The sequence below is a fragment of the Microcoleus sp. FACHB-SPT15 genome (assembly GCF_014849525.1).
GTDB classification, from domain to species: Bacteria; Cyanobacteriota; Cyanobacteriia; order Cyanobacteriales; family Coleofasciculaceae; genus Symplocastrum; species Symplocastrum torsivum.
This window is the reverse complement of record NZ_JACJNU010000053.1, coordinates 288,358-403,700: the sequence shown is the minus strand read 5'-3', so window position 1 is coordinate 403,700 and position 115,343 is coordinate 288,358. Positions and strand designations below refer to the sequence as shown.

General features: G+C 45.5%; 106 protein-coding genes, 1 tRNA gene and 1 CRISPR repeat array (2 of these 108 only partly in view). Of the genes, 48 read left to right on the top strand and 59 right to left on the bottom strand.

Going from position 1 to position 115,343, the window contains the following annotated elements; translation table 11 throughout:
• Window positions 1-64, bottom strand: the start of a protein-coding gene (locus H6F98_RS20870) for a hypothetical protein (protein ID WP_192220609.1). It extends 416 nt beyond the left edge of the window; 64 of the gene's 480 nt are visible here — the first part of the coding sequence; it begins with the start codon at window positions 62-64; its stop codon lies off the left edge, out of view.
• Between the two features lie 415 nt (window positions 65-479).
• Here H6F98_RS20870 and H6F98_RS20865 point away from each other — a divergent pair, with 415 nt between their 5' ends.
• The 4 genes from H6F98_RS20865 to nthA all read left to right on the top strand — a co-directional run bounded on the left by H6F98_RS20865 (window position 480) and on the right by nthA (window position 2,226).
• Window positions 480-827 carry a hypothetical protein gene (locus H6F98_RS20865; protein ID WP_192220608.1) on the top strand — a complete coding sequence of 116 codons (348 nt, stop codon included), beginning with the start codon at window positions 480-482 and terminating at the stop codon, window positions 825-827.
• A 140-nt stretch (window positions 828-967) separates the two neighbouring features.
• On the top strand, window positions 968-1,273 hold the full coding sequence (locus tag H6F98_RS34185; protein ID WP_192220607.1) for an SH3-like domain-containing protein: 306 nt from the start codon (window positions 968-970) through the stop codon (window positions 1,271-1,273).
• A 7-nt stretch (window positions 1,274-1,280) separates the two neighbouring features.
• Window positions 1,281-1,565, top strand: coding sequence for an SH3-like domain-containing protein (locus H6F98_RS34180; RefSeq protein WP_192220606.1), 285 nt, complete (start codon window positions 1,281-1,283; stop codon window positions 1,563-1,565).
• Window positions 1,566-1,575: 10 nt separating this feature from the next.
• A complete protein-coding gene (gene nthA / locus H6F98_RS20850; RefSeq protein ID WP_192220605.1) occupies window positions 1,576-2,226 on the top strand; it encodes a nitrile hydratase subunit alpha in 651 nt (216 codons plus the stop codon).
• Window positions 2,227-2,255: 29 nt separating this feature from the next.
• On the opposite strand, the gene H6F98_RS20845 is transcribed toward nthA, so the two are convergent.
• The 3 genes from H6F98_RS20845 to H6F98_RS20835 all read right to left on the bottom strand — a co-directional run bounded on the left by H6F98_RS20845 (window position 2,256) and on the right by H6F98_RS20835 (window position 4,826).
• Window positions 2,256-2,729 carry a DUF29 domain-containing protein gene (locus H6F98_RS20845; protein WP_192220604.1) on the bottom strand — a complete coding sequence of 158 codons (474 nt, stop codon included), beginning with the start codon at window positions 2,727-2,729 and terminating at the stop codon, window positions 2,256-2,258.
• A gap of 81 nt (window positions 2,730-2,810) precedes the next feature.
• Window positions 2,811-3,599, bottom strand: coding sequence for a 3-methyl-2-oxobutanoate hydroxymethyltransferase (gene panB, locus H6F98_RS20840; protein ID WP_192220603.1), 789 nt, complete (start codon window positions 3,597-3,599; stop codon window positions 2,811-2,813).
• A gap of 111 nt (window positions 3,600-3,710) precedes the next feature.
• The gene (locus H6F98_RS20835) at window positions 3,711-4,826 is read right to left on the bottom strand and encodes a two-component regulator propeller domain-containing protein (RefSeq protein WP_192220602.1); all 1,116 of its coding nucleotides are present in this window, start codon (window positions 4,824-4,826) and stop codon (window positions 3,711-3,713) included.
• Window positions 4,827-5,418: 592 nt separating this feature from the next.
• On the opposite strand from H6F98_RS20835, the gene H6F98_RS20830 reads away from it, so the two are divergent.
• The 3 genes from H6F98_RS20830 to H6F98_RS20820 all read left to right on the top strand — a co-directional run bounded on the left by H6F98_RS20830 (window position 5,419) and on the right by H6F98_RS20820 (window position 7,744).
• Window positions 5,419-6,849 (top strand): form I ribulose bisphosphate carboxylase large subunit, encoded by a 1,431-nt coding sequence (locus H6F98_RS20830; protein ID WP_192220601.1) that lies wholly within the window; start codon window positions 5,419-5,421, stop codon window positions 6,847-6,849.
• A 91-nt stretch (window positions 6,850-6,940) separates the two neighbouring features.
• Window positions 6,941-7,330 carry a RuBisCO chaperone RbcX gene (rcbX, locus tag H6F98_RS20825; RefSeq protein ID WP_192220600.1) on the top strand — a complete coding sequence of 130 codons (390 nt, stop codon included), beginning with the start codon at window positions 6,941-6,943 and terminating at the stop codon, window positions 7,328-7,330.
• A gap of 69 nt (window positions 7,331-7,399) precedes the next feature.
• On the top strand, window positions 7,400-7,744 hold the full coding sequence (locus tag H6F98_RS20820; RefSeq protein WP_192220599.1) for a ribulose bisphosphate carboxylase small subunit: 345 nt from the start codon (window positions 7,400-7,402) through the stop codon (window positions 7,742-7,744).
• 146 nt (window positions 7,745-7,890) lie between these two features.
• On the opposite strand, the gene H6F98_RS20815 is transcribed toward H6F98_RS20820, so the two are convergent.
• Window positions 7,891-10,569: a WG repeat-containing protein gene (locus H6F98_RS20815; RefSeq protein ID WP_192220598.1), complete on the bottom strand. Its 2,679-nt coding sequence runs from the start codon at window positions 10,567-10,569 to the stop codon at window positions 7,891-7,893.
• Window positions 10,570-10,745: 176 nt separating this feature from the next.
• Window positions 10,746-11,972, bottom strand: coding sequence for an RNA-guided endonuclease TnpB family protein (locus tag H6F98_RS20810; protein WP_192220597.1), 1,227 nt, complete (start codon window positions 11,970-11,972; stop codon window positions 10,746-10,748).
• 192 nt (window positions 11,973-12,164) lie between these two features.
• On the opposite strand from H6F98_RS20810, the gene H6F98_RS20805 reads away from it, so the two are divergent.
• Together H6F98_RS20805 and H6F98_RS20800 are read left to right on the top strand one after the other, a co-directional pair.
• On the top strand, window positions 12,165-12,410 hold the full coding sequence (locus H6F98_RS20805; RefSeq protein WP_192220596.1) for a hypothetical protein: 246 nt from the start codon (window positions 12,165-12,167) through the stop codon (window positions 12,408-12,410).
• A 263-nt stretch (window positions 12,411-12,673) separates the two neighbouring features.
• Window positions 12,674-12,999: a CRISPR direct-repeat array (repeat unit 36 nt; unit sequence CTTTCAATTACCTCTAATCCCTTTCAGGGATTGAAA).
• An 87-nt stretch (window positions 13,000-13,086) separates the two neighbouring features.
• A complete protein-coding gene (locus H6F98_RS20800) occupies window positions 13,087-13,749 on the top strand; it encodes a class I SAM-dependent methyltransferase (protein ID WP_192220595.1) in 663 nt (220 codons plus the stop codon).
• On the opposite strand, the gene H6F98_RS20795 is transcribed toward H6F98_RS20800, so the two are convergent.
• Window positions 13,700-14,635, bottom strand: a complete 936-nt coding sequence (locus tag H6F98_RS20795) for a rhodanese-related sulfurtransferase (RefSeq protein WP_192220594.1) — start codon at window positions 14,633-14,635, stop codon at window positions 13,700-13,702. The two genes, H6F98_RS20800 and H6F98_RS20795, sit on opposite strands and share 50 nt — an antisense overlap.
• A gap of 187 nt (window positions 14,636-14,822) precedes the next feature.
• On the opposite strand from H6F98_RS20795, the gene H6F98_RS20790 reads away from it, so the two are divergent.
• Window positions 14,823-14,895 (top strand) — tRNA-Ala (locus tag H6F98_RS20790).
• 184 nt (window positions 14,896-15,079) lie between these two features.
• Here the strand turns inward: H6F98_RS20790 and H6F98_RS20785 are convergent.
• The 4 genes from H6F98_RS20785 to H6F98_RS20770 form a co-directional block, all read right to left on the bottom strand.
• The gene (locus H6F98_RS20785) at window positions 15,080-15,643 is read right to left on the bottom strand and encodes a Uma2 family endonuclease (RefSeq protein WP_192220593.1); all 564 of its coding nucleotides are present in this window, start codon (window positions 15,641-15,643) and stop codon (window positions 15,080-15,082) included.
• Between the two features lie 11 nt (window positions 15,644-15,654).
• Window positions 15,655-16,611, bottom strand: coding sequence for a DUF4922 domain-containing protein (locus H6F98_RS20780; RefSeq protein ID WP_192220592.1), 957 nt, complete (start codon window positions 16,609-16,611; stop codon window positions 15,655-15,657).
• A gap of 118 nt (window positions 16,612-16,729) precedes the next feature.
• Window positions 16,730-17,617, bottom strand: coding sequence for a phosphodiester glycosidase family protein (locus H6F98_RS20775; RefSeq protein WP_192220591.1), 888 nt, complete (start codon window positions 17,615-17,617; stop codon window positions 16,730-16,732).
• Between the two features lie 43 nt (window positions 17,618-17,660).
• Entirely contained in the window at window positions 17,661-18,296 is a 636-nt protein-coding gene (locus H6F98_RS20770; RefSeq protein WP_192220590.1) for a DNA-3-methyladenine glycosylase, read from the bottom strand.
• A gap of 184 nt (window positions 18,297-18,480) precedes the next feature.
• Here H6F98_RS20770 and H6F98_RS20765 point away from each other — a divergent pair, with 184 nt between their 5' ends.
• Both H6F98_RS20765 and H6F98_RS20760 read left to right on the top strand, forming a co-directional pair.
• Window positions 18,481-19,410 carry a hypothetical protein gene (locus tag H6F98_RS20765; RefSeq protein ID WP_192220589.1) on the top strand — a complete coding sequence of 310 codons (930 nt, stop codon included), beginning with the start codon at window positions 18,481-18,483 and terminating at the stop codon, window positions 19,408-19,410.
• A 108-nt stretch (window positions 19,411-19,518) separates the two neighbouring features.
• Complete coding sequence (locus tag H6F98_RS20760; RefSeq protein ID WP_192220588.1) at window positions 19,519-19,719, top strand: CsbD family protein; 201 nt, start codon at window positions 19,519-19,521, stop codon at window positions 19,717-19,719.
• A 239-nt stretch (window positions 19,720-19,958) separates the two neighbouring features.
• On the opposite strand, the gene H6F98_RS20755 is transcribed toward H6F98_RS20760, so the two are convergent.
• Both H6F98_RS20755 and H6F98_RS20750 read right to left on the bottom strand, forming a co-directional pair.
• Entirely contained in the window at window positions 19,959-20,249 is a 291-nt protein-coding gene (locus tag H6F98_RS20755; RefSeq protein ID WP_192220587.1) for a DUF1830 domain-containing protein, read from the bottom strand.
• Between the two features lie 228 nt (window positions 20,250-20,477).
• Window positions 20,478-21,449, bottom strand: a complete 972-nt coding sequence (locus H6F98_RS20750) for an NAD-dependent epimerase/dehydratase family protein (RefSeq protein ID WP_192220586.1) — start codon at window positions 21,447-21,449, stop codon at window positions 20,478-20,480.
• Window positions 21,450-21,661: 212 nt separating this feature from the next.
• Between H6F98_RS20750 and H6F98_RS20745 the strand changes: the two genes are divergently transcribed.
• From H6F98_RS20745 to H6F98_RS20735, 3 genes are all read left to right on the top strand, one after another.
• Window positions 21,662-22,024 (top strand): hypothetical protein, encoded by a 363-nt coding sequence (locus H6F98_RS20745; RefSeq protein ID WP_192220585.1) that lies wholly within the window; start codon window positions 21,662-21,664, stop codon window positions 22,022-22,024.
• Window positions 22,025-22,149: 125 nt separating this feature from the next.
• On the top strand, window positions 22,150-22,926 hold the full coding sequence (locus H6F98_RS20740; RefSeq protein ID WP_192220584.1) for an EcsC family protein: 777 nt from the start codon (window positions 22,150-22,152) through the stop codon (window positions 22,924-22,926).
• Window positions 22,927-22,932: 6 nt separating this feature from the next.
• Window positions 22,933-23,859, top strand: a complete 927-nt coding sequence (locus H6F98_RS20735) for a hypothetical protein (protein WP_192220583.1) — start codon at window positions 22,933-22,935, stop codon at window positions 23,857-23,859.
• Window positions 23,860-23,926: 67 nt separating this feature from the next.
• Here H6F98_RS20735 and H6F98_RS20730 read toward each other — a convergent pair whose 3' ends face one another.
• Window positions 23,927-24,610 (bottom strand): Uma2 family endonuclease, encoded by a 684-nt coding sequence (locus tag H6F98_RS20730; RefSeq protein ID WP_192220582.1) that lies wholly within the window; start codon window positions 24,608-24,610, stop codon window positions 23,927-23,929.
• 483 nt (window positions 24,611-25,093) lie between these two features.
• On the opposite strand from H6F98_RS20730, the gene H6F98_RS20725 reads away from it, so the two are divergent.
• Window positions 25,094-27,889: an MASE1 domain-containing protein gene (locus tag H6F98_RS20725; RefSeq protein ID WP_242058616.1), complete on the top strand. Its 2,796-nt coding sequence runs from the start codon at window positions 25,094-25,096 to the stop codon at window positions 27,887-27,889.
• A gap of 35 nt (window positions 27,890-27,924) precedes the next feature.
• Here H6F98_RS20725 and H6F98_RS20720 read toward each other — a convergent pair whose 3' ends face one another.
• On the bottom strand, window positions 27,925-28,254 hold the full coding sequence (locus H6F98_RS20720; RefSeq protein WP_242058615.1) for a hypothetical protein: 330 nt from the start codon (window positions 28,252-28,254) through the stop codon (window positions 27,925-27,927).
• Window positions 28,255-28,279: 25 nt separating this feature from the next.
• On the bottom strand, window positions 28,280-28,756 hold the full coding sequence (locus H6F98_RS20715) for a low molecular weight protein-tyrosine-phosphatase (protein ID WP_192220581.1): 477 nt from the start codon (window positions 28,754-28,756) through the stop codon (window positions 28,280-28,282).
• A 320-nt stretch (window positions 28,757-29,076) separates the two neighbouring features.
• Here H6F98_RS20715 and H6F98_RS20710 point away from each other — a divergent pair, with 320 nt between their 5' ends.
• Complete coding sequence (locus tag H6F98_RS20710; protein WP_199348713.1) at window positions 29,077-30,447, top strand: SGNH/GDSL hydrolase family protein; 1,371 nt, start codon at window positions 29,077-29,079, stop codon at window positions 30,445-30,447.
• Between the two features lie 164 nt (window positions 30,448-30,611).
• Here the strand turns inward: H6F98_RS20710 and H6F98_RS20705 are convergent, their stop codons facing one another.
• From H6F98_RS20705 to murC, 3 genes are all read right to left on the bottom strand, one after another.
• Window positions 30,612-30,956, bottom strand: coding sequence for a YbaB/EbfC family nucleoid-associated protein (locus tag H6F98_RS20705; RefSeq protein ID WP_192220580.1), 345 nt, complete (start codon window positions 30,954-30,956; stop codon window positions 30,612-30,614).
• Between the two features lie 178 nt (window positions 30,957-31,134).
• Window positions 31,135-32,109, bottom strand: coding sequence for a UDP-N-acetylmuramate dehydrogenase (gene murB / locus H6F98_RS20700; protein ID WP_192220579.1), 975 nt, complete (start codon window positions 32,107-32,109; stop codon window positions 31,135-31,137).
• Window positions 32,110-32,195: 86 nt separating this feature from the next.
• Complete coding sequence (gene murC / locus H6F98_RS20695) at window positions 32,196-33,779, bottom strand: UDP-N-acetylmuramate--L-alanine ligase (protein WP_192220578.1); 1,584 nt, start codon at window positions 33,777-33,779, stop codon at window positions 32,196-32,198.
• A gap of 440 nt (window positions 33,780-34,219) precedes the next feature.
• Between murC and nadD the strand changes: the two genes are divergently transcribed.
• Both nadD and H6F98_RS20685 read left to right on the top strand, forming a co-directional pair.
• Complete coding sequence (nadD, locus tag H6F98_RS20690) at window positions 34,220-34,900, top strand: nicotinate (nicotinamide) nucleotide adenylyltransferase (protein WP_192220577.1); 681 nt, start codon at window positions 34,220-34,222, stop codon at window positions 34,898-34,900.
• A gap of 284 nt (window positions 34,901-35,184) precedes the next feature.
• Window positions 35,185-36,201, top strand: a complete 1,017-nt coding sequence (locus H6F98_RS20685) for a type I glyceraldehyde-3-phosphate dehydrogenase (RefSeq protein WP_192220576.1) — start codon at window positions 35,185-35,187, stop codon at window positions 36,199-36,201.
• Between the two features lie 152 nt (window positions 36,202-36,353).
• On the opposite strand, the gene thiL is transcribed toward H6F98_RS20685, so the two are convergent.
• Entirely contained in the window at window positions 36,354-37,355 is a 1,002-nt protein-coding gene (thiL, locus tag H6F98_RS20680) for a thiamine-phosphate kinase (RefSeq protein WP_192220575.1), read from the bottom strand.
• A 165-nt stretch (window positions 37,356-37,520) separates the two neighbouring features.
• On the opposite strand from thiL, the gene H6F98_RS20675 reads away from it, so the two are divergent.
• Window positions 37,521-37,907, top strand: a complete 387-nt coding sequence (locus H6F98_RS20675) for a VOC family protein (protein ID WP_192220574.1) — start codon at window positions 37,521-37,523, stop codon at window positions 37,905-37,907.
• Window positions 37,908-37,925: 18 nt separating this feature from the next.
• Here H6F98_RS20675 and H6F98_RS20670 read toward each other — a convergent pair whose 3' ends face one another.
• Both H6F98_RS20670 and H6F98_RS20665 read right to left on the bottom strand, forming a co-directional pair.
• Window positions 37,926-38,228, bottom strand: coding sequence for a hypothetical protein (locus tag H6F98_RS20670; RefSeq protein ID WP_192220573.1), 303 nt, complete (start codon window positions 38,226-38,228; stop codon window positions 37,926-37,928).
• Between the two features lie 135 nt (window positions 38,229-38,363).
• Complete coding sequence (locus tag H6F98_RS20665; protein ID WP_192220572.1) at window positions 38,364-39,050, bottom strand: phosphoribosyltransferase; 687 nt, start codon at window positions 39,048-39,050, stop codon at window positions 38,364-38,366.
• Window positions 39,051-39,254: 204 nt separating this feature from the next.
• On the opposite strand from H6F98_RS20665, the gene H6F98_RS20660 reads away from it, so the two are divergent.
• Window positions 39,255-39,950 carry a uracil-DNA glycosylase family protein gene (locus tag H6F98_RS20660; RefSeq protein WP_192220571.1) on the top strand — a complete coding sequence of 232 codons (696 nt, stop codon included), beginning with the start codon at window positions 39,255-39,257 and terminating at the stop codon, window positions 39,948-39,950.
• Between the two features lie 152 nt (window positions 39,951-40,102).
• Here H6F98_RS20660 and H6F98_RS20655 read toward each other — a convergent pair whose 3' ends face one another.
• Window positions 40,103-40,627: an FUSC family protein gene (locus H6F98_RS20655; RefSeq protein ID WP_192220570.1), complete on the bottom strand. Its 525-nt coding sequence runs from the start codon at window positions 40,625-40,627 to the stop codon at window positions 40,103-40,105.
• Window positions 40,628-40,887: 260 nt separating this feature from the next.
• Between H6F98_RS20655 and H6F98_RS20650 the strand changes: the two genes are divergently transcribed.
• Entirely contained in the window at window positions 40,888-41,862 is a 975-nt protein-coding gene (locus tag H6F98_RS20650; protein WP_192220569.1) for a hypothetical protein, read from the top strand.
• Between the two features lie 77 nt (window positions 41,863-41,939).
• Here the strand turns inward: H6F98_RS20650 and H6F98_RS20645 are convergent, their stop codons facing one another.
• The gene (locus tag H6F98_RS20645; RefSeq protein ID WP_192220568.1) at window positions 41,940-42,080 is read right to left on the bottom strand and encodes a hypothetical protein; all 141 of its coding nucleotides are present in this window, start codon (window positions 42,078-42,080) and stop codon (window positions 41,940-41,942) included.
• A 9-nt stretch (window positions 42,081-42,089) separates the two neighbouring features.
• On the opposite strand from H6F98_RS20645, the gene H6F98_RS20640 reads away from it, so the two are divergent.
• A complete protein-coding gene (locus tag H6F98_RS20640; RefSeq protein WP_192220567.1) occupies window positions 42,090-42,626 on the top strand; it encodes an HAD hydrolase-like protein in 537 nt (178 codons plus the stop codon).
• 95 nt (window positions 42,627-42,721) lie between these two features.
• Entirely contained in the window at window positions 42,722-43,978 is a 1,257-nt protein-coding gene (locus H6F98_RS20635) for an ABC transporter permease (RefSeq protein ID WP_192220566.1), read from the top strand.
• A 151-nt stretch (window positions 43,979-44,129) separates the two neighbouring features.
• Here H6F98_RS20635 and H6F98_RS20630 read toward each other — a convergent pair whose 3' ends face one another.
• The 3 genes from H6F98_RS20630 to H6F98_RS20620 all read right to left on the bottom strand — a co-directional run bounded on the left by H6F98_RS20630 (window position 44,130) and on the right by H6F98_RS20620 (window position 47,145).
• The gene (locus H6F98_RS20630; RefSeq protein WP_192220565.1) at window positions 44,130-44,843 is read right to left on the bottom strand and encodes an aspartyl/asparaginyl beta-hydroxylase domain-containing protein; all 714 of its coding nucleotides are present in this window, start codon (window positions 44,841-44,843) and stop codon (window positions 44,130-44,132) included.
• A gap of 33 nt (window positions 44,844-44,876) precedes the next feature.
• On the bottom strand, window positions 44,877-46,451 hold the full coding sequence (locus H6F98_RS20625; protein ID WP_192220564.1) for a B12-binding domain-containing radical SAM protein: 1,575 nt from the start codon (window positions 46,449-46,451) through the stop codon (window positions 44,877-44,879).
• Between the two features lie 166 nt (window positions 46,452-46,617).
• The gene (locus H6F98_RS20620; RefSeq protein WP_192220563.1) at window positions 46,618-47,145 is read right to left on the bottom strand and encodes a sterol desaturase family protein; all 528 of its coding nucleotides are present in this window, start codon (window positions 47,143-47,145) and stop codon (window positions 46,618-46,620) included.
• 236 nt (window positions 47,146-47,381) lie between these two features.
• Between H6F98_RS20620 and H6F98_RS20615 the strand changes: the two genes are divergently transcribed.
• Entirely contained in the window at window positions 47,382-49,064 is a 1,683-nt protein-coding gene (locus H6F98_RS20615; protein WP_192220562.1) for a GH3 auxin-responsive promoter family protein, read from the top strand.
• Between the two features lie 253 nt (window positions 49,065-49,317).
• On the opposite strand, the gene H6F98_RS20610 is transcribed toward H6F98_RS20615, so the two are convergent.
• Window positions 49,318-50,502, bottom strand: coding sequence for an MFS transporter (locus tag H6F98_RS20610; protein WP_192220561.1), 1,185 nt, complete (start codon window positions 50,500-50,502; stop codon window positions 49,318-49,320).
• A gap of 119 nt (window positions 50,503-50,621) precedes the next feature.
• On the opposite strand from H6F98_RS20610, the gene H6F98_RS20605 reads away from it, so the two are divergent.
• The 7 genes from H6F98_RS20605 (at window position 50,622) to H6F98_RS20575 (ending at window position 59,161) form a co-directional block, all read left to right on the top strand.
• Window positions 50,622-51,812, top strand: a complete 1,191-nt coding sequence (locus H6F98_RS20605) for an aromatic ring-hydroxylating dioxygenase subunit alpha (RefSeq protein WP_242058614.1) — start codon at window positions 50,622-50,624, stop codon at window positions 51,810-51,812.
• Window positions 51,813-52,050: 238 nt separating this feature from the next.
• Window positions 52,051-53,331: an aminotransferase class I/II-fold pyridoxal phosphate-dependent enzyme gene (locus H6F98_RS20600; protein ID WP_192220560.1), complete on the top strand. Its 1,281-nt coding sequence runs from the start codon at window positions 52,051-52,053 to the stop codon at window positions 53,329-53,331.
• A 76-nt stretch (window positions 53,332-53,407) separates the two neighbouring features.
• Window positions 53,408-54,556, top strand: a complete 1,149-nt coding sequence (locus tag H6F98_RS20595) for a hypothetical protein (protein WP_192220559.1) — start codon at window positions 53,408-53,410, stop codon at window positions 54,554-54,556.
• A 258-nt stretch (window positions 54,557-54,814) separates the two neighbouring features.
• Entirely contained in the window at window positions 54,815-55,459 is a 645-nt protein-coding gene (locus H6F98_RS20590; RefSeq protein ID WP_192220558.1) for a hypothetical protein, read from the top strand.
• A gap of 130 nt (window positions 55,460-55,589) precedes the next feature.
• Window positions 55,590-56,255, top strand: coding sequence for a hypothetical protein (locus H6F98_RS20585; RefSeq protein ID WP_192220557.1), 666 nt, complete (start codon window positions 55,590-55,592; stop codon window positions 56,253-56,255).
• A 209-nt stretch (window positions 56,256-56,464) separates the two neighbouring features.
• Complete coding sequence (locus tag H6F98_RS20580; protein WP_192220556.1) at window positions 56,465-57,733, top strand: alkyl/aryl-sulfatase; 1,269 nt, start codon at window positions 56,465-56,467, stop codon at window positions 57,731-57,733.
• A 102-nt stretch (window positions 57,734-57,835) separates the two neighbouring features.
• Window positions 57,836-59,161, top strand: a complete 1,326-nt coding sequence (locus H6F98_RS20575; RefSeq protein ID WP_192220555.1) for a four-carbon acid sugar kinase family protein — start codon at window positions 57,836-57,838, stop codon at window positions 59,159-59,161.
• Window positions 59,162-59,362: 201 nt separating this feature from the next.
• On the opposite strand, the gene H6F98_RS20570 is transcribed toward H6F98_RS20575, so the two are convergent.
• Window positions 59,363-59,545, bottom strand: a complete 183-nt coding sequence (locus H6F98_RS20570) for a hypothetical protein (RefSeq protein WP_192220554.1) — start codon at window positions 59,543-59,545, stop codon at window positions 59,363-59,365.
• Window positions 59,546-60,031: 486 nt separating this feature from the next.
• On the opposite strand from H6F98_RS20570, the gene minC reads away from it, so the two are divergent.
• The 4 genes from minC (at window position 60,032) to H6F98_RS20550 (ending at window position 63,995) form a co-directional block, all read left to right on the top strand.
• A complete protein-coding gene (gene minC, locus H6F98_RS20565) occupies window positions 60,032-60,823 on the top strand; it encodes a septum site-determining protein MinC (protein WP_192220553.1) in 792 nt (263 codons plus the stop codon).
• Window positions 60,820-61,617: a septum site-determining protein MinD gene (minD, locus tag H6F98_RS20560; RefSeq protein WP_192220552.1), complete on the top strand. Its 798-nt coding sequence runs from the start codon at window positions 60,820-60,822 to the stop codon at window positions 61,615-61,617. Before minC ends, minD begins: the two co-directional genes overlap by 4 nt.
• A 76-nt stretch (window positions 61,618-61,693) precedes the next feature.
• The gene (gene minE, locus H6F98_RS20555) at window positions 61,694-61,984 is read left to right on the top strand and encodes a cell division topological specificity factor MinE (protein WP_192220551.1); all 291 of its coding nucleotides are present in this window, start codon (window positions 61,694-61,696) and stop codon (window positions 61,982-61,984) included.
• A gap of 418 nt (window positions 61,985-62,402) precedes the next feature.
• A complete protein-coding gene (locus H6F98_RS20550; protein WP_192220550.1) occupies window positions 62,403-63,995 on the top strand; it encodes a PKD domain-containing protein in 1,593 nt (530 codons plus the stop codon).
• Between the two features lie 79 nt (window positions 63,996-64,074).
• On the opposite strand, the gene H6F98_RS20545 is transcribed toward H6F98_RS20550, so the two are convergent.
• Both H6F98_RS20545 and H6F98_RS20540 read right to left on the bottom strand, forming a co-directional pair.
• On the bottom strand, window positions 64,075-64,902 hold the full coding sequence (locus H6F98_RS20545) for a hypothetical protein (RefSeq protein WP_192220549.1): 828 nt from the start codon (window positions 64,900-64,902) through the stop codon (window positions 64,075-64,077).
• Window positions 64,903-65,155: 253 nt separating this feature from the next.
• Window positions 65,156-66,211: a hypothetical protein gene (locus tag H6F98_RS20540; RefSeq protein WP_192220548.1), complete on the bottom strand. Its 1,056-nt coding sequence runs from the start codon at window positions 66,209-66,211 to the stop codon at window positions 65,156-65,158.
• Between the two features lie 152 nt (window positions 66,212-66,363).
• On the opposite strand from H6F98_RS20540, the gene H6F98_RS20535 reads away from it, so the two are divergent.
• Complete coding sequence (locus H6F98_RS20535) at window positions 66,364-67,722, top strand: hypothetical protein (protein WP_192220547.1); 1,359 nt, start codon at window positions 66,364-66,366, stop codon at window positions 67,720-67,722.
• A gap of 55 nt (window positions 67,723-67,777) precedes the next feature.
• Here the strand turns inward: H6F98_RS20535 and H6F98_RS20530 are convergent, their stop codons facing one another.
• From H6F98_RS20530 to H6F98_RS20500, 7 genes are all read right to left on the bottom strand, one after another.
• On the bottom strand, window positions 67,778-68,164 hold the full coding sequence (locus tag H6F98_RS20530; protein ID WP_192220546.1) for a DUF5615 family PIN-like protein: 387 nt from the start codon (window positions 68,162-68,164) through the stop codon (window positions 67,778-67,780).
• Entirely contained in the window at window positions 68,139-68,492 is a 354-nt protein-coding gene (locus tag H6F98_RS20525; protein WP_192220545.1) for a DUF433 domain-containing protein, read from the bottom strand. The genes H6F98_RS20530 and H6F98_RS20525 overlap by 26 nt, the downstream gene beginning before the upstream one ends.
• A gap of 243 nt (window positions 68,493-68,735) precedes the next feature.
• A complete protein-coding gene (bchB, locus tag H6F98_RS20520) occupies window positions 68,736-70,262 on the bottom strand; it encodes a ferredoxin:protochlorophyllide reductase (ATP-dependent) subunit B (RefSeq protein WP_192220544.1) in 1,527 nt (508 codons plus the stop codon).
• 229 nt (window positions 70,263-70,491) lie between these two features.
• Window positions 70,492-72,150 carry a hypothetical protein gene (locus tag H6F98_RS20515; RefSeq protein WP_192220543.1) on the bottom strand — a complete coding sequence of 553 codons (1,659 nt, stop codon included), beginning with the start codon at window positions 72,148-72,150 and terminating at the stop codon, window positions 70,492-70,494.
• A gap of 159 nt (window positions 72,151-72,309) precedes the next feature.
• A complete protein-coding gene (locus H6F98_RS20510) occupies window positions 72,310-73,971 on the bottom strand; it encodes a hypothetical protein (protein WP_192220542.1) in 1,662 nt (553 codons plus the stop codon).
• A gap of 49 nt (window positions 73,972-74,020) precedes the next feature.
• Entirely contained in the window at window positions 74,021-74,737 is a 717-nt protein-coding gene (gene rph / locus H6F98_RS20505; protein ID WP_192220541.1) for a ribonuclease PH, read from the bottom strand.
• A 55-nt stretch (window positions 74,738-74,792) separates the two neighbouring features.
• Window positions 74,793-75,374 (bottom strand): nucleoside monophosphate kinase, encoded by a 582-nt coding sequence (locus H6F98_RS20500; protein ID WP_192220540.1) that lies wholly within the window; start codon window positions 75,372-75,374, stop codon window positions 74,793-74,795.
• Between the two features lie 319 nt (window positions 75,375-75,693).
• On the opposite strand from H6F98_RS20500, the gene H6F98_RS20495 reads away from it, so the two are divergent.
• The 3 genes from H6F98_RS20495 to H6F98_RS20485 all read left to right on the top strand — a co-directional run bounded on the left by H6F98_RS20495 (window position 75,694) and on the right by H6F98_RS20485 (window position 78,767).
• The gene (locus H6F98_RS20495) at window positions 75,694-76,230 is read left to right on the top strand and encodes a P-loop NTPase family protein (protein WP_192220539.1); all 537 of its coding nucleotides are present in this window, start codon (window positions 75,694-75,696) and stop codon (window positions 76,228-76,230) included.
• An 11-nt stretch (window positions 76,231-76,241) separates the two neighbouring features.
• On the top strand, window positions 76,242-76,823 hold the full coding sequence (dcd, locus tag H6F98_RS20490) for a dCTP deaminase (RefSeq protein WP_192220538.1): 582 nt from the start codon (window positions 76,242-76,244) through the stop codon (window positions 76,821-76,823).
• A 69-nt stretch (window positions 76,824-76,892) separates the two neighbouring features.
• Window positions 76,893-78,767, top strand: a complete 1,875-nt coding sequence (locus tag H6F98_RS20485; RefSeq protein WP_192220537.1) for an FAD-dependent thymidylate synthase — start codon at window positions 76,893-76,895, stop codon at window positions 78,765-78,767.
• 4 nt (window positions 78,768-78,771) lie between these two features.
• Here the strand turns inward: H6F98_RS20485 and H6F98_RS20480 are convergent, their stop codons facing one another.
• From H6F98_RS20480 to pilM, 7 genes are all read right to left on the bottom strand, one after another.
• The gene (locus tag H6F98_RS20480) at window positions 78,772-80,244 is read right to left on the bottom strand and encodes an NAD(P)/FAD-dependent oxidoreductase (RefSeq protein ID WP_192220536.1); all 1,473 of its coding nucleotides are present in this window, start codon (window positions 80,242-80,244) and stop codon (window positions 78,772-78,774) included.
• 88 nt (window positions 80,245-80,332) lie between these two features.
• Window positions 80,333-81,445, bottom strand: coding sequence for a threonine-phosphate decarboxylase CobD (gene cobD / locus H6F98_RS20475; protein WP_192220535.1), 1,113 nt, complete (start codon window positions 81,443-81,445; stop codon window positions 80,333-80,335).
• Window positions 81,446-81,473: 28 nt separating this feature from the next.
• The gene (locus H6F98_RS20470; protein ID WP_192220534.1) at window positions 81,474-81,755 is read right to left on the bottom strand and encodes an HU family DNA-binding protein; all 282 of its coding nucleotides are present in this window, start codon (window positions 81,753-81,755) and stop codon (window positions 81,474-81,476) included.
• Window positions 81,756-82,197: 442 nt separating this feature from the next.
• Entirely contained in the window at window positions 82,198-84,549 is a 2,352-nt protein-coding gene (locus H6F98_RS34480) for an AMIN domain-containing protein (RefSeq protein WP_192220533.1), read from the bottom strand.
• Between the two features lie 129 nt (window positions 84,550-84,678).
• Window positions 84,679-85,422, bottom strand: a complete 744-nt coding sequence (locus H6F98_RS20460; protein WP_192220532.1) for a hypothetical protein — start codon at window positions 85,420-85,422, stop codon at window positions 84,679-84,681.
• On the bottom strand, window positions 85,419-86,300 hold the full coding sequence (locus H6F98_RS20455) for a PilN domain-containing protein (protein WP_192220531.1): 882 nt from the start codon (window positions 86,298-86,300) through the stop codon (window positions 85,419-85,421). The genes H6F98_RS20460 and H6F98_RS20455 overlap by 4 nt, the downstream gene beginning before the upstream one ends.
• A gap of 4 nt (window positions 86,301-86,304) precedes the next feature.
• The gene (pilM, locus tag H6F98_RS20450) at window positions 86,305-87,408 is read right to left on the bottom strand and encodes a type IV pilus assembly protein PilM (protein WP_192220530.1); all 1,104 of its coding nucleotides are present in this window, start codon (window positions 87,406-87,408) and stop codon (window positions 86,305-86,307) included.
• Between the two features lie 696 nt (window positions 87,409-88,104).
• Here pilM and H6F98_RS20445 point away from each other — a divergent pair.
• Window positions 88,105-89,391, top strand: coding sequence for a sugar ABC transporter substrate-binding protein (locus H6F98_RS20445; RefSeq protein ID WP_192220529.1), 1,287 nt, complete (start codon window positions 88,105-88,107; stop codon window positions 89,389-89,391).
• 102 nt (window positions 89,392-89,493) lie between these two features.
• On the opposite strand, the gene H6F98_RS20440 is transcribed toward H6F98_RS20445, so the two are convergent.
• Together H6F98_RS20440 and H6F98_RS20435 are read right to left on the bottom strand one after the other, a co-directional pair.
• Window positions 89,494-90,339: a GNAT family N-acetyltransferase gene (locus H6F98_RS20440; RefSeq protein ID WP_192220528.1), complete on the bottom strand. Its 846-nt coding sequence runs from the start codon at window positions 90,337-90,339 to the stop codon at window positions 89,494-89,496.
• 41 nt (window positions 90,340-90,380) lie between these two features.
• Window positions 90,381-90,872 (bottom strand): hotdog domain-containing protein, encoded by a 492-nt coding sequence (locus H6F98_RS20435; RefSeq protein WP_192220527.1) that lies wholly within the window; start codon window positions 90,870-90,872, stop codon window positions 90,381-90,383.
• A 330-nt stretch (window positions 90,873-91,202) separates the two neighbouring features.
• Here H6F98_RS20435 and H6F98_RS20430 point away from each other — a divergent pair, with 330 nt between their 5' ends.
• Complete coding sequence (locus H6F98_RS20430; RefSeq protein ID WP_192220526.1) at window positions 91,203-93,431, top strand: DUF4384 domain-containing protein; 2,229 nt, start codon at window positions 91,203-91,205, stop codon at window positions 93,429-93,431.
• Between the two features lie 601 nt (window positions 93,432-94,032).
• Entirely contained in the window at window positions 94,033-94,503 is a 471-nt protein-coding gene (locus H6F98_RS20425) for an RNA-binding protein (protein WP_192220525.1), read from the top strand.
• 173 nt (window positions 94,504-94,676) lie between these two features.
• Here H6F98_RS20425 and H6F98_RS20420 read toward each other — a convergent pair whose 3' ends face one another.
• The 4 genes from H6F98_RS20420 to H6F98_RS20405 all read right to left on the bottom strand — a co-directional run bounded on the left by H6F98_RS20420 (window position 94,677) and on the right by H6F98_RS20405 (window position 104,019).
• Window positions 94,677-97,349 (bottom strand): CHAT domain-containing protein, encoded by a 2,673-nt coding sequence (locus H6F98_RS20420; protein WP_192220524.1) that lies wholly within the window; start codon window positions 97,347-97,349, stop codon window positions 94,677-94,679.
• A gap of 171 nt (window positions 97,350-97,520) precedes the next feature.
• Window positions 97,521-100,472, bottom strand: coding sequence for an S-layer family protein (locus H6F98_RS20415; protein WP_192220523.1), 2,952 nt, complete (start codon window positions 100,470-100,472; stop codon window positions 97,521-97,523).
• A 42-nt stretch (window positions 100,473-100,514) separates the two neighbouring features.
• A complete protein-coding gene (locus tag H6F98_RS20410) occupies window positions 100,515-102,089 on the bottom strand; it encodes a calcium-binding protein (protein ID WP_192220522.1) in 1,575 nt (524 codons plus the stop codon).
• A gap of 319 nt (window positions 102,090-102,408) precedes the next feature.
• Window positions 102,409-104,019: a calcium-binding protein gene (locus H6F98_RS20405; protein WP_192220521.1), complete on the bottom strand. Its 1,611-nt coding sequence runs from the start codon at window positions 104,017-104,019 to the stop codon at window positions 102,409-102,411.
• Between the two features lie 342 nt (window positions 104,020-104,361).
• Here H6F98_RS20405 and rpiA point away from each other — a divergent pair, with 342 nt between their 5' ends.
• Together rpiA and H6F98_RS20395 are read left to right on the top strand one after the other, a co-directional pair.
• Complete coding sequence (rpiA, locus tag H6F98_RS20400) at window positions 104,362-105,072, top strand: ribose-5-phosphate isomerase RpiA (protein WP_192220520.1); 711 nt, start codon at window positions 104,362-104,364, stop codon at window positions 105,070-105,072.
• Between the two features lie 172 nt (window positions 105,073-105,244).
• On the top strand, window positions 105,245-106,426 hold the full coding sequence (locus H6F98_RS20395) for an aldo/keto reductase (RefSeq protein WP_192220708.1): 1,182 nt from the start codon (window positions 105,245-105,247) through the stop codon (window positions 106,424-106,426).
• Window positions 106,427-106,441: 15 nt separating this feature from the next.
• Here the strand turns inward: H6F98_RS20395 and rsmG are convergent, their stop codons facing one another.
• Window positions 106,442-107,182, bottom strand: a complete 741-nt coding sequence (rsmG, locus tag H6F98_RS20390) for a 16S rRNA (guanine(527)-N(7))-methyltransferase RsmG (protein WP_192220519.1) — start codon at window positions 107,180-107,182, stop codon at window positions 106,442-106,444.
• Window positions 107,183-107,517: 335 nt separating this feature from the next.
• Between rsmG and H6F98_RS20385 the strand changes: the two genes are divergently transcribed.
• Complete coding sequence (locus H6F98_RS20385; protein ID WP_192220518.1) at window positions 107,518-108,513, top strand: type IV pilin-like G/H family protein; 996 nt, start codon at window positions 107,518-107,520, stop codon at window positions 108,511-108,513.
• Between the two features lie 10 nt (window positions 108,514-108,523).
• Entirely contained in the window at window positions 108,524-109,180 is a 657-nt protein-coding gene (gene purN, locus H6F98_RS20380; protein WP_192220517.1) for a phosphoribosylglycinamide formyltransferase, read from the top strand.
• Window positions 109,181-109,316: 136 nt separating this feature from the next.
• On the opposite strand, the gene H6F98_RS20375 is transcribed toward purN, so the two are convergent.
• The 3 genes from H6F98_RS20375 to H6F98_RS20365 are packed head-to-tail and all read right to left on the bottom strand — an operon-like array spanning window position 109,317 to window position 111,167.
• On the bottom strand, window positions 109,317-109,910 hold the full coding sequence (locus H6F98_RS20375; protein WP_192220516.1) for a CPBP family intramembrane glutamic endopeptidase: 594 nt from the start codon (window positions 109,908-109,910) through the stop codon (window positions 109,317-109,319).
• Window positions 109,891-110,976, bottom strand: coding sequence for a DUF3326 domain-containing protein (locus tag H6F98_RS20370; protein WP_192220515.1), 1,086 nt, complete (start codon window positions 110,974-110,976; stop codon window positions 109,891-109,893). The genes H6F98_RS20375 and H6F98_RS20370 overlap by 20 nt, the downstream gene beginning before the upstream one ends.
• Entirely contained in the window at window positions 110,973-111,167 is a 195-nt protein-coding gene (locus H6F98_RS20365) for a hypothetical protein (RefSeq protein ID WP_192220514.1), read from the bottom strand. The genes H6F98_RS20370 and H6F98_RS20365 overlap by 4 nt, the downstream gene beginning before the upstream one ends.
• Window positions 111,168-111,415: 248 nt before the next feature.
• Between H6F98_RS20365 and H6F98_RS20360 the strand changes: the two genes are divergently transcribed.
• A complete protein-coding gene (locus tag H6F98_RS20360) occupies window positions 111,416-112,495 on the top strand; it encodes a DUF3616 domain-containing protein (protein ID WP_192220513.1) in 1,080 nt (359 codons plus the stop codon).
• 117 nt (window positions 112,496-112,612) lie between these two features.
• Here H6F98_RS20360 and H6F98_RS20355 read toward each other — a convergent pair whose 3' ends face one another.
• From H6F98_RS20355 to atpA, 4 genes are all read right to left on the bottom strand, one after another.
• On the bottom strand, window positions 112,613-112,930 hold the full coding sequence (locus H6F98_RS20355; RefSeq protein WP_192220512.1) for a 2Fe-2S iron-sulfur cluster-binding protein: 318 nt from the start codon (window positions 112,928-112,930) through the stop codon (window positions 112,613-112,615).
• 350 nt (window positions 112,931-113,280) lie between these two features.
• Entirely contained in the window at window positions 113,281-113,898 is a 618-nt protein-coding gene (locus H6F98_RS20350; RefSeq protein WP_192220511.1) for an NUDIX hydrolase N-terminal domain-containing protein, read from the bottom strand.
• A 99-nt stretch (window positions 113,899-113,997) separates the two neighbouring features.
• Entirely contained in the window at window positions 113,998-114,945 is a 948-nt protein-coding gene (locus H6F98_RS20345) for a F0F1 ATP synthase subunit gamma (RefSeq protein ID WP_192220510.1), read from the bottom strand.
• A 90-nt stretch (window positions 114,946-115,035) separates the two neighbouring features.
• Window positions 115,036-115,343, bottom strand: the 3' portion of a protein-coding gene (atpA, locus tag H6F98_RS20340) for a F0F1 ATP synthase subunit alpha (RefSeq protein WP_192220509.1). Its footprint extends 1,210 nt past the window's final position; 308 of the gene's 1,518 nt are visible here — the last part of the coding sequence; the start codon falls outside the window, past its right edge; it ends in the stop codon at window positions 115,036-115,038.

Below are 115,343 nucleotides of genomic sequence, written 5' to 3'. Positions count from 1 at the left end.
TAACAGTCAGAACAATAGCTGGGATAGACATGGCAAAAAGGGTTGAGGCAATACCACGAATCATGCTGAATCCTCCAAACTCAAAGGTAAAATTTTATGGGATGAAACATAGGGCAAGCTAGTTTGCTAAACCTAAGTTTCCGTACTTGGTTTTCCATTGAATTACTAAAAATTTATTTCGTCAGCAGGGAAAAGGTAAGGAAAAGGTAGTTAGTCATCCCTCAAAAATAAGGAGAACAAGGGAGTTAAAAAAATAATGAAATTTTATTAAGTCTAAGCTGGATAAGATTTGTAGCTATTGAGCTAGCGTTTACTTAAGAAGCTCTTACATAAGCTCCGGATAAGCATTCTGGTAGCAGTCGTTAGAAAAAACTACTTCAATTTTAAGTTCTTCCTTACCTTTTCCCTGCTGACATGAAAGAGTTTTAGCAGTTTGATAGACAAATCAAACTCACTTATCTTGCTTGTTGGAGGATTCGATGAAAGCATTAACTAAATTTATTGCAGTTTCTTTGGGTGTCTGTTCGCTGTCCCTAGCAACTCTGATGCCAAAACTTGCAATGGCAGAAGGAATTGATGAGGCAACATTTGCTAGGTTAATGAATGAGTGTGCAACAAATGCTGAGAATAGCGGTGTTCCTGCCGAGGTGGTAGAGGGATTGTGTCGTTGTTTGACAGATGGAACAATCACCCTCGCTGATAATAATCCAGAAACTCTTGCCAAGCTTGAAGAAATGAGCGATCAAGAGCCAGAAACCTGGTCGGAAGATTTGAAAACTTTGTTTTCTACTTGCGTAGCTGAACATGACGCAAGTTCAGGAAACTGAGTCAGGAACACCACAGTAATTCGCATTTCAACCAATTGATTTCACTTCCACAATGACCTGATAATTGGACAATTGATAAATCTGGACAAGTAGCCAGTCTCGAAAGCTAATTTTCAAGCAAGAAGTGAGCAAGTTGAGTCATGAGAGGGTATCACGATGTTGGGGGTTTACTGACTGGAGCAATAGAACGCACTGAACACAACTATGAACTATGGGAAAAGCGTGTTGATGCTCTTGTCGTACTCCTATCAAACAAGAATCCCCCATTAATTGGCGATGATGAACTGCGGCGTGGAATTGAGTCTCTTGGTGCTGAGGCTTACGAAAAGCTGAGTTACTATGAGCGCTGGATTGCTTCGCTAACCCAAGTTCTCTTAGAGAAAGGCGTTCTTACCGTAGATGAACTAGGACGCAAGTTAGCAGAGATTGAGGAGCGTGAGCAATAGTTATACGATGAGTACAAGTTTTTCTGTAGGCGATCGCGTTTCAGTTCGTGTTGCTTATCCCCCTGGTCATGTTCGCACACCGTTCTACATTCGCGGCAAGACAGGGGTTGTTGAAGGGATTTGTGGAGAGTTTGCCAATCCAGAAGAACTTGCTTACGGACGTGATGGACTCCCCAAACAGTTGCTCTATCGAGTACGGTTTCAGCAGAGTGATATCTGGACTGACTACACAGGCTCTAAGAATGACACACTTGTAATTGAGATTTCCGAACACTGGCTAGAGTCAGCCTAAATCTAGAACGATGCACAACCACTCTGAGCATGAAGTGCTACCCGACGATGATGCACCGCTAACTTACTACCAGAAGCTAGAAATTGCTGTGCGCGAGTTGCTCATCAAGAAAGGGCTGATTACTCCTGACGAAGTGCGTCGAAGTGTCGAGGCAATGGATGCGCGTAGCCCCGCTCTTGGAGCTAAAATTGTTGCCCGTGCTTGGACTGACTCAGGCTACAAAAGCCGACTGCTTCAGGACGGGAGTGCAGCCGCTACGGAACTGGGTATAGAAGTAGGAGTAACAAAGCTAGTCGTAGTCGAGAACACGGCACAAGTCCATAACCTTGTCGTTTGTACCCTTTGTTCCTGCTATCCCCGCATGATTTTAGGATTGCCGCCGGATTGGTACAAAAGTAAAGCCTACCGTTCTCGTGCTGTACGAGAACCGCGTGCAGTCCTTGCTGAATTTGGGACTCATATTCCTGAATCTGTCGAAGTTCGCGTACATGACAGTACGGCGACGATGCGTTATCTTGTTTTACCCCAGCGTCCAGCATCAACCGAGGGGATGGATGAGGAAGCACTCGCTGCGCTAGTCACCCGTGACAGCATGATTGGCGTGACAAGAGCTAATGCTCCGGAAGCTTCGCTTACAGGAAGGTCATCTATGATGAACTAAAGCAACAGTCTACTTGGCTATGACTATCTTCAATAGTCAACCCCTTTCCTTGGAAGAAATCCAGAGCTTAATACTTGCTCCAAGCTATAGGGACATTCAGAAGGAAAATCTTCCTCGTCTAAGGAGGTTTCTCTAATAGCTAAGTCCAGTCCGTCCTGATATGCCTCTTCCAATACTTGAGGTAGATAGGGCTGAAGGCTGGGGCTTCTCTTGAGCAGCCGCTGAATTCTACGTCGTTGCTCTCGAATTGTGGCACGCCAGCTCTTTGATTGCTGATCAGGTTGAAATTCCCACTTAAGTAGATGAGCTAGTAGAACTCCTAAGTGGTTGTCCAATTCCCGCTGTTCTTGCCTCCCCAACGACTCAAGCTCCTCAACCAGATTTGGAATATCTAGACAGCCCCACTCCTCTTCTTTGAGAAACCTTGACTGTTGCTGAGTCCACTCATGAAAATCCTCTTCATAAGCAGCGGAAGCATTATCAGTTACGTATAAGTTACTCATTTTTAATGACTTCCTCCTCAGCCAATATTTTTAAAGCATAGCTCCAGTTTCAGTTGCCTATTCAGGACAGAGGCTTCTGATCTAATGTTGTTCCGGTTCTGGAAATTGTCGCTCTCGGACTTCAGTACTAAACTCCTGTACGGCTTGTGTAATTATCTGTCGCAAATCCACATAAGACTTAGCAAACGGTGGCTTATATTCTGAAAGTCCCAATAAATCAGATGTGACTAGCACTTGTCCATCACAGTGTGGCCCTGCACCAATCCCAATCGTCGGAATAGGTATCTTCTGGGTAATTTGCAAGGCTAAATCATCAGGGATATGCTCTAAAACAATCGCAAAGGCACCTGCTTCAGAAAGCGCGATCGCTTCTTGTAGAATTCGCTCACTAGCGTCTTGTGTTTTCCCTTGCTTGCGATACCCTAGCTGATGAACAGATTGCGGTGTTAGCCCGACATGACCCATCACTGGAATTCCGGCGGCTGTGAGTTGTGCAACTGTTTGTGCGATCGCAGGATACCCGCCTTCCAACTTTACCGCCTGTGCGCCTGTTTCCTTCAACGCTCGACCTGCGGAGTGCATCGCTTGTTGGGGACTTTCTTGATAAGTTAAAAACGGCAAATCGCAAACGACTAATGCTCGTTTAACACCTCGACGCACTGCTTTCGTATGGTGCAGTGTCTCCTCTAGTGTTAGGGGCAAGGTATTTTGGTAGCCTAACGTCACCATCGCCATGGAATCTCCTACCAAAATGACATCCACTCCAACCGCATCCAATAGCTGCGCGATCGCATAATCCCAAGCCGTGAGTGTCACAATCGGACGAGACTGCCGCTTCCATTGGATTAATTGCTGAGTGGTGACTGCCATTTTGGTTTAGCGTTGAGGTTTGATTGTTTGCACGAATCTGAGGAAATTTGTTGTCTCAGACATCACTATTAATGTCTAGGGTTCGCAGATTCACAACTGAATCGTAACGACTTATTGAGGAGAAGGTTCGCGAATAAAGGCAAAATGAGGTCTGACGCGACCACTCGTTAAACTAACCCAAGCTAACCCTTCACTTGTGCCAACCCATAACTTGTTGCCAGTATCCGGCGAAAGAGACAGGATACTGTCAGAAGGAAGGTTGGCTATCTGACCGAGTACTTCGCCGCTATCCGGTTTGAGTTTCAACAAGCCATTATCGGTGCCAACCCAAACACTACGATCTTGAGCAAAGCGTATAGATGTAACATTACGTCCCCGAAGTGGTGTTACAGAGCGGATAACTTGAAACGTTTCAGGATTAATCACGAGTAAGCTGTTGGGAGTCCCCGCCCAAAGCATCCCATCTGTGCCAAGGGTAAGGGTTTGCACAACAGTGCCAGGGATGCCTTCAATTCGTCCTCTAGGCAAAGCACTCGCTGTATCGACTCGCACGATGCCGTTTAGCGTCCCCACCCATAGCTGACCTTCTTTATCCAAGGTAAGAGCGTTGGCACTGACACCAGGAAGTTTTTGGACTGTAGTCATTAATAATCCCTGATCGGGGCTGATTAGGGCAAGACCGCGATCGCTTCCTACCCACAGATAGCCTCGACGGTCAATCAACATCGACAGGACTCGATTAGAGGGTAATGTGAAGTTTTGTGTAGTCACTTCATTGCTACGTGGGTCTACACGCAACAGCCCTTCATAGGTTCCCACCCAAATCCGTCCAACTCGGTCTTGCGCTAAAGCACCAACAGTATAGTTCGGTAGGCGAATGCGAGCTAACACCTTTCCAGTATTGGGGTTGATTCTCGATAACCCTAACCATGAACCAATCCAGAGGTCGCCTGTAAAGTCAGGTTGTAAGGCACTTACACGAAAATCTGGTGATAAACGTTGAGTATCTTGCCGTAGGCGTTCAGAAGGTAGCGGTTCGTTTAAGGGTGGGGGTGGTTCATCTACATAGGTGGGGCTATACACATCTTGGTTAGTTTCACGTTGTGCCACTAGCCAATCTCTATCAGTTTGTCCTTGTCTTTGAGCTTTTGCGTTTGGGACTAGTAAGTTCAAGCACAACAGCATTGCAGTAAAGACAAGACCTATACGGGTAATCAAAAACGCCATAGCGATTCTCCTTACTTATGTTCCTAGGATTCCATTTAATACTTTCTACGCCACTGTGATTGAAAATAAGCCAGGGACGCCGACAGAGGAATGAAGAGCTTTCTCTTTATTTTTCTTGTCCAAGGCAAGCTTTCTGTGTTCCATTCCATGAGAATTGCCATAGTAAAGTTGCTCTCCTTGTCAATGCTTTAAAGGGGACACTTTTTCTGCTTATTTCACGAAAATTTACAAAAAGTTGTATTACTTTTAGATATAAAAAAACTTTATACATTCGTAAAGAATAATTGAACTTCAACTTATCGAATTCTTGTTATAGTAACTAAGCCTTAAGAAATTATTTACTACCTCAGCCGTTTGGTTTGCCAAAAAAAATTGTCCCCATAAAGCCAATTTTGTGGTCAAATAACATAGGTTAGGTACTCCCAGGCATGAGTGATTTGCAGGGGGATAATGGGTGTGATGTTGCATCCATAAGGGGCTATTTTACAAGCCTTTTTAAGGATTTTCGTACCTACAATTTCGGTCAAAATCTACAACACCAAAAAGCAGCGGAAGTAGTTGCAATATTCAAGAGTTCCTAAGGAAGGAAAACATGTCTTACTCACAAACCAGAACTCAGTCAAAAGCTGGTTACGATGCCGGGGTAAAAGATTATAAATTAACTTACTATACTCCGGACTACACACCCAAAGACACCGATGTTCTGGCAGCGTTTCGCATGACCCCACAGCCTGGGGTGCCACCGGAAGAAGCAGGCGCGGCAGTTGCGGCTGAGTCGTCTACAGGTACTTGGACAACAGTCTGGACAGACTTGCTGACTGACCTTGATCGCTATAAAGGCCGTTGCTACGACATCGAGCCAGTACGTGGGGAAGACAATCAGTTCATCGCCTATGTTGCTTACCCATTAGATTTGTTTGAAGAAGGTTCCGTTACCAACTTGCTCACCTCACTTGTGGGTAACGTATTTGGTTTCAAAGCTTTGCGTGCCCTGCGCTTAGAAGACTTGCGGATTCCTATCGCTTACCTCAAGACCTTCCAAGGCCCTCCTCACGGAATTACCGTTGAGCGGGACAAGCTGAACAAATATGGTCGTCCTCTCTTGGGTTGTACGATTAAGCCTAAGCTGGGTCTATCTGCGAAGAACTACGGACGTGCGGTTTATGAGTGCCTACGCGGTGGTCTAGACTTCACCAAAGACGACGAAAACATCAACTCTCAGCCATTCATGCGCTGGCGCGATCGCTTCCTGTTCGTTCAAGAAGCCATTGAGAAAGCCCAGGCTGAAACCGGTGAAATTAAAGGTCACTACCTCAACGTCACCGCCCCCACCTGCGAAGAAATGATGGAGCGTGCTGAATTCGCTAAGGAAATCAAGACACCCATCATCATGCACGACTACCTGACGGGTGGTTTCACTGCTAACACCACCCTGGCTAAGTGGTGCCGCCGCAACGGTATCCTGCTACACATCCACCGTGCAATGCACGCGGTAATTGACCGTCAGAAGAACCACGGTATCCACTTCCGCGTTCTTGCTAAGTGTCTGCGGATGTCCGGTGGTGACCACCTCCACTCCGGTACCGTCGTTGGTAAGTTGGAAGGTGAGAAAGGCATCACCATGGGCTTCGTTGACCTGATGCGCGAAGACCACATTGAACAAGACCGCGATCGCGGAATTTACTTCACTCAAGATTGGGCATCCATGCCTGGAGTAATGCCTGTTGCTTCCGGTGGTATCCACGTTTGGCATATGCCTGCGTTGGTTGAAATCTTCGGCGATGATTCCTGCCTCCAATTCGGTGGTGGAACACTCGGTCACCCATGGGGTAATGCTCCTGGTGCAACAGCGAACCGGGTTGCCTTGGAAGCTTGTATCCAAGCCCGTAACGAAGGTCGTAACCTGTTCCGCGAAGGTGGCGACGTTATCCGCGAAGCTTGCAAGTGGAGTCCTGAATTGGCTGTTGCTTGTGAACTTTGGAAGGAAATCAAGTTCGAGTTCGAGGCGATGGACACCGTCTGATGTAAGGTGCCAAGTGCTGAGTCCTGAGTGACAAAGTATACTCAAAGACTAAGTACTCAAGATTCAGCACTTACTAGGCAGGGTTCAGAAGATGGATCTAAAACAAGTTGCGAAAGATACAGCCAAGGTGCTGACTAGCTACTTTACCTATCAAGCACTGAGGACGGTTTTAGCTCAGTTGAGTGAAAATGACCCACCTCAAGCCCTATGGCTGCATTCCTTTTGCTCAAGGAACAGTATCCAAGATGGCGAAGCTTTCCTCCTAGCCTTACTTCAAGAGAAACAAGAGCTAGCGCTTCGACTGATGACTGTACGGCAGCACATGGCAGAAGAAGTAGCAGAATTCTTACCAGAAATGGTTCGCACTAGCATCCAGCAGTCAAACACAGAACATCGGCGTCAGCATCTAGAGCGCATTACGCAATTTACAAGCTCTGAACCCCCTAGCTACCCCGAACAGCAACCTGATTCAGAAAACTAAGATTGCTGAGTCAGGGACACTATAAAGCCTCTAGTTGTATACCCCTACTTCAATTTACGAGCATAACCCATGCAAACTTTACCGAAAGAACGTCGTTACGAAACTCTTTCCTACTTGCCACCCCTGACTGATTCGCAGATTCTCAAGCAAGTCCAGTACATTTTGGATCAAGGCTATATCCCAGCCGTAGAATTTAGCGAAGATTCAGAACCAAAACAGCACTACTGGACATTGTGGAAACTGCCCTTGTTCAAAGCTCGCACTCCTCAAGAAGTGATGCAAGAAGTAGATGGTTGTCGCTCGGACTACCGCGACTCTTACATCCGTGTAGTAGGTTTCGATAACATAAAGCAGTGCCAAGTTCTTAGCTTCATCGTTCACAAACCTACTGCCAACACCCGTAGCCGCTACTAATAGGCTTCTGGCTGAAATTTTCTGACATTTGGATGAATAAGGAGGTGGATTATTCCGCCTCCTTTTGTTTATTTTTTAGGTTTATTGTGTTCAGATAGTCAGAACTACAGATAAATGCGATGGCATCCCAATACTCTCCAATACACTTAGCGAAGAATATTCCGAATGTAGCCCCACTTTCCACCACTACTCACTAGGGCAAATCCTTCATTAAAAGAATTCGCTTCATTGAATTCTGGAGTGATTACAACGTTTCCGGTTTTGTTGATATAGCCCCACAAACTGCCGACTTTCACCGCTGCTAATCCTTCCTGAAACGATTTAGCTTTCTCAAATTGCCTCGCAATTACCAGTTGCCCTGTTGAGTTAATATAACCCCACTTGTTAGCCATTTTTACAGGCGCTAAGCCTTCAGCAAAAGACTCGGCTTCATCAAATTGTGGCTGAATCACAACTTTACCTAGCTTGTCAATATAGCCATACTTGCCAGAAACCTTAACCCCTGCCAACCCTGCACTGAAAGAACCCGCTTTATCAAATTGCGGTAGGATTACTGGTTTTCCCGTTTTGTCGATATAAAGCCAACTGTCATCAATTTTTACAGCGGCTAGTCCTTCTTGGAAAGAATTTGCTGCATCAAATTGCGTTGAGATTACAAGCTTACCTGTCTTGTCAACATAGCCATACTTGCTGCCGACTCTGACTAGCGCGAGTCCTGTGTTATCCGGAGTTGCTTCGCTAGAAGGAAAAAACTCAGCTTGATCAAACTGAAAGCGACTAACGAGTTTTCCTCTTGTGTCGATGTAGCCCCACTTATAGCCCATTTTGACGGGTGCTAGCCCTTCGGAGAAGGAATCTGCCCAATCAAATTCGGGTTGGCTAACGGATTTTCCTAACTTATCAATATAACGATACTGACCAGCGAGTCTTCGTTCAGTGAACCCATGTTCTTTGATTTTTGAGGAACTGAATTGTGCGGGTTGAGCGTAGGGGCCAGTGCGTAATACTTTTGCTAGAGCATCATTCTCTTCTCGTAAACCTTCATAGAAGAAAAAGACTTCCCCTAGAATTCCTTGATCGCGATTGTATTGAATCGTCTGCAACAATAGTTCTGGAGTCATGCGGTACGAACCGGACTTGAGTAGAACACCAGGGACTAGAGAAGGCATTTGTAATGATGTAAATTGCTGCGTAACAAGCCGATCAACCAGTAATTTATACCCCTCAAAGTTACGGCTATATAACTGGGGATGGATTAGATCCACGAGTCCCTGATCAATCCAAGCTTGCGAGTCCTGAAGGTACTCTTGCATTCCCCAAGGGTAGACACTCGGAGACATTGAAATGATTAGGTTGGGATTGATTGTAATTACTTCTCGATAGAGGCGGGTTAAGAAGTCGCTGAGGATGTCGGCACGCCACTGAAGCCATTGTGGATCTTTTGGATTTTGGGGAGGATTTTGGTTGAACTGCCGAAAGTAACGGTCAACAGTTCTCGCGTCGTAACTACCTTCTGAGGGGAGTGCAGGCATTCGGTCATCGCCTTGGATGCCCGCAATATCATAGTTGTTAACAACTTCCAGTACCAAACTCCGGAGGAAATCCTGCACCTCCAAGTCAAGCGCATTCATCCACTCAAAGTTATTCTTTTTCAGCAAATTACCACTGGCATCGCGTGCTGACCACTCTGGTTTTTTCGCCAGCAGTCGTCCACCATTTTGGTTAAAGGAACTGGCAAATCCATACTCGAACCAGGGAATAACCGCTAGTCCAACCCGCTTTGCCTCGACAATCAGTTCCCCCAAAGGGTCTCGTCCAGCATAGCGTGAGTCAATCTCCAATCCAAACGTGTCCCGCATAATGCGACTGGGGTAAATCGTCGCAGCGTTATTCCAGACAACAGGAAACACAACGTTGAACCCGGTTTCGGCAAGAAAATTCATCGCCTCAGCAATATTTTGCTTGGAGTTGAGAACTTGGCTAGCGGTAGTCGTAAGCCAAACGCCGCGTGTTTCTACAAGATCTCCTTGACGTGGAATGGATTGGGGCGAAACACTCTGATACGTTCTAACTAATGCTACTCCTTCGGAAAATGAATTCGCCTCATCCAGTTGTGGCTGAATCACGAGTTTCCCCGTTGTGTCGATGTAACCCCACTTATTCCCACTCTTGACTCGTGCTAGTCCTTCGGAAAAGGAATCTGCCTCCTCAAATTGGGGAGGGATGGCGAACAAGTCTAACCCAGGAATGTACTGAGATGGGACACCAGGGATGTTTAAGGCGCGGCAAATAAATGTGGCTACCTCAGCTCTTGAGGCGTTTTGATTGGGGTTGAGGCGTTTAATATTTGGATAGTTAACAACAAGACGCTTTTCGGTTGCTGCGGCGATCGCATTTAGCGCATAACTCGGAATCAAAGCCGCGTCATCATAATACCGTGATAGGGATGCAACACCTTGCGCTCCTGCGGTGTACTTCAATCCACTCACTAATGCTACCAGTGCCTGCACTCGCGGAATTGGCTGGTTAGGTCTAAATGTGCCATCAGGGTAGCCAGAGAGAAAACCCGTTCGATAAGTGGTTTGAATAGCAGAATTTGCCCAGTTATTGGAGGAGACATCCTTAAAGGTGATGGCGCTGCGGATAGGAGGCGTGTTGGCAAACGCCTTAGACAAAAGGGCAGCAAATTCAGCACGAGTTACAGATGCGTTGGGTCGAAAACTACCATCTGGGTAGCCACTGATGAAGTTTCTCGCCACGAGTTGGCTAATACAGTCATTAGCCCAATGGTTCTGAGTATCGGAAAAAATCAAATTACTTGACATTGACTGAGAGAGGAAGCGTTACTAAGCTTTCAAATTGCCTCTCAACAGTCTAGACTCACTCTCGTTGGGATTAAGCGATTTCCTTCTCCATCTCACATACCGGACGACTTTTTCTCTCAAAAATGCAAAAATAGTTAAGAACGGAAAAGGCACTACTGTCGCTGTAGAAGCATGAACTACCGCCTGACGCGACAGCGACTGGCGGTTTCTAGTTTCACGGGAGAATGCCTCAAAACGGACTTGCGTCCGACTTTTGGTCTTACTCCTCCTCCACCAGCAGAGACGGACGTTCCATCCGCCTGTAGCAGTCTGATGCCCTCTTCTCTAATGTTCGTTGCGGCGTTGCCATCCCGGTCGTGACGAGTATTGCAGTGTGGACAAGTCCATTCCCTTACATCTAACGGCATTTCGTCAACTTGGTGGTAACAATTAGAGCAGAGCTTGGAACTGGGAAACCATCGGTCAATCTCTATCAACTTCCCACCTTTTCTTTCTAGTTTGTAGGCGAGATTGTTGGTAAACATTCCCCAGCCAACATCAGATATTGCCTTGGCTAGATTGTGATTATGAACCATGCCCTTGACATGAAGATTCTCTACTACGACAACTTGGTTCTCATTGACTAGCTTTCGTGAAAGCTTGTGCAGAAAATCCGCTCGTGAGTTGCTCACCCGTTCGTACACTCTAGCGACAACCTTTCTATATTTATTTCGTGATTTACTCCCTTTTTGTTTTCTGGCTAGTTTCTGCTGCTTACGCTTGAGGTTTTTCTCATGTTTGGCAAGGTGTCTAGGATTGTCATACTTAGACACTTTGCTGCCGTCACTGGTCACAGCAAAGTGCTTGAGTCCCAGGTCAACACCAATTACTCTGCCTTCTGTTGAAGGAGCGGGATTCTCTCCCTCTATTTCAGCCAAAATAGAGGCATAGTATTTTCCTGATGGGTCAATGCTTACAGTAACGGTTTTGATTGTTCCCTCAATGGGTCTATGAATCTTGGCTTTTACCGCGCCTACATGACCAGGCAGTTTTAGGCAAGAACCTATCACTTTGACATTTTGAGGATACTGAATTGACTGCCTACCATGTTTTGATTTGAATCGTGGAAATCTCGCACGACCCTCAAAGAAGTTTTTGTAGGCAGTGGTTAGATTAAGGGTGATAGCTTGTAAAACCTGGCTATAACACTCACCTAGCCATTCAGTCTCCTTATCTTTCTTTAGCTTTGGCAGAAGTGCATTGAGTGCTGACCGTCCTAATCCCTTGCCAGTATTTCGATAACTTTCAATGGATTTGTTGAGTCCGAAATTCCACCACCAACGCGCACAACCGAAGTGTTGAGCTAACAACACTTCTTGCTCTGGTGTCGGGTACAAACGGGCTTTGACGGCTCTATGCAGCACTTGATTTACCTCCTTAGCTACCAAGCTTATCATGTATTAAAATTAGAGGTAAAGCCTGTAAGGAGAAGAGTTTGGAAGCCTCCGTCCCTCCGGATCGCCCCTGCTTTCATCCCCCTTCTCGCGAGCGTCAGGGGGATCTCTCGCAGGCTCTTGTTAAAGACTTCCTCAATCTTCGCTGGGTGGTTCTCAGTCATGGCTTCTGGGATCTATGCGATCGCGCACATTGGTCATCTAAAGCTTTACGTTGGTGAGACAAGCCGCATCAAAAACGTTTGGCCACCACTATTGGCTCAACTAGACAATGGCACCTACCCAAACGCTACATTGCAGAGGGTATGGGATTTGGAGGGAGGCAAACGCCGCTTTACATTTCACACTTGGAAAGACTTAGCAAACCAAGAAATTATTGGGATTGAGAAAGCCGAAGACGATGCGTAAGCCCTAGCATCTCAAGCGATTGAGAATCATGAATGGCGCGGATGGGTAGGTGTTTGAAATGACGGTGCTAAAAGTTAGGCTGGATGGCTGATTCCATAAGGATTTGAAGCTTTTGAGACAATTGGGACATCCGCGCACCATACAGGAAAAGGCTTTCAACGTTTTTGACTCTTGACAGAATAGAGATTTTTGGAGATGATTAGATCATTCGCGAAAAAGCACCTTGAAAACCGAATACAGCAAGCTTTTCAGGCTCCCGCTCTCTTTCAATTACCTCTAATCCCTTTTAGGGATTGAAAAGAAATACCACCCAGACCGCTCTAGCAACACATCCTCTTTCAATTACCTCTAATCCCTTTTAGGGATTGAAAACAGCCGCTTGCAGCTCAGGGACTAGACGCTCAACTCTTTCAATTACCTCTAATCCCTTTCAGGGATTGAAACTTACAAAACTTCGCAAACAGATCTGCTGAGATCGACTTTCAATTACCTCTAATCCCTTTCAGGGATTGAAACCTTGACTACATTCAGAAGCTAGGCGATCGCACTTCAGCTTTCAATTACCTCTAATCCCTTTCAGGGATTGAAACGCAACTTTTGCCCTAAAACCTGACTGCTGACTCCTCAAAGCTGATAGCCTAACTCTTGCACCTCTGACTCTAACTCGAAACCCATAATGTCTAATCAAACACTAGGACTCGACACTCAGCTTTACAACTACTTGCAGTCAGTTTCTCTCAGAGAACCGGAAATTTTGACCCAGCTAAGGCAGGAAACAGCGCAGCATCCAATGGCTCAAATGCAGATTGCCCCAGATCAGGGACAGTTTATGGCATTGCTAGTGCAGTTGATAGGAGCAAAGAAAACCTTAGAAGTTGGGGTGTTTACAGGCTATAGTTCCCTAGTTGTAGCCTTAGCGCTGCCACCAGAAGGCAAGGTAGTTGCCTGTGATGTGAGTGAGGAATATACAAACATTGCACGTCGCTATTGGCAACAAGCAGGAGTAGCTGGCAAAATTGACCTCCATATCGCCCCAGCACAAGAAACCTTGAAATCGCTACTGGCAGAAGGACAAGCAGGTACATTTGACTTTGCCTTCATTGATGCAGACAAGAGCAACTACGAGATTTACTACGAACTCGCCTTAGAATTACTGCGTCCAGGTGGGCTAATTATTGTAGACAATGTACTTTGGTCGGGGCGAGTAGCAGACCCCCAAGTGCAGGACAATAGAACCAATGCCATTCGCTCACTTAATCAAAAGCTCCATCAAGATCAGCGAGTAACCCTTAGCCTAGTTCCGATTGGGGATGGCTTGACTCTGGCGCTGAAGCGTTGAAATGCTTCCTCTTCGCTAGCTCAAACTGTCGCTGTCTCTCCTCCTGACGCGCTCTTTTTTCCGCTGTAAGCTTGTCAAAACAGTAAGGACAGGAAATGCCTTCTTGGTAATGAGGAGAAATGCGATCGCCTTCAGAAATTGGATGTCCACAGCTTCGGCACATATCGTAAGAACCTTCTACCAACCCAGACTTTACAGCAATGCGCTGATCGAAGACAAAACACTCTCCCTGCCATAAACTCTCTTCGGCTGGAACTTCCTCCAAATACTTAAGAATCCCACCTTTGAGGTGATACACCTCCTGAAAGCCTTGAGAGAGCATAAACGATGACGCTTTCTCACAGCGAATGCCACCTGTACAAAACATTGCTACCTTCTTGTGTACAGCAGGATTGAGATGGTGCGTTACATAGTCAGGAAATTCTCGAAATGAAGCAATCTGAGGATTTTCCGCTCCCTTAAACGTACCAATACCCACCTCATAATCGTTGCGGGTATCAACAACCAGTACTTCCGGATCGCACAGCAACTCGTTCCAATCCTTCGGGCTAACATAAGTACCAACCTTGTCATTCGGGTCAATTTCAGGAATACCCAAGGTGACAATTTCACTCTTCAACCGTACTTTCAAGCGATCAAAGGGCGGAGCATCAGTATAAGACTCTTTGTGTTCCAAGTCAGCTAGACGTGGATCAGAGCGTATAAAGGCGAGAACTGAATCAATCGCCTGACGTGAACCAGAGAGATTGGCATTGATTCCTTCTGCCGCAAGAAGAATTGTCCCCTTGATACCCTGCTGTTCGCAGTATTCCACCAAGGAACTTTGTTTCTCAGCAAAGTCCGGCAACTTAACAAATTTATAAAATGTTGCAACAACCTGGGTCATTTTCCCGCTCAACTGAGAGATAGAGGTGCTACATCCGGCTTGCTGCATACTTTACAGGTACTCAGCTACAAGATGATGATATACCCCTGATCTTTTTTCTTCATCCTCTATCAAGAATGGAACGATAAGGAGTAAGATAACTATGGTAGATAAGTTTCCATTCTTGCGTTACACTATTTTAGTGCTTGGGGGTTTAGCTCAGTTGGTAGAGCGCCTGCTTTGCAAGCAGGATGTCAGCGGTTCGAGTCCGCTAACCTCCACTAAGAAGTCGAATAACACTTTATTTGTCGTTAGCAACCCATTCGCGTCGCTACTAACACCTTAGTAGTAGGGTGCGTCATGACGCACCTTATAGGTAGAGGTTCGGCGTAAGTCCTGACAAGGATAAAAGCGATCGCTCACCCAAAAATCTGCTACTCTCCTCAACTCATCCCTTATCCTTACCTATTTCACCTCCAAATTAAACCCCGGCAACACCTCCTCCCCCGACAACACCATAGGCATCTCCACTATCTCCACCTCTTGCCCCCGGCGGTAAATTTCCATCTGTTTATCCTTGCGATTAATCAGCCAACCCAACCGCAACCCACTCGCCAAATACTCCAGCATCTTATTCTGTAGCGGCTTTAACCTATCGGTGCGAGAACGCAACTCAATCACAAAATCTGGGCAAATCGGCGGAAACCCCTCCCGTTCCTCCTGACTCAACCCTTGCCACCTTTGCAACTCTACCCAAGCAACATCAGGAGAGCGATCGCCACCTCCGGGTAAACTAAATACAGTTTGAGAGCTAAACACCACACCTAACTGAGTCTGTTCATTCCAAAACCCCACCTTAATAATCAAATTTGCCTCTTGATTGCCACTTTCACCACCAATAGGCGTCACAATAATCAATTCTCCATTAGGTGAACGTTCAAGCTGTAAATCGGGATTCGCCTGACACAATTGAAAAAACTGCTCCCGTGTCAGAGTGGTAATTGGCTCTAAATTCAGTACCGTTGTCATAGCATTATCCTTTATCCTTCAGTTTCAAGTGCTGTAGGTACAGCAACACTCGTTAGTACCGTCATCGGACGTTTCTCTTTTAGTAGCTTCATTTGCTCAACGGAGCGTACTACGAGGGTACCTGCGAATCCTAAAGAGTTCACGGAGATGTCTGAAAAACACTCATTTGCTCGTGGTACTACCAGCATCCAATCTCGTGTTGCCAAAAAATTGTAGGCACCTGATTGTTTTTCTCCACTCACAGGGGTATCGCTAATCAAATCCACTGCACGGAGAAGGTTGTAATAACACTCAAGTGTAGATGAGGCAGATGCTAATGGAGATTTATCGGGATGAAAGTCTAGCTTAGCGATCGCATGAACAAAGGGAAAGCTAGGTATAGTCCCTATAGAGTCTTGAAAGGTAACAGATGCGATCGCAGGTTCAATCGGTATCTTTAGTTCCTCTTCTACAAGTGGTAGTGGAACGAGTTGCAAGTGCTTATGTCGCTGACTTGCCCCAGCTATCTTTCCTCCGTTGTAAAACACCAAGCCATCAATTTCATTAAGACACGCCCACATCGCCTCAAAATCTTGTAGCGTGAGCCAGGTTTCCTGCTCCTCAAATGCTCGCGTCACAATGAGTAGGTGATGATCGATAATGTTGAATTTGTTCAACAGACACAGATGCGTATCAGAAATGTCAGCAACAAATAGGTCTTCCTCGTAAGGTAGGAATGGATTAAAGTCTTTTCCAGATTTAGCAGTATCTTTGTCCTGCTTCTTTTTCGCTTCATCTTTACGAGCAAGGTGAGGCAGCACTCGAACGAGGAAGTTAATCCCATCTTGCTCTATGAACTCATACTCTGTTGGGAGAAACTGAAGTGCGCCACAGCTTTTTGCGTGTTCGGTTCGTGCGATCGCTTTATCCCACAACGTGCCCGGTTCTAGCTGTAGTGTTTCCCGTGCATTTTGTTCTTCGTTGGGCATAGCAAACCTCAAACATCCGCTTCTCAAAGGTCATCTATTAGTAAAAGCCTAACAATCGCATGATTACCAGTGCCTCACCTAGCGACTCAATCATAGTCTGGCTTCTCTCATGTCTGACTTAATCTTTAACGAGTAGAACAGACAAAACAGGCCGTCTCAGCGGATTCCCCTGCTCGTCCACTTTCCCGTAAAAGGTCTTACTCTTGTAATAAAACGAAGAAGAGCTTCCCCCATCCAGATTCATCGCTTTTTCAACCCCTAGAGTTTTCATGAAGTCAGCCAGTGCTGTTAGGGACATCCCACTTGTTTGGGACAGAGGTTTTTGAGCCACCATCACCAAAAGAATGTTGCGATCGCGAGTAATACCAACCGCACTCCGAGCGTTAGATTGACGGCTATTCAGCGAGTCTCGTATTACTAACCCGTTCTCAACATCCAAAAAACCCTCTGCAACAGAAGTTATCTCTGGCAACAAACGGGGGCCGCCTCCCAAAGCATCGACTAGCTGGCACTCTTTTGGCGTTGGTTCACTATGAAGGGCAATGTCATAACTGATAGTTGACCCACAACGATATCGTCGGAACTCCGTTCGGTCAAGGATTTTCTCCAAGTAAGGAGCTAATTTGGGATTGTCCATCAGGCGCTCGTTCTTACGAGGGTCAGCCACTAGAACCCCTTGCTGGACAACGTAAGATGTAGATTCTTGATTTTGTGGATCAAAAAAGCCTCCATTGATTACTGCAACAGCTTCATGCTTTTGAGCAAAGCTTTCCAAACTGCTGAGTTCCTGGGAGACAGCAGGAATCACCAAAAAACGACTATCCTCTGGAATCAACAAGGTGTGAACAACACTTGACTCTAAGGTGTAGGACTTGTACTGAACCTTTTGTTCTAGCGGAGGCTCAACCGTTGAAGAGGCTGTTCTTGGAGGTTCCTGATGAGACATATACAGCCGTACAATTGCCAAGCCGATTATGAGCAAGCTCAACCAAAAGATTTTTCTCACACCGTTTCTCCTGTAGCCCAATAACGGCAAGACTAATAATTGGCTAAATCGTCACGATTGGCTGCGGTTTAATCTCCAAACTGCGCCACAAATACCATGAGGCAATACTGCAATAAGGTTTCCAACGTTGTCCGAAGTTTTCTGTCGTTTGTCGGTCAGGAAGTGTCTCAAGACCGTAAACTTTCCGAATGCCTGCTCGTATCCCCAGGTCATCAACAGGTAAAACATCCAACCGCTTGAGACGGAAGATCAGGAGCATCTGAACCGTCCAACGTCCAACACCTTTAACCCGTGTCAGGGTTGTAATAATCGACTCATCATCCATCACATCCAACTCTTCAATGGTTGGCAAGTCTTCAATCACATGACGAGCTAAGTCTTTGAGATAAGAGATTTTGGGTCGAGAGATACCAACGCGGCGGAGGTCTTCGTCGGGCGTGTTGAGGATATCTAGTGCTGTCGGAAACTCGCTATTAGGGTAAAGCTGGAGAAACCGGGAGTGGATAGTACCAGCTGCCTTGGTAGAGAGTTGTTGATGAAGAATTGACCGGGATAGGCAAAAGAACAAGTTTCCCTCCGGCTGACTCTCAACCAGTTGGCAAGGGCCAACTTCTTCAATGACTTTTGCTAGGACAGGATCTGAGTGTAATAGAAAGGCGATCGCAACTGAGTAATTCATTTTCCTCTCCGACTTCAGGCGATTGGATGACATATTGAAGTAAGGTGATGCTACCCTTAGTTCTTTATCCCAGAAATGTGCTGAGAATCATCAGAGAAATCCAAACGCAAGGAGTTTAAGATTTTATCCGACGCTTTCGAGAGCGAGTAGTATCATTCAGTTAACGAATGGGGGTGCTGACGATATGCCTAAACTGACTCCGACCCTATGGATTTTCAATGCTGTTACGCTTCCTATCGTAGGTCTAGTAATAGCCTTGACACCTAAAGCGCCAATAGCGACTAACGATAGTTCAACTCAACCTGTAGTTGCTCCTGATGCTAAGTCATCACTAAAAAAACCTGACCAAACGAAAGAGCTGCTACTACCATCTTCCGCGAAAGAGCCTGTCTCAGCGCCTTCAGTACAACCTTTGGCTCCCGACATCAAACCATTACCAAAGAAAATTAAACCCGTATTGGTACGCCCTGCACAACCGATCGCTTCTGTGACGACATCACCTTCAATTGCCCCTAAACAAGTAGCAGTTTCCAGCACCCTTTCATCACCAACAAAATCTCAACCTGCCTTTAGACTCTCATCACAAGCTTTAATCTCGCTGCGCCCACCAGAAAGAGTAGTAGCAACACCACCTTTTGCTGCGGCTGAAGCTGAATCTTCCTTAAAGACACCAGAAGCGACTGTTATACCCTCACCTCAAGCTATAACTTTGCCGAGTCCACCAGAGGAACTACCAACGCCAACACTACCTTTTAGTACTCCCGAAGCGTCTCCAGTGCCAGAACGCAAACCTTCTCCACAAGAGGTACAAAGTTTGTGCCAGAAGTTCCCCTTGAATTCACGTTGCCAAGATACGCGACCTTTTGCCACTCTTGAAGCATTATTAGCTCCAGAACGCAAGCCTTCTCCACAAGAGGTACAGAGTTTGTGTCAGAAGTTTCCCTTGAATTCACGCTGTAACAACAATACATTGGCTCCGGATACAAGCGCTCCCGCTCAAGGTGCGACAACACCACCACCGAACTCAAGTTCTCCTGCACAAGGCACAACAGCACCCGCCTCAAACATTCCAGATGCAACATCACCCGCCTCAAGTTCTCCTAGTAGTCCCTAAAAACCAAGCGTCAATTCCAGGAGCAAATAATTCAGCAAAAAAGTAGATGCAACAAACTCATGTTTCTTGTTGCAATGGAAGTTCAATATAGAACTATCGAGACAAATCATGAGTTTAGAAGAGAAGGCAAAGGCAACGGCTCAGAACATCCAGGGGAAAGTCACTGAAGCTGTAGGTAATGTCACAGGGGATTCTGACACTCAGATGGAAGGTCAAGCTAAGCAGGCTGAAGCTGAGATTCGTCAGATAGCAGAGGATAAAAAAGACGAAGCTAAAAACGAAAACATTGATGTTGTCTCAGCTGACTGATCTGAAACGGCGAAAAATGAAACACCTCAGACATTTTGCTGAGGTGTTATCTAATCTAAATTGTTGAGTGCTTGCGATTTACAATATAATCTTCGCAAAAATACTTAGTTGCAGACATCCGCCAAATCTACTAGATATCTAAGTATAAGTGCTTAGATACAGATTAACGTCTCAAGCTAAATCTACCTCGAACGTTAAGCTTATCCCACTGGCGCTAGCTAGTAAGAGATTTGGGAGAATCAGTTGCTCATCACTTTTGTGCTAGTACCACTTATAGAGTCAGAACCCTGCTCAACTTGCAGGTAAACAACAGGAATCTGTTTTACCAAGACAGGTTGACCAAAGCGACTGGTATAAACATCTAGCTCTGCATCAAGGTTAGCCTCAAATAAAAGACGTTGCCCTGGAAAAATCACCTTCTCGAAGTACCAGTTAGGAATATTGACAATCCGAATAATTTGTACTGCGCTTGTAGTGTTGGCATAGCCGCAGAAAACTTGGCAGCAGGAATCAGTTACCAGTGAATTCATGGAGGAAAACAGCTTACTTCTGTTTTCAGTATCAAAGGCTAATGTTTAGGGTGGTGTCTGCGTAATGTCTAACTTATGGATGAGTTTGTGTTCAACTTGAGCCTAGGAGAAGCATTAGCCTGTTTAAGTTGCAGTAAGGAAACAACCCTCTGTCTATTAGTTAAGGAGTTTGCTTTTTGTGGGAAAATTGCTCATCGGGTACGACTGGTTCTCTAGATCGCATCTGCCTCACAAGTTTGCTTTCATTGTTCCAACAATCTCCCGCAAGGTTTCTGGGACTGAACGAGGTTGCCAACCCAGTTCCTGACGCGCTTTCGTGGCGTCTACCCGCACACAACGGTCATAAATATAGTGAACACGCTCTCGACTTAAGGGGGGCTGCCATTTGAGTAACTGTCCGATTGGATCAAGTAGGTTTCCGGCTAATCTGACTATGGATTTGGGAGTTTCACGCGGTGCTGGAATCCCTGTTTCTTGACTAAGAAGATTAAACATTTCGCGAGTGGTAAGGTCACCCGCAGAAATGATGTAATGTTCTCCAGGTTTACCTTTTTCTACGGCTAGAATCATTGCCGCCACTAAATCATCGACATGGACGATACCCGTAACGCGATCGCCTCCTGCCCACAATTTCAGTCCGCCTTTGAGAAATTGCTGCATCACAGGGCCAAAATGAGGGTCATCTGCACCAAAAATCCCAGAAGGTAAGACACTCACAACAGGCAAGCCTTGAGCCGCAAATTTGTCTACTATTTGTTGAGCTTCGTACTTTGTGCGGTCATAAGCAGAGGAAAAATCAGCCTGTGTCCGTTGGAAGGTTTCATCAACAACTTGACCTTTAGTATCACCAAGTACACCAATTGTGCTGCAATAAACTACTTTAGACACGCCAGAGGATTGAGCCGCTTCCATCACAGCACGGGTACCTTCAACATTCACCCGTTTCATCTGAATAGCATCAACAAGCCCCAGTTCTACATAGGCAGCGGTGTGAAACACTGTATCTACTCCAGTCATGGCACTCTGGAGTGCATCCCGATCAGTAATGTCGCCATAAGCGAGTTGCACATTGCAATCCGATAGACGCTCTAAATTACTGGACTTGCGGACTAGACCAACAACAGAATTACCTTGCTGTTCCAACGCTTTCACTAAGTGAGAGCCTGTAAATCCGTTTGCTCCCGTTACGAACGCTTTCATTGCTTCTCCTTTATCTGCATGAGTGCATTCTCTCCAGTGCTGCCAGTTCAGCCTGTTGCTGATTCAGTTCAAATTCTCTCATCCTGAAGGGCTATGTGTACGGCATGAACGGGAAAGCGATCGCACCTACTTCAGCAATCGCTATTCTTTCCGAGCAGGTTCGGGCAAACTTCATGGATACAATCAGAGGGAAAAGGCTCTTTTTGTAAGAAATGGCTGAAATTGTCACGATTGAACTTCCCGAAACACTGGCACAACGAGCCAAGGAAATCGCTGCTCTGACGAATCGGCGACTTGAAGATGTCTTAGTTGAATGGATTGATCCTGCGAGTACAGAACTCCCTGTGGAGTCGCTACCCGATGATTGGGTTTTGGCATTATGCGATAGGGAGATGGAACCGGAGCAACAAGCCGCTTTGAGTAACCTTTTGGCTGGCAATCGCGAGGCGCAACTCGATAATGAAGAAGCCAGTCAACTGGATGAGTTGATGCAGGTTTACCGATGTGGCTTAGTACGCAAGGCACAAGCGTTAAAAGTGGCTGTTGAACGTGGTTTGAAGCCTGCTCTCAGCTAAAGATAACTCAGTAATTTTACGCGATGAAGGAAGTAGCATCTCCGTAAATTTACGCTAGGGCAAAGGATATAGGTAGTGTAAAAATGATCCGTGATGAGTTAGTTCGTTAGTTAACTTTCAAACACATGGATTTTTCAGAATTAGAAAAAGCACTTGAATCGCTAATAGACTGGATTATTAGCTCTGAGCCACAAGAAATAACAAGTTATGTAGATCAGCTTCGTTCAGATAATCCTCGACTTAGTAACAGGCAAATTGCAGAAAAAATAGTGTATGAACAATCTATTAATAACGGACTATTAGGTGCTGTAACAGGTCTAGGTGGATTGATAACTTTACCTGTTACTATTCCTTTAGATTTAGTAAAAACCTGGAAAATCCAAGCATTTACTATTCGTTGCATTGCTCATGTTTATGGATATACTCCGCAAACAACTGACGAGAAAACAGATATATTTTTAGTTTTATCTAATGGTTCTCTCGAAGAACTTAAAAATTTAGTAATTTTAGAAGCTCAAAAGGCAGAACCTAAATATGCCTTACAATCTTTAGATAAGCTAAAAAAATCAGTAGTTCAAGAAGTTACCAAAGCAGCACCTAAATACGCAGCAAAAGCAATTGTTAAGTATGGTGGCAAGAAAGTTGTTAGTTATACGATGAAAGGCTTATCCAAGCACCTAGTAAAAGGTCTATGGAAGCTAGGAGGCAAAAAAGTAGTAGAAAAAGCTCTGCAAAAATCTATAGGAAAAGTAGTTCCTGTGATTGGAGCGTTAGTTGGTGGTGGCATAGATTGGTTTGCAACACAAGCTGTAGGGAATCTAGCTATTGAGTATTACGAAAATTCAGTACCAGAGTGGGTAGATGAGGTTTTCTGCTTGTGTACAGAAAACGATGAGGTGTGAGTCACTATGCTTGTTTTTTTCATTCATGGTGTTGCAACACGTCAGGATGGTTATGCTGGTGAACTAATAGAAAAAATTAGAGAGAAGTTTCACGAAAGAAGTCAGCCATTTCCTTATTTTCACTCTAGTCGCTGGGGTGGTGTTTTGAAAAATTCTCCTCCATTATGGAACTATGTTCAGCAAGATTTAAGCGATTTTCAGAAAACGTCCAAAGTAGATATAGGAGATGTTTTTCAGTACATTCAGTATCGAGAGTTTTTTATTGATCAGTTTTTTGGTGATCTTTTTACTTACCTTAATCCAGATTATGGTTGGGAGATTAGAAAAGTCATTGCTATGCAACTGATTGAATTTTTAAAGAAATATCCTGATGAGGATGAACTGCATATAGTCGCTCACTCTTTAGGTGGTGTTATTTTATGGGATATTTTATTTTCTGATAAGTTTAAACCCAGCGATCCAGCGTTTTATATCCGTTCTGTAATTAGAGGACTAACTAACTTTAGTGGCATACACCAAGTATCTTTGGGAAGTATAACCACAATGGGAACGCCACTGCTTCTATTTAATCCAATGTTAGGCATCAACTCTAAAACGCTGAAGTTATTTGGTACTAGATATACAGGAAGACCCCTAGGATGGGTTAACATAATTCATGCATCTGATATTTTAGCTTATCCTATTCGAGCAAGCTTCAACATTAACTTAAAAGATTGCATATTTTTGCGAGATAAGTTTATTGCATCTCATAATCTTTGGAAAAAAGTTGCACAACCGCTAGGTGGTTTAGCAGGCTTATCAATGGCTAAAGGATTAGAAAGCGCTCATAAATCTTACTGGAGTCGCAGCAGAGTAGCTCGTTTAATTACAGCTAATATTATGGGTGATCATGAGAGCATAGATTCTGCAAACCCTTTCAGACAATGGTTTTAAGAAGTGGCCACATAGTGCAATAAAAGCGATCGCACCTTCCATCACCCTCCACAAAATGCGATCGCCCTTACTCTACATTCAAACCAGCAATTTGTTGGGCGAACCAGCTAGCTGCACTAATATTAGTTCCCTCAACCAGGCGTTCTAAGGTTTGGTCTAGGAGGGGAATTGGCAACCCTTTCAACGCTACAGAGTAAACACATTGCTGATACTTCTTATCGGGTTGCAACCGAAACGCGATCGCTCGTTTCCCCAGCACGTCAATTACCCAATACTCAGGGATTTCCAGATCAGCATAGAGTTTTTTCTTTTCATCTAGGTCAGTTGCCAGCGTCGTGTCAGAGATTTCACCCACCAAGTCAGGAACTCGCCATTGAGTCAAGTCAATTCGACGCGGTTCCCCTTCTTGCCATTGTGGGACACCTTCTCCGACATACAGCACTAAATCGGGTGCTGCTGCACGCTGATTTGGCTTCTCCAGCAAACAGCGCCCCAGAGACTCAGCCGTTTTCAGAGCAAACTGACTGAACCAACAGCCAAACAGTAACGTAAATAGGTCACTAACTCTAGCGTGGTTGATGCCTTCTGAACTTATAGCAATAAGAAGAGAGTTGCCATTGAAAAACAATCTCATTCTCTCAGGAGTAGGATCGTCGCGATAGCGTAAGTAATCCTCCCAAGTTGCTGGCTGCCATTGTGGAATGTGTAGAGTATCGGCTTCTTGGATGGCTGTAAGAATTGAAGCTGTCATCAGTTAAGGCTACCCGTAAGCGTTAGTGCAATTTTAACTTCACTTAGTTGTAGGCAGTGCGGTGAATGAAGTAAGAGACACTGGCGGTGAAAAAATACTTGAGATTCGGGAAGCGCTTAGGAAATTAATCCAGCAGCAGAAGAGTTTATCAGGCTGTACTTGGAGATGTCGAAGAAAGAAGAATAGTTGCAGTAATTGGAGAAGCGATCGCAGCCGTACTCAGAATTTTGCTGTTATTATTTCCAACGATCTCCCGCAATGTTTCTATTACTAACGCTTAAAATTCACCAACAAAGTTATCTTGCCGTTTAACTCTCTACATTTAAACATCTAGACAATCTTCATGAAATCTTTGTGTAGTATGCCATCCATGCTCATCCACCTGGGGGAAGTTGATTACTAGTAGATAATGCAAGCTATTTTTAGAGGGGATTTATCGGAGGCGAACAACAATGAAGGCAATATTTTTAGGGTTACATCACTATGATGTTGAACAATAACATGCTCCAGGGACGGTGGAGCTTTAAATACTACTGGCGGTATTTTACTGCAATCGGGTCGCTGAGTGTTGTTTACTTTGTTACAGCCCAACTTGCCTTCTCAATTTTAAACCTAAATGTTGGCCCTTCTCCCCTTTGGCCACCAGCCGGAATGGCTTTGGCAGCAATAGTTTTGCAGGGACGGCGTGTTTGGCCAGGAGTTGCCTTGGGTGCGTTTTTCTTTGCGCGATCGCTAGGAGTATCTTGGCCAATCGCTGGCAGCCTCGGTTTCAGTAGCGCTTTACAAGCCGTAATTGGGGCGGAATTACTGCGTCGGATGAGATTTCATCCGTCCCTTGAACGGCTGCAAGATGTTATGCAGCTAGTCGTCTTAGGGGCTGGGGTTTCTCCCCTCGTGAATGCTAGTATCAGCACACTTATTGGCTGCTTGGGTGGAACGGTTGCCCTTGCGAATTGGCAGAGAAATTTGTGGATTTTTTGGCTAGGTGACTGGATCGGAATTTTAGTAGTCACCCCCCTTTTATTGGTTTTGAGCTACTTGATTTGGGATTTCAAATGGTCGATCGCAAATATTCTCAGTTGGGGAATCTTTAGGAAGGGTCAAAATCGCTGGAAGTCGAGAAACCTTGCCGTAATCGCACATCTCACTTGCCCTTCACCTCACTCTCACCGTAGGGAAATCCAATATGGTCTTGAGGCAGTTATCTGTTTCAGTTTGCTGTGTTTCATTAGCGGGTTTGTCTTTGGTTCCAAACCTGGGACTGGGATTGCTCAGTATCCACTGGAATACCTTGCTTTTCCCTTTGTCGTTTGGGCAGCACTTCGCTTTGCCCAAATAGGTGCGATCTCGTCAAGCTTAGTTGTCTGCTCGTTTGCGATTTGGGGCGCAGCACGGGGCGTTGGGCCATTTATGACCAAGGCGGAGAACACCTATCAGGCAATTCTGTTTTTGCATGGGTTTATGGGTGTCATCACGATTACCGCCTTAGTCTTAGCAGCCGCAGGCTCAGAACGTGCCTTAGCCGTTAAGTTACTTAAAGAGCGAGAAGCTAGTTTAGCAAATGCTCAGCGCCTTGCTCAGCTAGGCAACTGGGATTTTTTTGAAGTATGTCAAGGTAGATATGTACCCCAACAGCAATTGCGATGGTCTGATCAACTCTATCGCCTCTTTGGTTTTCCCCCAAAAGCCTTTGAACCGAGTTGGGAAGCCTTCTTTCAAGTTGTCCATCCAGCCGATCGCCAGCGGGTTGGGCAAGCGATTCAGGGCGCACTGAGCGAAAATAAGCCCTACTCTATTGAGTATCGGATTGTTTGGCCAGATGGTTCAGAAAGGGTGGTTTCTGAACAATCTGAGATTAATAGATGCGGCATCACAGGCACAGTACAAGACATTACCGATCGCCAACAAGTCGAAACTCAACTGCGAGAAGCTGCTGAATGTGTTCGCGAAGCCGCCGAACGACATCGCTTATTAGGAGAGATGGCAATGCGGATTCGGCGATCGCTTAATCTCGATCAAATTCTCAATACAACAGTCGCAGAAGTCCGTCAATTTCTCCAAGCTGACCGAGTTTTCATTGCACAAATAGATATAGTCAAGGGTGAATCTCAACCTTCTTTACGAGGCTCAGTTATTGCTGAATCCGTAGACCCATTCTACCCATCGCTACGCAGTCTGATTATTGATGATGAAGCGTCCTTACAAGAATGGCGATCGCTGTTTGAACAAAGTCGTATCCGCGTAATAGAGGATACCAGCGCGATCACGCTTTCTCCACAGCAAGCCATGTACTACACCCAATATCAAATCCGCTCTGTTCTGGGAGTGCCAATTCTTGTAGGTGATGAACTGTATGGTGGCTTGGTGGTTAATCAATGCCAAGAGTCGCGGCAGTGGCAACCTTGGGAGATTGATTGGCTTACGTCCCTTGCCACACAAGTTGCGATCGCAATTCAGCAAGCCGAACTGTATCGACAAATTACTGAACTCAACACTCATCTTGAATCTCAGGTAGAAGAACGTACCCAAGAACTCAGCGCCAAAATGACGGAACTTCAGGAACTCAACCACTTGAAGGACGTGTTCCTGCAAGCCGTTTCCCACGACCTACGCACCTCTTTGCTGGGAATGTCCATGGTGTTGAAAAATTTGCATCAATCAGCTGGGGAAACCGTAACTCTTACTCGCTCTCTAATTGAGCGAATGATGACAAGTAGCGATCGCCAACTTAGTTTGATCAACTCCCTTTTAGAAGATCATTTCAACGAAGAGCGAGAATTAGATCTGCAATGCGAACCCGTACAGTTCAACACGTTGATTCAAAACCTAGCTACCGACTACTCAACAAAGCTTGCACAAAATCAAGCCACCCTATCTTACACACTGCCAGAAGATATTCCCTTAGTTCCCGCCGATCCACAACAATTGCGACGGGTATTGGACAATTTACTCCTTAATGCCCTCAAACACAACCCATTGGGAGTGAACCTTACTTTACAAGTTACTGTTGAAAACCAGATGGTTCGCTGCATTCTTCAGGACGATGGAGTGGGGATGAGTCAACAGCAACAGAAGAGCCTCTTCAAACTCTACATTCGAGGTCTTCACACCGAACACTTAACAGGTATTGGTTTAGGCTTGTATCAGTGTCGGCAAATTATTAATGCTCACGGTGGGCAAATTGGTGTGATCAGTACGCCAGGAACTGGCTCAACGTTCTGGTTCACTCTTCCTTTATCTAGCTCAACAGTGCTTCAACTTCAATCAGCTAGTATTTAATCTTGCCTTCTCCTTCATTAATCAACTAATTGACGCTAGCTCTTTTGAAGCAAGTCAGAGACAATTTGCTCCCATTCTTTGGAAAGCTCTCCTTTAAACTCTACCTGACTACTTCGCCTATACCAGTAACGAGCATTACTATCGTCGCCCTCTTTTCGATGTAGATAGGCATGAATCCAAGCACTGTCAACATCAGTAGCATTTTGTACAATTTGATGAGCTTTGTCCCAATCTCCTTTTTTTTCATACCACATAGCTTGTAGTGCTAATGGCAGAAATTCAGGGCATCCTTCTTGTTTTTCTAACAATTGTATGAATTCATCTAGAATCATAATTTTCCCCAGATTGTTTAACAGAAAATCCATGCTCTACTAACTTAATTTGATAATTCTAGAGGTAAGTTTTAACCACGTATTGCAGCAGACCCTCACAGGCATCTAGCAGTAAATCAATAACCTTGTTAAAACCCTCCGTACCACCGTAGTAAGGGTCAGGGACTTCTCGCTCACGATGATTTGAAGCAAAATCACACATTAGCCGTACTTTGTCTTTGTACTTTCCGGCTGGATCAAGGGAGAGAATATCCTGATAATTTTCCTGATCCATCGCCAAAATTAAGTCAAAGTTCTCAAAATCAGACTTTTGAAATTGTCGTGCTTGACCCTTAAGCTCAATCCCCCGACGTGCTGCTGCTGCTGCCATACGTTGATCGGGAGGAGAACCAATATGGTAGCCGCCAGTTCCAGCCGAATCGCAGATAATACTCTCACTGAGACCTGCTTGTTCAATCAGGTGATTCATAATATTCTCCGCTGATGGAGAACGGCAAATATTTCCAAGACAGACGAAAAGTAACTTGCAAGGCATGGGTATAATGTTTAACTTAAACTTTGTATGCAGCCCAAAACGCGATCGCGTACAAATCTATTTAACTTAAATTTTGTCCGTTTATGTTACACAAAAGCCTTCGCTGACCGAGTTCCATGAATGACAGGTTCTTAGTAGCCCCCGTGTTAAGTTTAGCAACGAAGCTGACCAATCTTACCATTGCAGTGAGATAACAAATGCCGGGATCAGAGTTAATTAGTAGCACAATCAAACTGACTAGAAGCCCAGCAGGAACATAAAAAACGCCTTCTAGTTGTGATTGAATGGCTCCCGTTTCAATGTGATTTGAGGAAAGTATTTTGAAGTTCAAGTCGCGCCACCGCTCTTACCGCAAGCCCCGCCGACCCTTGCCGTTACCAATAATCTTCATGACCATACCTTTGGTCTTGATTGCACTGGAGTTGCTGGCAAGAATTTTTGTTGGCTTTGCGGGCAAAAGCGCCGAGTTGGCAGCTTATGAAGGTCAACCTGAACTTGCTACCGCTTACGGTCTCAAGTTTCTCGGTCAATCTCAACAACCCTATGATGGGATTTTTGACCGTGGTCGTCTAGCTGCCCAACGGCAGTTTGGGATGGGCTATAGCTTAGTTGGCAAGCAAAAAAGTCAGTATTGGGGCATCAATGAGCAAGGGTTCCGCGACAATGATCCGCTTCCCCTCGCTAAACCCAAAAATGAAATTCGGATTTTTCTTTTAGGTGGTTCTACAGCTTTTGGTCAATGGAGTGCCAGTAATCAAGCCACATTAGCCAGCAAACTGGAAACCCGTCTCAATGAACGGATAGCACAGCAGAAGCGGACTCCGGAGAAATATCGACCGACAGTACTACCCTACTTTAAAAGCGAGCTTGATAAAGTCATTAAGTTGCCACTAAGGCTACGGGATGGTCAGTATCGCGTTATCAATGCGGCTGTACCTGGTTATACGTCTGGCAACGAACTCGCACAGTTAGCGCTCCAGATTTTGCCCTATAGTCCAGATGCGATCGTGGTTTTGGATGGATATGATGACTTAATGCTGCCAAGTAATCAAGCGGCTAAAGATATTCCCCACACGGAAGCCTTCCTCAACAATGCCTCAGGACACTATTGGACAACCATAACCCAACAGCTAAACGACACCATTACAGGGACTTATTTCGTTAAAGCCATTCAATACTGGCTGTTACGTCCAGAGCCGAATGTCACTCAGACAAGCCTAATCGCAACGGAGAATGCAGCACCACTAGAGCAACATCTCGCCGCTAACCCTGGTGAACTAGACAGTCGAGTCGCACGTTACCGGACTCATCAAGCCCAAATGGCTCGTTTGACAACTGGAGCAGGAATTCCTATCTTTCTTGCCCTTCAGCCAGAAATTACGGGTCGTGGCACGAGTAATCTTTCACCAAAAGAACAGGCGATTTTAAATGAACTCAAGCCAAGCTACAAACAACAGGTACAGACGGGTTATGCAGAATTAGCGCAAGCGAACGAACAACTTCAGAAAGCGTTTCCTAAAAATGTGAAGACGCTCAATTTCTACAAGTTCTATGAAAACTTCTCTAAGCCAGCCTTTTATGACACGGTTCACTTAACTGAGGAAGCCAATACCGCCCTCGCTGAGCAGTTTTATCGAGTGATTACGAGTTTGCCTAAGCTACAGGTTGCTCCCCCGAAGCCACCGACATAATATAGCGGTTCTCCCAAAGGATGAGGTACAAGATTCTGCGTTTTCGGGAATAGGCAAGAAAGTAAGATTTACCTCACTGATACGAAAATCGCTATAAAGCAAAAGGCAAAAGAAAACGTTTGAATGAGTTTCTTTTGCCTTTTGACCTTTAACTAAACTTTCAATTACATTCCTGGAAGATTTAGCCCACTTGTGAGTTCTTCCATCCGTTCTCGCATGGTGGCTGTGGACTTCTCGTAAGCATCTTTCATCGCGGCTGTGACGGTTTCAGAGAGCGTACCTGCTCCTTGAGCGATCGCAGCTTCAGAAATCTCTACACGCAGGGGTTCCTGGTTGCCACTAAGCACAACCTTGACACTGCCATCTGCTGATGAGCCTTCAATTTCCATTTGCTCCAGTTCTTCCTGGAGTTGTTTGGCACCTTGTTGAACTTCTTGGGCTTTTTTGAATGCTTCGGCGAGTTCTTTCATTTTGCCTAAACCGAAGCCGAATCCTTGTCCTTTTGTCATATTAGATTGACTCTATCTGAGTTAAACGAGTATATCAGTGGTGACATCTACCTTACGGTAAGAACGTCCTGCTTTATCGTCCTTATTATCAGACAACTCCACAGGCTTATCTTGTGAGTTCCACGATGTTGAAATGAGTTGTATTGATCTTAGTACCCCTTACCGCCGTGCGACATCTTTAGCCTAGTTGAAACTCACCCAAGATTCTGACTTCTGGTTCTAGGCAGAGCGACCAATGCTGCTCTACCTGCTGCTGGATATGGTGAATAATTTGGAAGATATCGCTAGCTTTTGCCCCACCACAGTTGAGGATAAAGTTGGCATGACGCTCAGCCACTTGAGCCTTGCCAACTTGATAACCCTTTAAACCAATTTGTTCAATCAGCCAAGCTGCTGGGTGTGTATCGGGATTGCGGAAGACACTACCACAGCTAGGTAGGTGATAAGGCTGAGATTTACGTCGTTGCTCCAAATGGCGAGATGTTTCGGTAAGTACCTGTTTTGGATCAGCACCCGGTTTTAACTGAAATGTTGCTTGTGTAACTAAGCGATCGCCTCCTTGCAGGTTTGAGGTGCGATAGCTAAAGCCTAAGTCTTGGGGGCTTAAAGTTTCAATTTTCCCTGTGGGAGAGAGTGTCTGGGTGCTCACAAGCACATCAGCCGTACAACTTTTATGGGCACCAGCATTCATCACTATGGCACCACCAACTGTGCCAGGGATTCCTACTGCCCACTCCATTCCCTGCCAGCCAATTTCTGCGGCTTGCCATGCCAGACGAGCAATGGGTTCACCAGCCCCTGCTGTGACTCTTCCAGTTTCGTAGTCAAACTGACTTCGGCGGAGATGGCGAGTACAAACCACTAAACCTGGCAAACCGCGATCGCTTACTAAAAGATTAGAACCTGCTCCCAGCAGTGTTAGGGGTAATCCTTGGGACAAAGCCCACTCAAAACTGGCTTGCAGGTCTTCTAAGCGTCGGGGAGCGACGTACCACTCTGCTGGACCACCGACTCGAAACGAGGTAAGGCTCGCTAACGGGGCAGCCGCACGAAGCGGACAGTCGGTTCCAGGTACATAAAGCTCAGGCTTGTAAACTTTCTTTTTTGTAGGAACTGCGCTAGTAACGCTTTTGGGATCATAGGACAGGGTCATATCAATACACGTCAAAAGAATGCCGATTGGTTTTGGGCAAGTGAGTTGGGTCTAAAGTCTTATTTTTTTGCTTTAGTTAGTCGAACTTAGGCTTTTTGGCTCAATTCTCTTAATTGATCTTTCTCAGCCTTTTGGTAGAACTCTATGACCTGGGGAATAATCTGATTTAAATTCCCTGCTCCTAAAAATAGGGCAAGGTCTCCGGGTTGGAGGGTTTGGGTGAGCAACTCGGTTACCGAGCTTAACGTTGGGCTGTAGTACACATTCTCGTGGTGAACACCGTTAGCAGAGCGTTGCGCCGCAGCACAGATCGCATCTCGAACCTGCTCCCCGCTAATTTGCCCTAAGTTAGGTTCTCCAGCACTGTAAATGTCAGTGATTACAACAATGTCTGCATCGCTAAAAGCTTCAGCAAATTCCGACAAAAATGTCAAGGTGCGGCTGTAGCGATGAGGCTGGAAAATCGCAACCACTCGTCGAGGTGTTGAGGATGAAGTACCGTCTTCACTCTTGCGTAGACGAGCCGCCGCAAGTGTGGCTTGAATTTCACTAGGGTGGTGAGCGTAGTCATCAACAAACGAGATGTCATTGCACTTACCCCGAAGCTCAAACCGACGTTTAGCCCCCTCAAAGGTTGAGAGTGCTGAGTCGATCACGTCAAACTCTAAACCCAGATATCGTCCTACCGCCACAGCAGCCAAAGCATTGCTGAGGTTGTGTTGACCCAGCAACTTGAGATGCAGTTCTCCTAAAACCTCATTGCCCTCCCAAACACGGGCAGTGGTGCCGTAGGCATAGTAGTTTACATTATCTACACTGTAATTAGCACCAGCATCTCTCCGTAGGCTGTAACTGATTGTGGGGTTGAGGTGCGATCGCAACGTCTCACAATCAATACATCCAACCAATATCTGACAACGCCGAGCAAACGTCTGGAAGATCTCAATTACCTGTTCCAGCGAGTCGTAGTGGTCTGGATGATCCAGTTCAATATTCGTGACAACCCCAATCTTAGGAGAGAGCTTAGCTAAAGACCCGTCAGATTCGTCAGCTTCGGCAACGAGATAAGGTCCATTCCCCAATCGTGCATTCCCATCCCAGGCATCCACCTCGCCTCCGACAACAATCGTTGGATCGAGACCTGCTTTAAGCAAGAGATACCCAATCAAGCTACTTGTTGTCGTTTTTCCATGAGTCCCCGCCACGCCGATACTTTGATAATCTTGAATCAAAGCCGCTAGCAAATCTGAGCGATGAAAAATTGGGTAGCCTCGTTCTAAAGCCGCTTGATACTCAGAATTAACTGTATTAATCGCTGTCGAACAGATCACTTGAGGCAAGCTTGACGAGAGTTGTCCTGTCCCGACAGTCTTGGTATTTGCAAGTCCAGATGCGATTCCTAAAGTTGGGCTAACACTGATACCAGTCGGCAATTCTCCATACGCTGGCTCTGTCCTAGAGCGGAAAAATTCTAAATTAGTAGCGTCTTGGTTTCCAAAAAGATGAGCGCCAACTGCTTGCAAACGTTGAGTAATATGCGTTGAACGAAGGTCAGAACCCGATACAGGTATTTGGCGCTTTGCTAGAACGTAGGCAAGAGCTGACATTCCAATTCCACCAATGCCGATGAAATGAAATGGCTTCCCAGTAAAATCAACAGTATTCGGCATCTTAACTCCTTACACACCACACCACACAAGCCTACTGTGCCAATAACACGCGCTATCATATCAAGAATTGATTTTTCAAGATATAGCCAAGCATAGATTTAGCGCAATTTTCATAAAAAAGGTACACTTGTCCTATAGATTGTGTTATTGCTGAACTAAATTTTTCTACCCCTAGACAGTTTTTACTACTAAACACGTAGAGCTATTCTCCGTCCGGAAGCTTTAGTCAAGAAAACAACTCAGAACCTACCAACGAGGTGATTCAGATTTGAGTCAAACCCGTTGTCTAGTTGAGGGAGAATCGAGAGTTGGAAGAATTCACAACTTGCACGACAGAGAGTTTAAGGGGAAGTTAGCTTCATTACCTCACCCGTTTCTCCATTGTCCTTGGTACGGAGTCACCTCCTACATCGTTTGTCAATTGTGCGATCGCTTTCATTATGGGACAAGTGGCAATTCTAGGCGGCACCTTCGATCCCGTTCACTGGGGGCACCTGTTAATTGCACAGGCAGCGCTCAGTCAGTTAAATCTAACTCAAGTTATCTGGGTACCTGATCGCCTTTCACCTCATAAACAAGCCTGTAGCTATGAGCATCGTCGCTCAATGGTAGAGCAAGCGATCACAGACAACCCAAGCTTTATACTCTCACCTCTGGAGACAGTAGACGCTAAACCCAATTACGCGCTCAAAACTTTAACCGAGCTTCAGGATACCTATTCTAACTGTCAGTGGTACTGGATTATTGGGATTGATGCTTTTCAGACATTGCCACACTGGTATTACCGTGAAGCCGTTATACCTGCCTGCGACTGGTTAGTTGCACCACGCCCTATCACTACAACAAGGGTTCACTTCACTAAAAGCGAGAGAACTCAACCTCTACCAGATAGCCAAAGTAGCTGGCTGTGCCAACAAGTCGCTCAACAACTAGCTTCTCAAGATATCTCAATTCGCTGGCAGCTTCTGCAAATGCCAGCCGTAGGCATCTCCTCAACACTAATTCGACAATACTGTCGTCAGCATCGCTCAATTCGCTACCTCGTTCCAGAATCTGTTCGAGCTTACATTACTGACCACAACCTCTACTTGGAGGGAGTGGGGAGTAGCTCACAAGTCTAGTTATTGTTACGTTTAAGCTGAGAAAAGGGACAAGGAAGAAAACGCTCATCCTCTGCCCTTGGGCTTTCTGCCCTGGAACCTTCTGCCTTTTGCTTTATAACCCCAGAGTAGTGAAAAGTTCACAGCGTTGCACTCAAGATGAGGAGCAAATCTTTTCTAGCTCCTGATCCCCTTCTCCGTATCTTTACCAATTCCAAGGTGGAATTGTACAGGCTTTGCGATATGATTGGGGTCATTAGTGGAGATATTTACTTACTGAGCTTGAATACAGAGGGCAAGACGTTGTGATTAGAGTAGCGATCAATGGGTTCGGGCGCATCGGACGCAACTTCGCACGATGCTGGTTAACCAGGGAAAATAGCCAAATAGATTTAGTAGGCATCAATGATACTTCTGACCCTAAAACGAATGCTCATTTGCTGAAGTACGACACGATGCTGGGGAAGTTGGATGCTGATATCGGCTTTGATGAAAACTCCATCATCATCAATGGCAAAACAGTTAAGTGCGTATCTGATCGCAACCCGCTGAACTTGCCCTGGGCAGATTGGGGAATTGACCTTGTCATTGAAGCTACGGGTGTATTTGTCAGCCGTGAGGGAGCCTCGAAGCACATAGCAGCGGGCGCAAAAAAGGTAATGATTACAGCTCCTGCTAAAGGGGATGATGTCAGTACCTATGTGGTAGGTGTCAATGACCATCACTACGATCACAATAAGGATGATATTGTCAGCAACGCTAGCTGTACAACTAATTGCTTATCCCCCTTTGCCAAAGTGCTACATGAACAATTCGGTATCATCAAAGGGACGATGACCACGACTCACAGCTACACAGGAGACCAACGTCTTTTGGATGCTAGCCACCGTGATGTTCGCAGGGCACGGGCAGCAGCGATGAACATTGTTCCAACCAGCACAGGTGCAGCAAAAGCTGTCGGTTTAGTCTTGCCGGAACTGAAAGGCAAACTAAATGGTATTGCCTTGCGTGTGCCAACACCAAACGTGTCTGTGGTTGACTTGGTGGTTCAAGTCGAGAAACCAACGATCGCAGAACAGGTGAATAGCGTTCTCAGAGAAGCGGCTGAAGGTTCACTCAAGGGAATTTTGGCATATAGTGATGAGCCGCTTGTTTCAACAGACTACAAGGGTCACGATGCCTCTTCAATTGTGGATTCCAGCCTGACGATGGTTATGGGTGGTGACATGGTCAAAGTTGTTGCCTGGTATGACAACGAGTGGGGTTACTCTCAGCGAGTTGTGGATTTGGCAGAAATCATTGCCCAGAAGTGGGAGAGTTAGTCCTTCAATCGAACTTAAAGGAACAGACGTTCACTTGAGTCAAATATAAGTGTGAGCCTGGGAAACAAATTCCTAGGCTTAATTTTTGAGAAACTCACTAACTGAGAAGTTACGCACTTCGATACTGATTAGCTTAGTATGCCTACACTTGTTTAAAAATGCTGAAATCCTCGGCTCAGAGTCAGTAATTCATCGGCACAAGTACCTGTGCTATCTGTTAACCAGACTTCAGTAGCAGTCGTGATGTTGCCAATAATCGCGGCTCCTCCTAACTGTGCTACTAAAGCTTCAGCGGGTTCTGGAGGTAGACACAGCAGGAGTTCAAAGTCTTCACCACCGTACAAAGCCCAGTCTAAGATTGGCGCGACGGATATCAACTTACTCATGGCTGATGATAAAGGAATTGAGGTTCTTTCAAGCTTTGCCCCAACGCCACTAGCACGGCAGAGTTGTAAAATGGCATCTGCCAAACCGTCACTGCTATCCGTTCCTGCTACTTGAATTGCGGAGTAGGAATCTAGACTATTCCAGAGTAGGGGCAAAACATCAAGTCTGGGTTTTGGGCGTTGGTGAGCCTGGATTAAATAGGTACGTTCGGCTTCGCTCAAGTGTTTGCCTAATTCTGGGTTGAGAAGTAGTTCCAGTCCTGCACGGGAAGCACCGTGGACACCCGTGATAACGATCGCATTTCCCACAACAGCAGTTGAACGACGGAGTATTCGGTTCGGCAAAGCTTGACCAAAGGCGGTAATCGAGAGGCTAATAACTGGCGATCGCACCACATCACCACCGACAATTACCGTATTGTACTGCTGCAAACATTGGGTAATGCCTTGGTAGAGTCGCTCTACCCAGCTAACCGCAACATCACCTGTAACGCTTAAGCCCACAGTAATTCCGATTGGGGAGGCTCCCATTGCCGCTAAATCAGATAAATTAGCAGCCGTTGCACGCCAACCCGCGTCTTCGGGACTGGTAGTGCGATCGCTAAAATGTACCCCATCTACCAAAACATCTGTTGTCACAACCAGCGATCGACCTGAGCCAGGGAACGGCATCACAGCCGCATCATCACCCACAATATCGGCAGGACAAAAGCGCTGCAACCGTTCCAAAAGACCTTGTTCCCCAATGTCTCGAACTCGTAAGTTCATTGGCTGCTCAAAACTCCTCTGTCTACATTACGATAAAGATACTAAAAGAGAAAATTGTAATACTCTTGTTTTCGAGTTAGCAGAAAATTTAGAGGAAAGCATCATTGAACTCATGCAATACCAATTGAGAGACCTGTCTAAGATGAGGAAAGGCTTTAGTCTCTAATGGTGTTTCAATACAGGGAAGCTTTTGTTACCTTGGCAGCAACTGAGCCTGAAACACTAGTTCAGTTTTATACTCTGTTGCTCAATCAAGAGCCAAAGCCTTACATTCCAAATGTGTATGCCGAGTTTCAGCTTTCAGGATTGCGGTTGGCAATCTTTAAGCCGAAAGAAAGCCACCAACACGAGTTTGCTGATTCTAGCCAAAGTGGGATGAGCTTGTGCTTGGAAGTTAATGACTTGGAAGACGAGATCGCTTGCCTCACCCGCTTGGGATACCCACCTCCAAGAGACATTACTACAGCCTCTCACGGTAGAGAAATTTACGCTTACGATCCACAGGGAAATCGGCTAATTCTGCACCAGTCTTCTTCAAAACCGGAAAACTAAAGTGCAAATTGTCAAGCCTTACAACTGCACATAAGGAGCTACATCAGCAAGGGCATAAAAGCTATAGATGAACAACAGTACCGCTAGTACCTGCACGACACGCGGATGTGTCGAAGGTCTAATCATCTCACGTATCCACATTGACACCGCCGCTCCGATCGCAAAGCTTGAACTGAGAACCAGGTAAGGCCAATTGTGGGTAAATTCCCAGCTTACCAGTAGAGCCATCGTCAAGGAAGTCATTATCAGTTCGACAAACTCAGGTGGATTATGCTGGGTCGAGAAAATTAAGGTGCGCCACCAAAATTGGCAAAGTCTCATCGTTAGTTGTTGGTTATTGGTTGTTAGTTGTTAGATTTTTGAGGAAAATCAACAACCAGTAGTTGAGGTTAGGACTACTCGTTAGGGTAATTCAGGATTGGGACTTTGGCTACCTTTGCTTTGGAGCGTCGCTTGTCAGTTATTTACAGTAAGGGGGTAGTTGTGCTGCTGCAAACAATTTAGAGCTTCCTCCGTTGTAAGCTGAGGAAATTGGGCATAAAAGCGGCTAACGCTTAAGAATGGTTCAGGTGTTTCTAAAAGAAGAACGCGATCGCACCACCGAGACAACCACTTGGACAATCCAGTTGGCGCTACAGGTGAACAAATCCAAACCTGCTCTGGATTCCGTGATTTCAGGGCTTGTGCTGCGGCGACTATCGTCATCCCCGTTGCAATGCCATCATCAACCAGGAGTGCGAGTTTTCCTTGAGGATTAACTTTAGGACATCCAGGAGAGAGTTGAATCAGCAAATCTTGAGCTTTTTCTTGAGCTTGACGCAGTGAGGTTTCTAGCAGAATTGCATTTTTTTTTCCAAACAGCTTCTGGCGTGACCAAAGAACGTTTCCTTCTGAGGCGACAGCACCAATGGCTAGTTCTGGGTTCTGAGGTGTTGAAATTTTTTTTGCCACTACAATATCTAGAGGACAATCCAATGAGCGAGCTACAGGTGCTGCGACTGGAATGCCACCACGAGGTAGCCCATAGACAATCGGTGGAGCAATAACACCAGCCGCCTGAATCTGGTCGAGGTGTGTGCAAATCACTTGAGCCAGTTGCTCACCAGCATCAATGCGATCGCTAAACAGCGGTGCAGATGACATGGTTCCCTCCGGCACTTAATAGCTTAGTTGCCTTTATCATGACTAATTTTCCACAAGATGCCTTGCTCCAAAGGGATAATTCTTTACAAAATATTCTCTGTTGGTAGTTACTCTCCGATTAGTATCAATCCACTCTAAAATTTAGAGGGCTTTCACGCTCTCCTACCGCCTTGTGCCTTGCCCTGACTTAATGCCCTTAGATTCATGTCTACTGAAGAACAAATGAGCCTTTTTGACCAGTCCGAGTTGGCTGCGTCTACGTCTGCTAATGTCCAGCCTGAGCTAATTCCCACCAGTGCGGCTGTTCCCATTCCTTCCGGCACCTACGACTCAATCATCCCGATTGCTGAACACTGCAACGTCTGCCAGCGATGTGATTTAGGCGCTACTCGTACCCATGCCGTTGTTGGAGAAGGTAACCTAAACGCCCCACTCATGATCATTGGAGAAGCACCAGGACAAAATGAGGATGAAACGGGTAGACCGTTTGTAGGAAAAGCGGGGCAACTGCTAGATAAAATCTTGGAGTCCGTGAAGCTCGATCGCAAAAAGGATGTTTACATCACTAACATAAACAAGTGTCGTCCACCGGGTAACCGGGTTCCCACGGCTGATGAAGTTGCGGCTTGTAAGCCTTATTTGTTGGAACAAATTCGCTTAATTGACCCAAAGATTATTCTCATGACTGGTGCTACAGCAGTCAAAGGGTTAACGGGTGATAAGCGAGGTATCACCAAAATTCGAGGCACTTGGATTGAGTGGGAAGGACGGCTGTGTATGCCAATTCTCCACCCAGCTTATCTATTGCGGAATCCCTCACGCGAACAAGGTGGCCCGAAGTGGCTAATGTGGCAAGATATCCAGACTGTGCGGGCAAAGTTAGACGAAATTCGCGCCTAGTGTTTTTAACAGTTAAAACAGTTTAAAGCTGATAAGCTGTCACACATCTAATTTGCAATATACATTCATCGGGAAAAGGTTAAAGGGGAACTCAGTGTCCCCTTTGGGAATTAGGGGCAGGGGAAAAGGTTTTCCCTTTTCCCTAAAACCGATTAGTTAAATATCTGACGCGAGATGCACAACAGCTTAGCAAGCATTAGTGCGATCGCTTGCTGAAAGTAAGCAAGAGTGGCTCGAATCGTCGTTTCTAATTGGGCAGGAAGTTGCTGCCGTTCCCAGCGAGGGAATAACAGAAAGCTACCAAGCAGTGCTAATATGCCTCCAGCCAAGATATCAACAATCCGCAGAACTCCAATCTGCCACCCACCGTTACTCGTTACATTGACGAGCAAGATGATAGCGGGAGTGAGTAGCGTAATGAACAAGCTGAAGCTTAGGGGTCGCACTGCCACCGCCGTGACGATGAACAGGAGAAGACATCCCCCAATCGCCCAGGAATTGTGAATCAGCGTAACGATTCCAATGCCAATGATGCCTCCTAAAACCGTGTCCAACACCCACTGTAGGGTGGTCTGAGAGGTTCCGCCATAGTTGGGCTTCAAGGCAACCACGGCAGTTAGGGTAATCCAGTAGCCTGTGGAAATGCCTGTTCCACCGAATACTGCCAGCTTCTGCATCGCTTTGACTGCCTGTTTTCGCGATCATTACCATAAACAGTATTAGATGAAGTTTATTGTGCCTCTATCGTTGTGTAGAACTGAAAGGATTTTGCATTGTACGCGATCACTAATTGCCGCCAACACCATTCAGGACACCACACTAATGTGATGGGATTAAAGTGTATTTTGAGATTGTTGGTAAGGCGCTTGTCGTATAGTACAATTGAACTACAATCTATTCTTCACCAAGAATTGCCCTAGTAATTGAGTTAAATGGTATGGCAGAGTCCCCCGAACATCAGTTTCTGTCCAATAAATTCCTAGAGGTTGTTGAGGATTTTGCGAAAATTAAGCTATATGGTTATACGGAGGCTGAGCGAAAAAAGTTTGATTTCGCTTGCATTTTTTGTAGAGATTGGGATAGACCGTTAATTGGTCAAACTCTATGGAAACATACTGAAGGTATTGATAAAGATATTAGAAGCCTTTTAGTAGATGTGGAATCAGATATATGGGCATATGTTGTTAGAGACAATGTTAGAAATCGAAGCCTCTTTCATGAGGTTATTCAAGACTATAAGAAGACAGAATACAGTAGAAACTTATTCAAGTTAAAAGTATTTTGGATACCACAGGATTTTGATGCTGATGATGAGCAGGAAAGAGAGACTATCGGTAATATCTTGCAAAACAGCATTGTAGATGATCTTTTATTCAATGTCATCTTTGGTAACTTGACTGCCACTGATATTCGTATTTTTCTAAATACCTCAGGAAGGTTTGGACTAAATTTAGCTGTTTTATATGAAATAGCAGTAAACGGCTTTCTAAATTATCCTGCTTTGTCTAAGAGGTTAGAAGTAAGCTCCGGTTCCCTAAGGGAAAAAGTCTTTATGCTTGTTGGAAGTGGACTTATTTGGCAATTAGGACGTGGTTCGTTCTACTATGTATCTCTCAAAGGGCGTGTTTTTCTAGAGATGCTGAATAAAATTTTGGAAGAAGTTCAGTTTGAGAAAACTGAACTAAGCTACGAACTTCTATTTGTTCTAAATCGTCTTGGTTTAGATGCAACTACACCAACTTATGATGATAGAGAGCTACTAGAAATACATGAATGGACACCTCAAGTAGCCTTCTCACTGTTACTTCAGGCAATGCGATATGCTTTGACTCAATGGGATATAGATTTACGTAATCGAAACTATATTCTTGGTCAGCAAGAGGACGATATGCGGTTTCGGGTTTTTCGATAGCCCAAATCAAAGTCTGAGCGCAAATCATTTAGTTGAGTTTCCTTGGTCAACCCAACATCTGCTTTTCGCTTAACAGTTCATATGCTCTCCGTGATCGCAGGATTAGTTGGTTTCTCTCCCAACTTGTTCTGGTGCGATCGCTTCAGTAGAGGTTCCGTTAGCCAGAGGAGAGGGAACGGTTCGCCAATTAGGATGTCGAATAAAATAGCAAATTCCACAAGAGAACGATGAGCCTATTACTGGTAGACTTGGACGGCACGCTCCGAGAACCACTCAGCGGACAGCAATACTTCCAACATCCTCAAGACCAACAAATTATTGCGGGTGCTGATATTGCCCTTCGTGCCTACAAAGATGATTGGATCATTGTTGGCATCACCAATCAAGGTGGAGTTGGCGCGGGGCACAAGTCTATGCAACGGTGCGTCCAGGAACAGCAGTACACGCTTACGCTATTCCCAGAGTTAAGGGAAATCTATTTCTGCCCTGACTTTGAAGGTAAGAAATGTTTTCGCGTGACTCATCACAATGTCCATAACCACAGTAAAACCAAATGGTCTGGACACTATCGTAAACCAGGAGCAGGAATGTTGAATCTGGCGATGGTTCGGCACAAGCACAGCCCGCAAAATAGCCTCTATGTAGGCGATCGCCCTGAAGATGAAGCTGCCGCCTGTCGTGCCGGGGTGCAGTTCCAATGGGCAGCCGATTGGATTGAGCAACATCAACTAGCGATCGCTTCTCAAGTTGCAGATGCACAATAACCCGGAGCCAGAGATTGCGCTTGTTACTGGACGGCTTTCACCTACCAAGGTTTACGCTAGTGGATAGCTGACTATTTTTTGTACAAGCTTTTCCTATGGTTTCCATTGCCCGGAAGAACCTGCTCGAAGACATTCCTCGATTCTTGGTTGCTCAACTAGGAATTATGTTTGCTGTGACATTGGTCACGCTTCAAACCGGTATCTTTAATGGGTTTACTGAATCGACAGGTCAGTTGATTAATAACTCTGCTGCCGACATTTGGGTCGCTTCAGACAGTTGGGTACAAATTGAACTGACATTGCCTATCCCCCTATCAAATGTCATTGAGGCTCGAAACGTAGCTGGTGTGGAACGAGCCGAAGCACTGATTTTCGGTGGCGCTTTATGGCGTAAGTCTTCTAATGAAATTATGCGGGTTAGAGTTGTTGGATTTGACCCCAAAGGGGGGTTGTTCACACCCATAAATGTTATCCAAGGAAGTGCAAGTGAACTCAATACACCTTACACAGTAATAGTGGATAAAACTAGCCTGAAGTCACTAAACATAAAAGGGATTGGTGCCACAGTACAGGTTAACTCCTTGCCAGCACGGGTGGTTGGTTTAACGCAAGGAAACAACTCGATTGTATCTAATGCGTTTATGTTCACCTCTTTAGAAAGTGCCAATGCTTTCTCCACGTCAGGTCAGACTTCTAGTGTGTCGTGCCAGTTGCCATCCGGCTCAACAGAATTGAAATGTACCAACACTTATTTAAACACCCCTCAGACTGGTACTCAATCTACACCCCCTACTGCACCCAACAAGTTAGTCGCATCTGACCTAATTACATATGTACTGGTTCAAGCCAAACCAGGGCAGGATTTACAGGTACTCAAGCAGAGACTAGAAGCCGCTTTGCCAAACACCCGTGCGTTTACGAGTACGGAGTTTAATAAGAAGAACCAAACCTTTTGGGAAAGACGAACAGGGATTGGATTTATTTTAGGTTTAGGTGCGGTTGTCGGTGTCATTGTCGGAGTAATTATTGTCGGTCAAATTCTTTACTCCTCTGTATCTGACCATCTCAAGCAGTTTGGCACACTCAAGGCAATAGGAGCGTCGGATTGGGTGGTTTATGGCGTGATTATCGAGCAGGCATTGTGGATGGCAGTTCTTGGCTATCTTCCTAGCATGGCACTCTGCTATAGCGTAGCGGCTTGGACGTTTTTCAGTCAGGGCATCCTGATTTTAATTACACCAGTATCCGCGATCGCAGTTTTCGGACTGACTGTGGCGATGTGTGTCGGTTCAGCCATCTTTGCGATTCAAAAGGTCACTCGCCTCGATCCAGCAATGGTATTTAAAGCGTAAGGGGTTAATGAAGAATTTAGGAGTTCAGGAGTTGCAGAAGTTCAACAGAAAGAAGATTAACTCTTAAATTTTGGTATAAGAACTATCTAAATTCATCCAATCAGGTATTCTGAACTCCTGAAATTCTATATTCTGAACTCCTTTATTGACTTCATTTCACAACCTCTGCAAAACGCTTTTCCCAGCTTTCGTGGTTGGCTTTAGCATCTTGAATAATCGGTGAAGCCGCAATTAGGCGACAGGCAAGCGAGTTCACCACTGATAGGGGAAATCGTAAGGGTCGAACTATGTCCAAGAACAGCACCACACGGTAGCCATTCGTATCGTTCCAAACTTCGTGAGGGAAGGTATCGTCGAAAAGCAGACTCTTGCCTTCCTCCCAATAAGCCACTTCATCATTAACGCGAATTCGACAAGCTGTCTTGGGTTCTGGCACCATCAGTCCCAAATGGTACCGAATCACGCCAATATACTTTCCCCGGTGTTCAGGAATATGCTTACCCGGAGCCAAAATCGAAAAAAAGGCGACCTTCATGCCTGGAATCTGCTCCAAAAGTTTCGTAGTTTCCGGGCAGCGTTCACAGTTTTTTGTCGCCTTAAAACCAAACGCAAAAAAGAAATAGGTTTTCCAACGATTATCATTGGCAATGCGGCGTTGGCGAGGCGAAATATCTTGGAAATTTGGTAATTCATCGACATACTCAAGCACTTGCTCAAGCTCTTTGCGAATCACCAACCAATTTTCCTCTAATTGGGTTGCCCAAGGAAACTGCTCAACACTAAAAAAGGTAGAGTTTCCCACTAAAGAAGATCGAGCAACCCAGTTTTCCAGTTTCTTAACAACTGCACGACGCAAGGCTTTCATTGGACTTTCTAACTTCAATCTCCCGAATTATTTTTAAGAACTTAAAACAGCTAAGGATTGAGGCTTGGGTTTGTTTGCCAAATACTCAGCCAGTTGAGCTTCGACTTCTTCGCGCACACTTTGGCGGTACTGGATGAAGTGTTCAAGCAAAGCGCAATTGCTCAGGTAAGGCACGAACATCTTCGGATTGCGCCGGATGATTGAGAATAGTTGACCCCAGAACTGGAAGCGGGTGCTGCGCTTGATTCCCTGTCGCCAGCAGATAGTCAGTACTGCCTTCATCTCGACCAGATCCAGCATCCGAAACGGTACTTTATGAGGAGCTGGCTTCATGTTCATGAAGTGCCGATGGACTCGTGCGAGATAGCGCTCTGGCTCATACAGTTCCCAAAAGCAGTTGACATACTCACGAGCCAGTTCTTCTACTGGTCGGGTAGGTATGAAGTTCATTAGAGCCATCTGATGACCCTGTGTCTCTTGATTCTCCTCTAGGAGACGACCTTCTTTTTGTAGCCGCTTCCACAAGGCTGTATTTGGCAGCGCTTGGAGCATTCCAAACATCGCTTTGGGGATTGCCGTTGCTTCCACAAACTCGATGATGCGATCGCCTGCACCAGGTTTCTCATCATCAAACCCAAGGATAAACCCAGCCATTACACTCAGTCCAGCTTGATTAATTTTCTGAACTGATTCGATTAAAGAGTTTCGTGTGTTTTGAAACTTCTGAGTAAGGGCTAAACTCTCTGTATCTGGTGTCTCAATTCCCAAAAACACTCCACCAAAGTTTGCCTCGACCATCAGATCTAGCAATTCCTCATCCTGTGCCAGGTCTACTGAGGCTTCAGTCGCAAAGCGGAAGGGGTAATCGTGAGCGACCATCCAGGGAACAAGTTCACGCAGCATGAGCTTGACATTGCGCTTGTTGCCGATGAAGTTGTCATCTACCATAAACACGGAGCGCCGCCAGCCTAGGTCATAGAGAGCCTGTAACTCAGCGATCATTTGTGCAGGTGTCTTCGTGCGTGGCTTGCGTCCATAAAGCACAATAATGTCGCAGAACTCACACTGGAATGGGCAACCCCGCGAGAACTGTACCGACATCTCGTTGTAGGCGTTCAGATCCAGCAGGTCAAATCGGGGAACTGGTGTAGTCGTAACATCAGGCTTTTCGCCATTGGCGCGTAATACTCCTGAGGTTTCTCCCCTTGATAGAGCCTCAACCAAGAGCGGCAGAGTAATTTCGCCCTCATCCAAAACCAAAAAGTCTACCCCAGCTTCTTGTGCCGCATCAGGAACGGAAGTGACATAGGGGCCACCTGCGGCTACCAGTTTGCCGCGTCGTTTCGCTTCACGAATCAGGTGTACCATATCGGGTTTCTGGACAATCATGCCGGAGATAATTACCAGATCTGCCCACTCCCAATCAGCTTCCGTCTCAAATCGAACATTGCGGTCTACCAAGCGGAACTCCCAGGTTTGAGGCAAGATTGCCGCGACGGTAATCATGCCTAGAGGAGGAAGTGAAACCTTTCGTCCGATCAGTTCCAACGCTTTATCAAACGACCAGAATGATTTTGGAAAAAGGGGATATAGGAGTAAAACACGCATTCAATTTAAGCCTCACACAATTATTCGTGATCCCTAGTCAGAAAAACTCAAAGCGTTGTAGGAACAATATCACTAAGCTTCTGACGAAAGCGATAGCGATTGAAAAAGTTTTAAGTTTCTCCTGTCCTGCCTCAGTAAGCTTCCCTCACATAAAGGTTTGGACACTCTACCGCCATCGGAGTTGTAAATACCCCCGCTCCGGTTTGGTTAGTTCGTCTTCTGTTAACCATTCCACTGGCTTGTAGGTACCGAAAACATGATCCCACCAGTCTACTGCGAGACCAAAGTTATGATGCCACATCCCATATTTGTGATGGACATAGTGAACGGGCATCTTCATCCAGAAGCACTTAGATGGGTTTTCGTGCTGGAGTTGGTGAGCATAGGCGGAAAACGCGGCATAGACAAGTGCGCCAAGAAACCAACCGATTCCCGCCGCCCAAGAGTAGAAAAACATTAAGAACATGACCACGCAGCTACCCTTAACATAGTCCCGGAATTCCCATAACACTCCCTGACCTTCATTACGACGGTGATGGTCGCGGTGACGTTCGCCAATCCGTTGTGAAACGTGCATCAAGCGATGTAGCCAGTATTCCACTAAACTAGCCAAAACAAATGCTACGGCAAAACAGACGATACCTACTCCCACAGAGGAAGCTCCGTCAACAGAAAGTCGCGCTAAGGCACTCATGCACTCTCCTTCTTTACATTCCTCACTCGCTGTTCACAAAAGAACAGCCACCTCAATATTTTTACATCCACTTCAGGTTGAGCGTGAGTAGAATTTCTCCAACATTGTGGAACAAAGAAAAAATGGCGTTTCACCTCCCTATCACTTCCCCAAGTGTCCTACTCATCGTTTGCGGTTCCTGATAAATCTGCTTTAATCGACATCTGATTCATCTCACGGACTGGTGTAGAACCCTAATGGCAAACTACTTGCTGCCACTTTTGAAAGCGATCGCGGCACGTACCAAGGCAAACTTTATTGAAAAAACTCGTCAAACGAGTGTTGTGCAAGAACAATTTTTGTACTCTCTACTACGAGGTTATCAAGATACTGAACTCGGTAAAAAATATCAGATCCGCCAGATCAAAACCCTTGATCAATTTCGAGAGCGGATTCCCGTTTTACCTTACAACAGCTATGAACCCCTCATAGAACGGATTGCCCATGGCGAAAAGAACGTTATGACGCCTGACCCCGTTGTCTATCTCAGTCTAAGCAGTGGCTCGACCGGGAAGCAGAAACTAATTCCCGTCACCAGAAAATCTCAGAAGGCTTATCAAAAAGCGACTCAAGTCAGTATGGGGTTTGCTGATGAGGCTTTGCGATCGCAAGGGCGACAATTGGGCAAAATCATGTCAGTTGGCTCGGTGCAAGTCTTCGGACGGACCAGTGGCGGCATTGATTATGGCCCAGCTAGTGTGGGAGTCCTTCGCTTGGGGAAATTACTCTACGAACACATTGTTGCTCACCCCTTCGATACCCTGAAGCCCGCTGATATGTTGGCTCGCCACTATGTTTGTCTACTTTTTGCCCTGCGGGAACGAGATTTGCGAAACATGGGAGGAAATTATCCCATGCTCGTCCTGCGAGTTTGTAACTATCTGGAACAGTATGCTGAAGAGTTGATTCATGACATTGAGCAGGGAACAATTGCCAGTTGGTTAAAACTCGAACCAGAGCTTCGGGCAAGCTTAGAACGGCGATGCTTAGCCAACCCCAGAAGAGCGACTCAATTACGGCAAGTCTTGCAGACAGAGGGACGACTCACTCCGAAACTCGCTTGGCCAAATTTATCTTTGGTTGCAACCGCACGCGGCGGAACATCAGATTTCTACTTTGAGCAATTTCCTACTTACTTCGGAGACACCCCGACATTTGGTGTTGCTTACTCATCTAGCGAATCAATGTTTGGTATTTGCCACAGCCTCAATGAGGATAGTGGGATTTTGGCGATCGAGAGCAGTTTCTTTGAATTTATTCCTGTAGACCAGTGGGAAGAGAGCCATCCCAAAACCTTACTTCCCACTGAGGTGAAGGTAGGCGAATACTACCGCATCTTAGTAACCAACTACACTGGCTTCTACCGCTACGATGTTGGCGATGTTGTGCAGGTAGTCGGTTTTTATGAACAAGCTCCCCTGATCGTCTTCCGTTATCGTCGAGGTGGGATACTGTCTTCCATAACTGAGAAGACAACGGAATTTCATGTCATTCAAGTTATGCAAGCTCTGCAAGACGAATTTGGCTTACTCTTAGATGATTTTTGTATTACCTTATCTGAGTCTGAGATTCCCGCGCATTACTTGGTGAATATTGAACTCGCTTCTGGTCAGACACTAAAAAATCCTCAAGCCTTCTTAGATCGATTTGACCTCAAGCTCCAGGAGATTCATACCTCCTATGCCGTTAAACGACCTGATCAGGTGCCTTCTCCCCGACTGCGCCTTCTCGCTCCTGGAAGCTTCAGAACACTCCGACAACGTCAGGTGCAAAAGGGAATTCCTGATTTCCAGTTGAAGCTTTCCCACCTTAGCGAAGACCGGAATTTTCTAGCTGGATTGGCTGTAGAGCAGGAAGTAAGATTGCCGGATGATCTATAGCCGTTTTTATTTGGACAAGACGCGGCTATCTCGGTTTTAGGGCGAATGGCACTGACTTAAGAAAATTCATCACACCGACCACCCTTTGTGCAGGGGGTCTCTAGGTAGGCACTCCGTCCCCCAGTGGGGGCTTCCCCCAAGCTTGGTTTTTCTACAAACGACTATTTTTCGCTTAAGTCAGTGACATTCGTTTTAGGGCGAGGAGAAGGAGGCGTTTGTGCAAAAACCTTCTCCCTTGTCTCTAGGGCAAATACTAGTCGCTAGTCCCAATACCCTTTTTGCCAATCGGAACCATAAGCAAAAGCCCTGTAACTAAGGCAATACTTGCGGCTGAATAAAATACTTCTGGCAGTCCACTGTAGGAGAGAACCGTGCCGAGTAAAATTGGGCAAAGAAACTGTCCTAGATAACCAGCGCCGGTACCAACTGCCAATACACTCGATCGCAGTTCGGAGGGAGCGAGGTCAGCCAGCGCACCGTAAAGAGCTGGCATTACTGTGCCTAAACCAACGCCAAACAGGACGGCTGCGGGAATGATCTGGTTGAGTTGGCGCAGCAGTGGAATTGTCATCAAGGTCAGTGCCATCAATCCTAAGCCGAGGGTAGTTGCCCCAGTCATACCAAAGCGCTTGGCTAAGTATCTGGCTCCAAATGCCGAGATCACAGCCGCTCCGATCGCGCGTGATGCCAAGACAATACCATTGACAGTAGTACTTGCTCCAATCGTTGCCTTGAGGTACATGGGAGCATAAACAACGACAGCATATACTGTTACTGACGCTAAGCACAGCGTTAGGAGTAAGCGTAAGATTTGGGGCGATCTCAGAACGTCTCCCAGCTTTTGGCGATCGCTGTTTGCAACCGACTGGATTGGCGTGGCAGACTTATGCCTGAAAATCGACACCACAGGAGGAATCAGCAGTAGCGCTAGTCCGTAAAGGTAGAAGGAATATTGCCAATGGGTAGAACCAACCCAGCCCCCCAAAAGAGGAAAGACAATACCCGCAAGGGTTAGGGTACTTGTGACAAAGCCCATCACTTGCGATCGCTCTTCCCCTTCATACATCGTCCCTAGAAGCCCTAAACTCGCAGCGGCAATTCCACCACTAGCTGCCCCAATTAAGCCTCGTGCAATTAATAATGGCCAAAAGCTCTGCATCAAAGCGCCTACCATGCCAAATAGAGCATAGAAGATTAGCGATGGGATAAGCACTCGTAGCTTGCCAATTCGGTCTGCCAAAATGCCGAGCAATGGGCTAAACAAGGCAAATGTCAAGCAATGCATACTGACCAAGTTACCGGCTAACCCTGGATTGAGCTGGAGTTGTTGCACTATTTCGGGCAGGACTGGAGCAACAACTCCCCCGACCATGGAGGTGAGGGAGCCTGCGGCTAGCAGCACCAAAAGCCTGGAATCACGCAATATCACTAGAGACATCGAAATTTTTTTGTAATCCTAACGTACACAGCTAGATTCTGATTATTAGACGGCGATCGCGTTTTTTTTGATTCCTGCTAACAAATTGATTGACTTATGGGAACTTAGGACGCTAAATATTGTCAGATAAACAGGCAACAGATAGATCACTCATGGAACTGGCGACGACTCTCACAAGCCAGACGGTGCAAAACGCTGTCAGGGAGGTAGGCATCAACCCGAATTACTGGTATCCAGTGGGTTGGGCAAACCAACTTAAGTCTGGGCAAGTTATACCTGTCACAATTTGGCAACAAGCGATCGCGGTTTATCGTGATACAAATGGTCAAGTCCATGCCTTAGAAGATGCTTGCCCCCACAAAGGTGTTGCCCTACACAAGGGTGAAGTCCAAGGGTGTAACCTGACCTGTGCCTATCACGGCTGGGAATTTAATGGCAAGGGTGAATGTGTGAATGTTCCCTACCTGCCTCCCGAACAAAAACTTCCCCGTGCTCAAGCCCGTACTTACTCAGTCCAGGAAAAATATAATCTCATCTGGGTCTTCCCCGGTGACCCTGCATTGGCAACGAGCCAGCAGCCTCCCTTAATGGCGGAATATGACCAAGCGCACTGGCTGATGGTACCTGTTACAGCTCGCTTCCGTGCCCATTTTTCCATGTGCAATGAAAATACAATGGATGTTTTTCATGGTTTTCTGCACAAAAAGCTGCAAGGTTGGTTCGACCCAGTTCTGCTAAGCCTGAAAGAGACAGAATCATCCGTCTGTGCTGAATACAATGTCTCCTACAAAGGTCGCATGGCTAAGTTCTTGGGTTTAAGCGATCGCGCGAGTCAGGTAACAACCCTCCCAATCTCAATTCACTACCGCTACCCACACTACTACAGCTCTCTCCAAGGGATTTCTTCGCTATACCTGATGCGGTTGCCTGTAGGACCAACAGAAAGTCGCTCATTTGCCTACTTCTTTTTCCGAGTTCGTCTCCCCCAATGGATACTTAAACCCCTACAACCACTCTTGCAAACGCTGCTGCAACGCTTTATGCTGCTGAGATTCCTTGCCCAGGATATCGAAATGGTCGAAAGCGAACAGCAAACGTATCTTACAAATCCGCAGCGGCGCTATGTAGAAATCAATCCGGCAATTATCGCGGTTCAGCGGTTGATTGTCCGGCAATATGAACAATTTATGCAACAATCTAGTCATCTGCAAAACAAGCGGCAGACAAACTCGAACGTATCGGACGCTATGTCGCCAACGCTTACATCAGACCACACTGAGGCAACCAAGGAAAACTCCCTGATAGGATGAAGGCAACTGTAAACGCGACCGTGGAGCAGCGGCTCAACTTTCTACCCAACTGGATACGGGCATTGTCTGAGTATCCAGGTATACAGGAACGTTGGCTCCCGACCTCGCAACATACTGTCAGCTCGGCGCTCATTGGGTATGGTATTCGATCTGGCTAGTCACTTAGCTTTGGCTAAAAAATACACGTCTTTAGTCATAGGCGATAGGCTATCTAGGAAAAGGTGAGAGGAGTAAAGTAGTGCAAGTTGTCAAAGAGTATGTCCAGCGTTGGTACGAAAGTGGTCTTGACCCTGATGAATATATTTGTCATCAAAAGCAGGGAAACTTAGTTGAGATTGAAGAGGCAACAACGGGTAAGCGTCAAACTGTTCTGACGTTCTGCACCAATGATGTTCTGGGTTTAGTTCAAGACGAGGCAGTGCGCCAAGCGGCTGTTGATGCCATCTTCCAATACGGCACATCGAATAGTTCCTGTTCTGTCTTAAGCGGTCGCATTGATTTGCATCGTCAGCTAGAAAATGAGATTTCTGAGTTTAAACACTTACCTCATACTCAGCTGTTCTTAAATGCTTGGATGGCGATGCAAGCCTTGATGGATGCTTTCTGCCACTTGGCGATTCCTGTTCCGGGATTTCAACACACCCGCGAGACGTTAATTCTTACAGATGTCCTGAATCACGGCTGTATTGTCTCTGCTGTCGTTAATGCTGGCACCCGTTCCGGAAAGGTGTTTGGTCATAGTCCGCGTGTTCGAGTCAAAGCCTATCGGCATTGTAATGTTGAGGATTTGGCACGTAAACTCCATCGTTATGCTCGCCCAGATGACCGGATTATGGTGGTTTCTGATGCCGTGTTTTCGATGGATGGTGACATTGCCCCCTTACCTGACATGCTGGATGTGCTGCAAAATTACGATGGCAGCGTACTCCTCATGGATGAGGCTCATGCTAGTGGGGCGTTGGGCGCGACAGGAAGAGGAATATACGAGCATTTTGGCATTCTGCCGCAGCACGCGATCGAGCGAGGCATTGTCCCCCTGATTATGACCACGTTCTCCAAGTTTGCTGCTTCAGCAGGTGCGGGAATCAGCAGTCATGTTGCTGAACTTATCCCCTTGTTGAATGTGTCTCCTACTTCAATTGGCACGATTTCGTTATCGCCTCCTCTAACGGCAGCGGCTTTAGAGAGTATTCGTCAGGTGCGACGCCGTCCAGAATTGGTGAAAACCTTACAAGACAACACACGGTATTTGCGATCGCGTTTACTTGATCAAGGCTTTGCTGCTATTGGTGAAACTAATGTGGTGCCAGTGGTTCTTCCCCCAGAAATCGATCCCAAAAGTTTTGGTCGGCACATGATTGAAAACCATGGGCTTTGGGTGTCACCCATCTGGTTTATCGCCAAACCCCGCCTCCGGATTACGGTTAACGCCCTCCATACTCAGGAGGAAATGGATCGGTTGGTTGCTGCAATGGTTGCAACACGAGACTTGTTGTATAAACCAATGATTAGTGCCTAACCCGTTTGGATTTTGGATTTTAGATTGATAGGGCAGTCCAAAATCCAAAATCTAAACTCTAATAATCTGAATCAATGTGATTGAGTCAACTGCCACATTTCAGGTACGGGCTGTAACTACTCCAGCAGATGGTGAACTATTTCTGGATGTACCAGCACGAGTCTATAGCAATGACCCCAATTGGGTGCCACCTTTGCGTAGTGATATTGCGAAGCAATTTGCGGCGACGAATCCATTCTTTCAATACGGAAAGCTACAGCAGTTTATTGCCGTAGACCAAGCTGCAAAAACTCCCCAGCCGCTAGGACGTATCGTTGCTGCTGTTAATCAGCGGTTAATTGAACGGGAAGGTCACAAGATTGGTCTATTTGGGTTCTTTGAGTGCGTTGAAGATTTTGCCGTTGCTCAAGCGCTGCTGGATGCTGCCCAAGAGTGGTTACGACAGCAAGGAATGACAACGGCACGAGGGCCAATCGATTTATCGACTCACAACAATTGTTTGTTCTTAGTCGATGGCTTTGACTCACCGCCAATGGTCATGACTTCCTACAACCCAGCCTACTATCCACAATTTCTTGAACAGGATGGCTGGCACAAAGCCAAAGATGCCTATGCCTATGACTTCCCTTTAGATAAACCTCTAGCAGCAGAATTTGAGAAAGCCTATCGCATTGCTTGCAAATCTGGCATCAGCTTCCGTCCCATCAGAACCAAGGGTGAAGGTTTTGAGCAAGATGCCCGCAGCCTTTATCATCTCCTAAATACTACATTTTCCAACAACTGGTCTTTTACGCCTCGTAGCGAGGCAGAGTTTTTGGAAGAAGCTAAATCGCTACAAAGTCTTGTAGACCCAGATGTCTTCCCAATTGCGGAATACAACGGCGAAATGGTTGGCTGTTTTATGGGCTTACCTGACTACAATATCCCACTCAAACAAGTTCGAGGAAAACTGAACGGGTTGGGAATTTTAAAATTCTTGTGGTACCGCCGTCAGATTGATCAAGGGCGGGTAATCGTGATTTGCTCATTGCCGGAGTATCGCCGGAAAATGGTACCCTTAGCTTTGATTTATTTGGGAATGCAAGGGGGAATTCAAAAAGGTAAACCCTATAAACGCGCAGAACTATCTTGGGTCTACGAAGATAATGGGCCCTCCCGCAAGCTCATTGAGGCATCAGGCGGCAAGATATATAAGACTTACCGAATTTATGAAAAAGCTTTATGACGGTGGACATGGCTTTTTCTGAAAGAAGCGATCGCTCCTTTTTAAACCTAATTAGTTCATCTGTACTATATTTTCCACTGGAATCAGCCCTTTGAAGCCAATTTCCGGAGCCTCTATCCAGTGTTCCGGTGCTATAGATATTCAAACTTTATCTGATGGCGCTCTTAGAGATTTACCTTATGAAAGAGTTAAATTAGGGACAGAGTTAGTGCGAACAGAGCTTATTCACACTAATACGCCGCTAGTACAGACACTGCAATGCAAACTGATTTACAAGGACTAGAAATCACCAAAGGAGAATTGAAACGCTGTAGCGGTGTGAGTATTGATGCTGTTTTTAGCCCACCGACTATCCCAAAATTTTTATTAGAAATCACTAAAACCTTCTTAATTATTATCTTAATCGGTCTTAGTAACTTTGTTCTTGTTCAGGTATTTCCCGAATACTTCAAGACATTAGCCGCGCTCCACCTTGTTGCGGCAGTGGGTTTGTTATTCAATGACTTCAACAAAATTCATCTAAGTTATAAACACCGAAATCTTGTCCGGATGTTTGAGGATGTTAAGCGATATAACTCTGTTATTAAAGCGATTGATATTAATGACCAAATAGAAGCAGTAGGTAATCCTGGCGTGTGTTTGAGGAACCGAGAGCAAGTCATCCATGCTCTAGCACTTGCCAGAGAAGATATAATTCGTGCTTTAAAGACTGAACGCATTCTGCGGGAAAATGAGAACTTTATCAAATCGAACTCTCAGCTATTTGACAACAACCTGATGGCATTAACCGCGTTGCAAGTGAGTGACGAAGCTAGTGAGCATGGGCGATTATTGAATGAAGCTTTACGGATAGTTGTGGATGTACAGGAGGAAATGAGAAAGTTACAAAATCAACGCTTGTAGAGGTTACAGCAGTACTAGTCAGGAAAATAAAAAAGCTGATGGCTGATAGCTGACAGCTTTGGAGCTATAAGCGTCGCCTATTCACTCAGATTTCAATGTAATCATCACGGTAAAAGGAGCAACGCATTCTGTGCAACCGGATTTGCAAGGCTTGGAAATTTCGCCAGGAGAACTGAGACACCTGAGTGGTGTTGATCCAACGGAGGTTTTTAGACCAACTATTCTGCACAATGCAAAAGAACGATGGAGTTTTTTCTTGCAAGAGTGTTTATTAAGCCTTGCACTGACACCAATTATTATTGGCTTGTTGCACGTTTTTGTGATTCTTCCCCTAATTGGTGGCTCACTTCCAGTTACTCTTATTACTCTTGTCTTGGTGCCAATTATTGTGATTGCCGCACGGTGGTTTTTGTTACAACGCAATAGCCCAGTGGCTTTATGCTGCTTGCTGGATGAGGTCGATCGCTACAATGCCGTGATTAAAGCAATACACATCAACGACCAGCTAGAGGCAGCCGGAACTACAGAAATGAGTTTAAGCGATCGCCAAAAAGTTATTGAAGCCCTCACCCTCACCAGAGAGGATTTGCTAAAAGCCTTAAGAGCAGAGAGGATTTTACGGGATAATAAGAATTTCCTTGTCGGTAATCCAGAGCTATTAGCAACCAATTTAAGAACCTTACAGACTCTACAAGTTCATGATCGAGCCAGTGAATATGGGCGACTTTTGAACGAAGCCTTGCAGATAGCAACTGGTGTTCAGGAAGAGATGGCAAAACTACAGAATAAACGTTAAAAATTTTATTTAAACTTAAAATTATTCTTTAAATTTAATAGTTTTTCGTTCTATTACATTGCTATTTTTCTTGTTCAACTAGCTGATAAAATAATCGGCGACAGAACCTGTTGGCAAAGCCCTACTCTTAAATGATGCTGAATTACCTAGAAAAAAGTAAGATATTTTTTATTGCAATCATACTATTGTGCTTAACCTTAGCCGTTTACTTGCTAAAGCCCACGGGAGCAAACGCACAGTTTCCAAATCAGCAACCTGAATTTCTCAAAGTTACCGACCGCGTTTATTGTGCTACAGGCTATGCCTTAGGCAATGTTATTTACATTCTTACGGATAAAAGTGTTGTTGTCGTTGACACAACAGAAACACAGTCAGCCGCACGGGCGACTTTGGAAGAATTTCGTAAAGTTAGCCAACTACCTATCAGCTACATTATCTATACTCATCATCACGGTGATCACATCAACGGAGCAAAGGTTTTTAAAGATAAAACGACCAAAATTATCGCTCAAAAAAGATTTGTACAAGAGTTAGCTACCTATAATCAACTACGTCCCTATAATCGGCGTCTCAATATTATTCAGTTTGGAATTTCCCTACCGCCGACAGAACGGGGAGTTAGGGTCGCTGTTAACCCCAATCGTGATGGTGTAACCAAACAGGAAGAAAGTGGTTTCCTCCCACCAGATATTCTCTTTGATGAGAAGTACAGCTTTGAAGAAGGCGGTATACCCTTTGAGCTATATCACACAATGGGAGAAACATTTGACCACTTGATGGTTTGGATGCCACAAGAGCAGATTTTGTTGCCAGGAGACCTCTTCTACGATAGCTTTCCGATGCTGTCGAGTCCGATGAAACCTGATCGCCCTGTTCAAGAGTGGGCGGAGTCCCTAGAAAGAATGCGGCAATTTCAACCATCCGTCCTAGTTCCCTCCCACACAAAACCCATCAAGGGTCGTGCAGAAATTGATTTAACATTAGCCAACTATGCCAGAGCGATTCGCTATGTCCATGATGAGACAGTCAAGGGCATCAATGCCGGATTGACGCTTGAACAGATGCGTCAGCAAATTCGTTTGCCAGAAGAGTTAGCTCGTCTCCCTTATCTCAAACCTGCCTATGGTCGCGTTGAATGGTCAGTCAACGGGATTTACCGCAAGTATACAGGCTGGTACGACTTCAACCCAACGCATTTGAATCCTGGCTCTGTGTCTACGTTTCACCAGGCTTTATTAGAAGCCAGTGGAGGTTCGGCTAACTTAGTCAAGCGATCGCAACGAGCATTACGTGATAACCAGCCTCAACTTGCTCTTGAAATAACAGATGTAATTTTAGATACCGAACCTAACAATCGTGAAGCGCAAGTCGTGCGAGTTAAAGCATTGAGAAAACTGGCTGAAATATCCATCAATACCGTTGAACCCAATGTTTACCGTAGTGCAGCACAAAAGTATGAGGGAGTTGTTCAACAATAAATATAGTAGTTGACTTGAACCAGCTTGATTTATAAAGAGCGATCGCGTTCTTACTCAGTGTCAGCATTGATCTAAACTCGAACAAAAAAGTTCAAATTAATAATGACCACAAAACCCAAAATTATCGTTCTAGATGATGACCCGACAGGTTCTCAGACAGTTCATAGCTGCCTACTCCTAACACGCTGGGATATGGAAACATTAAAGCTGGGACTGAGCGATGACTCACCGATCTTTTTTGTCCTGACAAATACGAGAGCGCTTCCACCAGAACAAGCCGCTGCTGTAACTAGAGAAGTCTGCCATAACCTGAAAATCGCTTTAGAAACAGCGGGGATTCAGGATTTTTTAGTAGTCAGTCGTTCTGACTCAACGCTACGCGGACATTACCCGATAGAAACTGATGTAATTGCCCAAGAAGTTGGTCCGTTTGATGCCCATTTCTTGGTTCCTGCTTTTTTTGAAGGGGGTCGAGTCACCCGCGATAGTGTGCATTACTTAATGGTTGATGGTGTTGAGACACCAGTACATGAAACTGAGTTTGCGCGGGATTCAGTTTTTGCCTATCACCATAGCTACTTGCCGGATTATGTAGAAGAAAAGACGAAAGGTCGCATTCCGGCGGATGCTGTAGAGCGGTTTTTGCTGGACGATATTCGTAAAGGGAGTTTAGATCGTCTTCAAAATCTCAGCGGCAATCAGTGCGGTGTTGTCGATGCTGAAACTCAAGCAGATTTAGACAAATTTGCGGCAGATGTCTTAGCAGTTGCCGCTGAGGGGAAACACTTTTTGTTCCGTAGTGCAGCTAGCATCTTAACCTCTCTGGCTAGCCTTGGTCCTCAACCTGTAGCCGCTGCGAATATGGCAGAGTATGTGCGGCAGGGGAAACCTGGAGCAGTGATTGTCGGTTCCCACGTTAAAAAGACGACACAACAGCTAGAGCCGCTCTTACAAGCACCAGGAATTGTTGGTGTGATGGTAGACGTCGTTCATTTGCTGGATGAGTCTGAAGCTCAACGAGCGGAGCTTTTGGCAAGCATTTTGGCAAAGGTTCATGAGATTCACGCAGAGGGGAAGACGCCTGTTGTCTATACCAGTCGCCAGGAACTTTCCTTTAAGGATGTTCAAACTCGCCTAAAGTTTGGGGCATCTGTTTCAGGATTATTAATGGATATTGTCCGGGGACTACCTAGTGACCTAGGATTTTTGATTAGTAAGGGCGGCATTACCTCCAATGATGTTTTGAGTACAGGTCTTGCCTTGAGGTCAGCGCGGCTACTGGGTCAAGTTTCGGCAGGTTGCTCGATGGTGCGGACACCTGCTAACCATCCTCAGTTTCCCAATTTGCCAGTGGTGCTATTTCCTGGCAATGTAGGAGACAACAATGCCTTGGTCACGGTTTACGAACGGTTGAGTTTAGGACGATGAGGTGATGGGTAATGAGTGAAAACTCCCAAAGTGTATCTAAATGTGACTTCGCACCTACCCCATCTCCCCCATTTCTCCCATCTTCCCCACCTGCCTGTCTCTTGAACCCTCGACCGTCCCGTAGCTCTTTAACGTATCGCGGAAGTCCCCACCTTCAAGACAAGCGGGTCATAGCAAGCCGTAGGCGAGTACCCGCAACGTTTAAGGTGGGGTAGTGACGCTACCAGCCGGAGGGACGGAGACTTCCAATCCCTCTGGCACTGGCAGTCGGTCAATCCAATCTTCCACCAGTTGAGTCATTGTCTTTTCCTTGCTAGCGGCGTATACCTTTAGCTTGTTTAGTCGTCGTTCTGATATCCGGATGTGCAAGCCTTTTGCTTTCATAATGTCTACACAACATCTAGACACTATGCTATCATAAAGATGGTTGATGACCCTCCCGACTGTATGGAACAGACAGGTTTAATCCGAAGTAGCAGTAATAGTAATATGCTTACCGCAGCAACATCAGAGATCGGGGAAAGAACATGACCACTGGTACGCAGGTTACGCCCTGTGGTAAACATAATCCAAGCCATGTTGTACGAGAAAGAAATCAACCTGCGGGAGGCGGGTTGCTGCCAGGGTAGCAGGAAACTGCTACGAGAGTTAGAGCCACAGCGAGTGTGCTAAACCTCTAGACGCTTCGTAAGACCATCATCGGATTCAGTTCCGAACTCGCAAGAGTACCCAACGTGGCAGGGCGAACGAAACTGGAAACGAAGGCTTTGCTTCTTTGTTGCTCAGGCTTCAACGAAGTAAGCCTGAGTACTTCACGGTAGGATGTTCGTTTAGTTTAGTCGGTGTGCCGACGTAAGAACCTGTTGTTGCATGACCTCTGATTCTGTCGAGCCTTCTCTCGTTTCAACAATTCCCCCAAATGACTTGACGGTAGATTGCCAGGTACAAGTCCACTTAAAAAGTGAGGGGAAACAGCTACTGTTAATTTTGCCGCCGGATGCGGAACTACCTGGAAGCGCCAGTTGGCTTGAGCTTTGGCAACAGCTAAAGCATCGCCTTAATGCTGGCGATCGCTTTTGGCAAGCTAACTCAATTGTGCATCTAATGGCTCAAGACCAATTGTTGGATGGACAGAAGCTACAAGCGATCGCGGATGCCTTGAGTGAAGTCCAACTTCAGTTAGAGCGCGTCTACACCACGCGACGGCAAACGGCCGTTGCAGCAGCAGCGGCTGGGTATTCTGTGGAACAACAACCTCCCACGTACACCCTCAATAACAAGCCTGCGGAACCTGTTGAGTTACTTGCCGACCCCTTATATTTGCAAATAACTGTACGTTCCGGTATCGAGATTCGTCACCCCGGCACTATTGTTATACTAGGAGACTTAAATCCGGGAGGTGCGGTGATTGCAGCCGGAGACATCTTTATTTGGGGGCGTCTACGTGGGATTGCTCACGCTGGTGCCCAAGGAAATCGCCAGTGTCGGATTATGGCGCTACAAATGGAACCCACCCAGCTACGAATTGCTGATGCTGTAGCCAGGGCACCAGAGACACCTCCAGCACAGTTCTATCCTGAAGTAGCCTATGTGACACCCGGAGGAATTCGTATCGCAAGAGCTACTGATTTTGCTAAAACCCACTTATTGTTGAATTCATGAGTCGCATTATTGTCATCACCTCTGGGAAAGGAGGGGTGGGGAAAACTACTGTTACGGCTAATTTAGGGATGGCGATCGCACGCAGTGGTCATCGAGTTGCCCTCGTGGATGCAGATTTTGGTTTGAGAAACTTAGACTTGCTATTGGGTTTAGAAAATCGAGTGGTTTACACCGCCGTCGAAGTCCTAGCGGGTCAATGCCGATTAGAGCAGGCTTTGGTGAAAGATAAACGGCAGGAGGGACTAGTCTTACTACCTGCTGCCCAAAGCCGCAGCAAGGATGCTGTCACCCCCAACCAAATGAAAAAACTTCTTAGTGTATTATCCGAGAAGTACGAGTACGTTTTGGTTGACTGTCCTGCTGGAATTGAAACAGGCTTTCAAAATGCGATCGCTGCCGCCTCGGAAGCCTTAGTTGTTACAACCCCGGAAATTGCTGCTGTGCGGGACGCTGATCGAGTTGTCGGCTTACTGGAAGCACAAGGCATCAAGCGCATTCACCTAATTGTCAACCGCTTGAAACCAGCAATGGTGCAAGCTGAACAGATGATGTCTGTCCAGGATGTTCAAGAACTGCTTGCCATTCCCCTGATTGGCGTTGTCCCCGATGATGAGCGCGTTATTGTCTCCAGCAACCGAGGTGAACCATTGGTATTAGCTGAAAACCTCTCTTTGCCTGGAATTGCGATTAACAACATCGCTCGGCGCTTAAAAGGCGACAAAGTTCCTTTCCTTGACCTGATGGCGGAACATGACAACCTGCTCAACCGCATCCGCCGTCTGTTCCGAGGTTAAGTTTTTCGTTGTGAGTTTAAGCACTAACTCATTACTCATCACTCTCAATTCATAACTCGTAACCCATGTAAATCTTATGATTAGCGAACTTCTGGAACGACTTTTTCCCTGGACTGGTGCCAGTAACAGTCGGGTGGAAGTCAAACGCCGCCTCCAACTGGTGATTGCCCATGATCGCGCTGACCTCAGTCCGGAAATGATTGAGTCGATGCGTAATGAAATCCTGGAAGTCGTTTCGCGCTATGTTGAAATCGACACAGAGGGGTTGGAGTTTTCCTTAGAGAGTAACCAACGCGCAACAGCGCTGATTGCCAATTTACCCATCCGGCGGATTAAAGAGGAACCACCAGTAGCTTCTATCGAGTAGGAAGCTACCACCTTATCAGGCAAGACTTAGGGAATGGGTCGAAAAACCATCCAGTCTATGTAAGTTAAATATTAATACTTAAGCTTTTTTGGATTAATCAGGTAAGCTACTCCTCTAGCTGAAGTCAGAAACACAGCTAAGTAGTTACAATTTTTACTAACTAAAAGTGATAGTAAGGGCGATCGCGTGTCTACTTAGGGCTTACGCAGCTATTTGAGCTTGGATAGAGTTTTGCCCTATAGCGATATTCGATAGATCCCTTTTAGGGAGTTAATTAAGCTAGGTTGCATCGGGCTTACTGGTATTCCTTGGTAACGGCTTGAGCCATTGGGCATAAACCTCGGAACACTTCTGGGAAAAAGGCATCTACAGATATCAATAGCTTCAACATCTACCCCTAGAGTAGCGACACAACTCTATGACTAGCTCTTTGCTTAAAAATCAATCAACTCGGATTATTGGGGCAACGTTTATCCTTCTGGGAGTAGCATCAGCTCCCTCAGAGGCGACCACCCTTACAGGATTTTCGACCGATGGCAATATGATGAGCGGGATAGAGGTGACTACCGTTTTTTTGGATGGCACCTCCCAGACTCTCATTTGGGGCGCTACAGGCGACAAATCTGGAGGCGTTTTCGGTCCTAACTGGTCATTGACGGAATCAGGTAATAGCTTCGATTCACCTTGGATTTTTAGCAATTTTGGTCAAGGCATTAGCTCCTTAGTCATTGATACCATTCCTGGAAACACCGTTTTTGATATTTATCCCTATGGTGAAGGCTTACCCCATACGGATGGGTCGGCGGACGGTTGGGGATATCAGACTCTGGCTGGACAAAACCCAAATGGAGCTGCTTACACTGATCCAATAGACATTTCAGCTGGAGACCTATTTGGAACGCTTTCACTATATTGGACTAGTGGATTTACCGGAACAATGTTATTCCGCGCTGATACTGATACTGGTAGCAACAGAGACCCCGTTCAGCCACGCGACCCTGTAGTGAGAAATAGTCCTCCTAACGTATATTTTTCTCTATCCCCCATCTACGAAGGTCAATCAACATCTACAGTTCTGTATGCCGATGACCCAGGTGAAGATGCGATTTCTTTCTTCTTTAATGGCAATCATCTTGGGACTAACTACAATCGTGCAGGAACTCGTACAGTTAGCGCAGATTTGGGTTTATTTCCTGATAACGGAGAATTTACCTATACAGCACACGCGATAGATGAGGATGGTAACTACAGTAATCTTGCTACTAGTACACAATCCGTCTTAAACGTTGCCCCAACCCTGACCACTTTCAATCTTTCGAGGCGCTTCATCTACGAAGGTCAAGGCGTATCAGCAGAATTGTTTGCTACCGACCCAGGCGCAGATTGGGAGAAGTTCTTTATTGATGGCAACGAGGTTGGCATTGATTCGCGAACTTCTGGTGAGCGTTCAGTAACAACAAGACTTGGTAGATTTTACGATGAGGGTACGTTTGTCTTTACAGGTGAAGCTCAGGATAAAGATGCAGCTTGGAGTAATCCCCTCACCCAAACACTTAGGGTTTTGAATGTTGCTCCAACTATCACTGAACTGACTGAGGATTTGGTAGTTACGACAAACGAGTACATTGATTTCGCCGCCGCTGTAACTGACCCAGGAATTTATGATCTTCTCACCTTTAGATGGGATTTTGATATGGATGGGGTATTTGATGACTTCACAGGGTCAAGTGGACAGTGGTCTTTTGAAGAGGCAGGTGACTATGAAGTTGGGTTACGAGTTTCTGACGGTGATGGTGGTGTCGCTTATAGTTCTTTTTTGGTGCAAGCCATTGCCGATGTAACAGTTCCTGATGAAGATACTGATACCGATACAGATGGAACAGTTCCCGATGGAGATACTGCTACAACAGTACCTGAACCGGGTTCGGTGCTGGGTATTTTAGGGTTTAGTGCTTTTGGTGCTGGTGCGTTATTCAAGCGCAAACGACCGTATAAAAATGTAGAGAGGTAAATGAAACTGAGTACAAACAGAGGAATGCGATCGCTCACTCCTATCAATGTGTTAGCCCACCAGTGCGAAGCAATTTACTTTAATCAGTGTTGAGGATTGCTTCCAGTCCCTTCTGCACTCGATCCAGTTCCCGACGCTGCTGGTCAATCCAAGCTTTTTCGGCTTCGCGTTGTTCTGGTGTCTCTTGCTGATATCGATCTTGCCGCTCAAGGAAGTAGTTGTAGAATGCGATCGCTTGTTCAAGAGCTTGAATTGTTAATTCAACTCTGTCATCAAAGATTGCTGTGATAAATTTTTCAATATTTGAAGAAATGTTGTCTTTGAACTTAACAACATCTTCCCAGTAGATATCGCCCCAACCATTTCCTACTAAAGCTTTTATCTCTATTCTAATAATCGTTTTCAATGATGTTACAGATTTAGGAAGATGCTCTGTTGGCTTACTAAGCTTAGCTCCAATGTCACTAAATATTAAAACAATCTGCTTGCCATATTTAATTTTCTCTTGCTGATCAAGTAGCTTGATGTATTGATGCATCAATTCTAAATTGATTTGAGTTATTTCTTCATAGACCTTACTTAATTTAGCTTTGATTATTTTATCTATTTCCACCAATAAAGAGTTAGTTTTTGGAGGTATTTCTTTAATAAAACCATCTTTTTCACCCCAGCCAATTCCTTCCTTCAGTTTTCTTTTGGAATCAAAAAACCACTTTTCTCTTGAATAATCAATCCGCTCATTCCAATATTTTTTTGCTTGTTTTACTGCATCTTCTCTCCATTGATTTGCTAAGTTGCGGATTCTGATAGAACGTCCACTAATGTCTCCAAGCTGTTCCCATATCTCTTCTTTCGCAGCTTCTGCAATCCTTGGCTTACTTAGCCAAACATTCTCAGCATTGTACAAATCCTCGAAACCTACTTGGACTAACTGCTTGAGTCTGACAGATGATTGATTGAGTTCTTCAATACAAGGTTGAACTGACTTTCTTAGACTTGTAGCAGATTGCTCAATTTCTAGAGAGTTTTGCTCACCTGTAAGCAGTTGCTCAACAGATTGCTCAATAGTCTGGAATGTGTTGAAGTATTCATTCATAATTGTTATCTTCCCTGAGATGTGAGTTGATGGTGTCAACGACAGCAGTGTGAAGCAATTTACTTCAATTCGTGTTGAGGATGGCTTCAATACCTTGCTGTACTCGCTCCAGTTCCCGACGCTGCTGGTCAATCCACGCTTTTTCAGCTTCGCGTTGTTCTGGTGTCTCTTGCTGATATCGATCTTGCCGCTCAAGGAAGTAGTTGTAGAATGCGATCGCTTGTTCAAGGGCGTGAGTTGCTAATTCAACTCGTTCATCAACGATTGAAGTAATAATATTCTCAATTATCAAAATTACTTGAGTGCTGAACTTAGTAAACTGCTGCCAATTGATTGGAAGAATACCTTGCTTAAGCAAACCCTTTATATCAGGGATAAGGAATCCCTGACTAATTAAACTATCTAAAGCTGGTTTTACAGCATTAGTCAAATTTTGATTTTTGAAAGCTACATAGTCTATTGGATTACTAAACTTTACCTCAACTTCATTAACTATTTGATTAAGCTGAGCATTAAGCACAGATTTATTTGATTGGTCTAAAAGATTAACACAGTCTTGTATATTGTCCAAATCAATAACTTCTAGCTCTTGATAAAAAACTTTCATAGTTTCCTTTACTATGACACTGATATCCTCGGATTGGAAATCCAGCTGTGTGCGTATATCTTGAATAAATTTATCCTTATCCCAGGCAACTACATCTTTATTTTTACCATTTTGATTATCAATAAACCATCTCTTTCTTAGGTTAGCAACCCGTTGAGTCCAAGATTGATTAGCTTGTTCGACTGCCTGAGATTTGTGTTGATTTCTTAGAAGACGAATTTTGAAACTACGTCCACTAATCTCACCAAGCTTTTCCCAAATCTCCTCTTTCGCTGCTTCAGCAATCCTCGGCTTGCTCAGCCAAACATTCTCAGCATGGTACAGCTCATCAGAATGTACTAGGACTAACTGCTTGAGTCTGGCAGCAGATTGCTTCAGTTCTTCAATGCAAGGCTGAACTGACTCTCTTAGACTTATAGCAGATTGCTCAATTTCTGGAGAATTTTGCTCACCTGTCAGCAGTTGCTCAACAGATTGCTCAATAGTCTGGAATGTGTTGAAGTAGTCATTCATGATTGTTATCTTCCATGAAAGTGCGAACTGATATTGTCACTCGTCATTAAGTATGCCTGGATTCAGCCAAGCAGAAATCCGAGGAAATACGGTTATCTTCACCAAACGGACACGCTAGTCTCTAGGAAACTGACTTTTCCCAAGGTAAGAATATGCTGTTTAAGTTTCCTCTCGCGATTCAGGCTGGTATTGCTGCTGGCAAATATGTGCAAGCTATTTCATCTACAGGAGTGCCGTTAAGCCTTGCAAGAGATGCTGCAACAGGACGATTTGTTGGTCATGCGGTTGGTGTTGTAGGTGAACCGTTTCTAGCTGTTCCAAAGCTCATATTCGGTGGTGTGCAAATGCTTCAAACCCACCGAGGATTTCAAAAAACTTACGGGATGCTTGATACGGGGTTTCAACAAACATTTGACAAACTTGGCGATATTCAGGTTGACTTGCAGGACTTCAAGGCAGGAACATACAGCAGGCTTGGTGTTATTGATGCAAGTTTGCAATCTCTCCAAACCAACTTAGGAGTGCTGCAAGCGACTACAGCCGTGATTGGTGTTGGAACTGTAGCAGGTGTCGCCTTGTCAGCCGTAAACCTCCACCAGACATTAAAACTGAGGCAAGACATAAAGCAACTGAGGCTTGAAGTTAAAGACGGTTTTATTGACCTAAAACAAGCCTTAAAAGACCAAGGTACAGAAATACTACAACGAATTGACCAAGTTGCCCAAGATGTTGAGTTTAAGCATCACCGCACAATTCTAGTTCAAGCTTATGGACGCTTTAATCAAGCCGTGAATTGGCTGCGACATTCACTAAAACTACCGGATTTGAATGCAAGAAATGCTGCTATTGCTGGTGTGCAAGGAATGTTGTATGAGGCGCTAGCAGACTATACAAATCCTGAGATATTAAAACAGACTTCTGTCGCGGGAAGACTCCGCAGACTAGAATGCGCTTGGACTATTGATCAAACAATTACCTTGACTTTTCAGCTACAAGAAGCATTTGATGTAGTGAGCGATCGCCTTGCTTCCCTCCAAAACCAAATCCTTAAAGAATCCTTGGCATTTATTGACCAGTGTGAATCTGAGGAAGAGCTAGATTTTTTATTTCCAGAACTCGCACGCATTCATAGTTACGATTTGGCTTTATTAGAATCTTGGCAAAATCAGACTGACTGGATTCCAACGCTGTCTCCAGATGAGCAGAAGCTTTTGGAGAGTTCAACTATACAAACTGCCGATGTTTTAGATAGTGATCAAGACGTGGCTGTTGTCACCAAACCAGAAGAACAGTCACTCTATGAAAATTTGAAGCAAAAGTCTCATTACCTATCCCTGCGCGATCAGCTTAAATTTATGGTGAAGCCTGATTTACGTCGAGGGCATGAGTCCTATATTAGCCAGCAAGCACCAGCCTCAGGTTTGAAAGCGTTAGCCCCTTCAAATTGGGAAGGAATACCAGATTTAACGGTTGCCAACCTCTACTGGTATTTCAAAGAAGCAAAAGCCTGAAAAAGTGGCTGAGTGCGATCGCTTCTTCACTACAACAAATGCGATCGCATCTTAACTATTCGATATAAGCATCATTCCTTGAAGGTAATGGCAGATGGACAATTCGATCTTGATATTCGTCGTCAAAAGATGCTTCAGCAATCAGAATCAACTCATCAAGAGTCTGACCAATACTTAAGTCGGGATTTAGAATTAAAATTCCTGGTACATGACGACCTTCAGCAATGTGGTCAGTTAAATGAACAGGCATAGACTTGCGGTTGTTTGTCACTAACACGCAGTTATATTCTTCACACCAACAGAGAATTTCTGGATCTAATGTACTTTTAGGAGGAGTTCCAGGGTTTCCCACTGCCCAAACTACTACATTAGGGCTTCTTCGTTGGAGTTGACTTTGATAGATCAAGTCAACATTTTCATCCAGCAGATATTTGAGAGTCATCTGCCTTTTTCATTGCTTCTTTTTCTGCTTTCAATTTCATAAGTTTTTTGACAACCGGAGGCGGATTCATTGCTTGAGCTTTACGTTGCTGATGACTCCACTCCAACCAATCGGCAATGTAAGCACTAACCGCTTCTTGGTTGTGCAGGTAATAGAGAATCGTAGCGTAAACTTGCTCTAAGGTGAGAGTTGGGTAAGACTGGGCAATTTCCTCTGGAGTTCGGCTGCGATGGATGAAGTCATACAGGATGGTTTCAATGCCAACTCGCGTACCTTTGACGCGAATATCATCAGGACGCAGAAAGTCAAAGTAGTCTTCTAATAGCATCTCCTTAAGCCTCCAAAATGAAAAAAGGCATCCTACTTAGTGGATGCCCCTAGAATAGCGAATTGCTTGTATAGCGGTTCTCATCCAGGTGAGATACAGATTGACCCCTCCCCTAGCCCCTCCCCGACGCGGAGAGGGGAGCAAGATTCCGGTTCCCGCTTCCCTCGCTAGGGTTGCGGGGCTAGGGGATTAGGTCTAGACATACCGCACCTAAGTGAGAAACGCTATAGTTCTATCGCTGACTTAAGCGCCTACTGCTTCCTTAGCCGCGTACATCACCTCAAGAGTAATCACACTAAAGCCACGTTCACGAGCAAACTTCTCAGTATTGCGCTTCACTTTACCCCGAACAAAACCAGGAACCTTATTTAGTTCTGCTTGTGCTTCTTTATTCCAACCGAGGTCAGAATCAGCAGAGATGCCTTTGGTAATTACTTCCTTGGTGTCGTGACCACCGAAGATTTCTAGCAAGTGGTCTTCCATTCCCAAGGTAAAGGAATTGTAGACTAAATCAGCCATCTGATTTGTCCCTTCATAACCCAGAAATGGCTTATAACCGATGGGGAAATCTTGAACATGGATAGGCGCAGCGATGACACCACAAGGGATGCTTAAGCGCTTACCAACGTGCCGTTCCATTTGGGTGCCGAAGATAGCAGAAGGCTCAATCCGTGCGATCGCATCTGCAATTGCGCCGTTATCATCACTAATCAGTACTTCGTCGCAGTATTCCGTCACCTGTTCGCGGAACCACTGTTCATCATATTTACAGTAAGTACCTGCTAAGACGACGTGAATTCCCATTTCCCGCGACAAAATCTTCGTCATCGCTGCTGCGTGGGTATTATCGCCAAAGACAACAGCCTTCTTACCCGTCAAGTTCTGACAGTCAATTGAGCGAGAGAACCAAGCTGCTTGGGAGACATACAGGGTTTGGTTATTGATGTACTCTTCGTAATCGACAGGGGCACCTTGAGCATTCAGTACCTGCTGAATCTTACGGATGCAACGCGCTGTTTCCACAACACCCATCGGGGTGATGTCTACATAGGGCGTTCCGAACTCTTGTTCTAGGTAACGCGCTGCCATTAAGCCAATTTCGCGATACGGCACCAGGTTAAACCATGCACGGGGTAAATTCTTCAGGTTGTGAACTGACGCACCCTCTGGAATTACCTCATTCACCTCAATCCCCAAGTCAGCCATCAACCGCTTTAGTTCGGTGCAGTCGTGGTGATTGTGGAAGCCGAGGGAGGAAATCCCAATAATATTGACTGACGGCTTTTCAGTTTTGCCTTCTGGAATGTTGTCCTTCTTACGAGCCTTGGCAATGTAGAATTGGATAATTTGCTCCAAAGTGCGGTCAGCCGCTTGCAATTCATTGACACGGTAGTGGTTTACATCCGCTAGCATCACGTCGCCTTTCGCATCGATTTGGGCGCGTTCTACAAAGTTCTGTAGGTCTTCTTGCAGAATACTAGAGGTGCAAGTCGGAGTGAGGACAATCAAGTCGGGGGTTTCTTCCTCATCCTTACGAGTGATGTTGTTCACCACTTTTTCCTGAGAACCGCGTGCCAGGACATTCCGATCAACGGAACTAATGGTTACTGGGGTAAAATTGCGATCGCGTTCTAGCATCGAGCGCATGACGTTGAAGTAGTCATCTCCAATCGGCGCGTGCATGATGGCATGGACGTTTTTAAAAGAACTAGAGACGCGCAGGGTGCCAATATGGGCTGGGCCTGCATACATCCAATAAGCCAATTTCATACGCTGTTCTTCCTCGTGCTGATACTAATGCTTTATTTTCGTGGTGATGGACAGAGAATTTAAGAGTCTAATTGTCTCAAATATGAAGTGGTTATGAGCAGCTACTAAGCTCAGTAATTTCATCCATCTGCTTTCTGAAACGCTGACATTTACTAGGATACAGCTTTCATCAAAAGTATCTTGAGTTTTATCTAGTTGAAACGAATCTTAATAATTATGTAAATCAATATTATTTACATTCTTTAACTATTGTTAGGGGAACATTTTGCTTCACGACTTGATGAACAACCTGACACTCAGGAAAAGCCTGTTGCAAGTCATATCGAGGCACAGCTAAATAATAGAAGGGTTTATCTAGTGGCTTTTGCTCAAACTCAGTTTTAGTAATAGCCGTTAATTTAGGAGCAGCGAAGATGATAGCAGAGTCGTCATCTCCACCAACCACAACTTTAGCGTTACCACTGGCATTGTTATTAATCCACTCCATCCCTTCTCGTGTACTTAAACCCCAATAATCAGTTTCATAGCGACCATGCGCTTGGGTTAGTCCTCCTGAAACGCGATTGAAGTAGATATATTCATAAGGATGTAACGCTACCATATCAAATGCGATCGCACCCAGTACAGTAATAATAAAAGCTACCGCAATTAACTTAAAGCTTTTCCTCGATAGCTTCTGATATATCCACACTAAAGCCGCCGCAGAAATTGCTGCGACTCCTGGCAAGATAAAGAGAAACTGCCGCATCTCATCATAAAGGGTAGAATCTCTTAAAATCGCTAGCAGTGGAAGACAAGATACTTGTAACAGCACTAAGACAGCACAAGCGCGTTGAAGATTGGAAAGCTCAGAATATTTAACGACTAAGAAGATTAATCCTAAAACAAAAGAAACTTGAAAAATTAGAGGCACCGTAAGCACCACCCAAGTGGGTAGGTAATACCAGGGGAGTGCCTTCGCTGAAATAAATTGACCTTTAAATAAAACTTCTCCTCCCCAACCATGCTTGGACATATAAGCAAGAGTTTCAATAAACCAGCCGATAGGATTAGACCAAGTTGCAGGCTGTAGAGCGATTGTTGTTATTGCCCAAGCAACAATTGTTGTTGCATAGTAAATTAATGTATTCCGTAAATTTCGATAGCTCGTCTTTGCTCCTAACATTCCTACTAAGTAAGCTAAGATAATAAAAAACAGTACAAAGAACCCAACAATTCTTATTGCTGTTAGCCATCCAACTAAAATGCCGTAAAGAATTGAGTAAATAAGAGTTCTGTTAAATTCAAGTTGGGATTCTTGGTTGACTTTAAGATAATGATTAACCAAATAAGCACCAAGAAGTGTAGAGAGGGTAAAGAAGGCAGCAAATGGAATATCTTTCGGATTAAAGAAACTATGTCCCCAAAAACGTGGAATCAGGGGCAAAGCCACAGCACCAAACCAAGCAAAATCTCTGCCACACAAAATTCCGACAATTCCTGCTACCGATGCGTAAGTTATTAGGGAAACGAGGAAGGTTAAAACATGCTTGACTTTGATACGCTCATACAAGACTTTATATTTTAGTCTTTCATCAGGGATACCTGCATCATTGAGAGGGTTGTAGTCAAATCCTTTTTGAATGAAGGTTTGGATTTGAAAAATAATCTCAGAGGTTAAATTAAAGGCAGTTCCATAGTATTTATAGTCACTAGGAATTAGCTTTCCTTGGGTAATAAGTTCAAAGTTAAATCTCACCATGGAAATCTCGACGTTTTCATCCCACGAGACTCCATAGTGACCAATCGTTAACAAGCCGATAATGGCAAGACTTACAATTACCGTAGCAACTTTTAAGTAAGTCCTTTTCCAAGCCGAACTAAAAGAGGCAGGAAACTTTATCAACATCGGTTAGATTTTCCTAAAGATACATCCCAAGAGTTTTAAGGCTTAGCTAGATAAAGTTTAAATCAACTTAGGTACCATGAGACAAAATCTCACTAACGTTGGAATGAAAATTTTCTTTACTCCTTCTTTCTTCTGCCTTCTTCCTTATTTCAAGACAGCTTAATCACAGCGCTTGACAATGGATAAAGGTACTCCTTGCCTTATCACCTGATGAACAACTGGACATTCTGGTAACTGCTCTTGTGCATCCCAACGGGGCCATGCTAAATAGTGAAAAGGTCTAGGAACGCCTGCAAGTTTTTCGGGTTCGTAACCAATAACCTTGAGATTGGGGTCAGCAAAGAGTTCTGCCGAGTAAAGAAAGCCTCCCACTAAAACGGTTGAACCAGGAGTCGCATTTTTGTTAAGCCACTCCATCCCCTCACGTAAACTTAATCCCCAATATTCAGTTTCGTATTGACCTTGAGCTTGTTTTAGTCCGCCTGAGATGCGATTGAAGTAAATATATTGGTAGGGATGTAAGGCGATCATATCAAACGCGATCGCAACAAACACCACGGTGATAAAACTAGCTGCAATGATTTTAAAACTCTTCTTAGAGAGCTTCTGATAAATCCAGATAAAAGCTGTTGCTGATATTGCTGCAATTCCTGGCAAGGTGAAAAGGAAGTGCCGCATCCCGTCATACATGGGTGAATGTTTGACAATAGCAACTAAAGGAAGAAATAAAACTTGGAATAAGACTAAAATGGCACAAGCTCGTTGCAGGGTTGAGAGCTTTGAGTATTTTGCCACTATCAAACTGGTGCCAACGACAAACCCAATCTGAAAAATTAAGGGAATTGTCATAAACATCCAAGTAGGTAAGTAGTTCCAGGGGAGATTTTGGATTGGAATAAACTTGCTGTCAAATAAGACTACTATTTGTAAACGATGCCCTGATAAATAATCAATTGTTTCAAGAAAACCAGCAATCGGGTTAGACCAAAAAGCAGGGTAGCAAATAGTGTTAGTAGCAAACCATGTCACGCACAGTAGTAAGTAAAGTCCTGCAAAGTTAAAGAAGTCTCTGCGGCTTCCTCCTTTTCCCAACCTTAATATTAGGTAAGTTGCCAGAATGAAGAATAGAAAGAGGAATCCTCCAATTCTTATGCCAGTTAGTAAGCCTACAAGAATACCGAATAAAACGGCATAAAAGGTTGCACGGTTTTTACCAACCTTGATAGGTTCATCCGACTCCAAGTAATAATTAACTAAATAGGCTCCTAGAAGGGTAGTTAGCGTGAATATGGTAGCAAAGGGCGGGTCTTTAGGATTGAAAAAGCTATGGCCCCAAAACGTTGGAAAGAATACCAATGTTAATGCCCCAAACCAGGCATAATCTGCTCCGCATAGCGTTCCAACAATACCAGCGACTGCGGCATAAGTTATTAAGGAAACTAAAAAGGTCATGTAATGCTTAACTTTTACTCGGCCAGCTAAGGCTTGAACTCTTGTCTGCCGATCATTAAGCTCTGCTCCATAATCTAGGGGATTATAAGATCGTCCTTTGGTGAGGTACTGCTGAGCTTGAAACATTATCTCTGAAGCAACATTAAAAACTGGCCCAAAGTACTTCAGGTCACCTGGAATGGGTGTACCTTTAACAATAAATTCTATGTTCCTCCTCACCATCGCCACTTCTGTCCCCTCATCGACAGTAATCCCATAGTGACTAACTAGAGGAAAGCCAATCATCGCAATGACAAGTATGACGGCAACTACTTTTAAATAAGCGGTTCTAAAAGTAGAGCCAAACGTTGAGGGCAAGCTCTTCAGCATAATTTTTTGTCGTAGCAGAAAAAATCACCTTGAGACTTAACGAAATAAATTACGTCAAACACTGACGCTGAGCGTGTTGTAGCTCTTGAATCCCCTTTTCTGCTAAGTCTATAAGCTGATTGAGTTGATTGCGACTAAAAGTTCCAGATTCTGCTGTTCCTTGTGCCTCGATAATTCCCAGTTGGTCGTTCATAACGACGTTGAAGTCTACTTCAGCCGCGACATCTTCAACATAGTTAAGGTCTAAAAATGGCTCACCCTCTAGGAGTCCTACGGAGACAGCAGCGACTTGGTGAGTGATAGGCGATCGCTCTAATTGTCCCTTCTTTACCAGTTTCTCTAGAGCATCAGCAAGGGCAACGAATCCCCCTGTAATTGAAGTTGTACGAGTCCCCGCATCTGCCTGGAGGACATCCGCATCGACAATCACAGTACGTTCTCCCAGTGCTTTTAAATCCAGAGAGGCTCGTAAACTGCGTCCAATCAATCGCTGGATTTCCTGAGTTCGTCCGGATAACTTATACAATTCCCGTTCTTGGCGTTGGGGTGTAGCGCCAGGTAACATCCTGTACTCAGCCGTTAACCAACCGCTACCTTTGCCTTCTAAAAACTTTGGTACCCCTTCCTGAACCGTCACGGTACAAAGTACCTGAGTGCCACCGCACTTTGTTAAGACAGAACTCATAGCAAAGCGTGTGAAGTCTCGCTCAAAGCTGATCGGACGCAATTGGTCGGGTTGTCGATTGTCGGGACGCTGCCAGGGCATGATAATTTTCCGTGTGGAACAGTTAATCCTTAAGGATAGTAAACTGGCGTGTTCCTCAAACCGTGAGTTTCTGCAAAATATCCTGCTGCACCTGTTCTGGTGGTTGTTCGCTGTTAATCGTCAACAGCCGTTTGTGATAGCCGTAATATTCCAATAGGAGAGGCAGACGCTCATGGAAGAGATCAATGCGACGCTGAATGATTTCTGGTTGGTCATCTAGGCGTGAGTTGATGGCGTTATCTTGTAGGGTACGCGATCGCTCTAAAGAACGATTCATCATTACCGATTCCGATACCTGCAAGTAAATCGCCCAGTTGAGGTGTTGCCCCAATTCTTCTAGTAGAAAATCTAATTCTTCTGCCTGGAAAGCCGTCCGGGGATAGCCTTCGAGCAACCAACACCGAGCAATGTCAGGCTGAGAAAGACGCTGACGTATAAATTGAATGAGGATTGGATCAGGTACGAGTTCGCCCTTCTCCACGTAGGGTTGTGCCTGACGTCCCAAGTCGGTTTGAGATGCGATCGCCTCTCGCAACATATCACTGGTGGAAACCTCTGAAAGACTCAGTGTGCGGCACAATTGTCGAGTCTGTGTTCCCTTCCCTGCCCCTGGTCCTCCCAGAATCACCAGTCTCACGATTAAACCGCTCCTACTTTCTTGCCATTAAACCTTTTCTAGATAAATTTTGCACGAATTCTCGCCCAACGGCGTATGTCCAAGCTCACGAAAGCTATTTTTGCACTATTTGATGCCTGGGCAAAAAGGGAATATATCCAGATCCATCTGCCCCCCAAATCCGACTTATACTTTACAATTTGAATCTTGACGGACTCATAAATGTAGTGTTTGACTAGGTAGGCGACTCAAAAAGTACGCTATATCTTGTTCATGGCATCGGCTCTGCAACTACCCTATTCATTAGCAATACAGGTTCGTTGCCCTTTAAATGTTGACTATGGTTTCCCAGTTAGAAGCGACCGGCATTGATTCCTCTTGTCCTCCAACCTATAACATTGAAGGGTTGGTACAAGTATTTACCAGCCCCCATCGCAGTTTTTTTACCAGCGTAATCGCTCAAGCCTTGAGAATTGCTGGTCAAGGCACCCCTGTACTCGTCGTTCAGTTCCTCAAAGGCGGAATAGGGCAAGGTCATGAGCATCCTGTACGTTTAGGTCAGCACTTAGATTGGATTCGCTGCGACCTTCCGCGTTATATTGATACACCGGAGTTAGATGAGTCAGAGTCCAAGTCTTTGATGCAATTGTGGCAGTACACTCAAGACGTTGTATCAGAAGGAAAATACTCCCTAGTTGTTCTTGATGAATTGAGCTTAGCGATCAACTTTGGCTTAATCCCACAAGCTGAGGTACTTGCCTTCCTCAAACGACGCCCTAGTCACGTTGATATTATTCTCACGGGGCCACAGATGCCTCAAGCGCTTCTCGATGTCGCCGACCAAATCACCGAAATCCGCCGTTCTCACCAACCTTAAAGTACATAGTTATGCTCAAGAACGATACCTGGATTACCGAAATGGCAAGTCAGGGACTGATTTCTCCCTTTGAACCCAGGCTAGTTCGCCACGTAGAGGGACTGCCAGTCATTTCTTATGGTCTTAGTAGCTACGGTTATGATCTCCGGTTGTCTCCAGTTGAATTTAGAGTTTTCCGGCACATCCCCGGTACTGTCGTTGACCCAAAAAACTTTAATCCAGATAATTTAGAACCGGTTCAGTTACATACTGATGGGAATGGTAGCTACTTCATTTTGCCAGCTCATTCTTATGGACTTGGAGTTGCGTTGGAACATTTAGCTGTTCCTGAAGATATCTCTGTTTTGTGCATTGGTAAAAGCACTTATGCGCGTGTAGGTTTAATTGCCAATCTAACCCCTGCGGAAGCTGGATGGCGTGGGCATCTAACATTAGAGTTTTCCAACTCTTCTAGCGCTGACTGCCGAATCTATGCTAATGAAGGGGTAGTTCAGCTATTGTTTCTTTCAGGAAATCCTTGCTCTGTTAGTTATGAACAGCGACGAGGTAAGTATCAAGACCAACCTGAACAAGTAGTTGTTTCAAGAGTTTAAATTGACAATAATAAAGGCTTACTTGATGACTTTTGTTGTTAATATATCTATTATTAATTTAAAGATAGAATGGAACGCTTTTGTGTTGATGTAATTACTGCAACGCCTAATCCGCAACAAGTTGTTTGGGCAGCAATGCATCAAGATTATTCAGAACATTATGTTTGGGATAGCCATGAACAATGGCCTAATGAACAGCGTGCTGGCGAACTAATTGTTAAGCATTTATTATTAGGTGATCGCGGACATTACGGACCCTTAGAACATCCCCAAATTACTTTTAATGTTGGCTACTTTCCCCACTCGATGATGCAGCAAATTCGTACTCATCGCGTTGGAGTATCATTTGATGTCCAATGTCTTACCGGGGATACCGAAGTTACTTTTGTCAAGGCTTCCGGTAGTTTGAGAAAAATTAAGATTGCCGAACTTTATGATTTATGGGCAAATGGAGAGCAGGCAATCCGTGAGAGGAAAATTCGGGGGCGTAATGGAGAACTACCAGGAACCTACAGGAGAGATTGCAAATCCCGCTTAAAGAAAATGAACCTTAGGGTTCTTAATGAAGATACTGGTGTTTTTGAAATTGGTCACATTCAGGAAGTTTTTGATCAGGGGATACAGCCTGTTTATCATTTAACCCTTGAAGATGGCAGAACACTTAACTGTACTGAAAATCATCGCCTTCTAACTAATCAGGGTTGGCAGATGATGAGAGAAGCTGTTGACCTAAAAACTGATGCTAATCAGGAAGTTATTAGCTATAAGCAAGATTGCTACTTGATGGCTAATGGAGTTGTTGTCGGAGAAGGACTATACCGCGATAAGAATTGGCTACAAGAGCAGTTACTCGCTGGATTAACTGCCCAACAGATGGCTAGAAAAGCCGAGTGTTCAGTTGAAGCAATTAAAAAGTGGGTTTATATCTATGGTCTTCAGCTAAATAAGTGTAAACCAGGAACAAAAAAACCTTGGAATAAAGGACTAAGCGGTGCATACCACTTAGACAAAACTCCTGAACAGCGACAGCAGAGAAGAGAGAGAGCAAAACAGTTTACTCGCAGAGGGGAAGATAGTAATTTCTGGAAGGGTGGAGTCACAGAAGAACGAGTAGCTATTGGTGCATGGACTCGAACTATTGCACCTCAAGTTCACGAGAAGTTTGACTATACATGTCAGCGATGTGGCAATCGTGGAAATCAACTTCATGCACATCACTTACTCCCGGTTTACTCACATCCTGAAAAAGCTTATGACTTTGAAAATTTAGTAACTGTCTGTGAAGATTGTCATCGACGAATTCATAATCAGGGACTAGAGCTAGAGTTTGCCCAAACCTTTATTCCTATCCAAACTCTTCCTCAAAAGCCAAAACCGAAAGGCCGAAAGCTAAAGGCTCACCCATTGAAAGTTGTCCAAGTGGGATATATTGGGCTACAAAAAACCTATGACATAGAAGTTGCTGGACAATGGCACAACTTTGTTGCTAATGGAGTGGTTGTTCACAACTCCTTCCGCTATACAGGTCAGAGAATTGTTAATGTTGCAGAAGGGAAGCAAGAGGTGGAAGACGTTTTTTACCTCCGCCCTGTCGGGAACTATACTAATCGTCAAGGTAAACGTTACTTCTATTCAGAAGAACAACGCACTGAAGACTTGAAGTGGTGTTTGGAAGCGTGCCAACATTATAAGAAGCGAATTGATGAAGGGCTGTCAGAAGAACACGCTAGAGGGTTGATTCCTTTTGATGCAAGACAGCATTTCGTATTGAGCTGTAATCTGCGATCGCTTCTTCATTTATTAGACCTGAGATGGAAGAAAGATGCTCAACTAGAAGCTCAGAAATTCTGCGAACTTCTCTATATTCATCTCGAAAACTGGTCTCCAGCAGTGGCGCAGTGGTACAAAGAAAATCGCGCTAAAAAAGCAAAATTATCCCCTTAGTTCCTTAAGAAGACCAATTGCGGCGCAGGTTAAAGAAGCCTTCTAGGAAGTTCTGTAAAGACTTGTTGCGACTTCGACGTTGCTGCTGCCACTCGATCGCAGTTTTGTGAATAATCTCTGACAAGGTTGGGGTAATCTGGGGTAAATTTGCGATCGCTTTCACCTTAAGCTTCTGTCGAATTGCAAATGCGATCGCTCCAATCAATTCACTCGCATCAGCCCCAACGATCGATGCGCCTAAAATTTCCCCATTCTCACGTCCAACAATTTTACAGAACCCAGTCGTATCTCCCAATATCTGAGCTTTATCCAGGGTCTTGAAATATTGCCGTGCCACAAAGACATCCTTACCATAGCGCCCTCTAGCTTGCGCTTCTGTTAACCCTACCCGTGCTAGTTGAGGGTTAGAGAAAACTGCCCAAGGAATCCCACGATAATCAACCTTAAACACAGGCGCAAACAACGCATTCTTCAAAGCCGTGCTGGCTTCATACTGGGCAATATGGGCAAACGGCTGACCCCCAGCAACATTACCACAAGCATAAATGCGGGGATTACTCGTTTGTAGTTTCTCATTCAGCTCAAGACCCTGCGGCGTAAACTTAACCCCAACACCTTCTAAATTGAAAGCTTCAACATTTAGCTGATGGTCTGTAGTTAGCAAAATTTCATCCGCTTCAATTGCCCGATTTCCCGCCTGAACCCACTTTTTATCCTCAATCTGCCTAACGTGGGCGACTGGACTCTCTGTAAGCACACGAACCCCTTCAGCCTCTAATTGCGCTTGTACAAGGCGAGACGCTTCTGGGTCTTCATCTGGCAGTATATGGGATGCGTTGACAACAAGAGTGACTTCACAGCCCAACCGCGCCAGAGTTTGAGCGAGTTCGGTTCCAATCGAACCATCACCAATCACGACCCAACTTCCCTGTAACCGTTGAGCAAAGTTTGGTTGCCAGATATCGGCTGGTGTAAGGTAGCCAATGGTTCGCAATCCTGCGATATTGGGGATAACTGGGCGAGAACCAGTGGCAATTAAATAGGCACGCGATCGCATTCGGCGGTCATTAACGACAAAACCCAAGTGAGGCTGTCGGCAAAATTCCCCTGCACCTGTAATTACATCAACACCTAAAGATGCCAAAATCGCTGGAGAACTTTGTTCTGAACAGGTATGAACGACAGTCTGTGCCCACTGCATTGCTTCATTCACTTGAACAGATGGGACTAGTGACTGTTCGGTTGAATCAGCTAGTGGAAAATAGACACCAACTTGTGTCGCCTGACGCACTTGCTCTCGCACCCGCCCAACCTGATTTAATGCTTGAGCGTAGATTGCACCATGACCTAACCAGTTTGTCTGGACACGCTCATTTTCTATGAGGGCAACGCGAGCCTTCAATTTAGCAGCAGCAACGGCGGCATAAATACCAGCCGTGCTGCCTCCGATGACGATGAGGTCGTATTCAACGGCCATGGGTTAGTTATTAGTTGTTAGTTGTTTGTTGTTAGTTGTTTGTTGTTAGATTTGCTGATGTAGCAAAAAGGTGAACAGGCAACAGGTTTCAGAGGATAGATTTTAAACCTTCTAATAAACGTTGGTTGTCTGCCTCAGTGCGTACAGCTACCCGGAAATACCGATCGCCTAATTCTGGAAAACTCAAGCAGTCGCGGATTAAAATCTGGCTGTGCTTGAGCAGTTTTTCCTGAATTTGTGAACTCGGTTGTTCAGATTGCACCAGTAAGAAGTTGGCGGCACTGGGGTTAGGTTGCAACCCTGGTAATGATGCTAAACCTTCAAACAGATGCGATCGCGCTCTTGGTAACCAATCCCAGGTTTGCTGCTGAAATTCCGTATCCTGCACAACAGCGATCGCAGCAGCAGCCGCTAAAATATTTACCGACCAAGGGTCACGCCACTGACTATAGCGGCGCAGTCGTTCAGGATGAGCAACGCAATAACCTAACCGTAGTCCTGGGAGACTGTAGAACTTGGTAAGCGATCGCAAAATTACCAAGTTTGGATAGTCTTGCACCACTGGTATCAAGCTTTGCTGTTGGTCAGGCGGCAGAAAATCCATAAAGGCTTCATCCACCACTACTAGAGCAAATTGTTCCAGATAAGGCAGAATTGTCTCCCGCTCAAACAACTGTCCCGTTGGATTATGCGGATTATTCAGCAGTAAACCGCAATCAGAGGAGGAATGGGGACTAGGGAATAGGAAGGACAAGGGAGATTTTTCCCCCTTGTCTTCTTTCTTACTCACCATTTTCCACATTCCACTTTCTCTGTCGAGAAGAGGGTACTCCTTAACCTTTGCCTCAAACGCTCTAAGGGCACGTTTGTAGTCGCTAAAGGCTGGGGTAAGAAGGTAGGTTTCCTCCAGTTCTGATAATTCCCTCCCTGCCCAGGTTAAAAGCTCTGCGGAGCCATTACCAGGCAAAATCCAGTCCGGTGTCAGAGTCGGGTGCAGCAGACTCAGAGACGCTCGTAGCTGGGAGTAATTGGGGTCAGGGTAGGCGATTAGGTCTTTTAGGTGAGACTCAATCGCCTTGAGGGCACTTTTAGGCGGCCCCAAGGGGTTAATACTCGCTGAAAAATCAAGAATGAAAGAAGGGGAACAGCCTGCCAGTGCCGCTGCCCAGGCTAAGTTTCCCCCGTGAGTTGGTCGTTTCAAGGATGCGTTCTTGTTAAGTCACCAACTGTTATTTCTCTGGCGCAACTTTTTCCTTGAACAACTTACCTGCAGAAAAGGCAGGAACCTTAGTCGCCGGAATTTCCATCTTGTCGCCAGTTTTCGGATTGCGACCCTCACGGGCTTTGCGCTCCCGCGACTCAAACGAGCCGAAGCCAACCAAGGTAACTTTGTCGCCGTCGGAAACGGCTTCCATAATCGCCTCTAATGCGGCAGATAACACGGCATCAGCTTGTTTTTTGGTCACAGTTGCTTTTTCCGCAACCTTATCAACTAATTCGCCTTTATTCATTAGGAATCTCCTTGTTTGTTTGGATCATGAGGTCAAGTATCATCTAAAATCTCGGTTCGAGATTAGTGGTTTTGACCCCAATAGCAGAGTTTTTCGACTCAAAATCGCTGCAACACTCGCAGGCTCGAAGTTTCACTGCATTATTCTAAGATCAGCTTGCCAGATATGGATCGTTGAAACCTTTAAGTTATGTGGATTTCAGGATTTTTAAGCAAAAAGAGCGCCGCATCTTCTCCAATTACAGTCTAATGCGACGCTATTTAACGTATTTTAGAGCAAAAAAGACATTTGGCAACGAATGAAGATGTGATCGCACTTTCGAGTATTTGGGCAACCAGGGGTGTAGGGTGTAGAGCCAAAAGAGGCGATCGCTAACGTAATATTTTCGCTAGAGTCTTTACCTACAGCATTCAACGCCGTCAAATTGCCCAGTTAAGTTTAGTTACTGCCCTTGAGGAGAAAAGCCTCGATTATCTAAGACTTCACGAGTCTCCTGTCCCGGCGTGTAGTTGTAACCAAACGAGGAGGCTTCCGAGTCATCAAGAATCTGAGGTGTCAACAGCACAATTACCTCTTGGCGCTGATCTGTTCGCGTTGTGCCTCTAAACAGGGCACCTATTATTGGAAGATCTCCCAAAATAGGCACCTTGCGAACCACGCTTCGGTCGGTTTCCTGTATAATTCCCGACAAAATCAAAGTTTGACCATCTCGAAGGCGAACTTGGCCAGAGGTCAGTTCACGTACATTTAGGAGTCTGATTAAGTTTTGATCATTGTCAATGCTCAGATTTTGTTGATCTCCAATGGCAGTCACTCTAGGATTTACCACTAAACTGACAAAACCATTGTCATCAATTTTGTTGATGTTGATCGCAAGCTCTAAACCAGCCTCACGAATCTCTGCTGTTACTGTTCTCGTCGTTAGTCCGTCAGAAGTTTGTGTCTCACTTTCAATATTCCCAACTACCTCTTGAGTCAGGTTAATTGTAGCGGTTTCCCCTTCTTGTACAACTATTGTCGGGTCTGTCAGAATTTTCGCATTGTTAGCCGTAATTTGAGCCTCTAAGCTAGCAATGAACCTATTACTATTAGTGCTATTGTTTATGTTGACATTAAGTCCGGGGTTCTGCGCTCCTGACGTATTATCAATTCCAAAGAAGCTGTCTCCAATCCCGAATGAGAAGCTTGTGCCTACGTTATCTGTTGCATTGAGGTTGACATCAATAACCTTGACATTGACTGCTACTTGACGACGCCGCAGATCTAACTGAGTCAGCAATGCTGTCGCAATTTCTACTAAGCGCGGTTCACCAATTAAGGTGACAATATTAAGGCGATCATCAGGAGTCACCCCCAGCCCCCTGAGCAGTAAGGGCGCTCCCGGTCCTGGCAGTCCCCCCTGTCCTCCTTGGTTCTCTATCTGTGGGGTAATTTGTTCTACGGTCGTTGTCGTGTTCTCAATTCTTTGAGCAGCAGCTCCCTCACCAATTACTGTCAGTGTTGTCTGTTCTGTAATCTGCTGTTGCTCTGCTCCCTGTGAAATCAGGAAAGAGGCGGCTGGCTGAGCTGCGACTTGGTTGAGACGCAAGGTGCGGACAATAATATTGCGGGCTGGATCGGGCAGTTGAGGACCAACAAAAATTGTGCGCCCGACTCGGTTAGCCTGAAAACCCGAAATACGCAGGACGTAGTTAAATGCGTCTTGAACAGGCTCGTTTTCCAAATCCAGCGAAATTGTTTGTTGTGCTCCTTGATTACCACCTTGACCACCACCTTGAGCATTTCCCGCCCCAGGAGCTTCTCCGATAAAGGCGAGGTTGAGTCCGGCTGCTCGTGCAAGTAGCGCCAAAACTTCTCGCACAGGAGCTTCTCGCAAAACTAGGCGAGGGACACGTACTCCAGTGCCTAGATCAATCGTGCTAGCAGAGCCATCAATATTGCTGATCGCAATGTCACCAACTGGCGGAGCGACTGCTCGTGGTAAGAAGGGAGGGGCTGGTGCCACAGGTTGGGCTGCACCCGCAGGTTGAGCCGGAGCGCCTTGAATCGTAATTCTGGGATTAGGAACTAATACTTCCGGTTGTCTGGGAGCTGGGACGACGGCTGGGGGAGCTGGGACGATTGTCGGAGGCGCTTGATTCTGAGCTACAGTCGTTGTGGGTGAGCCTGCTGTTTGGCTCGGTTGCCTTTGGTGAATTGCTGCCTGAGCTACTGGCGTGGCGTTTAAGTTGGGCAGCACCTGTGTACTTTGCGCTTGGCTCTGGGTTGTAGGCGCTGCTGTTGGTGCAGTAGGTGTTTGAGCCGATGGCGTGGTGACTGGTTGTGTTGGGAGTATGGGTGTTGCGGCTTGCGCTCCAGGTATTGGGCTTGCTGTTTGATTTCCAGCAGCTGTGCTAAAGCTTAAGCTAATGCCCTGATTGTCCTGCTGAAGAATCTCTCCGGAGGGAGGGCGGTTCTCTCCACTAACAGTAACTCGCACACTATTGCCATCTAGCTGACTGACTAAAACAGACGTGATACCAGGCATCGGGTTTTCCTGACGGAATGTTTTGCCCTCACTCAAGTTCAGCTGGGTATTAACAATATCTGTTACCGCATCATTTCCCTGGCTGCTCGTGAAAACGGCTGGACGTTCATCCCCAGACTCAGTCTTCAGGATGAGTTTCAGTTCATTCTCACTCTTGTCGAGCTGCACGCCCGTTACTTGGGTCGTTGCTGCCCAAACGGGCTGTGATGCTAGTAACACCACAGCCCCTCCAATCACGATTCCACCTAATGCTTGAGCCTGTCTCACGTTCACTCCTCACCTAATTTAAGACCAATTGGAGCGATTAGCTTGGCTTTCAATTAGCTTTTAGAAGTCAGGAGTCACACACATAAAGAATTCTCAAAGCTAACAATTCGCCAGCGATCGCATTGCTTTTTACCTTTTAGCTGGCTGGGCAGCAGTTGGCTGGGCAGCAGCTTCCTGAGTTTCATCCTCAGTGACTGGCGATAGTGCGTCCAGTGTAAACGTTGCTTCAATCGTTGGTCTAGCCCCAGGCACCGCTCTACCCTGATTCAACAGCAAGGGTTGAGGTTCACTCACCTCAGCTTTGAAGTTTTTAACAATTAACAGTGCCTGTAACCGCTCAAAACTCCGCATGATTGACTGGACTTGATCGAAGGTGCCCTGAAGCTGTACGTCTATCGTTTTACGTTTCAGCTTTCCGTTTACCGCTGCCCCATAAGACCCATCATTGACCACTGCCTCTGCCTCTTGAGCAGGTTCATAATTAGTCAAGCTGCCCCTTCTATCTTTGACAAAGCTGTTGAGGTCTAACAACAATGTATCTAGGGTTTTCTCATTAGCAAATAAACTCAGCACCTGCCGATTTTCTTGCTTTGCCTGCTCCAGTTTTGCTGTTGTTTCCCTAATCTGTTGCTGGATTTTTTGTTTTTGTTGAATTTGCTGCTCCTTGTTTTCAACAGAGGCTTCTAACTCTTGATATCGCTGCCAAGACGGTTGTACAGCGTTCACCAGGAGATAGGTGGCTCCCAAAAGACCAAGAACCCCAATAACTATACCGCCAACTCTTGGCGTAAACGTAATTCCGAAGGCTTTAGGATAGTCAGGAGTTTCCTCCTGACCATCCGCTAGAATAAATTCTTCATCAGCGTATGTCATGGCTGAGTTGCTCCTTTCTCCTGCTGAATCTCTTGAAGAGTTCTAATTCGCGTGACTAGTCCCACTGCACCCTTACGATCTAACTCTCGAAGTAACTCCGAAGCTGGCGTATCACTGATGCTTGTGGAAATTGTGTATTCCACTACTTTTGGTAGCGTATACGTTACTCTTTGACCCTGAGTTGGGGTTTTGGGTACTTCTAACTTCGTGCGATTCTCGACCAACTGCGCTTTGACCAACTGTGTTTCATCCCCTTTAAAGAAAGGCGATCGCTTTAGTGTCACCAGAAAGTAACCCACATCATCAAAAGAGCGCGCCGTACCTTGAATCTCCAGCTTCATTGTCGGACGTGGGGTGCTAGCCGCTTGAGCCTGAGCTTGAGCCGCTTGAGCATTCTTGGCTTTGGCGTTATTTGCCTGAGGTTGCGGGGGAGGAGAAGCCGCTGCAGGTTGGTTTTTTGGAACTTCTTCTGTTTGCGTAACCGTGCCAATTTGTATTCCCGGTGGAACGCGCTCCCGAATGTCCTGCAACATCGCTGACCATGGCTTAATTTGATTAAAGACCGTTGCCAGCGCTTGGGTTTCAGCGTTCACCTGCTCGATTTGTTCGTTGAGCCTAGCAATCTTTTGCTCTTCGATTTGCAAACGTTGCAGCTGCGCGTTCAATTCCGTTTCTAGCTCTTCTTTCTGAGCAATTTGCTGCTGAAGGAAAAACCATAGACCACCCACTAAGGCTGGAAGCAAAAAAAACACTGCTACCCCTGCATAAAGAGGTGTCATTGCGGCTGCCGACCTCTGCCTTTTTTTTGGACTAGTTCCTTGGTCGGGCGGTCGATAATCGGGTCGATCGCTTAAAAAATTAACATCTAGACTATACATGGCTTCAAACCTCCCGCAATCCTAATCCCAATACAGTTCCTAACCCCGGTCGCTGCACTGAGGGGATTTCCTGATCCACCTCTAGCGAAAGCGCTGCAACCGGGTCTACCTGAGTCGTTGGCAAGCTCAACCGTTGTGTGAAAAATTCATCAAGTTGTCCAATTCCACCTCCTGGGCCCGCGAGTAGTAGTTGTGCAACCTCTAAATTGTCGCTTTGATTTAGATAAAAATCGATGGAGCGGCGCAGTTCATCAGCTAGCTCTCCTAAAACTCTTAGCAACGCTGCCATCCCTGGATTGATTCCCGTCGCTCCGGTGCGTACTCCGTCAACGGGTGTATTTGGAATAGTCATTCCTTGTAGCAGTTCTGTGTTTCTCGACGTTGGTAAGTTCATGGCTCGCGACAGAGCGCTCTGAAGTTGGTAAGTTCCGATCGGAACAGTACGGGAGAATTGAGGAACACCATCAACAATGATTGCAATTTCGGTGCTGTCAAATTCGATATCTACGAGTACAGCCGCTTCTTGGGGGGCAAACTGCCGCAGTTGCTCTCTAATCGTCCGAATTAGGGCAAAGCTATTGATCTCCAACACATCCACCTTTAACCCAGCTTGCCCAAATGTATCGAGATACATATCAGTGATTTCGCGGCGAGTCGCAACTAGCAGAACCTGCACCTTTTCGATACCATCTTCATCAGTGAAGAATCCGAGCTTTTGGTAATCTAAATCTACCTCTTCGCGGGGATAGGGTAGATATAGACCGGCTTCATGGTTAAGCACCATATCTCGTAGCTCTTGATCGTCCAGTTCGGCAGGAATCGGTATAATCCGGATGATCGCTTCCCGCATTGGGACGGCTGTAGCAACGTGATCGACTTTTAGTTTACTCTCCGCCAGTGCCGCTTTAACTAAGTCTGCTAAAGCGGGAGGGTCAGCAATCTGACCTCCTTGAAATATCCCTTCTGGTACTTCATGAGAGTAAAGTGTGCTGACTTTGAAGCCTTGACCTTGCTTACGCAGTTGAGCAATATTAATTCGTTCCGGAGCCAATTCGATGCCGACGCCTTTCTTGCCCTTTGAAAACAGCCCTTGAAAACGGTTAAACATAACTCTTGGTTTGGCGGGAGCGAGAATTAAGATAAGTAACGCTGATCTCTTGGAGATATTTAATCTAACAAGATTAATATTGATGCATGGTACCCAATTTAGCTTAGAATAACCACACTTTGAGGGATATTTTCTCTTGAGAATTAGTTCACCTAATAAATGGAGAAGATAATTGCTGAGCTTAAACGAACGTTATTTCAGGGAACTTTGCTCCTCACTGCTCTAGCTTAAGCTAACGTTGATGCTCTAGAGAGCTTAATGGGCAACAAGAGTGTAGGCTCGAAAAGGACTGATAGTTGTAAAAAGATTTAGTAATTGCGATCACTTACGAAAGTGCTTCACCGTAAATTCTTCAGCTATGCGTAGCTTACCTTTCCAGCCTGACGCTACTGGCAAGAGGATTTTCTACTCATAAGCAGATAGATCGTAGTGAACTTGTTACAGAAGCGCTAAGCAGGGTTCTATTCCCGTTATCGAGTAGTAAAACAATAAGTTTATAAGTTTAACAGAAGGCTGTGCGGTTGTAGCGCCCTGCTTCCTGCTTAGCTATATTCCACCCTGGTGACGCAGCAATAGTTTAGTCTTGCACTCACACTATCTTGCTAAAAGAGGATAAGGCGATCGCACCTCACTCGCTATCTCCTTAGAGTAGGATGATTTACTGCTGGCGCTATGCATTGGAAGAAAAAAGTTCACATGAGCAGAATCAGAACCTGGAGACGTTTAGGCATTTTTGCGTTGTTGGGGTTGCTCTTAAGCTGGTTGATTAGCTGTCGCCCAACTCCTTCACCATCAGCTAGTCCAGAAATTGAGTTTTGGACAATGCAGCTACAGCCACAGTTCACAGACTACTTCAACAAGCTGATTGCTGACTTTGAAACAGAAAATCCCTCAGTCAAAGTACGCTGGGTGGATGTTCCTTGGTCAGCGATGGAAAGCAAAATCCTCACAGCCGTTTCAGCAAAAACCGCACCGGATGTCGTTAACCTCAATCCTGGCTTTGCCTCACAGCTTGCCTCTCGTAAGGCATGGATGGAGTTGGATACCAAAGTGCCTGAACCAGTACGGCAGCAATATCTCCCAAATATCTGGAAAGCTAGCACGATTGACGAAAAAAGCTTTGGCATTCCCTGGTACTTAACAACACGAGTCACCATTTACAACCAAGACTTGTTAAAACAAGCGGGTATCAGCAAGCCACCAACGACCTACGAGGAACTCGCCCAAGTTGCCCAACAGGTGAAAGACAAGACAGGTAAATATGCGTTTTTTGTCACCTTTGTGCCAGCGGATTCGGGTGAAGTATTGGAGTCATTTGTGCAAATGGGCGTACAGTTGGTGGATAACCAAGGTCAAGCCGCATTTAACACTCCCGAAGGAATTACTGCGTTTAGGTATTGGGTAGACCTCTATAAAAAAGGCTTGCTGCCTAAAGAAGTGCTTACCCAAGGACATCGTAACGCGATCGAACTTTACCAAGCAGGCGAGACAGCTATGCTAGCTTCTGGCCCTGAGTTTCTGAAGACGATTGAAACAAATGCTCCTGCCGTTGCAAAAGTCTCAGCATCTGCCCCACAAATTACTGGCAAGACAGGTAAGAAAAATGTCGCCGTGATGAATTTAGTAATTCCGCGTGACACCTCCAAGTCAGATGAGGCAATAAAATTTGCTTTATTTGTGACCAACACAGAGAACCAATTAGCCTTTGCCAAGGCAGCAAATGTTTTGCCTTCGACAGTTGAAGCAGTGGAAGCCTACCAAACTCAGTTAGCGAGTGCGACAAATGCTTCGGCAGTCGAGCAAGCGCGTAATATTAGTGCCAGTCAGCTAAAAGATGCCGAGGTGTTAGTACCAGCGATGAAAGACCTCAACAAGCTGCAAAAGGCGATTTACGAAAACTTACAGGCAGCAATGTTGGATGAAAAGACAGTAGAACAGGCGGTTTCTGATGCTGCTGAGGAGTGGAATAGTAGCCGTTCTTAATACCCTTTCGCGCTTCTATATGCGGTGAAGAAATGCTTTTGGGGAATAGGGAATTGTGGGAGAGCGTTCATTTCCCAACACCCTATTCTCAGTTTCTGAGTCTCATTCCTCAAACCAATACTCGTTCATATCACAAATAGGCTGATAACCGATCGCCTGATAAATATGATTAGAAGTAGGATTGGCTAGGTCTGTAAATAAAAAGCAGTACATCAGTCCTTGATCAAGTAGAGTTTGACTCAAATCCGCCACACAGGAACTGGCATAACCTTGACGACGGTACTTGGGTGGAGTATACACAAAATTGACTCGAATCCCATTGGGAGTTGCCCCGCCATAGCCTGCGGTGGCAACCGGAACCTGATCTTGCCAAAGATAAAGAGAACCCTTACGAAGATAACGCTCAATCATTTGTTCAGCCTCATCATACTCAGTTGCCTCGTCCAAGGCTTCTTGAGAAAAGGCTTGAACCCACTCAATCAAAACATTACGGTCTGCTTGGGTAGCTTGTCGAAAATACCCGTTAGCTTTGGCAATAGGCTGGATGGTTTCAAGCTGATAAACGCGCAGTTGCATACTCTGGTGATAGGACTGGTTTGTAATAGCTTGCCACGCTTGGGCAAATGCTAGCGCCTCATCCACTAGACCCATGACACCAGGTATCACAGCTTGCCGTGCCTGAAGGTCTTGGGCGATTATGTTGAGTGCCTGAGGATGCAAAGAGCGAGATAAAACCAGCTTTCGTGGCGGTGTCCAAAGTGCAACGGCGAGTAAACAATTATCTTCCTCGACTGTCACTAAATAGGGAGAATGCTTGAATCGTTCCGGCTGGTTTATCAACCCGTCAAGTATTCCAAATATCAAATTGTGCTGTGCTTCATGTTGAAGTAAATAGCCCTTGACGTGTTCGTAATATTGACTTGCCTCTTTAAAGTGATTGAGTTTCATCTTGTTTCCAACTTGTGAAACTTTTTCCAAAGAGCAGTCATCTAAGTTGAAAGCTTCACAAGGGCATCTTTCACAGTTGATGGTAGCTGCCGCAAAATTTTACCCTTCTCACGGTCAACAGCAACTAACGTCACCAAACCTGTCAAATACAATTCTTCTCCATCCAAGGATTGAATGCGGTAATCCCAATTAATTCGGACACCTTCCATTTCTGCCATGCGTGTCTTCACAACGGCTGACATCCCCATCCGAATTGGACGGTGATAGCGCAGCGAAAGTTCAACAACAGGTAAATCACATCCTAAGGCTACCAAATCAGCAAAATCAATGCCGATTGAGCGTAAGCATTCAACCCGCGCCTCTTCCATCCAAGCAAGATAAGTGCCATGCCAAACAACTCCGGAATAATCAGTGTGGTTAGGATGTGCCCGTACAGGATAGGTAAACCAGTTCTCGGTCGTGGCTGTCAGAGAATAGCTTTGGATCTCACTGCTAGGTGGCAGTTGGGCTGATGTTTGTGGTTCTTCCGACACGTTGCTAATTCTCCTAGAGAAGTTACACGCTTGAGTAAAAAATCAGTCACTGTTTCTTTCTAAATAACATAGTTGTGGTGTTGATGACTTGGTGAATAGTAGTGGCTATTCAGCGAGACTACCAGAGGTATGCTGGATAGGCTCAGCCCTTGGCATTGCTTTGTTTATCGTACTTTTAACTTCTACCAAGTTTTGTTGCATATCCTCTGTAAGACTGGGAGATATAACTTACAAAGACAAGCAAGTTGCTGGCTCGTGTGCCATGAGAATTTCTCTGGTGAAGTAAAAACCTTTAAAAATTACAAAGACGATAAGAGGAACACTTGACTTATGTCTCGGATTAAGCGGCGTCAGTTTTTACAATTTGCTGGTTCTACACTGGCAACATTAGGTTTGAGCCAGTTAGATATTCAGAAGGCAGGCGATCGCTACGGTCGTGTTCTCGCTCAAGGTACTCCACGCAAGCTGGCTTTATTAGTCGGTATTAATAAATATCTATTCGACCCCTTACAAGGATGTGTTACTGATACTTACTTACAGCAGCAGTTGCTGATTCATCGATTTGGTTTCAACGCCAAGGATATTGTCATCCTTACTGATGAGCAAGCAACTCGCCAAAACATTTTGAATGGATTTGAGGAGCATTTAATTAAGCAAGCCAAACCAGGTGATGTTGTGGTTTACCATTTCTCTGGACATGGTTCCCAAGTGCGTGATCCGGATTACCCAGACTGTGACTTTCCAGATTGCCTTAACAGTACATTTGTACCGATAGATAGTTCTTTACCAGTCGGATTTCCTAGTCCAGAAGGTGCTGTGCAAGACATCATGGGACGCACGTTGTTTTTGTTGATGAGTGCGATTCAAACTGAAAATTTTACGGCTGTCTTAGATAGTTGTTACTCTGGTGGCGGGACAAGAGGGAATGTAAAAGTGCGATCGCGTCTTGGCGGTTCTAAACTCCAGCCAATAGAAGACGAGCAAGCTTACCAACAACAATGGCTCTCAAGGCTTAATATTTCACCAACTGAATTCAAACAACGACGTAAACAGGGTGTAGCTAAAGGCGTTGTGATTGCCTCCGCTAGACGTGACCAAGAGGCAATTGACTCCCCATTCAATGGCTTTTATGCAGGGGCATTTACCTATTTGATGACTCAATATTTATGGCAACAAACAGGTAGTGAAGCCTTCTCCCGTGTCATACCGAATGTCGCCCGTAGTACTACACGGATGACTTCCAACCAACAGGAACCCCTGATAGAGTACAAACCAGGCAGCGATTATCTCAGAAGCCCGGTTTACTTCCTCAATGAACGAACTCCCCCAGCAGAAGCCGTGATTACCAAAGTTGAGGGTAATCAAGCCGAGTTGTGGTTAGGTGGTCTTGACCCCGACAGCCTAACTGCCTTTGATAGAGGTGCAATTCTTTCCGTTGTAGACTTGCAAGGGCGTGAAAAGGGACGAGTACAGTTGGAAGCTCGTACAGGCTTAGTCGGGCAAGCCCAGCTACTAGATGCGGCACAACCCGGAGCCTTCTTACAAGAACGTGCCCGCAGCATTCCCAACAACCTAACGTTGAAAATTGGTCTTGACCCCTCTCTTGGAAACGATGCTAATCAAGCTAAACAAGCTCTTAGCAGTATTCCACGTATCGAAGCCCTACCGTTACAACAACAAGAGGTGCAATACATTTTGGGTCGGATGACTAACGCCTATCGGCAGCAAGTACAAACTCCAGTTGGGTCAAGCCTCCCAGAAGTTGGTAGTCTAGGTCTTTTCTCGCCTGTACTAGAGCTGATTCCTGACTCTTTCGGTGTAACAGGTGAAACAATTACAAGCGCTATCACTCGTCTACGTGCTAAATTCCAATTGCTCCTTGCTGCCCGGATTGTCAAGACAGCTCTGAACACGAACTCCTCCCGATTAAATGTTGTTGCCTCAATGCAGCCAGAGGGAACTGAGGCAAGATTTGCTACTACCTTCCCGATTCGTGGTGTTGGTCAAGGTAGTCCAGGCACTCAGACTACGCCAGCGATTCCTCCAAATTCTGACAAACTCCCCCTAGGAACACCTGTACAGATACAAGTGACCAACAACGAAACCAGTGGGCTTTATCTAAGCGTGCTAGTGATTGACCCCACGGGAGAAATTTCTGTAATTTTTCCCAATCAATGGATTGCCTCTGAAGAGGTAACGCTGGTATCTGCTGGTCAGACACTCAAAATACCTGACCCTACTAAAGACAGCTTCCGTCTCGTTACTCAAGAACCGAAAGGTGTTGCTGAGGTGCTAATTCTCGCCAGTCGAACCCCTTTGCGCCAAGCCCTTCAAGCCTTACGAGAGCTTGCCGCACGCGATAACACACGCAACGGGATAGTAGGCTTACGAGGCTCAGATCAGCAAAATGAGCCAGCTAAGGTCATGGACTACTTGCTTGATGATGTTAATAATGGCACTCGTGGCAATGCAACTGACACTACCCGTAGCAGTAGCATGGCTCGAAGTATTGATACAAGCCAGTTAGCGGCTCTCTCAATTACCTTCGAGGTGATTTAGGGTTTCTATCCCTTAAAACTACGCAGACTACAGTTCGCTTTCACCGTAGTAACTTGAACTTAGCTATCGTCTTCTCTGACAGGCAGCCAAGAACTGAGAGTCAAATTGCTCTGGGTGTGAGACAATGCTGTTCGTGCCTGTAGCCAACTTTCTTAAGATTCCTGAAACGTGACATATTAATAGGGCAGACCTCTAGTTTTTCTAAAAATTTCTTAATTGCTACTCCCTTTGTCACAGCAGTTTTTGCGAAGCTACGGCTAAAGGCTGAAATCTATCTGTTATACTAGCTTGCCTACTGGAGACCGTGGTAACTTAGTAAATAGTGTAAATATTCTGTAATAATCAGAACAAAAGGAAAACTATTAGCCCTAATCTGAATCGGTTGTTAATCCGAGGTAAAAATACGGATCGCGATCGCAATAGATTGGATGGTATATCAGGAGTTTGATTTTACTGCATCAGTTTGTGCTGTTGAGCTTGGTAAGGATCGTCAGAAGATTGTCTGGACGTGAGAGCCGTTCGTCAATTCAATTCATTCTTAGCCAACATAAGACTGATGTGGACAATTTTTTGTTGGAATCCAAGTCTGGAGGTATCTCTCATGACCGTTCGTCTTTACGTGGGTAACTTGCCAAAAGAAGATGTAAACCGTGATGAACTGCACTCTGTATTTGCAGATGCTGGTGAGTCTGTTTCTACAAAGGTGATTAAAGACCGCAAAACTGGCAAATGTCGGGGCTTTGCTTTTGTCACCGTACCAACAGATGAGCTTGCTGATGAAATCATTGAAAAGTTCAACGGTCATATGTTCAATGACAGTGCTTTGAAAATTGAGAAAGCTCTGCCACGGTCGAAAAGCCAAGAAGAAGAAGAGGCGCGTCCAGCTAGTAGTACGCCTAGCAGTGCCCCCGTGCGTCGTGGAGGCGGTAAAAAGGCTAAGCGCAACACGTCTTCAAGCACACCTGCATCATCACCTTCTTCTGACTCAGGCTCAATTCAACCAGACCCACGTTGGGCTGCTGATTTGGCAAAGCTGAAAGACCTTTTATCAACTCAGGCTACTAATTCTTAGGCTCTGCTTAATTTCTAGGAGAGCTGAGAAAATCTTGGCAAGCATTGAAGCCGACTTGTCAAGTTTTACTGGATCAAGAAACGTAAGTAAGATGACGGGTGCTGTAGCTCTTAGTTTGTTATAAAGCTTGGGGATACAGCACCCGTATCATTTTCACGGTAGCCCTATTCCGTTTAGAGCCAACTGCCCACGAGAACAAAAGGTGCCCAGTAGCGGGGATGTTGGGAGCGAGGTTCTTGCAACAGCGATAGCTGAGCTAGACGCAAAGCTTCAGCTCGACTTACTTTAGTACGAGTTAACTCTCGGTAGAATGCACTCATCAGCACGGCAGTACTCTCATCGTTAACTGACCATAGTGTAGCCAGAGTGCTGCGTGCCCCAGCTCGTACCGCTACTCCCGCCAATCCTAAAGCGGCTCGTTTGTCCCCAGTCGCCGTTTGGCAAGCACTGAGGACAAGTAATTCGAGCGCATTTGGCTGATTTTCGTCTCGGTTACGAAGGACGTTCTCCAACTCGTTGACATTGAGGCGACCATCCCAAGTAAGAATAAACGTTTCTTCAGCTTCAGAGCTGAACTGCCCGTGTGTTGCTAGATGTATCACGGGAAAAGGTAACGATTTGATTTCGTTTTGGATGGTTTCGCTAGTAAACTCTCGATTGAGTAAGACTGTAGTAGGTACTTCGGATTGAATTTCTTCTACTTCTAACGCCACATTGCTAAGAGCCGAGAAGCCCCCACGGGATTCGGTAAGTCCAGCCGTCAAAGCCTTTAACTCTCCCTGTACAAGCGATTTTGGAGCCAGCAATTGTAGTCCTGGAGTCAAGGCGACAGCGTACTTTTGTACAAGATACTGTTGACCGTCATAAAGAGCTGCCATCGGAATATTCCGTAGAGAACCATCTAAGACAAATACCAAGGTTTTAATTTGGCTTTGTATGAAGGCATCCTCAGCAGGTTTGAGTAGCCAATCATAAACTCGCTTCGATAATGACTGCGTTCGTTTTAGGGAGAAAGGCTTTACCAGTTCCTGCCGCAGTTCTTCTAAGGTTTCTTCCACGTCACCCTGAGCAATAGAAGTAGCGTAGTGACGTAGAGGCACATTGGGCAACTTGAGGATGACTTCTAAGCGATCGGGCAAGATAATTGGGTAAACAACGGCGGCTGTTGGATCATCTTGATCAATCACTTGGTCAACTTGTACAGCCTGTCCCTGCAAGCAAGCGGTTCGGAAAAAGTTATCGAGTTCAGCGAGTTGGAGTGATTCAATGACGTTACGAGCTTGGACTAGGTTTTGCTGACTCGGCTCACTTTGGGTATTGGTGGATTGTAGGAGTAAATCGACTAACTGCCGATAGATAGGCTCTACTTCCTCCCGAAAGGAAAACTGAATGTCGGGATTAATGGTTACTAAATCACTGCGGAGAGATTGTAAAGTGTTGACGGCTTCGGTGTAAGCTGCGATCGCTTCTTGATTTTTTCCAGTTGCTTTGAGAAGCCGCCCCAACTGCCATTGCCAACGATAGGTAATGTCTGAAGCATTAATACCTTGGGCAATCAGTAGCGCTTGCTCGGTGAGATCTTGAGCGTTGCTCAATTGCTGAGTTTGTTCATAGAGTCCACCAAGATGCCCAAGGGCATAGGCTTCTGCACGACTATCTTTTAGGCTTTTCGCTTGTTGAACGGCTTTTGCCAAGACTTGACTGATGTCTGCCCATGAAGGAGTGTTATCTGTATTACTTTTGTTAAGTCGTGTGAGACTCTGAGCAAAGTTAATCTGGGCATAGACAGAGGCACGGCTGACAGGCAAACTAGCGATTTGACCCTGAATTTTTGAACCCAATGTTAATGCCTCACTGAGTTGCTGCGTTTCGAGTAACAAGCTCAGTTGATTTAATTGGGCTTGTGTGCGTGTCATCGGTGAGGTGGATGTAGCTTCTGCCTGTTGATAAAACCCCAAAGCCGCTTCGGTTTCTTTCTGGGCACGGGTTGTATTTCCTAAACTGAGTAGAGTGACACTGATATCTGAGGGAGATTGTAGTTGCTCAGCTACCGCCAAACTTTGCTCTAAACTCTGCCGAGATTTCTTCAAGTTACCGATAACTCGAAGGGTATTACCCAGGCTACGCAAACCCATAGACTGAATCGGGTTGGGTTGGTTTTGCAGTGCTGCTTCCACCTGAGTTAAGGTCTTCTCGGCTTGACGATAAAGCCCTAATGCTTGCATCGCTTGAGCTTGGTTAATTCGGCTGCCAATAATTCCTATCTGGTCATCAGCTTGAGTATAAGCCGTAGTTGCTTGCTGCCAGGTTGCGATCGCTTTTTGCGCTTGTCCTTGTGCTAATTCCAACTGTCCTCGTGTATTGAGGGCTTGGGCGAGAATGAGTTGGGTATTCGTTGGGGTATCTTTTTTTGAGGACTGGAGTCCTGCCTCTTGGAGGAGTTGTAAGCTGGAGTTGATAGCGACACCCGCCTCAGCCCACTGCCCTAGCTGCTGGTAAGCTAAGGACAAAAAGCTTAATGCTGTAGCGTGGTTCAGCTTATCTCCTTCAGCTTGAAATGCCTGTGCTGCCTCCTGCCAAACGTTGGCGGCTTCACTGAATTGTCCTGTTTCATAGAATTCTCTACCCTGCTGCACTGGATCTGTCACAGATTGGGCAGTAGATGTGGGAGCTGAGGTAGCAAGAGATGCTAGTTGCGTTGTAGAGACGCAATTACTTGCACCCATACAATCTATATTTATCACCTGCCCCAAGGCAATGCATAAAATGGTGCTGAATGCAAGAAAGACGTACTTTAGAAAGGGTTGTACTGCACGGACATACACAGACCATTTTCTTTCCCTCATCCTCCTTTCTCTAGTCATCTCAAGCCCGGTTGACTACTTGATTTAATTTAAAAATTGGGTAATTAGTTAGAAGTTAGTTGCCACTGACAACAAACAACAGACAATGAACAATAACTTAATATACGTTAGTGGAGCAGCTTCACATGAAGAAGTAAATTCGCTCAACTAAAATCACAATTTTTTGCACTCGATTGGTGTCTGCCAAGTCCTGTGCGGTAGTACATGGGCAGCTTGCGCGGTGAGAACCACCTTACCCCTATCATTAATTACCCATCCTTGGGCTTCTACTGGCGGCTTAGTATCAGCTGGCTGAGTAATTAAAGGTTCCGCTGAACGATTTCCGGTAGTAATTGTTGCTGGACGCAAATCTGTCCAAATGGTATCACTGCTGAGGGTTTCACTAGGAGTAGGCGGTAAGCCACCGCGCCCCGTTACGATAAATTCACTACGTGCTATCTGGGGAGTTCCACAACCGGAAGCAATTAATCCAGAGGCATCAACGACATCAGTAGGTAAACCCACTAATCCGCGACTAGGGTCAACATCTGGCGTTGTGATTTCTACCACACCGTCTAGTCCAAATTGGGAACTAGCAGTAATGTCACTTTCGGGAGTTAAGTCTTCTCGAAACTGGGTGCCAAAGATGGCTTGCACTTGGATTTGGATATTACCGCCATTGCCAGTAAAGGCATTGGCACTAATGTCACTATTTTCTTCTGGGACAGCAACGACAAAGCCGTCTGAAGTATCAATTGTAATGTTGCCGCCATTCCCACCAGCACCTACAACGCCTGCGGAGGTAGATATTCCACTTTCGCGGCGCAGCAGCAACAAATCCTCGACAGTTAGCGCAATATTGCCACCATCACCGGATGCGGTTTCTGCTGTGAGTTCGCCTTGATTATCTAAAGTGATACTTCGCGTGGTAATTTGAAGATTACCTGCACCTTGAGCATCATTACTGGAGTTGAGGCTGCTGACAGCGACTAGCGCCCTATCCCGAACAATTAACTCTCCTGTCTCAAGCGTCAAATCTCCACCTTGCCCTGTGGCTTCAGGAATACCACCAACTCCAGGAATTCCGCCAGACAGAGCAAGCAAGCTTGTGGGAAACCGATTATCAGCAAAGGTTCCAACGAGTTCCACGGATTCTGAAGCCTGAACAATTAAATCGCCCGCATCCCCTGCACCAAACGTCGTAGTTTGTAGAACGGCTCCATCTCGAAGGGTCAATCGCTCAGTTTCAACCCTTAAAGTTCCTCCATCTGCTGTAGAGCCTATACCTGTGCCAGCAAATAAACCACTACCAAATGACAAGCCTGTGTCATTAGTAAGGAATTGACCATCTGCTGAGAGTGCTACTCCAACCAGTTCTACATCAAAAGCCTGAACTGTCAAGTTACCTGCACTAGCTTGGCTAAATTCGCTAAAGGTCGTAACTGAAACTTGTGCCCCACCTTGAATACTTAAGCGCTCAGTATCGATGGTTAGATTACCGCCAGTCCCTGTAGCCCCTTGTTCAGAATTAGCAAGCAAACCACTAGAAATTATCTTATCGTCTGCTGAAGTGCCGTAACCCAGTAGTGTTACTTGGGTCGCTTGCACCGTTAAATCCCCAGCATCTCCTTGACCAAACGTAGACGTTGATACTTGCGCTCCATCTGAGACAAGCAACTCGCCCGTATCAATCGTCAAACTTCCGCCATCTCCGGTAGCTCCCCGTTGAACTGTAGCCTGTAATAAACTACTATTTTGGCGATCGCTTGATCTGCCACTTACCTCTACCAAGTCTGTTGCCCGTACAATTAGACTGCCACCCTGTCCTTGACCAAAAGTAGACGTTGAGACTCGCCCTCCATCCTGGATAATTAATTCTCTCGTTTCAATCGTTAAACTTCCCCCAAATCCTGTAGCATCCTCCTCTTCAACCCCAGCAAATAAACCACTAGGAAGCCCATTCATCGCCGTGCCAATTACTTCTATAGACTCTAAGGCGTTGATTGTTAGGGCCCCTGCCGCCCCTGCACCTAATGTACTGACGAGTATCTGTGCCCCATCCTGGACGATTAAGCGCCCCGTTTCCACAGATATATTGCTTCCAGCACCCGTGGCTTCAAAATCACTGAAAGAAAACAAACCACTCGCAAAATTGCCATCTGCTGTGGTTCCACTGAGTTCTACCGACTCCGAAGCATTGATGCTTAAGGTGCCTCCTGGTATTGAGCCTAGGGTATAAGCCTGAATCGCTGAACCCTCAGTGAGTGTAACCCGCCTACCTGAAAGCTGAACATTTCCACCACCCTCGCTAGTGACATCCACGAAAGCTTCATTGCTAAGTGATATATCAGCTCTGGCGACATCATCAGGAAAATTCAAACTAAGGCTATCACCATCAACATTTAGCCCTACTATTCCCGCCCCTGCCACTCCTCCTAATTCGACTCGACCACCTGGAGTTCGTAAATATCCACTATTCAAACTTACATTGCCGCCTACTAACGCTAATGTTTTATCAGGCTGCACCCGTAGACCAACAGGTATCCCTAGGCGGTTGCGTGCCTGAGATTGATTAAGAATGTTTCCTTGTGTCCCTCCAAATTGCAAACCAATCGGAACACTTACGGTAAGTAAAGGTGTAGTTTGAGGAGCAGTAGCACTAAACTGGCTACCATCAGCAAAGTTTAGGCTACTGGCTGTACTTGCTAGGAAAGAGCCGCCAATGTTCAACGAAGCATTAGAACCAAAAATAATCCCGTTGGGATTGATCAGAAAGAAGTTGGCAGGACTGACAGTACCATTAGCTTGAAGAACTTCAATTAATCCATCAATAGTTGAAACGGATAACCCAGTTACGCGAGAAATGATGTTTTCAACAGCTTGGTCAATTTCTTGAAAAGAGGCAACTTCTCCAGTGGGAACCGAAAATTCTCCAAAGCTATGAAACAAATTGGAACCCGATTGAGTACCCCCCGTGATAATGCTAGTGTTGCCGTTTGGCGTAATGATAGAAGGGTTTGGTAAGGTTGTATCCCCAACGATTTGTGCTGGTGTCGAGATGGTTGTTGTCAGCCAAAATAAACAAACACTATGAGCCAACCAAAATGACGGAAAACGTGGTTTCATCTGCCAACCCTGAAACTGGATGAGACACTCTCTAAAAGTCCACTAGACAAAGGTGAACTGTGATAAGTCAACATTTGTTGTGTCTTGTAGCACCCCAATTAACTCCTCTGGACCTGTACCACCTAGGTAGTAAATTCCTATGTCGTAATCTGCTGTACCAACCCAGTTTGTCTCAAACTCTAGCCGATAGTCACTAGAGCTACCAGACAATTGAATGGAATCAATTGAAGCTTCCCAGTCATTAATTGTGGCGTAGCCAGCCCCATCCTCCACGTAGTATGCGCCCCACCAGGAGCTACCAAGAATAAAGGTGTCACTTCCGGCTCCACCTGTTAGAGTGTCAAATTCTGTACCCCACCCGTAACCATCCAGGTAGTCGTCGCCATCTTCACTAATTAAGGTGTCATTCCCACCACCACCATATAGGTAGTCATCGCCGCCAAAGTAGGTATAGTCGTACTCGGTAACATAGTCAACTTCCTCATAAAGGTAGTCATCACCGTCATTGCCATACAGGGTGTCATTGCCAAGATCTCCAAGCAGCGTGTCACTGCCAGCACCGCCATCAAGGTAATCATCGCCATCCCAGCCGTCAAGAATATCGTTGTCTTCTCCTCCATATAGGTAGTCATCGTAATCACCACCATTCAGATAATCTTCACCAGAACCTCCATCTAAATAGTCATTTTCTGATCCTCCATAAAGGCTGTCATCTCCATCCTCTCCATAAAGGCTGTCAGCTCCGCCATTGCCTAAAAGAATGTCATTGCCCTCACGACCCGACAGAATATTGCTGCCGGAATAACCAACAATCTTGTTGTTGAGGGCGTTACCCGTGCCGTCGATATTGCCGGAAACAGTGAGGAACAGGTTATCGACTCTGTCTCCTAGCGTAAAGCTGACCGACGACTTGACAGTATCTACGCCTTGGTTGGGGTACTCGGTAGCTGTGTCTCCTAGGTCATCCACAATGTAGGTATCGTTCCCAGTTCCACCGAACATTGCATCACTACCATTACCACCATCTAGAATGTCGTTGCCTGCTCCACCATTGAGCGTATCGTTACCTGTCTCATCATAGTCATAGTCATTAAAGTCATCATCGCCAAACAGTTTGTCGTCACCCTCCCCTCCATTGAGGGTGTCATTACCAGCTTCGCCATAGATTGCATCGTTAGTGTTACTACCAGACAAAAAATTGTTAGCGGCATCGGCATTGAAAGTTTGGTCGATGACATCGTTATCATTAATCGTGATTACAACCTGGCTATAAGTGCCAGTCGTACTCACCTCAATAAAGCCCATGCCATCACTTTCACTGAAGGTGTATGTCTGTTGAGTAAAGCCATAGCCACTCTCAGTAATGTTCCAGATAACAGTTTGAGCCTCTTCGGACAAATTATTATCACTAATTTCGAGAGGTAGGAGAAACGACATCCCATCTACCAACGTAATGTCAGCTAGTGCAGACCAAACCCCAACCGACGAAAAGCTTTGATTCCACGTATCGGAAGGCAGTTGATAATCTGGGGGATTAGTGCCAGTAGATGCAGCGGTAGGAACCCCTGAACCATCATTGTTGTCTACAACAGCATTTCTACGGCGACGTGGTGGCATAATTTTATTCCTCAGAAAAGCTATAGTTCAAGATTCAATCTTGGTGAGCTGAAATATCTACTGAAGTAGAAATGATTTAAGACTTCTCTAAAGTTCAAAAAGATGATTACATCTTATACAGTCGGCTTTACTCTCAACAACAAATTTACAGAGCAACATAGAATTCTCATACCTTGAAGTAGAACTTATGTAAGTTCTTACAAAACTTTGCAAAGCTGCTGCACTTGTGCAGTCAGGTACGATTGTCGGGGTGGGTACAGGTTCAACCACTGCCTATGCGATCGAGTGATGCATTAATAATCTTTTTTTTAAACGTCCACTAGACAAAAGTGAACTGTGATAGATCCACATTTGTTGTGTCTTGTAGCACACCAATCAACTCCTCCGGGCCTGTACCACCCGTGTAGTAAATCCCTGTATCGTAAGCTGAAGTACCAACCCAATTTGTTCCAAACTCTAGCCGATAGTCACTAGAGCTACCAGACAATTGAATGGAATCAATTGAAGCTTCCCAGTCAGTAATTGTGGCGTAGCCAGCCGCATCCTCAACGTAGTATGCGCCCCACCAAGAGTTACCCAGAATAAAATAGTCAGTTCCAGTTCCACCTGTTAAGGTGTCAAATTCTGTACCTAAGCCATAACCATCCAGGTAGTCACTACCATTGCCACCTTCCAAGATATCGTTGCCAGAGTTGCCATATAAGCCATCGTCGCCATCCTCACTAACTAAGGTGTCATTGCCATTACCACCTTCTAGGTAGTCATTGCCGCCATAGATGGTACTCCCGAACTCATCAACATAGTCAACTTCCTCATAAAGGTAGTCGTCACCATCGTTGCCATACAGAGTATCATTGCCAAGATCTCCAAGCAGCGTGTCACTGCCAGCACCGCCATCGAGATAATCATCGCCATCCCAGCCGTCAAGAGTGTCGTTGCCCTCACCACCATACAAGGAGTCGTTGTCCTCACCACCATTTAGATAGTCTTCACCAGAACCGCCCTCTAAATAGTCATCGTCGAATCCTCCATAAAGCTTGTCATCTCCATCCTCTCCATAAAGGCTGTCATCTCCACTGTTGCCTAAGAGAATGTCATTGCCAGCGCCTCCTAGAAGGGAGTTGTTTTCAAAGTTCCCGATAATCTTGTTGTTGAGGGCATTGCCAGTCCCGTCTATAGCCTCGAAACCGGTGAGAAACAGGTTATCAATTCTCTCTCCTAGCGTAAAGCTGACTGAGGACTTGACAGTATCTACACCTTGGTTAGGGTACTCGGTAGCCGTGTCTTCCAAGTCGTCCACAATATAGGTATCGTTGCCAGTTCCACCGAACATCGCATCGCTACCATTACCCCCATCTAGAATGTCGTTACCTGCTCCACCATAGAGAGTATCGTCACCTTGCAGGTCGTTATCTTCATCGTCGCCAAACAGATTGTCGTTACCCTCTCCACCATTAAGGGTGTCATCGCCAGCTTCGCCATAGATGGCATCGTTAGTGTTACTACCAGACAATGAATTGTCAGCAACATCCCCATTCAAGGTTTGGTCGATGACATCGTTATCATTAATGGTGATTACAACTTGGTCATAACTGCCAGTCGTACTCACTTCAATAAATCCCATGCCATCACTTTCACTGAATGTATATGTTTCTTGAGTGAAGCCATAGCCACTTTCAGTAATGTTCCAAATAACAGTTTGAGCCTCTTCAGACAAATCATTATCAATGATGTCGAGAGGTAGTAGAAAAGACTCTCCATCTACCAACGTGATGTCAGCTAGGGCAGACCAAACCCCATCCGAAAAGTTCTCATTCCACATATCGGGAAGAGGTTGATAATCCCAGGCATTATCGGAACTAATTCCAGCGGAAGGAACCCCTGAACCATCATTGTTGTCTACAACAGCATTTCTACGGCGACGTGGCATAATTTTATTCCTAAAAGAAAGCTATAGTTCAAGATTCAAACTTAGTGAGCTGAAATATCTACTGAAGTAGAAATGATTTAAGACTTCTCTAAAAGTTGAAAAAGGCGATCGCCTCTCATACATCCCCCTTTACTCTCAACAACGAATTTACAGGGCAACGTAGACTTCTCAGACCTTGAGGCGGAAGTTATGCAACTTTCTTACAAAACTTTACATTCACGGCTAGACATGAGAACGTAACGCCTAGATAGTAGACTGGCTCTTGCAGCATCCCAGTAGAGGATCGCTGTACGCCATCAAAAGCCAGTAACTACTAGGTGTAGCCTCAAAGGAGTTCTTATTATGACCGCAGGAAATGACCCCGTTAAGGTAATGAAGCAGGAAGTCGGCAAAGCTGCTGCTGCGTTAGTGAAGTCGGGTACCATTGTTGGGCTGGGTACGGGTTCAACCACTGCCTATGCGATCGAGTATCTAGGAAATCGCCTCAGGTCGGGTGATCTAAAAGACATTAAGGGTGTCCCAACTTCGTTTCAGGCAGAAGTCTTGGCAAAACAATACGGCATTCCTTTAACAACTCTTGATGCCGTTGACCATATTGATATTGCGATCGATGGTGCTGATGAAGTCGATCCGCAGAAGAACTTGATTAAAGGTGGTGGTGCTGCCCATACTCGCGAGAAAATTGTTGATGCCCTAGCAGACCAATTTGTTGTTGTTGTGGATGGGAATAAATTAGTCGATCGCTTAGGTTCAACATTCTTGCTACCCGTAGAAGTGATACCCATGGCGATCGCACCTGTCATGCGTGCGATTGAAAAGCTAGGTGGAAAACCAGAACTCCGCATGGGCATCAAAAAAGCTGGCCCCGTAATCACCGACCAAGGCAACATGGTTGTTGATGTAAAATTTGACTCCATTGATAACCCTGCTGAACTTGAAAAGACGCTGAATAACATTCCAGGTGTTCTAGAGAATGGCTTATTTGTAGGTGTTGCTGATATCGTTCTGGTTGGCGAAGTCAAAGATGGTCAACCTATTGTCCGGGAAATGTAAGAGTCGTAGAGACGTTCTGCTGGAACGTCTCTTTCTCAAAATGCAACCCAGTCTGAACTGTATGGCGGTATGCAGCACTTTGGAAAGCACAGTAATTTAGATTTAGAGAGGGTTTTGCTGTAGCTGTGTAGATACACAAAGCCAGTTCTATGTTCAAAGCGTGTTTATGACGATGCAATACCGAAGATTTGGGCGTACAAACTTACAAATGCCAGTGTTTTCTTGCGGTGGCATGAGATATCAGTTCAAGTGGCAGGATGTCCCAGGATGGCAAATTCCCAAAGATAATCAGCAGAATCTAGAGGCGACGATTCGTAGAGCTGTTGAAGTTGGTATTAATCATATTGAAACGGCGCGTGGGTATGGGACTTCAGAGGTTCAGCTAGGGCGAATTTTGCCGACATTTCCTCGTGAACGGTTAATTGTCCAGACCAAAATTAGCCCAACTTCAGATTCCAAAGAGTTTCAACGTACTTTTGATAAGTCACTGGCGAATCTGAAACTAGACTACGTTGACTTATTAGGGATACACGGCATTAATACTCCTGAATTGCTGCATGATAGTGTCCGTCCGGGTGGTTGTGTCGATGTAGCGCGGCAGTTGCAAGCCCAAGGCAAGGTGCAATTTCTTGGTTTTTCCACGCATGGGCCAACGGACGTGATTGTCAAGACGATTGAAACAAATCAGTTTGACTACGTTAACCTGCACTGGTACTACATCAATCAATTGAATTGGACTGCTATTGAAGCGGCAACACGCCATGATATGGGTGTCTTTATCATCAGTCCTGCGGATAAGGGAGGGATGCTCTATAAGCCGCCACAAAAGCTAGTGGAACTGTGTAAACCGCTTAGCCCGATGGTGTTTAATGACTTGTTTTGTTTAAGCCATCCTCAGGTGCATACGTTGAGTATAGGGGCATCACGACCAACGGATTTTGATGAACACCTTAAGGCAGTGGAATTATTGGATCGGGCTTCGGAGATTTTGCCGCCGATTCTGGTACGGCTAGAGGAAGAAGCGACCGCAATTCTAGGAGAAGATTGGGCTAAAACTTGGGACGTCGGCTTACCGAAGCCAGAAGAAACGCCAGGAGGTTTAAATATCCGGGTGATTCTGTGGTTGAGGAATCTTGCTCTCGCGTATGACATGATCGAATACGGAAAAATGCGGTACAACATGTTGGGTAATGCGAGTCACTGGTTCCCCGGTAATAAAGCAGACCGAGTGAGAGGATTAGACTTACAACAATGTTTGCGTAAGAGTCCTCATGCTGACAAAATTCCCACCCTTTTGGAAGATGCTCATCAATTATTAGGTGGTCAAGAGGTTAAACGCTTATCACAGCAATAACCTACTTAACCACTCTCAATTAACTTTCCTTAAAGGTCGAGGGGTTTTAACTTCTGTAGCTGATACTTTCCGAAGGTAAAGACAGTGACGGATGCTGTTGCTGATTGGTGTTGTGAAGCCTTCAACTGAGGCAATCTCAGCACCTAATGGTTCAAGGACGGGTTTTAGATCTTCGGTTTCCTCGTCTGTCCAATGACCTCGGTAGAGAATGGCTAAACCACCTTTTTTCAAGAGTGGTAATGAATATTCAGCGCAGATGGATGCGGGTGCAACAGCTCTCAGGAGTGCTATATCGTAAGCTTGTCGATGTTGTGGTTGTTTGGCGATCGCTTCTGCTCTACCGTTCAATGTCGTAGCATTTTCAAGACCGAGTTTAGTGATGAGTGTTTCGAGAAAAGTGATTTTCTTACGGGTGGAATCGAGTAAGGTAATGGCAGTATCAGGAAATGCGATCGCCACAGGAAATCCTGGAAACCCTGCACCTGTACCAATATCAATAATTTTTGATGTCGGACTAATCTCACATTTACCTTCTGATTCCTGACTCCATACACCCCGCAAAGAATCCCATAAGTGTTTTTCCCAAAACTCCACAGGTTCAGTAATGCGGGTTAAATTTAACTGCTGGTTGCCTTCTAAGATTCCTTCATAAAGCTGCTGGAATAATTGCTGCTGTTGAGCCGTTGGCTGCCAACCTAGTGTTTGCTGCCAGATGTGTACCATCTCCGGTAACATCAATAGTTCAAGTTCACTCATGGGGGATTGTTCGCTGCTCAAGATTAGACAAATACGGGTAGGCTAAGTTCAACCTTGTTTCAATCTGACATGTTATAGAGCTGTTCTCACTGCCTTGGGTCAAATTATTGCGATCGCTTTTCGGTTCAAAGAGCCTCCTCTAGATAGCTGCAATACCTTGATAAGGTTTGCCCACCACAAAGAATAAACCTCTCTTCCCCTACTCTCACTTTTAAGAAAGCTTTCAGATTCACTAGCTATACTGACATCCTCAAAAAGTGTTGAATATATACGCAAGGTTCTTCTAAAGAAGACCACTCCCTACTTTCAAATTTGCCAGTTATGGCTTGACTTGCATGAAAACTCTTTTCCTCGACCTTCACCAGCGCCAAACTCGTTTCCAAGTTACTGGCAAATTCATCACACTTAGCGTGTTGCTAGGGCTACTGAGTACCCTCAGTACACCTGTCAATGCTCAACCGCAAGTTACACCTTTAGTCGCTCAAGCCCAAAGCACTTCTACAACAAATCCTGTAGAAACACAATTGCAGGGACGATGGGAAGTGGAAGATCCATCGGGTCAGAAGCTTACGTTGATTTTCGCGCCAGAGGGCAAATTCTTTATGCTTTTGCCTTTAGTCCCTGATTCTCCTGTTGCCCTACCATTTGGCTATCGAATTGACTCAACTGTGCAACCCATGCACATTGATGTGCTTTTGCCAGAACAGAATGAAACGGTAATGACTATTTTTGAGCTGACTGATGATGGTCAGCTACGTTTGCAATTGAGTGATACAAACCCTGGACAACCCAGACCTACGGCGTTTACGGATGGGGCTGTCTTACTTCAGAAGATTTCTGACGAAACAACAGTGCCGTCGGGGGTTCCAGTTCTATCTGACATTGAGACACCAGCAGAACAAGAGCAAGTTATAGCCGACCTTGAAACACAAGCTAGGGAGGCACGAGAAGCAGAAGGCAAACTGATGACTGGGGCGATGAACCGCGCACAACAGGCTTTTTACCTCGAAAATGAAAAATTTGGCACAACAATTGAGGATTTAAGTATCGGCATCAAACCAGAAAGCGAGAATTATCGCTACCAAATTGTGCCTCAAGGCAACCAGACTCAGAGTGTGATGATGACAGCCCAAGCCAAACGTCCTGAACTTAGAAGCTATACGGGTACAGTATTTGTCGTCAAAGATGGTGATGATCTTCTTACTGTTGCAGGGATTTGTGAAACGGACACACCTTCATCTACTCCTCCAGCGATGCCAACCGCTCCTAGTAAGACACAGGGCAGGTGGATGATTCAATGTCTCGCAGGTTCCCATCCATTAGAACGATAAATAAGGCGGCATGAATACCAATCCAACGCTAGCTGATTCTACTCCTTGCCTGATTTCACCAACTGTTTCGACCGTAAGAGCGCAAGGGCAGCCATTGAAACTAGGGATTATGGCTTCGGGAAGTGGCAGTAACTTTGAGGCAGTGGCTGATGCGATCGCATCCCAACAACTGAACGCCGAGATTCAAGTCCTAATTTACAATAATCCCGGTATCAAGGCAGTAGCGAGAGCCGAGCGTTGGGGGGTTCCGGCTGTCCTACTCAATCACCGAGACTACAAGCGCCGTGAAGACTTGGACACAGCAATTGTCGAAGTCTTTCGGCAGTACAAGGTGGAGTGGGTAGTGATGGCAGGCTGGATGCGCTTGGTAACACCTGTACTCATCAATGCCTTTCCTGACCGAATTATTAACATTCATCCGAGCTTATTACCCAGTTTCAAAGGCGTAAAAGCTGTAGAACAAGCAATTGAAGCAGGTGTCAAAATTGCAGGTTGTACTGTTCACCTGGTACGCATAGAAGTTGATAGTGGTCCAATTTTGCTACAAGCGGCTGTCCCGGTTTTGCCAGACGATAGGCCAGAAACCCTCCACGCTCGTATTCAAGTCCAGGAACATCGAATTTTACCGCAAGCGATCGCACTAGTGCAGCGCGGCAGAAGTTTGTAACCACTTCCCAGCGACAAGGGAGAGATTTTAGCGGGTCACTTATTTCCGCTATGCTGCACTAGCCAGACAATTGTTTAATGGTTGACGGTTGACGAAATTCAAATTCAACCAACAACCAACAACTAATAACCATCATCTAAGCTTCAACTTGCCTATTTTTTAGTTTCCACAGGTAACTAGAAACCAAATTTGTGACGACATGAGCCACAATCGGGACTAACAAATTGCCAGTTGCCAAGGCGCTCAATCCTAGCAACAATCCGACGACTGATGCCCAAGCGACATAGGGCCATTGTTGGGGGCTACTGAGGTGCAAAACGCCAAACAATAAACTGGAGGCAAGTAAGCCTGTGGCATTCAAGCCAACTGCTGGTAACATTACGCCTCGAAATAACAATTCTTCGCTCATGCCAGGTAGTAGCCCTAGCCAAATGATGTCTGGTAATACTAAAGGCTTCAGTACCAACTGTAGGTAAAAGTCTGCGCTTTCGCGGTAAGCCGGCCAAAGGCGATAAACTAAGCTACTTGCCCCACTAATTGCTACCGCTAGACCCAACCCTAAAAGGATTGCATCAACAGTTCCGCGTAAAGGGAGGAGGTTAACGGAGCCGAGACGCAGCCATAGCTTGGCAACGATTAATAACACGGCAGCCGTTACACCCATCGCAATTAAAATTTGGGTGCGCGTCAGGGGTTCAATTTCAGGATTATCAGGAAGCTGTTTTGCCACGAACAGATAAGCAGTGCAAGGACGAGAGAGATGGGCTGAGGGCATCAGCACTAATACCGGCACGATGAGTAACCAGATAGCCTAGCGCCTCTAAATACGAGTGTACTCTGATTGCCTTAATCCCTAAATGTTCCGGGGGAACTTGCATGGAAGTTTGGTTTTCCTCAACGGCAATAATTTGTGATCGCGACTGGCTCAAACTCAACAAAGCACTGCCACCACAAGCACTTGCGGGGACAACGACAGCATCTACATCCGTTGCCCAGATGTCTCCAGGTAGAGATGTAACGTTTGATGTCTTGTCAACAAACTGGGGCGCACGACTTAGCCCAACGAGAACGCAAGGTAAGAAGGTATAGCCCAATTCTTCAGCGGCTGAACGAGGTGATAAATCAGGGTCAAGAGCTAGAGGCGTGAGTGCGGGGGCGTGAGCGCAAGGGATTTGAAAGGTACGAACAATTAGGTGACTAATGACGGCTTCGGCACCTGCAAGAGGGTCTACTCCCTGTCCATGACGATAAGCGACGAGAGCTTCACTACCAGAATCATCGGGAAATCGAGCAACAACTGCGATCGCTTCTGCCCTTGCCTGATGAATCAATACATCAGCCGCTCGTAGTAGGCTGTCAGGATTCCCAATCGTGCCCCAACTTGCTCCCGATGCGGCTGTCCGCAGTTCTACATTTAAGGGAGCGTCTGTCACCACATAATCTGTAAGATTTAACCCTAATGTCGCTCTGGTAGCATCGGCTGCCTGGATGTGTCTTAATCGCAAGTCTGGTTCAATTCCTTGGTCAAGGATTAATCCTACTCGATTTTGATGCCTGGGTTGTAATCCCCAGCATCCAGCCGCGAATTTGTCAAGTCCGTAGCCTTCCACATAAAGAGCATTGGGTAAGTTCCAGTACAACTGGGCACCATTGAGGACGTTGGGGTGAGTGATTAAGCGATCTGAGCAGGATGCGATCGCTCTTGCCACGGGTAGCGCATCCCCTGCATAGCCACCAATGGCTGCTCCAATCCCAGTCGGAATGATTAAAACAACGGTGTAAGGTCGCTGGTTCACGCTTCGCTAGAAGTCTCTTGTGCTACTGTTACAATCGCTTCCACAGACACTTTCTGCTGCTCCACATCCACAGCCGTTATTGCCCAGCGCAGGGGTTCACCTTGTTTTTGGAGTTCGGATTCAATGCAAGCCTGTAATTCCGTTGTTGTCTGTTGTAGGTCAATTTCTGCCGTGATGAAGTGTGTTGTCATTGGCTTCGTGTTGTATTTGTAAGTTTAATTAGTGTATCAATCACTAGCAGTGCCGTCAGCTAGCAACTACTAGTAAATTTTTTAATAACCTGTATTTTTAGGGCTTGAGTGTAAACATTTAGTTAGATCCAACTGACAATTGCAGTTATTGCAAATTATTATGCGATCGCAAGTCTAACGTTTGCATTCTAAGCATCAACCTCAACGATAATCAAACCAACCCTTATAGGGTAAAGGATAGATGTGAGATGGAACATCCCTCTCTGCTAAAGCAAGTAATGCTGCAATTTCAGGATTCTTTTAAGCCTCTTCATGAAGATTTATCAGCCGCTCTCCTCACTCCTGATAAACACTTATGGGTTGGTTCAGATGAGACAACGACACTTGAACGTCTAACATTTGATGATGATACTTTTACTTTTACTAATCATCAGCATATTGATCTTGGACAGTTTATTGAATTACCAGCAGGCAAGGATGAAGAGATTGATATTGAAGGGCTAGCTTATGCTGATTATTACCTCTGGATTGTCGGCTCACACAGTTGGAAACGCAAAAAGCCAAAAGAGGATAAAAAAGAACAAAAGAATGTTGAACGACTGGCAACTGTAGCCTCAGAAAAAAATCGTTATCTGCTTGCTCGTATCCCCCTTGTCAATGGTGAATTATTCAAATCCTGCCCCCATCCGGAGAATCCCAATGAGCAGCTAACAGCCGCTAACTTAAAATTCACTGAACGGGGCAATTTATTAATGGATGCTCTGGACTCAGACCCCCATCTTCACCCCTTTATTCTTGCTGAAATCCCTAGCAAAGACAATGGCTTTGATATCGAGGGTATCCTTATTTCCAGAGAAAAAGTTTTTATTGGGATGCGAGGACCAGTACTCCGAGGCTGGGCAATAATTCTAGAGTTAGAGTTAGAGCTTGAAGCAAACAATCCAACAACTCTACAGTTAAAAGAAATAGGAGATGCAGGTAAACTCTACAAAAAGCATTTTGTCAAGTTAAATGGCTTAGGGATTCGTGATTTGTGTGTAGATGGTCAAGACTTATTAATCCTCGCAGGACCAACAATGGATTTAGATGGTCCTGTTAAGCTTTTTCGGTTGCCAAATGGGTTCAATGAACTAGGCAAAAGCCTCTCTTGGGAACCTACACCAATCCTCGACTTACCTTATGGCGAGGGCAATCATCATGCAGAAGGCATCACGCTATTTGATCCAATTTCCCAACAGCCGTCCATTTTAGTTGTTTATGACTCACCTTCTCCAATAACACATCTAGAAGGTGCTACTGTTCTTGCTGATATCTTCCTATTAGGTTAGGCAGAATACTAATAATGAAGTGCCGCAGGTTAACGACACTTCATCTAACAAATGTTTTGAAAGGAGTTCAGAAGTTCAGAGTTCTCCCGAACTTCTAAACTTCTGTATTCTTCTTGTTCAAGGCTTACCAAACTGACGTTGGTACACAATCTCTTCTTTTTCTGTCTCAATTTTTAAGTTAGAACGCGGATAGGCAACACATAGTAGTGCGTAACCTTCTTCTTGGAGTTCGGGACTGATACCCATCCCGTCGCTTTGCTCGACTGTTCCTTCTAAGATCTGTGCAGCACAGGTGGTACAAACTCCTGCGTTGCAAGAACTGGGTAAATCTATGCCAGCGGCATAAGCAGCCGAGAGAATCTGTTTATCCTCTGGTACTTCTATAATGTGGGTTTTCCCTTCGTGTTGGATTTCGACAGTATAAGTCTTCGGCATGAATGGCAGTGGTGTAGGTACAGTTCTCCTACACGAAAATACTTGTGAAAATCGTGGTGGAGCATATGGAATTAGATTTTACTGTAAACCTGATCGAGATAGCATAACGAGTTTGGCTTCAGCTAAAAAAAGCTAGAGCGATCGCTCTAGCTTCATCATGTTGTCTCTACTTATCTATACTGATTTAAATAAAATTGTGTAAATGACCTTTTATACACTTATTTATCAGGTTGATTCAAGTTTAATCACGCTCTATTAAAAATACATTCGAGAAATTACTGGCACATCTCAATGTTCTCGAAAAAAGCATCCGTGACTTCCCTGATACCTTCACACAACCTAGTTCTGCTTCAATCAAAATCTGTTGGCAAATCAGGCTGGCGGTGATGCTCAAAAAGCCGCGCTATTTGAGACGGGACAATGCGAGTAAGAGAGAGTTGTGGAAGCTCATGCTCCCGAAAAAATTCTGCTCCGTCCGTTTCTATATTTTGTTTAGGGGAACCACCGATAAGTTCACACTGAATAAAAAGCTGGTAGGTATGATGTCGTGAAGGGGGATATTCGTACTTATTGCGATCGCAAACCGCTAGCAGCTTAGTGGCGCGTGTCTCATAGCCTGACTCTTCATACACTTCTCGGACAACGGCTTCACTCGGAGACTCGCCAACATCAGCCCATCCCCCTGGTAATGTCCAACAACCATCAGCGCGTTCCCTTACTAACAAGATGGTATCGTCGCGAAATACGGCTCCTCGCACCACGACTTTGGGCGTTGCATAGCCAATTTCGTGAGCAAGAAGATCGAGGACGTAGCTAGGTTCTACGTTGGAATAGGTGGCTAAGATTTCTGCTGCGATCGCTTGTAGTGCCTTGTAGCGTTCCCTATCAAAAACTCCGTCAGTGTAGGTAAGACCATTTTGTGCGATCGCTTGTAGTTGTTTCCCCCATTCCAGCCATCTCAAATCCACAAGTTTTCCTCGCTTTGATAGGCAACATTTCAGTAAGCTTGTAAACAAAAAGGTGCCTGAGTCACCCCAGACACCTTTAATTACTTTGGAAAACAAAATCTAACCTAGTGCTTCAGCACCACCGACGACTTCTAGGATTTCCTGCGTAATTGCCGCTTGCCGTGCCTTGTTATAAGACAACGTGAGTGACTTCACTAAGTCGGAAGCATTATCGCTAGCGTTGTTCATCGCCGTCATCCGGGCAGCAAGTTCACTCGCCGCTGACTCTTGCAGTGCCCGTAGCAATTGGTTGTTTAGATACAGTGGCAAGAGAGCATCCAGAATTTGCACTGGGTCTTGTTCAAAGATCATGTCACGAGGGAAGGTACGCTGTGTCGCTGTAACTTTCTCCCGTGTCACCTCAAAGTCACCACCACGAGTTGTCAATCTAAAGATTTCATCATCTTGTACTTCTAGTCCTTGTGCCGTCAATGGCAATAGGGTTTGAATTACGGGACGAGAACTAATCAGGGAGACAAACTTGGTGTAGACCAATTCCACTCGATCTACAGACTCTGACAAGAATAAGGAGAGCAATTCATCGGCAATCATTGATGCCTCTGCTGCTGTGGGAATCTGCTCCAAGCCTGTGTAATTTGCACTAATCGGTTGGTCACGGCGTTGGAAGTACTGGAGGGATTTGCGCCCGACTAACACGTACTTGTAGTCGATTCCGTCCTTCTGGAGTTCCTTAGCGCGGTTTTCAGCACGACGGATGACGTTGGTATTATAAGCGCCACACAGACCCCGATCGCCTGTAATGACGAGTATGCCAACTGTTCCGACTTCCCGTTGCCTCAGTAGGGGTAAATCAGCCTCTTCAAACTGCAGACGGTTTTGTAAGCCGTAGAGAACTCGTGCCAAGCGGTCGGCAAAAGGGCGGGTAGCCGTTACCTGTTCCTGAGCGCGACGCACTTTGGCAGCCGCGACGAGACGCATGGCTTCAGTAATTTTTCTGGTATTTTTGACCGACTGAATGCGATCGCGAATTGATTTTAGATTAGGCATAATCTTGTTGTTTGTTGTTTGCTGTTTGTTGTTTGTTGCTTGTTGTTAGAATTTTTTCCTAACAACAAACAACTAATAACCAACAACTAGTTACACCGATACGAGGAAGGTCTGCTTGTATTCTGCGATCGATTCCTTCAGAATGCCTTCCGCCTCATCATTGAGCTGCTTCGTATTCCGAAGGATATCCATGTACTGCGGCTTGCTTGTTTTCAAGTATTCACGCAGCCCTCTTGCAAAGTCAGCGACTTTCTCAACAGCAATGTCATCCAGATAGCCATTCAGTCCTGCATATACAACTGCCACTTGCTCAGCTACTGATAGTGGTGAGTATTGAGGCTGCTTCAAGAGTTCCCGCAAGCGCTGACCTCGTGCCAACTGATCTTGCGTCGCTTTGT

What these genes read in the sequence shown, in the direction of transcription:
- murB (WP_192220579.1), bottom strand. Translation starts at nt 32,109, where the DNA reads ATGACCCTGTCCTATGATCCCAAAAGCGTTACTAGCGCAGTTCCTACA.
- H6F98_RS20515 (WP_192220543.1), bottom strand. Translation starts at nt 72,150, where the DNA reads ATGTTGATAAAGTTTCCTGCCTCTTTTAGTTCGGCTTGGAAAAGGACT.
- H6F98_RS20750 (WP_192220586.1), bottom strand. Translation starts at nt 21,449, where the DNA reads ATGAAAGCGTTCGTAACGGGAGCAAACGGATTTACAGGCTCTCACTTA.
- thiL (WP_192220575.1), bottom strand. Translation starts at nt 37,355, where the DNA reads ATGAACTTACGAGTTCGAGACATTGGGGAACAAGGTCTTTTGGAACGG.
- H6F98_RS20865 (WP_192220608.1), top strand. Translation starts at nt 480, where the DNA reads ATGAAAGCATTAACTAAATTTATTGCAGTTTCTTTGGGTGTCTGTTCG.
- H6F98_RS20835 (WP_192220602.1), bottom strand. Translation starts at nt 4,826, where the DNA reads ATGGCGTTTTTGATTACCCGTATAGGTCTTGTCTTTACTGCAATGCTG.
- H6F98_RS20575 (WP_192220555.1), top strand. Translation starts at nt 57,836, where the DNA reads ATGACCACAAAACCCAAAATTATCGTTCTAGATGATGACCCGACAGGT.
- H6F98_RS20550 (WP_192220550.1), top strand. Translation starts at nt 62,403, where the DNA reads ATGACTAGCTCTTTGCTTAAAAATCAATCAACTCGGATTATTGGGGCA.
- H6F98_RS34180 (WP_192220606.1), top strand. Translation starts at nt 1,281, where the DNA reads ATGAGTACAAGTTTTTCTGTAGGCGATCGCGTTTCAGTTCGTGTTGCT.
- H6F98_RS20530 (WP_192220546.1), bottom strand. Translation starts at nt 68,164, where the DNA reads ATGACTCTCAAATATCTGCTGGATGAAAATGTTGACTTGATCTATCAA.
- H6F98_RS20570 (WP_192220554.1), bottom strand. Translation starts at nt 59,545, where the DNA reads ATGAAAGCAAAAGGCTTGCACATCCGGATATCAGAACGACGACTAAAC.
- H6F98_RS20480 (WP_192220536.1), bottom strand. Translation starts at nt 80,244, where the DNA reads ATGGCCGTTGAATACGACCTCATCGTCATCGGAGGCAGCACGGCTGGT.
- H6F98_RS20630 (WP_192220565.1), bottom strand. Translation starts at nt 44,843, where the DNA reads ATGAAAGCCTTGCGTCGTGCAGTTGTTAAGAAACTGGAAAACTGGGTT.
- H6F98_RS20460 (WP_192220532.1), bottom strand. Translation starts at nt 85,422, where the DNA reads ATGACATACGCTGATGAAGAATTTATTCTAGCGGATGGTCAGGAGGAA.
- H6F98_RS20485 (WP_192220537.1), top strand. Translation starts at nt 76,893, where the DNA reads ATGGAACGCTTTTGTGTTGATGTAATTACTGCAACGCCTAATCCGCAA.
- H6F98_RS20635 (WP_192220566.1), top strand. Translation starts at nt 42,722, where the DNA reads ATGGTTTCCATTGCCCGGAAGAACCTGCTCGAAGACATTCCTCGATTC.
- H6F98_RS20755 (WP_192220587.1), bottom strand. Translation starts at nt 20,249, where the DNA reads ATGAATTCACTGGTAACTGATTCCTGCTGCCAAGTTTTCTGCGGCTAT.
- H6F98_RS20625 (WP_192220564.1), bottom strand. Translation starts at nt 46,451, where the DNA reads ATGCGTGTTTTACTCCTATATCCCCTTTTTCCAAAATCATTCTGGTCG.
- H6F98_RS20540 (WP_192220548.1), bottom strand. Translation starts at nt 66,211, where the DNA reads ATGAATGACTACTTCAACACATTCCAGACTATTGAGCAATCTGTTGAG.
- H6F98_RS20765 (WP_192220589.1), top strand. Translation starts at nt 18,481, where the DNA reads ATGCCTAAACTGACTCCGACCCTATGGATTTTCAATGCTGTTACGCTT.
- H6F98_RS20740 (WP_192220584.1), top strand. Translation starts at nt 22,150, where the DNA reads ATGGATTTTTCAGAATTAGAAAAAGCACTTGAATCGCTAATAGACTGG.
- pilM (WP_192220530.1), bottom strand. Translation starts at nt 87,408, where the DNA reads ATGTTTAACCGTTTTCAAGGGCTGTTTTCAAAGGGCAAGAAAGGCGTC.
- H6F98_RS20425 (WP_192220525.1), top strand. Translation starts at nt 94,033, where the DNA reads ATGACCGTTCGTCTTTACGTGGGTAACTTGCCAAAAGAAGATGTAAAC.
- H6F98_RS20510 (WP_192220542.1), bottom strand. Translation starts at nt 73,971, where the DNA reads ATGCTGAAGAGCTTGCCCTCAACGTTTGGCTCTACTTTTAGAACCGCT.
- H6F98_RS20730 (WP_192220582.1), bottom strand. Translation starts at nt 24,610, where the DNA reads ATGACAGCTTCAATTCTTACAGCCATCCAAGAAGCCGATACTCTACAC.
- H6F98_RS20725 (WP_242058616.1), top strand. Translation starts at nt 25,094, where the DNA reads ATGATGTTGAACAATAACATGCTCCAGGGACGGTGGAGCTTTAAATAC.
- H6F98_RS20845 (WP_192220604.1), bottom strand. Translation starts at nt 2,729, where the DNA reads ATGAGTAACTTATACGTAACTGATAATGCTTCCGCTGCTTATGAAGAG.
- H6F98_RS20655 (WP_192220570.1), bottom strand. Translation starts at nt 40,627, where the DNA reads ATGCAGAAGCTGGCAGTATTCGGTGGAACAGGCATTTCCACAGGCTAC.
- H6F98_RS20495 (WP_192220539.1), top strand. Translation starts at nt 75,694, where the DNA reads ATGGTTTCCCAGTTAGAAGCGACCGGCATTGATTCCTCTTGTCCTCCA.
- H6F98_RS20535 (WP_192220547.1), top strand. Translation starts at nt 66,364, where the DNA reads ATGCTGTTTAAGTTTCCTCTCGCGATTCAGGCTGGTATTGCTGCTGGC.
- H6F98_RS20830 (WP_192220601.1), top strand. Translation starts at nt 5,419, where the DNA reads ATGTCTTACTCACAAACCAGAACTCAGTCAAAAGCTGGTTACGATGCC.
- H6F98_RS20440 (WP_192220528.1), bottom strand. Translation starts at nt 90,339, where the DNA reads ATGAAACTCAATCACTTTAAAGAGGCAAGTCAATATTACGAACACGTC.
- H6F98_RS20410 (WP_192220522.1), bottom strand. Translation starts at nt 102,089, where the DNA reads ATGCCACCACGTCGCCGTAGAAATGCTGTTGTAGACAACAATGATGGT.
- H6F98_RS20590 (WP_192220558.1), top strand. Translation starts at nt 54,815, where the DNA reads ATGCAAACTGATTTACAAGGACTAGAAATCACCAAAGGAGAATTGAAA.
- nthA (WP_192220605.1), top strand. Translation starts at nt 1,576, where the DNA reads ATGCACAACCACTCTGAGCATGAAGTGCTACCCGACGATGATGCACCG.
- H6F98_RS20820 (WP_192220599.1), top strand. Translation starts at nt 7,400, where the DNA reads ATGCAAACTTTACCGAAAGAACGTCGTTACGAAACTCTTTCCTACTTG.
- H6F98_RS20355 (WP_192220512.1), bottom strand. Translation starts at nt 112,930, where the DNA reads ATGCCGAAGACTTATACTGTCGAAATCCAACACGAAGGGAAAACCCAC.
- H6F98_RS20420 (WP_192220524.1), bottom strand. Translation starts at nt 97,349, where the DNA reads ATGAGGGAAAGAAAATGGTCTGTGTATGTCCGTGCAGTACAACCCTTT.
- H6F98_RS20785 (WP_192220593.1), bottom strand. Translation starts at nt 15,643, where the DNA reads ATGACAACGGTACTGAATTTAGAGCCAATTACCACTCTGACACGGGAG.
- H6F98_RS20615 (WP_192220562.1), top strand. Translation starts at nt 47,382, where the DNA reads ATGGCAAACTACTTGCTGCCACTTTTGAAAGCGATCGCGGCACGTACC.
- H6F98_RS20720 (WP_242058615.1), bottom strand. Translation starts at nt 28,254, where the DNA reads ATGGATTTTCTGTTAAACAATCTGGGGAAAATTATGATTCTAGATGAA.
- H6F98_RS20760 (WP_192220588.1), top strand. Translation starts at nt 19,519, where the DNA reads ATGAGTTTAGAAGAGAAGGCAAAGGCAACGGCTCAGAACATCCAGGGG.
- murC (WP_192220578.1), bottom strand. Translation starts at nt 33,779, where the DNA reads ATGCCGAATACTGTTGATTTTACTGGGAAGCCATTTCATTTCATCGGC.
- minE (WP_192220551.1), top strand. Translation starts at nt 61,694, where the DNA reads ATGATTAGCGAACTTCTGGAACGACTTTTTCCCTGGACTGGTGCCAGT.
- H6F98_RS20470 (WP_192220534.1), bottom strand. Translation starts at nt 81,755, where the DNA reads ATGAATAAAGGCGAATTAGTTGATAAGGTTGCGGAAAAAGCAACTGTG.
- rph (WP_192220541.1), bottom strand. Translation starts at nt 74,737, where the DNA reads ATGCCCTGGCAGCGTCCCGACAATCGACAACCCGACCAATTGCGTCCG.
- rsmG (WP_192220519.1), bottom strand. Translation starts at nt 107,182, where the DNA reads ATGAGTGAACTTGAACTATTGATGTTACCGGAGATGGTACACATCTGG.
- bchB (WP_192220544.1), bottom strand. Translation starts at nt 70,262, where the DNA reads ATGAAATTGGCTTATTGGATGTATGCAGGCCCAGCCCATATTGGCACC.
- H6F98_RS20795 (WP_192220594.1), bottom strand. Translation starts at nt 14,635, where the DNA reads ATGACCCAGGTTGTTGCAACATTTTATAAATTTGTTAAGTTGCCGGAC.
- H6F98_RS20745 (WP_192220585.1), top strand. Translation starts at nt 21,662, where the DNA reads ATGGCTGAAATTGTCACGATTGAACTTCCCGAAACACTGGCACAACGA.
- H6F98_RS20640 (WP_192220567.1), top strand. Translation starts at nt 42,090, where the DNA reads ATGAGCCTATTACTGGTAGACTTGGACGGCACGCTCCGAGAACCACTC.
- panB (WP_192220603.1), bottom strand. Translation starts at nt 3,599, where the DNA reads ATGGCAGTCACCACTCAGCAATTAATCCAATGGAAGCGGCAGTCTCGT.
- rpiA (WP_192220520.1), top strand. Translation starts at nt 104,362, where the DNA reads ATGACCGCAGGAAATGACCCCGTTAAGGTAATGAAGCAGGAAGTCGGC.
- H6F98_RS20445 (WP_192220529.1), top strand. Translation starts at nt 88,105, where the DNA reads ATGAGCAGAATCAGAACCTGGAGACGTTTAGGCATTTTTGCGTTGTTG.
- H6F98_RS20815 (WP_192220598.1), bottom strand. Translation starts at nt 10,569, where the DNA reads ATGTCAAGTAATTTGATTTTTTCCGATACTCAGAACCATTGGGCTAAT.
- minD (WP_192220552.1), top strand. Translation starts at nt 60,820, where the DNA reads ATGAGTCGCATTATTGTCATCACCTCTGGGAAAGGAGGGGTGGGGAAA.
- H6F98_RS20715 (WP_192220581.1), bottom strand. Translation starts at nt 28,756, where the DNA reads ATGCCTTGCAAGTTACTTTTCGTCTGTCTTGGAAATATTTGCCGTTCT.
- H6F98_RS20770 (WP_192220590.1), bottom strand. Translation starts at nt 18,296, where the DNA reads ATGAATTACTCAGTTGCGATCGCCTTTCTATTACACTCAGATCCTGTC.
- H6F98_RS34185 (WP_192220607.1), top strand. Translation starts at nt 968, where the DNA reads ATGAGAGGGTATCACGATGTTGGGGGTTTACTGACTGGAGCAATAGAA.
- dcd (WP_192220538.1), top strand. Translation starts at nt 76,242, where the DNA reads ATGCTCAAGAACGATACCTGGATTACCGAAATGGCAAGTCAGGGACTG.
- H6F98_RS20395 (WP_192220708.1), top strand. Translation starts at nt 105,245, where the DNA reads ATGCAATACCGAAGATTTGGGCGTACAAACTTACAAATGCCAGTGTTT.
- H6F98_RS20800 (WP_192220595.1), top strand. Translation starts at nt 13,087, where the DNA reads ATGTCTAATCAAACACTAGGACTCGACACTCAGCTTTACAACTACTTG.
- purN (WP_192220517.1), top strand. Translation starts at nt 108,524, where the DNA reads ATGAATACCAATCCAACGCTAGCTGATTCTACTCCTTGCCTGATTTCA.
- H6F98_RS20525 (WP_192220545.1), bottom strand. Translation starts at nt 68,492, where the DNA reads ATGCTATTAGAAGACTACTTTGACTTTCTGCGTCCTGATGATATTCGC.
- nadD (WP_192220577.1), top strand. Translation starts at nt 34,220, where the DNA reads ATGGGACAAGTGGCAATTCTAGGCGGCACCTTCGATCCCGTTCACTGG.
- H6F98_RS20780 (WP_192220592.1), bottom strand. Translation starts at nt 16,611, where the DNA reads ATGCCCAACGAAGAACAAAATGCACGGGAAACACTACAGCTAGAACCG.
- H6F98_RS20365 (WP_192220514.1), bottom strand. Translation starts at nt 111,167, where the DNA reads ATGACAACACACTTCATCACGGCAGAAATTGACCTACAACAGACAACA.
- H6F98_RS20415 (WP_192220523.1), bottom strand. Translation starts at nt 100,472, where the DNA reads ATGAAACCACGTTTTCCGTCATTTTGGTTGGCTCATAGTGTTTGTTTA.
- H6F98_RS20345 (WP_192220510.1), bottom strand. Translation starts at nt 114,945, where the DNA reads ATGCCTAATCTAAAATCAATTCGCGATCGCATTCAGTCGGTCAAAAAT.
- H6F98_RS20405 (WP_192220521.1), bottom strand. Translation starts at nt 104,019, where the DNA reads ATGCCACGTCGCCGTAGAAATGCTGTTGTAGACAACAATGATGGTTCA.
- H6F98_RS20735 (WP_192220583.1), top strand. Translation starts at nt 22,933, where the DNA reads ATGCTTGTTTTTTTCATTCATGGTGTTGCAACACGTCAGGATGGTTAT.
- H6F98_RS20360 (WP_192220513.1), top strand. Translation starts at nt 111,416, where the DNA reads ATGGAACATCCCTCTCTGCTAAAGCAAGTAATGCTGCAATTTCAGGAT.
- H6F98_RS20610 (WP_192220561.1), bottom strand. Translation starts at nt 50,502, where the DNA reads ATGTCTCTAGTGATATTGCGTGATTCCAGGCTTTTGGTGCTGCTAGCC.
- minC (WP_192220553.1), top strand. Translation starts at nt 60,032, where the DNA reads ATGACCTCTGATTCTGTCGAGCCTTCTCTCGTTTCAACAATTCCCCCA.
- H6F98_RS20385 (WP_192220518.1), top strand. Translation starts at nt 107,518, where the DNA reads ATGAAAACTCTTTTCCTCGACCTTCACCAGCGCCAAACTCGTTTCCAA.
- H6F98_RS20705 (WP_192220580.1), bottom strand. Translation starts at nt 30,956, where the DNA reads ATGACAAAAGGACAAGGATTCGGCTTCGGTTTAGGCAAAATGAAAGAA.
- H6F98_RS20670 (WP_192220573.1), bottom strand. Translation starts at nt 38,228, where the DNA reads ATGAGACTTTGCCAATTTTGGTGGCGCACCTTAATTTTCTCGACCCAG.
- H6F98_RS20620 (WP_192220563.1), bottom strand. Translation starts at nt 47,145, where the DNA reads ATGAGTGCCTTAGCGCGACTTTCTGTTGACGGAGCTTCCTCTGTGGGA.
- rcbX (WP_192220600.1), top strand. Translation starts at nt 6,941, where the DNA reads ATGGATCTAAAACAAGTTGCGAAAGATACAGCCAAGGTGCTGACTAGC.
- H6F98_RS20650 (WP_192220569.1), top strand. Translation starts at nt 40,888, where the DNA reads ATGGCAGAGTCCCCCGAACATCAGTTTCTGTCCAATAAATTCCTAGAG.
- H6F98_RS20675 (WP_192220574.1), top strand. Translation starts at nt 37,521, where the DNA reads ATGGTGTTTCAATACAGGGAAGCTTTTGTTACCTTGGCAGCAACTGAG.
- H6F98_RS20455 (WP_192220531.1), bottom strand. Translation starts at nt 86,300, where the DNA reads ATGTATAGTCTAGATGTTAATTTTTTAAGCGATCGACCCGATTATCGA.
- H6F98_RS20665 (WP_192220572.1), bottom strand. Translation starts at nt 39,050, where the DNA reads ATGTCATCTGCACCGCTGTTTAGCGATCGCATTGATGCTGGTGAGCAA.
- H6F98_RS20430 (WP_192220526.1), top strand. Translation starts at nt 91,203, where the DNA reads ATGTCTCGGATTAAGCGGCGTCAGTTTTTACAATTTGCTGGTTCTACA.
- H6F98_RS20660 (WP_192220571.1), top strand. Translation starts at nt 39,255, where the DNA reads ATGTCTACTGAAGAACAAATGAGCCTTTTTGACCAGTCCGAGTTGGCT.
- H6F98_RS20805 (WP_192220596.1), top strand. Translation starts at nt 12,165, where the DNA reads ATGGCTTCTGGGATCTATGCGATCGCGCACATTGGTCATCTAAAGCTT.